A 111,675-nucleotide genomic window follows, 5' to 3' on the forward strand; every position below is an offset into this window, starting at 1 on the left:
GCTGAGAAGTTGCGGGCGCTCTATCAGCGGTCACAGGCTCGTGATTACTACGACCTGTATCGGATGCTTACGGAGGCCGACGTTGATGACTCGGTCATTCTTCCGGCATTCACGCGGAAGTGTGAACACGACGGTCTAGACATCAACCTTCGGGACGGGCTTCCCGGAGAGAAACGGGGTGAGATCCGTGACGGGTGGCAGCACACGCTTCCCGATTTGGTCGCAGATCTTACTGAGTTCAGTGCCGTGTATGAAGCACTCGAAGACTACATCGATTCGCTGGTAGACGATTAGCAGTATTAGTCCTAGAGAGGGGCGACGGCACGGCCGAGTTCCCGTGCGTGTTCGCTCTCATCCATGTCGTACCGCGCTTCTATCGAGCGGAGTAGTTCTTGAAACGTCACTAGGTGCACCTCTGGATACTTCTTATGTTAACTGTGGAGATAATAATACAAGGACCTTTTCCTGACCGTGTCGAGCGGGAACGAGTTGAATTCTGTTGCGGCTGTGGTGTCGAAACGGGCAAATTAGAGCCACGAGAGACCAGTATTGAGTACCTCCAGGAACGACGCCTTCGAAGAGGCTGGTCTCGCATGACGCACCGCGACCGCCTCCTGAAACTCCCGACGCGGGGCTATCCAACGCCGTATCGTCCAGGAGGAACTCGGGAACCGATAAAGAGGCCCGCAGGCGGGTGGAAGTCTGTTACGTGACCGAACCGAACGTGAGCGACCAGGAGACGAGGACGACGCACGCGACGTACGCCACCTTCGCGGTTACGACCGGATGCGCGGTTCCCTCCTCGTCCAAGTCGAAGTCGAACAGGCCCGAGCGCCGCTCTTCATCGTTTTCTCCCGGGTCTTCCTGCTGGTTCTGGTAGCCGATCCACTCCCGGAGGTCGGCGTCGCTGTCCTTGCGCTCAACGTCGGGGTCTTCGAGGCCGGGACCGTCCGGATCAATGTGGCCCGGGATGCTGTGCCGGTCGGGCTCGTACGGGATGTCCTCGAACCGACGCTCTCGCCGAGGATTGAACAGCGGCTCTTCCTCGTTCGCTCGCTGCTGGGCCCGTTCTCGCCGGGCGGCAGGGTCGCCCTCGCGGGGATCGACGTCGACCTCCGCTGCGAACGGCCGCGGGTCGCAGGCCACCGGGAATGTCTCGCCGGGGTCCTCCGGGACGACCTCGGGGGCCCAGTCGTCCCGGCCGAACATCTCGTAAACCTGCGTCGTCAGCTGACGGCCAGACGCGCGAACGTAGCGATTCGCCTGTGACCGGTCGCTCCAGCCCATCAGGTCTCGCAGCGGTTTCGAGAGCAGGCCAGCGTCCGCGTAGAACGTCGCTCCGGTCGCCCGTAGTGGGTGCGGCGTCAGGTTGGTTGGATCGACACCTTCGGAAAGACCTGCGGCCTTCCGGACGTCGTTGCGCATCTGCTGCTGGGTCACGCCCACGTACTCGTTCTCGTCGAAAAACCTCATCAGCCACGCGGTGATGCGCTTCGACCAGCCGAACGGGACGACACGAGCACTCGCGCCGGGCTTCGGCTCGTACTGGTGCTGGTAGACGTACTCCAGGACGTCGGGGTCGTCGCGGGCGACCTCACTATTCGGCACCTCCCTCCCCGTTGCGATCTTCCCGCGGGCGGCATCGATACACCACTTGCAGAAGCATGGGTCGTGCGCCGGAACGCGGATGACGCCCTGCTCCCAATCGATCCAGCCTTCGTGCAGGTGTTGAATCTCGTTCGCTCGCAGGCCCAACCGGCCCGCCAGGAGCACGATAATCACCGTTCGAACGCGTTGGGTCTCGTCCTCAATGGCGAGTGCGCCCAGGAAGAGGCGGAGGAACGGCCTCACTTCCAGGGCGTCCTCCCGCGAGTACGTCTGTCTGTCCCTACTCATGGACCGTTCTAGTAACCAGTCTGGTAAAAGGCTCAGCCCCTGGTCTTTTTACGTTGACCCCCGGGTCTGGCTTGGGGTTGAGTGGGCTCCGAGCCAAGTGAGTTAAGAAAGTATCAACGATCAGGTGACGTCGGCGCGTCCTCGGGCCCGTGTCAGACGACCGCACAGTCGTCGAACTCCAGGAGCCAATCGTCCTGAGCCGGCTCGTACGCCAAACACACATCATATCTCTAAATAGAGTAATCACTAAAAGCGTGCGTGAGAATTTACAAACGAATGATGCGGGAGTTCCTACTGGGTACCCCCGACTGCAGTGAAGGCTCACACCGTGGGTGCTTACCGTCTGAATGGATCTTTTGGAATCGCAATACGAGGGTAGGCTTGATTGAGGATTGGTCTCTGATTCATTGCCGGTTTTTATGTTCGGGCAAGGGGAGCTGGAAATCAGAGGAGGACAGCGCCATCGCTTGAACAGATTATTTAGAACCGACGTACTGCGGTGGGTTCCGCATCGTTTCTTCACCGGAAAGTGAGAGGCGAATAGTCCCAATTACCAGTAAATATCTCCGCCATCAGCCGTCGAGGGCTAAGTGCATTAAGTGGGTGATTACTGTACTGAATTGATGACCGACCGGCGCGACGACGTAGAGTTCGTGAAACAACGCCTCTCTGAGGATCCCACTGAGGAATTCTTAGAGCAGATTGCGTCTACTGTCGTGGATCAGATGGCGGATTCGTTTCCTGAACTCTCGTTAAAGTCGCGCTCAATGGAAGAGGTCCTGAATGAGTTTCGGGAACAGAAATTGGATGAGGTGAAGTCGACGGGACAGTACAGACGGAAGTTGGACTATCTCCAGACGTACCTTGAAGAGGAGGCGCGTGTCGAAATGACCGACGATCTCACGAGCGAGGATGTTGGGCGATACGACAAATGGCGAAAGTACGAGTCTCTGCCTCGGGACGAACCGTTAATGGACACTACGCTTCGGGACGATATGTATCTCTTCCGTGAATTTATTCGTTATCTGATCGAACATCGTATGGCTCCGGTTCGCTTCGAGACGTGCGTCAACATCCCGGAAATAGACTATGCCGGTGGCGAGGGTGTCGACGAGAAGAAGCTCGACCCGGAGATAGCGAAAGCATCGCTGGAGTACCTTCGGAAATACGAGTACGCCGATATCGAGCATGTATCGATGGAATTGATGTGCCAGTCAGGTCCCCGAAAAGGCGGATTGATTGGCTGTGATGTTCCTGGCTTCGACTACGAGGAGCGGGTTCTCAAGTACGAGACTAACGAAACGACACCGCTCAAGAACGACGAGAGTAGTGAACGGGAAATAACCCTCTACGGCGATATTCCAGAGATCATTCAGGATTATCTCAAAGATCAGCGGCCGCCAGCGACTGACGAGGAGGGGAGAGAACCATTGCTTACGAAGGGCGACGGGAGAATGAGTCCGTCGACGCTACAGAAGATCGCCTACAAGTGGACTCGTCCGTGTAAGGTTGGGTTAGACTGTCCTCATGACCGCAACCCTGAGGACTGCGAAGCAGCGCAGAAGAACAACTCCGCCTTCAAATGTCCCAGCAGTCGAGCCCCGCATCACATCAGGAAGGGGTATATCACCGATCAGAAGAACAGGGGTGTTTCGGCGGATGGGATCGAGCACCGTTGCGATGTTTCGCCCCGTGTCCAGAAGCTTCACTACGACCTTCCGGACGATGCTGAAGAACGCGAACGCTTCGAGGACGAGTTCCGGGACGCCGACGACGATCCCAACTCCGGTTTCAATCACGACTAACCTTTCCAAGAGAGGGTAAATCATCAGATGTACTCAGTCATCGGTCAGCCCTTAGATTCTACCAGTTCGACTCTGATCCTCAGAGGGATTCACCATGAATCGTTGCCGATTCCCTATTACTAGCTCTACACCTCAACGGAGGAACGCGACTCCACTATGAGATGCCAATGGAGTCATCAAGTGCCCGTAGTGCCTGGCCGCGACTCCGCCTTTCGACACTTTTGTCGTGGACTTCGTCGATAGCTATCCATACTCCATCTGTGGTTTTCACTAAAGTGATGTCTCTCTCAATCTCCTCCTCGCTTAGGAGAAAATCTTGATCTCCGTCAACCGTTGCAGGGTCGGTCATAGTTGATACTTGTTTTCTGACTTCAAGAATCCCTTCCGTCTAAATTAGCACAGTAGGTCAAATCAGGTAGATTCCTTTATTCGACATCTCAAAGCCGATCTACGGATACGCGTATACCATCTCCATCGGGAGATCACCGGTCGGATCGCCCTGATCCCTCTCTAATCCCTCGTCAGGAAGAGTGTGAAGCGGGCCGGTCTTTGGACTGGCAGTAAGCGCTAACGCGAACGCATCGATGACGTCATCATTACCGACCTCAGCATCGAGGTCGGTCGTAACATCGCGGACGGCATCAACGATAGAACCGTCGATGGCTTCGAGTATCTCGATTCGTTCCCAGAACGCCGCAGCCGGTTGGCCCGTTTTCGAGTACTCCGTGGAGGATTCCCCGTTCAGCGCCCAAAAACAGACTTCAGGGTGAGATTCACGGATCGTTCCAACGGCATCCGGCTCTGTCTTGCGGAGGAAGGTATCCAGTTCGGCAATCTTATCGGCGATACCCCACGACTGAACGCCGAGACTTCCATCAGTGCGGTCTTCCTGCGTCTCTTTTGCGTCCTCGTAACTTTCCTCGTGAACAGCAGCCCGCACTGGAACGGGAAACACGCTGGAGTGACGCTCCGGACGAAGTTTCCCACGAGCTGCATCGTCGCACGGGCGCTTCGCGTTGGAGTTCTCCCGAAGACCGATTGGCACATCGATCAAGATCCTCTCCGCCGTCTCGCCGTATTCCTGCCAGAGATCTTCGATATCCTTGCATAGACAAGAGGATTCGTAGCCGCCCTCGTTGAATTGAACTGTAATCCACCCGTCCGGACATCCATCGACACCGATGTACATGCGACTCTTCTCGTATCTACGGCTATTGATATATGATAGTCTGGCTCAGTTCAAAAATGGGTTCGGGTTGATCGACGAGCGATCCTAACCTCAACGGGCGTATTGCGTGAATATTGTCTACAGATTATCGAGGTAGTCCCTCCGCTGTTCCATCTTCTCCTGTTCCGTGCGGCGGTCGTAGTGCTGTTCGATCACTCTCGGACTGACGTTCGCGCGGTCGCTGACGACCTTATCCGGCATATCGTTATTGAGGCTGTGCGTGATGCTTCCGCGCCGGATGGCGTGTGGGCTGACGCTCGATGGGCACTTCGAGGCCGCGTGCTGGACGGTGCCCTCACAGGTTTCCGGATCGCGGTCATGAGGGCACTCTTCGCCGTACGTGCACGGACGCGTCCATCGGTACACGTAGGTGCGGAGTGTCGTCTTCTGCAGGCGACCTTGCCGAGAGGCCAGTAACGGCTCTCGGTCGTATTCGTCGGTTACGTTGGGTCGCTTGTTGTCCAGCCAGTCGTCGAGGAGATCGCAGATGTCGTCTGAGAGTGCAACGAGTCGCTCACCATCGCCCTTGTTCTTGATCGGGGTGCCGGTATCGGGGCGATGCCGGATTTTCACGTACTGTTCTTCTGAGTTGTAGTCATCGACGTCTATCGCGTGGACGCCGCCGACTCGCATCATCGTGTGCCACATCAACGTGAGTGCGACGTGCTGCGGTTCGGCGTACTCGTATTTCTCCATGTGCGAGAGGACCGACGATGCCTGGTCGCTGTCCATCATCACGTCCCGGGAGTTCTCGTCCGGGGTGATCGCCGGGGACAGCACTTTCTGGCTGAGATCCTGCTCGACGCCGTCGACGGCTTCCAGCCACCGGACGAACACTCGCAGGGTGTCCATCTGCGTCTTCTCACTGACCTTGTTCAGGTCGCCGTCGTCACGCCGCCAGAGTCGGTACTCGTGCAGCTGGCGACCCGTGAGGGTGTTGAGGTTCTCGATGCCCTTCTCGTGACACCAGCGGACGAAGTGCTGGAGCCGGTACTTCTTCCCCTTGAGTGAGGCCTCGGCCAGTTCGTTCTGCTTGTCTTTCAGGTACAGTTCGAGCGCGGTCTCGGGATCGATTGGTTCGAGATCCATAGTTGGTCGTTTCAGGTTAAGCGAATCCCACGAGTCCCGGTTACTGCCTATCCCGAACCAACTGCTACAGCGCCTGAGGCGGCCAAAATGAAGGGTAGTCACGCTCAATGACCAGGGCCTGCAGCGCCCATCCCGTTCCGGGACGGTCCGCAGCCAACGCGGGACGAGTCCCAGCGCGAGTGTTCTCCGACCGGTACGCGACTCCCGGAGCCCCGACCAGGTTCGCCGCGAGTGGCTGCTGCCGTGCAGGGAGCGACCGTCGACGAGCCTACCGGTCCGTACACTCCCGGCAGCCGCTCGGCGTCGTGAGCCGGATCCGGTACTCCGTCTCGACTGACCCCTCGTCCTCGCTCTCGACGATGGAGTCCCACCTTGGGAAGAAGAGCTCAGACTCGTCGCCGCAGTCCAGGCACGCCACCAGACCGACGTTCGTGGATTCGGCGTGCCCGTTCATCCAGGTCGCCTCGCAGTCGACGCAGAGACTGCCCTCGACGGTCCCGGAGGACCGACTGACGGCGACGCGGTCGTAATCGGTGCTGCGACCGCAGCGTAGACACTCCATCTGTTCTCCCGGTAGGCGGCGGTTAACTCGTCGTCCAGGTAGCCCACGTGCGCATGACCTTATCAGTATTTTGTTACCGGTTCGACATCCGGGGACGAGGCGTCCGGGGGCCCGAGTCCGCACCCCTCGTCGAGACGCCCGTGTGCCCGGCGTCCCACGGGCGGCCGCGGTCAGTCGTCGGTCGCCGTCGGCGTCGCGTCACGGGCGACGTCCGCGCTGCGCCACGTGTCGCGTTGGTACCACGCGTACGCGGCGACCGCTCCGAGGACGTTCGACACGGCGAACGACAGCCAGATGCCGTCCGCGCCGATCACGCTGGAGGCGCCGTACGCGAGCGGCAGGCGGACGACGCCGAACGTGCCGACGGCGATGACGGCGGCGGTGAGCGTCTTCCCGGCGCCGCGGAAGCTCCCGTTGTAGGCGCGCATGATGCCCATGAAGCCGAACGTGGGCGCGACGTACCGCATGAACGTGATGCCGATGACGACGACCTCGGGGTCGCTCGTGAACACGTCGATGACGGGTCGGGCCCACACCCAGCCGACGACGCCGACCAGCGACAGCAACACGAACATCGCCCGCGCGGCGAACCGGCTGGCCGCGGCGGCGCGGTCGTACTCGCCGGCGCCGATGTTCTGGCCGCTCATCGTCTCGACGCCGCGCGCGACGGCGATGGCCGGCATGAAGACGACGGAGAGCACGCGCGTGCCGATGCCGAACGCGGCGACGACGGGCGTCGGGAACAGGCCGACGACCAGGAGCATGAGGTTCACGGAGAGCGCCCGCCCCGTCCCCTCGACTGACGCCGGCAGGCCGAGTTCGAGGATGCGCCGCGCGAACGCGGGGTCGGGGGCCATGTCGCGGAGGTTGATCTGGACGCCCCGGCGCCCAGTGAACATCACGCCGAGGCCGACGGCGAGCGCGAGAGCGCGCGAGAACACGGTCGCGACCGCGGCGCCCTCCAGGCCCATTCGGGGGAACACCCACCAGCCGAAGATGAGGAACGGGTCGAGCGCGATGTTCAGGACGACCGACCCGAACATCACGACCATCGGCGTGACCGTGTCGCCGTACCCCCGCATCAGCGAGATGAACATCAGGAAGCCGAACAGGAACACGAGGCCGAGCGCGATGACGCGCATGTACTCGACGGCGAGCGGGTAGACGTCGGGCGCGGCGCCGAAGAACGCCAGGAGGTCGTCGACGACGAAGTAGCCGATGCCGCCGAGGACGAGCGAGACGACGACCGCGAACGCGACCGTCTGGCTGGCGGCGTACTCGGCGCGGCGCTCGTCGCCGGCGCCGGTGTACTGGGCGACCATGACGCTGCCGGCGACGGACAGCCCCATGCCGAGGGAGATGAGCAGGAAGACCATGGGGAACGCGAAGCTGATGGCGGCCAGCGCCTCGGTGCTGTACCGGCCCACCCAGAACGTGTCGGCGAGGTTGTACGCCACCTGGAAGAGGTTCGTGACCACGATGGGCGCCGAGAGGTAGACGAGCGGCTTCGCGATCGGGCCCTCGGTGAGCTCGAGGTCGTCCTGGTCGAGGGCTTCGGCGAGCGCGGCGCGGAGCCGTGCGAGCGCGCGACGGGGTCTCACGGCCGCCCCTCCGAGCGGGCTCGGGACCGGGTGGCGGGCGCGGCGGCTGCCGCGAGGGACACGGGACGCATGGAGGACTCACGTCGAGAGACTGTCCGGTCGGCCATAGGCGTTCTGCATTCGGCACTTCGAACCGAGACCACGTCCGTGGGCGGGAGGGACTGGCCGGTCCCCGGGAGACGCCGAGCACCGCGGTTGGCACGCCGCCACGAGCGACCGAGAGGATTACTGCTAGCACCGCGGCACACGCTCACGACGCGACCGCCAGCACCGCGCCGGTCACGCCGCCCCAGGCGACCGCTGCGCCGCCGGCGACGGTGAGCAGGGCGCCGTCGACGAGGACGCCGGCCGCGACCCACGCGAGCACGCCAGCGCCGGCGAGCGCGTGGGCGACGCGACCGCGGTACGGCGGCCGGCGGCCGCGGAGCGAGAGGTAGGTGCCGTATCCACCGAGCGCGACGCCCAGCCCGTAGAACGCGCCGCCGAGGCCGCCCCAGACGGTGAACAGGCTGTCGAGTGGGGACCGCGCGTCCTCGCCACCGCTGCCGTCGGTCCCGGTCGGCGGCGCCTCCGTGGTCGTCGTCGACGGCGCGGTCGTGGTCGGCCGGGTCGTCGCCGCCGCTTCGACGCGGACCGTGACGGACGCGGCGGCGAGACTCTCGACGCCGTGTTCGTCCTCGACCGTGACGGCGACCTCGTAGGTCCCGGGGTCGTCGAACGACCGGACGAGCGTCGGCGACTCCTGGGCCTCGATGTCGGCGTCGTCCACCGCGAAGGAGTACGCGACGACGCGCCCGTCGTCGGTCGACTCGCTCGCGGAGAACCGCACCGCGTCGCCCGGCCGGACGGTGGTCTCGTTGGCAGTCAGCGCGGGCGTCGGACGCTCGAACACCGGACCGAACGGCTCGCTGGCGTACGGCGCGGGGACGGCCTTCCCCCGGTCGGTCACCACGGCGTCGCCCGTCCCGTCGGGGTTCAGGGTCGCGTGGTACGGGCCGGACGCCGCGCCCCAGTAGTTGTGCTTCGCGTCCACCGTGCCGTTCGCGGCGCTTCGCAGCCCCGTGATGTGGCCGTAGACGTCGTTCCGGGAGAGGCTCGTTTCGGGGCTCGCGTCCACGAGGTGGACGCCCGTGGACGCGCGCTCACCGGCGGCGTCGCCCTCGCGGCTCGCGGTGTTGAGCCCGACGGAGTTGTTCGTCACGCGGACCGGGACCGGTCCGGCGACTCGCAGGCCGTCGCCGTTGGCCACCACGGTGTTCGCGTCCACGGCGCTGGTCCCGACGTCCCGGCGTTCGTCGGCCGCGAGGGCGACGTCGACGCCGTACGCGTCGTTGTCGAGGACGTCGTTGTCCGCCACCGCGAGGCCGCGGAGTTCGTCGCGCGCGCTCACGGCGACGCCGGCGCCCTCGTTGTCCACGACGCGGTTCCGGACCACGTCGAGGCCGCGCAGGCGCAGCGTCGACGCCTCGACGCCGGGCCCGTCGTTGCCGCGGACGACGTTGTCCGCGACGGTCGTCTCGGCGAGCTGCTGGGCGGCGACGCGCACGCCGCCGCCGCTCTCGGCGACGGTGTTGTTCCGCACGCCGACGCCGTCCACGACGACGTACCCCAGGTCGAGGTCGACGCCGAAGCCGTCCGCGCGGCGCAGCTCGTTCTCCGCGACCGTCAGCGAGACGTGCCGCAGTCCGCCGCCGGCCCGCTCCAGGCCTGCCTCGACGCCGGCGGCCGCGTCCGTGACGACGTTCCCCTCGACGCTGACGTCGTCGGCGTCCGTCGCCTCCTCGAAGTGGACGCCCGCGCCACCCACCTGCCGGAACTCGCCGCCGGCGACGGAGACGTCCCGCAGCGCGCCGCCGACGAAGTGGACGCCCGCGCCGCCCGCGTCCCGGACGGCGACGCCGCGAAGCGACACGTCCGTCGCGCGGTGGTCGTTCGTCGCGGTCGGCCGGTTCCGTGGCGACTCCGTCTGGACGCGCACGCCGTCGCTCTCGACCCCGGCGACGGAGACGTCGCGCATCGTGACGTGGTCGACCTGGCGCGCGTGCACGGCGACGCCGTACCGTCCGGTCCGCTCGAAGGACGTCCCCGCGACGGTCAACCGGCCCGCGTCCTCGAGGTAGGGGTTCGTCTCGTCGACGCCGTACTCGACGCCGGCCTGCCCGAGCGCGGTGAACTGCGAGTCCCGCACCGCGACCGTCGGCGCGCCCGCTCGCGCGGACGCCAGGAGCCCCGACCGGACGTGGTCGGAGACCGTCGCGCCGTCGAGGACGACGCGGCCGGCGTCGGACGTCGCGGTCACGGCCGTCTGGCCGTAGGCGACGCGCGCGTTCCGGAGTCGCAGCACGGAGTCGCCGGCGCCGTCGTACTCGATGGTGTCCCACGCGCCGGCGGACGGCGACGGCTGCGCGGTCGTGATGGCGACGGGGTCGGTCGCCGTGCCGTTCGCCAGGAGGCTCCCCCGGACCGTGATCCGGACGTCCTCGCCGACGTTCACGGTCGTCCCCGCTTCGATGGTCAGCGTCGCGCCACGGGCGACCGTCACGTCGTCGCTGACGAAGTAGGGACCGTCCTCGCGCGTCCACGTCGCGTCCGACGTGACGTTCTCGTCGACGTACGTCGGGTCGGCCGCCGCAGCGGCGGGCCCCCGCGACGCGCCAGACAACTCGCCGGACGACACACCAGACAACTCACCCACCGACGCACCTGACGACACACCAGAAGACGCACCAGAAGACGCACCGACCGGCGCGACGGCGCCGGCCAGGGCTGCAGCGACCAGCGCGAGCACCGCCGCCGCGGTCAGCGTGCGAGCGTTCATAGCGTCGAAACCAGCGCGTAGACGGTCTGTGGAGACACCAGCCACGCGAGCAGGCCGGCGCCCTCCAGCGTCTCGCGCGTCAGCGCCGCCGACGCGTCGCCGGTCGCCGCCCCACCGCCGGTGTCCGCAGCGTGTTCGTCCGCCGCCCCACCGCCGGTGTCCGCAGCGTGTTCGTCCGCCGCCCCACCGTCGATGCCGGCCGCGTTCTGGTCGTCCTCGTCCGTCGGCGCAGTCGGGTCCGTGCCGCGCAGTACCTCCTCGCCGTCCTCGATGCCGTCGCCGTCCGAGTCCGCGTCCGTCGGGTCCGTCCCGTACCGCTCGACCTCCATGCCGTCGTCGAGGCCGTCGCCGTCTGAGTCCGCGTCCGTCGGGTCCGTCCCGTACCGCTCGACCTCGTCGAAGTCCGAGAGCCCGTCGCCGTCCGTGTCGCGGTCGGTCGGGTCCGTGCCGAGTTCGCGTTCCACGGGGTCAGTGAGGCCGTCGAGGTCCGCGTCCGGGTCGGTCGGCGACGAGTCGCCGGCGAGCTCGGTGGGGTCGTCGAGGCCGTCGCCGTCGGAGTCCGGTAGCGTGTAGTCCGTGTCCTCGCGGACCTCCTGGTCGTCCGGGACGCCGTCGCCGTCCGTGTCGCGGTCGGTCGGGTCGCTGCCGAACTCGTGGACCTCGAAGCCGTCCGGCAGGCCGTCGCCGTCCGTGTCGGGGTCGCGGAAGTCGGTGTCGCCGCGGAGCTCCTCGCCGTTCGCGTAGCCGTCGCCGTCCAGGTCGCCGCCCTCCGTGATGACGCGGACCTCGAAGGACTCGTCGTCGAGGCGCGGCGACGACCCGGGCTCGTCGTCGTACATGCTCGCGTACAGCGTGTGGGAGCCGCGCTCCAGCGAGCCCGCGTCCACCGTCACGTTCACCGTGCGTCGCTCGAGTTCGTGCAGCGTCACGGCAGTGGCCGCCATCGAGTCGTCGCGCGTCGGGTGCAGGGACGCGTCGCGCTCGTCGGCCACGGTGACGCGGTAGTCCGCGTAGTAGGTGTCCGAGACCCCGAGGTAGTCGCCGACAGTCACCTCGAAGGTCACGGGCTCGTCCGCCCACACGTAGAAGACGCCGCCGTCGACCGTCGCCGCGCCGGGACCGGTCATCGAGACGCCCAGGACGCCCGACTCCACCGGTCCGTCCGCCGCGGCGGCGCCGGTCCCGACCGCCGCGGCCGGCGCGGCCGCCACGACGGCGAGGACGACCGCGGCGACGGCGACGGGCCGGAGTGCTGGGCGCCGAGACACGTTCGTCCCTCTTACTGTAACGCACTTGAATATAGTGGTGCGGGAGAGCGCGGTGGTAGGCAGCGCTTACTCGGTCGCGCTCCCGTCGCCGGTCGTCGGAGCGGCCGGCGGCTCCCACGCGAACACGCCCGCGCCGCCGACGAGCAGCAGGCCGCCCAGCGCGGCGAGCGCCGCGACCGGCGTCGCGGCGTCGGCGACTACACCACTGACCGGCTGCAGCGGCAGTCGGACGAGCGCGTACGTCATCGACGCGGCGCTCAGGACGGTGGCCCGGCCCGCCGCGTCGACGTGGTCGTTGAGGTAGCCGTTCGCGATGGGGGCGACCGCGGACCGGGCCGACTTCAGGACGAAGAACGCTGGGAGCGCGGCGACCGGGAGCGCGAACGGCACGACCAGGAACGCGGCGACGAGCGCCGGGACGAGCACGACCGCCCACTGGGTGGACAGGAGGCGTTCGACGTCGCTGGCGTAGTAGCTCGCCACGGCCGCGGCGACGGTGAAGCCCGCGTACAGCGGCCCCAGGCCGGATTCGGGGAGGCCGACCGCGTTCACGGCGACGGGCTGGATGTACTCGTCGGCGGCGCTCGCGACGCCGAAGAACAGCGCGAGGTACGCGACCGTCGACCGCAGCGGCGGCCGGGAGAGCTGGCGTTTCACGACCGGGACCGCGTCGCGGACCCCGAGCGCGTCGCCGTCGGTGTGGTGGTCGGTCTGGGGCATCGACAGCAGGACCGGGATCCCTGCGGCGAGCACGACGCCGCCAGCGAGGAACGGCAGCCGCGGGTCGGCGCTGTACAGCACGCCAGCGGCGAGCATCGACCCCGCGCTCACCCACTGGTTGACCGACCCGCCGCGACCGCGGACGCGAGTGAACGCGGACTCGTCGAGGCGCTCTTCGAGGGTCTCGTACAGCCACGCGTCACCGCTGCCCGAGCGGAACGCCATCCCGAGCCCCCAGACGACGTACAGCGCGGCGAACACCGGGAAGGTGTGGGCGGCGACGAACCCGAACACGGACGCGGTCATCAGCGCGGCCCCGACGAGGAGGCTGTTCCGGCGGCCGACGCGGTCGCCGACGTAGCCAGTCGGAATCTCGCCGACGACGACGAGGGCGGCGGAGACGCTCCCGAGCAGCCCGATCTGCGTGTACGTGAGGCCGCGGCGCAGCAGGAACAGCGTGAACACCGGCCAGAACAGCCCGTAGGTGGCAGTCGCCTGGTAGAGGTAGTACTTCGCGACGACGGGCGGCGGCCGCTCGGCGCCGACGTTCAGCACGCGTACTCACGGCCCGCTGTGAGCGCTGGCGTCACCGCGGAGGGAGTCCGCATGGGAGGCCGTCGACGCGTGCAGAGCAAAAGCGTTCCCTGAAGCGAAAACAAGTGCGTCCGCTGTCAGGTCGCCGGTGGGAGCGTCGCCGCCGTCGAGTCGCCGGTGGGAGCGTCGCCGCCGTCGAGTCGCCGGTGGGAGCGTCGCCGCCGTCGAGTCGCCGCGAGCTACTGGTCGCGGCCCATCGCGTAGAACTCGTCGTTCGGCCGCATGTCCGCGACCACCGCCATGCGGTTCGAGAGGTTGAAGAAGGCGGCCGTGGCCGCGACGTCCCAGACCGCCTCCCGGGAGAAGCCGGCGTCGCGGAGGCGCTGGACGTCCTCGTCCGTGACGGCCTCCGGGGACTCGGTGAGCTTCACGGCGAAGTCGAGCATCGCGCGGTGCTGCTCGGAGACGTCGGCGGCGCGGTGGTTGGTGGCGAGCTGGTCCGCGAGCTTGGGGGCCTCGGCGTAGATGCGACAGAGCGCGCCGTGCGCGACGACGCAGTAGAGGCAGTCGTTCGCGCCGGAGACCGCCACGGTGATCATCTCGACCTCCTCGCGGGCGAGCGGCGAGTCGTCGACGAGCGCGTCGTGGAACGCGAAGAACGCGCGGAAGTGACTTGGCTTGTACGCGAACGCCTCGAAGACGTTCGGCGTGAAGCCGGCTCGCTCGGTCTCCTCGGCGATGCGCTCGCGGAGGTCCTCGGGGAGACTGTCGGTGTCCGGGACGGGGAACCGCCGCATGGCGTCCTCGCTCATGCGTGAAGCGGCGGGAGCCGAACCCATAGTTGTAGGGGGTCCCCTGGGCGACCGCGGCCGGCCCCGGAGCGGGGCGTTCAGCGGCGGTAGATGGTGGCGTACACGCGCGGCATGAGGTACGCGAACCCGGCGGCGACGACGCCGAGCAGCAGCCCGAGCGCGAGTTCGACGGGACCCATGTGCTAACGTATGGCACACATCGGCATAAGCTCCGTGGCCGCCCGGCCCGCGGCCGCCGAAGAGAAAACGGTTTGCGTCCCCCCGAGCCACGAACGATTATGAAGGTACGAATCGGCGCCGGCGCGACCGGCGAGGAGGCCGCCGCCGTCGCCGCCGCCCTCGCGGCGCACGTCGGCGACGACGTCGAGGTCTACCTCGGCGACGCCGACGAACCCGCCGCCACGCACGACGCCCCCGAACGGGAGACCGGTTCCGCGGCCGACCACGACGACGACCTCGGGCCGACCGAGCGCGAACAGCGCCTCCGCGAGGAGATCGCCGACATCCTCGAGGGCGGCCCGGAGAAGTACAAGCAGCGCCTCGGCGAGCAGGACAAACTGTTCGTCCGCGACCGCCTCGATCTCTGGTTCGGGGACGACGGCGGCGACGGCAACGGCGACCTGCTCTTCGAGGACGGGAAGTTCGCGCACTTCGACGCCTGGCACCCCCACAGTCCCGACGTCGACGACGCCGACCCCGACAACCGCCTGCCCGCCGACGGCCTCGTCACGGGCGCCGCCGAGTTCGAGGGCCGGGACGTCCACTTCATGGCGAACGACTTCACCGTGAAGGCGGGGTCGATGGCCGAACGCGGCGTCGAGAAGTTCCTCCGCATGCAGCAGCGCGCGCTCAAGACCGGCCAGCCGGTCCTCTACCTGATGGACTCCTCGGGCGGCCGCATCGACCAGCAGACCGGCTTCTTCGCGAACCGCGAGGGCATCGGGAAGTACTACTTCAACCACTCGCGGCTCTCCGGGCGCGTCCCCCAGATCTGCGTCATGTACGGCCCCTGCATCGCCGGCGCGGCGTACACGCCCGTGTTCGCGGACTTCACCGTGATGGTGGAGGGCATGTCCGCGATGGCCATCGCCTCGCCCAGGATGGTGGAGATGGTGACCGGCGAGCAGATCGAGATGCAGGACCTCGGCGGCGCGCAGGTGCACGCCGAGGAGTCCGGCAGCGCGGACCTCGTCGCCGAGGACGAACAGCACGCCCGCGACCTCGTCGCGAAACTGGTCCAGTACCTCCCGGACAACAGCGACGAGAAGCCGCCGAGCCAGCCCGCGGAACCGCCCGCGAAACCCACGGAGGGCATCGACGGGCTGATTCCACAGGAGCCGAACCGCGGCTACGACATGCGCGACCTCGTCGAGCGCGTCGTCGACCGCGACTCGTTCTTCGAACTCAAGCCCGAGTACGGCAAGGAGATCATCACGGGGTACGCGCGCATCGACGGCCGGACGGTCGGCATCGTCGCGAACCAGCCCGCCGAGCGCGCCGGCGCCATCTTCCCGGACGCCGCCGAGAAGGCCGCCGAGTTCGTCTGGAAGTCCGACGCGTACAACGTCCCACTGCTGTACCTCTGTGACACGCCGGGGTTCATGGCCGGGAGCCAGGTGGAGAAAGACGCCATCCTCGAGAAGGGCAAGAAGATGATCTACGCGACCAGCGAGGCCACCGTCCCGAAGCAGTCCGTGGTCGTGCGGAAGGCCTACGGCGCCGGCATCTACGCGATGAGCGGTCCCGCCTACGACCCCGAGTCCGTCATCGCACTGCCGTCGGGCGAGATCGGCATCATGGGCCCGGAGGCAGCCATCAACGCCGTCTACGCGAACAAGCTCGACGACATCGACGACCCCGAGGAGCGCGCCGAGCGCGAGCGCGAGCTCCGCGAGGAGTACCGCCGCGACATCGACGTCCACCGGATGGCCTCCGAGACCGTCATCGACGAGATCGTGCCGCCCTCCGAGCTCCGCACGGAGCTGTCGAACCGCTTCGACTTCTACGAGGACGTCGAGAAGGACCGCCCGTCGAAGAAGCACGGCACCATCCTCTAGGCGACGCCAGCGGCCGACCGTCGAACGCGGCACCAGCGACCACCCCAGAACGCCGCTTCGGCGCACCCTAGCAACACCTTTTGTGCTGGCTCTGCGACGGGCCAGTACGCGATGGACGCTGTACAGCGACGACCGCCGGCTGTCGCGGGGAGGAGCGACGGATGAGCGAGGACGCCGCGGCGGACGAGGGCGCGGAGCCGACGCCGCCGTCCGAGCGCATCGTCGGCCTCGACGCCCTGCGGGGGTTCGCGCTGCTGGGCATCCTCGTCATCAACATTCGGCTGTTCTCGATGCCGGAGATCGTCCTGCTGAACCCGACGGTGTACGGCGACTTCTCGGGCGCGAACTACTGGGCGTGGTTCGTCGGGCACGTCTTCGCCGAGCGGAAGTTCCTGACGCTGTTCACGATGCTGTTCGGCGCGAGCCTCCTGCTGTTCACGCGGAAGTTCGACGAGGACCTGACGACACTGCGCCTGCACTACCGCCGGTCGTTCTGGCTCATCGTGTTCGGCGTCGCCCACGCCTACCTCCTGTGGTACGGCGACATCCTCGTGTCGTACGGCGTCACGGCGGTGTTCGTCGTGTTCGTGCGCGACGAGTCAGCGAGGTTCCTCGCCGCCGTCGGCGCCGCGCTCTTCGTGGTGCCGTCGGTCGCCGAGGTGTTGACCGCGACGTACGGCGACCTGTCGTCGTTCGCGGCGACGTGGCGGCCCGCCGAGTCGGTGCTCCGTGCGGAGGTCGAGACGTACCGCGGCGGCTGGCTCGAGCAGTTCGACCACCGCGCGGAGTCGGCCTGGAACCGCCAGACGACGAGCTACCTCGGCGCGACGGCCTGGCGGACCGCCGGCTCGATGATGGTCGGGATGGCGCTGTTCAAGTGGGGCGTGCTGACGAACGAGCGGTCGGCGCGGTTCTACCGGCTGCTGGTCGCCGTCGGGGGCGTCGTCGGCGTCGCGACGCTGGTCGCCGGCGTCGCGTACGTCGAGGCGGCGGGCTGGACGCCGCGGGCCGGCATCTACTGGCAGCAGTTCATCTACTTCGGGGCGTTCCCGCTCGCCGGCGCGTACGTCGGCGCCGTGATGCTGCTCGCGCGGAAGTGGCCGCGGGGCCGCGTCACGAAGGGGCTGGCGGCCATCGGCCGGACGGCGTTCAGCAACTACATCCTCCAGAGCGTGGTCGCGACGACCGTCTTCTACGGGCACGGCCTCGGCCTGTTCGGGCGCGTCACCAGGGTCGAAGCGCTCGGCGTCGTCGTCGCCATCTGGGCCGTGGAGGTGGTGCTGTCCGTGGCGTGGCTCCGGCGGTACCGGTACGGGCCCCTGGAGTGGCTGTGGCGCACCCTCACGTACGGCGAGCGCCAGCCGCTCAGGCGCAGCGACGACGCGTCCGCGGCCGGCGACTGAGTCAGTCCGCGCGGAAGGCGTCGGCGACCACCGCTAGCGCCGGGACCGCGACGCGTCGACGCGGCAACACTGGTCCGGCCCACGCGAGGACGGAGGCTCCCCCGGAGACGGTTCACTCCGCTGCGGCCGCCGCGAACGCGTCGACGTACCGGTCGAAGGCGGCGACTGCGTCGGCGACGGCGTGCCGACTGGTGGCGTCGACACCGAGGTCCTCGAGACGGTCGACGGCGGGCGCCGACGTGCCCGCTTCGAGGAACCCTACGTAGTCCGCTGGCCGGAGTTCGTCGCCGAGGCCGTCCGCGACTGCGAGCGCGCCCGCCGTCCCGAGAATGTAGGGGCAGTGGTGGTAGAGCGGAACCGCGTAGAGGCCGGTCGTCCAGCCCGCTCGCAGGCGGTCGGTGGCCTCGAGCGCCGGGACGAACTCCGCGTACAGGTCGCCGTAGGTCTCGTCCAGCCACTCCGCGGTGAGGCGGTCGCCGTCAGCGGCCCGCTCGTAGAGTTCGCGGGTGAACGCCGCCCAGCGCGCCGAGAAGAAGAGGTTCGCGCCGACGCTCCGCACGGCGCGCGCGGCGACCGCGGTGCGCTCGTCGCCTCTCGCGGACGCCAGGAGGTGGTCGGCGAGCAGCACCTCGTGGAGCTTGCTCGGGAGCTCCGCGAGCGGGGCCGGGATGCCGGCGGTTGCGTGGGGCTGGGCGTCCTGTGCGAGCGACGCGTGGACGGCGTGCCCGAGTTCGTGCGCGAGCAGGAACACGTGCGCCAGCGACCCGTTCCACCGCGCGAGCACGAACGACCCGGCGTCTGGCGCGTGCGTCGCGTAGCCGGCGCCGCGCTCGGTCTTCCCCGGGTAGTCGAAGGCGTCGATTCGGCGGTCGTCGAAGACGCGGTCGACGCGGCGACGGTAGGCGTCGCCGAGCGGCGCGACGGCGTCCAGAATCAGGTCGCGGGCCTCGGCGTACTCGTACTCGGGCGCGTCGCCGTCCAGCGGCGCGGCGTTGCGGTCCCACGGCTCCAGGGTGTCGACGCCGAGCGCGTCCCGCCGGACGCGTTCGAGGCGGTGTTTCGGCGCGAGGTTCGCGCGAACGCCGCCGACGAGCGCGTCGTAGACGCCCCTGGGGAGGCGCTGCTGCGGGCGGCAGGCGACGTAGGGGTCGTCGCCGGCGAGCGCGGCGTCGAGCGCGCTGTCGTAGCCGCGGAGGGCGGCGACGCGGACGTTCCGGCGCGCCATCGCGTCGAGGGTCGCGGCGAGCGTCTCGCGGCGCGCGACGAACTCGTCGCGGACCGCGCGGAACGCGCGCCGCCGGACGTCGCGGTCGCCGGTCCGCTGGACGCGCGAGCGCTCGCTGCGCGTCAGTGCCACTTCGTCGCCGTCGACGTCGATCGTGGGGGGCTGGAAGTCGCCGTCGACGAGCGCGCGGTGGGTGCGCTCCGGCGCGTCCAGGACGTCCTCGAGCGCGGCGAGGACGTCGGCGCCAGACGGGTCGAGCGCGTGGTCCGCGCGCCGGTGGACGTCGGCGACGTAGCGCTCGAAGCGCGGCGGGACCGCCGGGTCGTCGGGCGCGACGTCGGCGTCGCGGACGCGTCGCTCCACGTCGTCCCGGAGCGCCATCACGTCGCCGTGCAGGGACTCCGCGCGGTACCGGTCGGCCTGCCGCCGGTCGTCGCCGGTCCGCACGTCGGCGCGGAGGTCCGCGTACGTGCGGAGGCGGTGGTCGCGAGCGGACAGGGCTTCGAAGGCCGCGAGCACTTCGGCGAGCGGCCGGTCGAGGTCGAAGGCGTCGACGGCCGACGCGAGTTCGGCGGCGGCGTCGGCCCAGTCGGCGCGCGAGTCGAAGACGGGAGTCAGGTCGAAGCGGTGCGGTTCGGGGACGTCGTCGCGTGCGTCGTACATTCGTGGATTCGTGGGCCGCGAGTCGGTAGTCGGCGGGCGGCACGGCGAGAACCCGGCGCGCGTCCGGCGGCCGTCGCGGACGAGGCCGTCACGGACGAGGACGGCGCGGACGAGGACGGCGCGGCGGGTGCGACGACGTCTAGTCGAGCACACTGGACGGCGCCGCCGGACCGGCAAAAGCGCTTCCCCGGTGTGCGAGGACGTGCCGCGGCTCGCGGCGGCTACGCGGCGTGCTCGCGCTTCAGCGAGAGCACCGTGCGGTCGAACTCGCAGACGAGCGGTTCGTCCTCGCGGTTCACCGCGAACACCTCGACGTGGAAAGTGACGACGCCGCGCTCGCCGTCGCTGGTCTCGCGCTTGTCCGCGATCGTCGACTGCACGCGGACGGTGTCGCCGTGGAACACGGGCGCCGGGTGTTCGACGTCGTCGTAGGAGAGGTTCGCGACGATGGTGCCGTCCGTCGTCTCCGGGATGGTGATGCCGACGGCGAGGCTCATCGTCAGGAGGCCGTTGACGATGCGCTCGCCGAACTGCGTGTCCGCGGCGAACTCGGCGTCGAGGTGCAGCGGCTGCTGGTTCATCGTCGCGTCGCAGAACCGCTGGTTGTCGGCCTCGGAGACGGTGCGGCGCTTCTCGTGTTCGATGGTCTCCCCGACCTCGAACTCCTCGTAGTAGCGTCCGGGCATGCGCGAGTGGTCGCGGGGCCGCGGCAAAACGCCTCCGGAAAAGTACAAGGACGCGCCGGACGCGTGGTCGCGTATGGCTCGACGAAGCGTGCTGTTCTCGCCCGGCGACCAGCCCGAGCTCATGCGGAAGGCGCCCGGGACGGGCGCGGACGTGGTGGTCTTCGACCTGGAGGACGCGATCGCGCCGGCGGGGAAGACGGAGGCCCGGACCGCCGTCCAGTCGGTGCTCTCGGACCCAGGGTTCGACCCGGACTGCGAGGTGTGCGTGCGCGTGAACCCCGTCGGCGGGGGCGCGGGCGACGACCTCGACACGGTGCTCGCGGGCCAGCACCCGGAGTTCGACGCCGTCATGCTGCCGAAGGCCGCGAGCGCGGACGACGTGGTGACGCTCGGCCGCCTGCTCGACGAGCACGCCGTCGACGTCCCCGTGCTGGCGCTCGTGGAGTCCGCGCGCGGCGTGCTGCACGCCGAGGAGATCGCGGACGCCGGACCGACGGACGCGCTCGTGTTCGGCGCCGAGGACCTCGCCGCGGACGTCGGTGCGACGCGGACCGACGAGGGGACCGAAGTCCTGCACGTCCGCGAGCACGTCGTGCTCGCCGCGGCCGCCGCGGGCGTGGACGCCATCGACACCGTGTACACCGACATCGGGGACACGGACGGCCTCCGCGAGGAGACGGCGTTCGCCGCCCGGCTGGGCTACGACGGCAAGATGGCCGTCCACCCCGCGCAGGTCGACCCGATCAACGAGGCGTTCACGCCCGCACCCGAGGACGTCGAGTGGGCGCGGCGCGTCCTGGCCGCCAGGGACGAGGCGGCGGCCGAGGACCGGGGCGTCTTCCGCGTGGACGGCGAGATGGTGGACGCGCCGCTGGTGGCGCAGGCCGAGCGCGTCGTCGAACGCGCGGAGGCGGCTAAGGACGACTAACCACCTTAAATTACTGCCTTTGATAGTCAAGTCGCCACGCTTTTGCCGACCCCCATGATTCCCAGGAACAATGACGGAGACGAACCCATTCGAGAGCCTCCAGGAGCAACTCGACGACGCCAGCGAGCACCTGGACGTCGGCGCCGACGTCCTCGAACGCCTCAAGCAGCCCGAGCGCGTGCTCGAGACGACGCTCTCCGTCGAGATGGACGACGGCTCCATCGAGACGTTCAGGGCCTTCCGCTCGCAGTTCAACGGCGACCGCGGCCCGTACAAGGGCGGCATCCGCTACCACCCCGGCGTCACTCGCGACGAGGTGAAGGCGCTGTCCGGCTGGATGGTGTACAAGACGGCGGTCGTCGACGTCCCCTACGGCGGCGGGAAGGGCGGCATCGTCATCGACCCCAGCGAGTACTCGGCGGGCGAACTCGAGCGCATCACGCGGGCGTTCGCGAAGGAGCTCCGGCCGTTCGTCGGCGAGGACAAGGACATCCCCGCCCCCGACGTCAACACCGGCCAGCGGGAGATGAACTGGATCAAGGACACCTACGAGAAACTCGAGAACACCACGGCGCCCGGCGTCGTCACGGGGAAGGCCCTCGAGAACGGCGGCAGCGAGGGGCGCGTCGAGGCGACCGGGCGGTCGACGATGTTCGCCGCCCGCGAGGTGTTCGACTACCTCGACCGCGACATCGCCGGCGCCACCGTCGCCGTGCAGGGCTACGGGAACGCGGGCTCGGTCGCCGCGGAACTCATCGAGGACCTCGGCGCGGACGTCGTCGCCGTCTCGGACTCCTCGGGCGCCGTCCACGACCCCGACGGCCTCGACACCCGGGACGTCAAGGACTTCAAGCGCCAGACCGGCAGCGTCACCGGCTACGACGGCGCCGCCGAGGAGTTCGGTAACGAGGACCTGCTGACGCTGGACGTCGACCTGCTCGTGCCCGCCGCCCTGGAGAACGCCATCGACGGCGACCTCGCGCGGGAGGTCCAGGCGGACGTCGTCGTCGAGGCGGCGAACGGGCCGCTGACGCCGACCGCCGACGACGTGCTCACCGAGCGCGGCGTCCACGTCGTCCCGGACATCCTCGCGAACGCGGGCGGCGTCACGGTCTCGTACTTCGAGTGGGTGCAGAACCGCCAGCGCTTCCAGTGGACCGAGGACCGCGTCAACGAGGAACTCGAGGCGGTCATCACCGACGCCTTCGACGCGATGATCGACGCCCACGAGGCCAACGACACCCGGAACCTCCGCACCGCCGCGTACGTCGTGGCGGTCCGCCGCGTCGTCGACGCCTACGAGGGCAGCGGCTCCTGGCCCTGACGGCGAAACGCTCGTCCCCACCGCTACCCGATCGTCCCGACGGCCAAACGCTCGTTCCCACCGCTACCCGATCGTCCCGACGGCCAAACGCTCATCTGCCTCGCGGTCGCGGTCCGGGACGATGCCCTCCAGGCCAGGTTCGCTCGTCGTCCCGCTCGTCGCCGGCGCGGTCGCCGTCCCCTTCGCCCTCCGGCGGCACGTCACGGTCCTCCTGCTCGAACTCGGTGTCGACGTCTCCGCGCGCGACGTCACGCAGTACGTACTCGGGAGCCGTTTCGCCGCGTTCGTCCTCGTCTACGCGCTCCTCCTCGGCACCGCGTACTGGGCCGGGTCGCGCGCGGCCGACGCCCACGACCGCGGCGTGGTCGCCGCCGCGACGTTCGCGGTCGCGACGGCCGCAGCGCTGGTCGCGAACGTCGCCGTGCTGACTGTCCTCGGCTCCGGGTCGCGCGGACTGGTGTTCGCGGCCGCGACGACCGTCGGCACCAGCGCCGCCGCCGGCGTCGAACTCGCCGTCGTCGCGTTCGCCGGCCTCGCGGCTGGCGAGAGGTAGCTCACCCGGAGCGGCGGACCGGAGCGCCCGCTACAGGTAGCCCTCGCTCGCGAGGCGGTCGACGGCCTCGCCCAGGCGCTCCTTGCTCGCGGCGTACGAGACGCGCGCGTAGCCGGGCGTGCCGAACGCGGACCCCGGGACCGTGGCGACGTGCGCGTCCCGCAGGGCGTCCTGGCACCACTGTTCGTCGTCCTCGTCGACGGGGAGCATCGCGTAGAACGCGCCCTCCGGCTCCGGCACGTCGACGCCGCGGTCGGCGAGCCGGTCGAGCAGGAACGCGCGGCGCTCGGCGAACGCGTCGACCATCTCCGACACGGCGTCGTCGGTGTGCTGGAGGGCTTCGACGCCGGCGTGCTGGACGAAGTTCGTCGCCGACGACACCGAGTGCGAGTGGACCTTCCCGGCCTGCGCGACGAGGTCCTCCGGCGCGGCGAGGTAGCCGAGCCGCCAGCCCGTCATCGCGTACGCCTTCGAGAACCCGTTGATGGTGACGGTTCGCTCGAACATGTCCTCGAGGCCGGCGAGGCTGACGTGCTCGGGACCGTAGTTGATCTGCTGGTAGATCTCGTCGGAGACGACGGTGACGTCGTGGTCGACCGCGAGGTCGCGGACGCCCTCCATCGCCGCCCGGGAGTACACCGCGCCCGTCGGGTTGCTCGGGGAGTTCACGACGAGCAGTTCCGTGTCGTCGGAGACGGCCGCCGCGAGGTCCTCGAGCGCGGGCTCCAGCTGGAAGCCGTGCGGGGAGAGGTCGACGCGGTTCAGGTCGCCGCCCGCGAGCTTCGCCATCGCCTCGTAGGACACCCACGCCGGGTCCAGCAGGACGACCTCGTCGCCGTCGTCGACGAGCGCCTGGAACGTCTCGAACAGCGCCTGCTTGGCGCCCGGCGTCACGATGACGTTCCCAGCCTCGTAGTCGAGGCCGTCGCCCCGGAGCTTCTCGGCGATGGCCTCCCTGAGCGCCGGGATGCCGTTCGACGGCGTGTAGCCGGTGTTGCCGGCGTCGAGGGCGTCCGCCGCGGCTCGCTTGACGTTCTCCGGCGTGTCGAAGTCGGGTTCGCCGACCGAGAGGTCGACGACGTCCTCGCCTTCGGCCTCGAGTTCGCTCGCGAGGTTGCTGACCGCCAGCGTCGCGCTCGGTTCCACTCGCCGCACTCTGTCGCTGTAGTTCATCTTAGAGTTCCTCCGCGAGGTGAATCGCGCTGTCGACCGCTTCGGTCCCCTTCTCGACGCGCTCGCGCGCCTCCGCGCCGGACATCCCGGGCCCGGACACGCCGAAGGCGACTGGCGTGTCGCGGTCGAGACTGACGTCCGTGAGCTTCTGCGCGGTCGCGTGCCCGATGACCTGGTCGTGGTCCGTGTCGCCGGTGACGATGGCGCCGACGACCGCGACGGCGTCGACGTCGTCGCGCCGCGCCAGCCGGTCGGCCGCCAGCGGCGCGTCGTACGCGCCCGGCACGCGCACGAGGGCGGCCACGTCCGCGCCGGCGTCGTCGGCCGCCTCGCGGGCGACCGACTCCATCTGTTCGGTGACGCTGCGGTTGAACTCCGCAACGACGAGCCCGAGACTCACCATACACGCCCCGACTGCGGGGGCGACCAAATGCCTACCGTTCGGCACAGTAATGCCGGGCGCGACCGAGCGCAGTGATGCCGGTCGCGGCTGCCGACTCGCACACGGAAAGTTTGTATGCTCGCCGTTCCGTTCGGCGAACGAACCATGGCCGCCGCCCTCGGACGCCGCCGCACCGCCGCCGGCGTCGCCGTCGCCGTCCTGCTCGCGCTCGCGCTCCGGTTCGCGCTGCTCGGCGACCGCATCTTCCACTGGGACGAAGCCCGCGTCGGGTACTGGGTGCTCCAGTACCAGGCGTCCGGGGAGTACCACTACCGCGCGTTCGTCCACGGGCCGTTCCTCTTCCACGTCAACGAGTTCCTCTTCGGCGCGTTCGGGGCGAGCGACGCGGTGGCTCGCGCGCCGGTCGCGCTCGTCGGCGCGCTGCTGCCGGCGACAGCGTGGCTGTTCCGGACGCGCCTCGACGACGTCGAGGTGGTGGCGCTGGCGGCGCTGCTCGCGGCGAACCCGGTCCTGGTCTACTACTCGCGGTTCATGCGCAACGACGTCCTGGTGGCGGCGTTCGCCGTCGCCGCGCTCGGGTTCGCGGTGCGCGCGCTGGACACCGACCGGGGCGGCTACCTGGTCGCGGCGGGCGCGTTCCTCGGGCTGGCGTTCACGACCAAGGAGAACGCGCTCGTGTACGTGGGGATGTTCGTCGGCGCGAGCGCGCTCCTGCTGGACGCGCGGCTGTTCACCGCGCGCCGCCGCGAGGGGACGGCGGCGAGCGCGCTCCACGCCGAACTCGGGCGGGCGGCGGCGGGCGCGTTCGCGCGGCGGCGCGCGGTCGCCGGCGGGCTCGCGGCGTTCCTCGTGGTGTTCGTGGCGTTCTACGCGCCGCGCCCCGAGATCTACGCGGCGCTCGGCGACCCGACGCGGCTGCCGGGCGTCGTCGCGGCGGGGTCGGTCGGCGCGTGGTCGGAGTTCTGGGGGACGTGGGGAGTGGGTGGCGCGGCGTCGCGCGACCACAGCTACGTCTCGTTCCTGTTCGACGCGGTGCGCACCCTCGGCGCGGCCTCCCTGATGCTGTGCGCGCTCGCCGTCGTCGGCTTCCTCGCCGAGCGGTACGCCGCCGAGGACCCCCGGGACTTCGTGCAGTTCGCGGCGTACTGGGGGATCGCGTCAGTCGTCGTCTACCCGGCGGCCACCGACATCTCGGGCGTGTGGTCGGTGACCCACGCGGTGGTGCCGCTGGCGGTGCCGGCCGCGGTCGGCGTCCGCGTCGTGGTGGACCGCGGCCGGTCGGCGTACGCGGACGGCGACACGGTCAGCGTGGCGCTGGCCGCCGTCGTCCTCGTCGCCGCGGCCGGCCAGATGGGCGCGGTCACGGCGGAGACGTCGTACCTGATGCCCCAGGACGACGAGAACGAACTCGTGCAGTTCGGGCAGCCCGCCAGCGACATGCGCCCGACGCTGGACCGCATCGAGCGCGTCGCGCCCCGGAACGACGGCACGGACGTGCTGTACTACGGCAGCCACTTCCAGGCGCCCGCCGACACCGACACGACGGACCCGGCCAGCGTCGCCGACACGAACTGGTTCCACCGGCTGCCGCTGCCCTGGTACACGGAGCGTGCGGGCGCCGAGACGGCGTCGACGACGCGACTCCGGGAGCCGGCGACGGACGCCGCGGCGGCGAACGCGACGACCGTCGAGGGCACCGAGGCGCCGGTCGTGATAGCGCGCGCCGAACACTACGACGAGGTCGCGCCGCTGCTGGACGGCTACGAGTCGCGGACGTACGAGCTCACGTCGTACAACACGGTGTTCGTGGTCTTCGTGGACGAGAACGCGCCCGGGTACGACGCCCCCTGACGTCGCCGACGCGGCCCCCGACACACCACGTTCGTGCACAACACGCGGTCGAGTTCGGCAATTCTTATGCAGGTGTAGCCGGAACGTCGGCGTGATGACGGTGCCCGTACCCGGAGCGACGATCGGGGTCGTGGGCGGCGGCCAGCTCGGCCGGATGCTCGCGGAGGCGGCCAGCCCGCTCGGCGTCGACGTGGTCGCGCTCGACCCGACGCCGGACTGCCCGGCGTGCCCGCCTGCGGCCGACCAGGTCGTCGCCGACTTCGACGACGAGGACGCGGTCCGCGGCCTCGCGGAGCGCGCGGACGTCCTCACCTACGAGATCGAGCTCGCGGACCCGGACGCGCTCGCCGCCGTGCGCGACGCCACCGGGACGCCCGTCCACCCGTCGCCGGAGACGCTGCGCACCATCCAGGACAAGCTCGTGCAGAACCGCGCGTTCGCGGACGCCGGCGTCCCGGTCCCGGCGTTCCGACCCGTCGACGGCGCCGAGGACCTCGAGGCCGCGTTCGCGGAGTTCGGCCGCCCCCTGATGCTGAAAGCCCGGACCGGCGGCTACGACGGCCGCGGGAACGCGCCCGTCGAGTCCGTCGAGGACGCCCGGGAGACCTTCGGCGACCTCGACGGCTACGTCGCCGAGGAGCTCGTGGACTTCGAGCGGGAGCTGTCGGTCGTCGCCGCGAGCGGCGACGGCGAGACCGCGACGTTCCCCGTCGCGGAGAACGTCCACGAGGCGGAGATCCTCCGCGAGTCGGTCGTGCCGGCGCGCACCAGCGAGGCGGTCCGCGAGGAGGCGACGAGGGTCGCCAGGGACGTGCTGGCGGCGCTCGACGGCCGCGGCGTGTTCGGCGTGGAGCTGTTCGAGGTGGACGGGCGGATTCTGGTGAACGAGGTGGCGCCCCGGCCGCACAACTCCGGCCACTACACCATCGAGGGCTGTTACACGTCCCAGTTCGCCCAGCACGCTCGCGCCGTGCTCGGCCTGCCGCTCGGCGACACCGGCCTCCGCGAACCCGCCGTGACGGCGAACGTCCTCGGCGACCCCGACGGCGAGCCGCGGCCGGCCGAACTCGCCGGCGCGCCGAGCGCGCTCCGCGACGGCCGCGTCTCCCTGCACTGGTACGGCAAGCGCGAGGTCCGCCCCCTGCGGAAGATGGGGCACGTCACGGCCGTCGGCGAGGACCGCGGCGACCTCCTCGTGCGCGCCCGTGCCGCACGCGACGCCGTCTCGTTCCGCGACCCCACCGACGAGGACACACCCGAAACATGACCACCGTCGACGACCTCATCGACCTGTTCGAAGCGGAGGCAGCGCGCGACCGACCGACCGCGGAGACGCCGGACGTCGGCGTCGTCATGGGCAGCGACAGCGACCTCGACGTGATGGCGGGCGCCCACGACGCCCTCACGGACCTCGGGTTCGCGGAGGTCACGGACTACGACGACCCCCCTGAGGGGCACTCCTTCGAGTCGTGGGTCGTCTCCGCGCACCGCACGCCCGACCTCATGTACGCGTACGCCGACACCGCCGCAGACCGCGGACTCGACGTCGTCATCGCGGGCGCCGGCGGGAAGTCCGCTGACCTCCCGAACATGACCGCGTCGCTGGCGTACCCGATTCCGGTCGTCGGCGTCCCCGTCCAGGAGAAGTCCGTCGACTCCGTCATCGGCATGCCCACGGGCGCGCCCATCACGGCCGTCGACGCCGGGAAGTCCTACAACGCCGGCCTGTCCGCCGCGCAGTTCCTCGCGACGAGCGACCCCGAACTCGCCGACCGCCTCCGGGCCCTCTACGACGACCAGAGCGCGGGCGTCGCCGACGTCTCCCGCGAACTACACGAGCGGGGCACTCCCGGCTTCCGCGAGACTCGGGACTGAAATCCGGCGAGCGGAAACCGGGCGCGTCGGACGGCCGCCGTTCCCGGCGCTCGCCGGCGCGTCCGGGAGTCTCGGCGCCGACGCACTCGGCGACCGCCGACGCGTCGAGTCGGCCTGAAACCCCCGAATTCGGGCGCCTCCGGCCGCTGAGGCATAAATCAACGTTTATGGGCGTGCGGTTCGAACCCTCGCTCGTCACGGAGACACTCCTATGAATCCATGGATCGCCATCGGTATGCTGGCGCTCGTGGGCGTGCTCATCCCGGTCGGGATGATGGCCGTCTCTGCACTCCTGCGACCCAGCGTGCCGGAACAAGGGAAGCGAGCCACCTACGAGAGTGGCGAGGTTCCGACGGGGGACGCGCGCATCCAGTTCAACATCCAGTACTACATGGTTGCGCTGCTGTTCGTCGTCTTCGACATCGAGACCGTCCTCATCTTCCCGTGGACAGTCATCTACCAGGACGCCGTCCAGTCCGCCGGTCTGACGCGCGCGCTGCTGCCGATGCTCGTCTTCATCGGCGTGCTCGTCGTCGGGCTCGCGTGGGCGTGGCGGAAGGGCGCCGTCCGGTGGGTGCGGACGCCACGGCACGGAGGCAAACCACATGAGCAGTGACCAACCACGAGACAGTATCACGGGGACCAGCGACCCGCTGACGAAGACCCGCGAGGCCCGCAGCGGCGAGGGGGTCGACAACCGGTTCAACTCGAAGCTACGGGAGGCGTTCGGCTCCACGCCGTTCATCCTCACGAAGTTCGACAAGTTCATGAACTGGGTCCGCGGGTCGAGCATGTTCATGCTGCAGTTCGGGATCGCGTGCTGCAGCATCGAGATGATGCACACCTACGCGGTGAAACACGACCTCGACCGCTTCGGGTCCGGCGTGCCCCGCGCGTCGCCGCGGCAGGCGGACGTGATGATCGTCCCGGGGACGATCGTCTCGAAGTTCGCGCCGCGGATGAAGCGCGTCTACGACCAGATGCCGGAGCCGAAGTTCGTCGTCAACATGGGGAACTGTTCGACCTCCGGCGGCCCCTTCCAGGAGGGGTACAACGTCGTGAAGGGCGCCGAGGAGGTCATCCCTGTGGACATCCACGTCCCGGGCTGCCCGCCGCGGCCGGAGGCGCTCGTCTACGGCGTCGTCAAACTCCAGGAGCGCATCGCGAACGGCGAGTCGTCGCCGGTCACGGTGAAGCCCTACGAGCTCGAACAGTTCGGCGACCTCGAGCGCGACGAGATGGTCGAGAAGCTCTCAGAGGAGATCGACGAGGAGACGCTCGTCATGCGGTACAACTGGGCTGATTCGCCATGAGCACGCAGGAAGAACGACAGGCCGACCTCCCGACGACCGACGCCGGCGAGGTCGACGGCGACGCCGTCGCGGACCTGCTGGGCGACCGCGTCCTCGACCGCGAGGAGCACGGCAACGCCGACGCGTACGTCGTGCGCGCCGACGCGGTCCAGGACGTCCTCTCCACGCTGAGAGACGACGCGGGCTTCGACCACCTGTCCTGCGTCACGGCCCAGGAGTACGACGACCGCTTCGAGTCCATCTACCACCTCAAGCAGTACGACGACCCCACGAAGGAGGTCAGCGTCGTCGTCCCGACGCCGCGGGACGAACCGGTCAGCGAGACGGCCGAACCGGTGTTCCGCACGGCGGACTGGCACGAGCGCGAGGCGTACGACCTCGTCGGCGTCCAGTACGACGACCACCCGAACCTCGAGCGCATCCTCCTCCCCGACACGTGGCAGGGCCACCCCCTGGGAAAGGACTACAACCAGGACAAGCCCCAGATCGTCACGTTCGAGGAGAACAAGAACCCCCTCGAGGACCACGCGCGCGGCGGCGAGGACTCGGACACGATGTTCCTGAACATCGGTCCCCACCACCCCGCCACGCACGGCGTCCTGCACGTCGAGACCGTCCTGGACGGCGAGCAGGTCGCGGACGTCAACCCCGATATCGGCTACCTCCACCGCTGCGAGGAGCAGATGGCCGAGAAGGGCACGTACCGCTACCAGATCATGCCCTACCCGGACCGCTGGGACTACGGCCCGGGCGGCATCATCAACGAGTGGGCGTACGCGCGCACCGCCGAGGACCTCGCGGACATCGAGGTGCCGGAGTACGCGCAGGTCGTCCGGACGATGTCCGCGGAGATGTGCCGCATCGCGTGTCACCTCCTCGCCACGGGGACGTTCTGTCTGGACATCTACGGCGACTTCACCGCCATCTTCATGTACGCGATGCGGGACCGCGAGATCGTCCAGAACCTCCTGGAGGACCTCACGGGCCAGCGCATGATGTTCAACTACCTCCGCCTCGGCGGCGTCGTCTGGGACGTCCCGGAGCCCCGCGAGGAGTACTTCGAGAAGGTCCGGGACTTCCTCGACGACCTCCCGGCGAAGCTCGACGAGTACCACGACCTCATCTCCGAGAACGAGATCCTCCAGTCCCGCACCGTCGACACCGGCTACCTCGACCCCGACGTCGCGAAGAGCTACGGCGTCACGGGCCCGGTCGCGCGCGGCTCGGGCATCGACTACGACCTCCGCCGCGACGACCCCTACGGCTACTACGAGGAACTCGACTGGGACGTCGTCACGGAGGACGGCTGCGACAACTACGCTCGCCTGCTCGTCCGGATGCGCGAGATTGAGCAGTCCGCGCGCATCATCGAGCAGTGCGTCGACCTCCTGGAGGACTGGCCGGAGGACGACCGCGAGATCCAGGCCAACGTCCCGCGCACGCTCAAGCCCGACGCCGGCAAGGAGACGTACCGCGCCGTCGAGGGCGCGAAGGGCGAACTCGGCATCTACATCCGCTCGGACGGCACCGAGAAGCCCGCGCGCTTCAAGATCCGGAGCCCCGCGTTCTGCAACCTCTCGGCGCTCCAGGAGATGTCCTCCGGCGAGTACGTGCCGGACCTCGTCGCGACGCTCGGCAGCCTCGACGTCATCCTCGGGGAGGTGGACCGCTAGATGACGCCGGTGCTGTTCGACGCCGTCGCGACGGCGACGCCGCTGCCGGACACCATCAACGAGCTGCTCGGCATCGGCGGGTTCGCGGGCGAACTCGTCTCGATGTTCCTCGCGGCGTTCCTCATCGGGAACATCATGCTCGCGATGACCGCGGTCGCCGGACCGTGGGCGAAACGGAAGATCACCGCCGCGTTCACCGACCGCATCGCGGTCAACCGCGTCGGCCCGTTCGGCCTGCTGATCATCGTCGCGGACGCCGTCCGCCTGCTCTCGAAGGAGCTCATCGTCCCCGAGGGCGCCGACCGCCCCGCGTGGGACCTCGCGCCCGTCGTGCTCGCGGCGTCGGCGCTGCTGGCGTTCGCCGTCATCCCGATGGGGAACGGCATCCAGCTCGCCGACCCCGAGACCGGGCTCGTGTTCGTCTTCGCGGTGGCGTCCATCGCGAGCCTCGGCCTGCTGATGGGCGGCTACGCCTCGAACAACAAGTACAGCCTCATGGGCGGCCTGCGGGCCGTCGCGCAGAACATCGCCTACGAGATCCCGCTCGTGGTCACCGCCGCGTCGGTGGTGCTGTTCACGGGCACGCTCCAGATGAGCGAGATCGTCGCTATCCAGCAGAACACGACGCTCGTGACCCTCGCCGGCGTCCGGATCCCGGCGTGGTTCGCGTTCGTCAACCCGTTCGCGTTCGCGCTGTTCATGGTGGCGAACCTCGCGGAGGTCGGGCGCAACCCATTCGACACGCCCGAGGCGCCGACCGAGATCATCGGCGGCTACCAGACGGAGTACTCCTCCGTGTACTTCGTGCTGTTCTACCTCGGCGAGTTCGTCCACATCTTCCTCGGCGGCGCCATCGTGGCGACGCTGTTCCTCGGCGGCCCGGCGGGGCCGTTCCTGCCCGGGTTCGTCTGGTTCGTCATCAAGATCTGGGCGGTATTCCTGTTCACGCAGTGGTGCCGCTCGGCGGTGCCGCGCGTCCGCATCGACCAGCTCATCGAGATCGGCTGGAAGGGCATGCTGGTGCTCTCGTTCGCCAATCTCGTGCTCACCGCAGCGATCCTCGGGGTGACCGGACTATGATCGGACTCCTGAAATCGATGGCGACGACGATGAAACACGCCCTCGACGGCGAGACGTTCACCGTCGAGTACCCGGACGAAGCGCCGGAGGTCAGCCCGCGCTTCCGCGGGATCCACAAGTTCAGCCAGGAGCGCTGCATCTGGTGTCGGCAGTGCGAGAACGTCTGCCCGAACGACACCATCCAGATCGTCACGGACAAGCAGCGCAACGGCGAGCAGTACAACCTCCACGTCGGCCAGTGCATCTACTGCCGGCTCTGCGAGGAGGTCTGCCCGGTGGACGCCATCCTCCTCACGGAGAACTTCGAGTTCACCGGCGACACGAAACACGACCTCGTGTTCAACAAGGAACAGCTGAAGAACGTGCCGTGGTACAACGACCTCGACCCCCTGGCGTCCCGCGAACCCGACCGTGGTGCGTGGGTCGGCGAGGGCGAAGGCGAGGTCGACTACCAGTAACGGACTCGCGCCCGTCTCGAAACCTACAAAGGGCGTATTTGCGAACGACAAGGTGACTGAAATGGTGTACGAAATACTCGCGTTCGGGCTGTTCGCGCTGGTGACGATAGCGTGCAGTCTGGGCGCTGTACTGGTGCGGGACGTGTGGCACTCCGCGCTCCTGCTCGGCGGGTCGCTGTTGAGCTTCGCCGTGCACTACGTGATGCTCCAGGCGGAGTTCGTCGCCGCGATGCAGATCCTCGTCTACGTCGGCGGCGTCCTCATCCTGATCACGTTCGCGGTGATGCTCACACGTCGAGAGAGAGGTACAGGGGAGGTGACTAACGCATGACGACGCGACCGGAACTGCGGGACCCGTCGACGTTCGTGCCCGGGGTCGTCGCCGTGGCGCTGTTCGTCGTGCTCGCGGCCGTGTTCGTCGGCGCCGGGTTCGGTGACGCGGTCGGCTTCGGCGACGTGAACATCACGGCGACCATCGGGTACGCGCTCCTCGGCCTGCTGGACGTGGCCGGCGAGACGGCGCCCAGCAGCGAGGGGTTCCTCGCGGCGTTCATCATCATCGCGTTGCTGCTGGACGCCGCGCTCGAGGGGTCGGTGCTGCTCGCGACGCGGGACGCCGAAGGGGGTGACGGCGAGTAATGGCGGTCGCCGTCGAGTACTACCTCCTGCTGTCCGCGGCCGTGTTCTGCACGGGCGTGTTCGGCGTGCTCACGCGCGAGAACGCGCTGATGTTCCTCATCAGCGTCGAGTTGATGCTGAACGCCGCGAACATCAACTTCGTCGCGTTCTCGCACTTCTACGGCAACCTCACGGGGCAGGTGTTCAGCCTGTTCGTGATGGCGCTCGCCGCCGCGGAGGTCGCCGTCGGCCTCGGCATCATCCTCGTGCTGTACCGGAACTTCGACGACATCGACGTGCGGAAGGCAACGACGATGAGGTGGTAAGATGGCAGGCGCAACCGAGTTCACGGCCGCGATTCCGCTGCTGCCGTTCGCCGCGTTCCTCGTCGCACTGGTCGCCGGGCACTTCGCGCCCCGGCTGCTGCCGAAGGGCGGCGCGATCCCCGGCATCGTCGCGACCGCCGGGTCGCTGCTGCTGTCCGTGTGGACGTTCTTCGCGGTGAGCCAGGGAACCTACCACACCGAAACCGTCTACACGTGGGTCGTCGGCCAGAACACGTTCGACCTCCACTTCGGGCTGCTCGTCGACCCGCTGTCCGCGATGATGCTGGTCATCGTGTCCCTGGTCGCATTGCTCGTGCACGTGTTCAGCCTCGGGTACATGAACGACGAGGGCGAGACCGGCCTGCCGCGGTACTACGCCGGCCTCGGCCTGTTCACGTTCTCGATGCTGGCGTTCGTCGTCGCGGACAACCTCCTGATGGCGTTCATGTTCTTCGAGCTGGTGGGCCTCTGCTCGTACCTGCTCATCGGCTTCCACTTCCGGGAGCCGGGGCCGCCGAGCGCCGCGAAGAAGGCGTTCCTCGTGACGCGGTTCGGGGACTACTTCTTCCTCATCGGCGTCGTCGGCGTGCTCGCGACGTTCGGCACGAGCCGGTTCGTCGCCGCCGGCGAGGGCGCCAGTAGCTTCCCGGGCCTGGCCGAACAGACGCTCGCCGCCGTCCAGCACGGCGAGGGCGCGGTGCCCGAGCACGTGGCGTCGTTCCTCGACGTCGTCGGGTTCGAGCCGCAGACGTGGTTCGCCGTCCTCGGCCTCCTGGTCCTCGGCGGCGTCGTCGGGAAGTCCGCGCAGTTCCCGCTGCACACGTGGCTGCCGGACGCCATGGAGGGCCCGACTCCGGTCTCCGCGCTCATCCACGCCGCGACGATGGTCGCGGCCGGCGTCTACCTCGTCGCGCGCATGTACGGCTTCTACGCGCTGCTCCCGACCGTCCTCGCGATCGTCGCGCTGGTCGGCGGGTTCACCGCGCTGTTCGCCGCGACGATGGGCGTCGTGAAAGACGAACTCAAACAGGTGCTCGCGTACTCCACCATCAGCCAGTACGGCTACATGATGCTGGGGCTGGGCGCGGGCGGCTACGTCGCCGCGACCTTCCACCTGATGACCCACGCGTTCTTCAAGGCGCTTTTGTTCCTCGGCGCCGGGTCGGTCATCATCGCGATGCACCACAACGAGGACATGTGGGACATGGGCGGCCTGAAGGACAAGCTCCCCGTGACCTACTACACGTTCCTCGCCGGGTCGCTGGCGCTCGCCGGTATCGTGCCGTTCGCCGGCTTCTGGTCGAAGGACGAGGTGCTGTACTACGCGCTGAACTACGGCTCCGGCGAGACGCCCATCCTGCTGGCCGCGTACGGGATGGGGCTGCTCGCCGTGTTCTTCACGGGCTTCTACACGTTCCGCATGGTGTTCCTCACCTTCCACGGTGACGCGCGCACGGACACCGCCGAGGACCCCCACGGCGTCCGCTGGAACGTCAAGCTCCCGCTCGTGGTGCTCGGCGTGCTCGCGGCGACCGCCGGCCTCGTGAACATGACGCCGGTCGCGAAGCTCACGGGCGCGCACATCGAGTACCTCCACCAGTGGCTGGTCATCCCGGAGGGCAGCGAGTTCGCCGCCCTCGGCTACGACCAGTACCACCACCTGCTCGTGGACTTCGCCGGCTACGGCGCCGCCGACGTCGGCGTGCTCGCGCCGGCCGCCGTCTCCCTGGGCCTCGCGCTCGCGGGCGCCGGCCTCGCGTGGAAGCTCTACAGCGTCCCCGAGCCGGTCGAACACACCGAGAAGCTCGGCGCGGTCAAGACCGTGCTGTACAACAACTACTACCAGGACGAGTACCAGGTGTGGCTCGCCGAGGGCCTCACGCTCCCGCTGGCGCGCGCCGCCGACGCCTTCGACCAGGGCATCGTCGACGGCGTCGTCAACGGCGTCAGCAGCGTGAGCCTCTTCGCCGGCGGCCGCGTCAAGCGCGTCCAGGACGGCCTCGTGACGCACTACGCCGCCCTGTTGACGCTGAGCCTGGTCGTGCTCCTGGTCGCGTTCGGCCTCATCGGGGGGTGGTTCTAGATGTTGATCGAAGCACTCATCGCCGTCACACTGGTCTCGGCGTTCGCCGTGATGCTCGCCCCCGACCGGATCGCGGGCAGGCTGGCGTTCGCCCTGAGTCTGCTCCCCGTCGCGGGGAGCGTCTGGATGTTCGCACAGTTCGACGCAGCGGGCAACGCGCTCTTCGAGAGCGGGAGCCTGGCGTTCGAGACGACGGCGCGGTGGATCACGGTCGGTCCGTACGCGCTGAACTGGCACGTCGGCCTCGACGGCATCAGCATGCCGCTGGTCGTCCTGTCGACGGTGCTGACGTCGCTGGCGATGCTGTCCGCGTGGACGCCCATCGACGAGCGGCAGAGCCAGTTCTACGCGCTGATGCTGTTCATGGAGGCGAGCCTCCTCGGCGTCTTCACGGCGCTGGACTTCTTCGTGTGGTTCGTCTTCTGGGAGTTCGTGCTCGTGCCGATGTACTTCCTCATCGGCATCTGGGGCGGCCCCCGCCGGAAGTACGCCGCGATCAAGTTCTTCGTGTACACGAACGTCGCGAGCCTCGTGATGTTCATCGGGTTCGTCGCGCTCGTGTTCGCGCTGGACGTCAACACCTTCGACATGGTCGCGGTGACGACCGCGCTCGACGAGAGCGCGTTCACGACGACGTACGGCCTCGGCGCGGAGACCCTGAAGGTCGTCGCGTTCTTCGCGATGTTCTTCGGGTTCGCCGTGAAGGTGCCGACCGTCCCCCTGCACACGTGGCTGCCGGACGCCCACGTGCAGGCGCCGACGCCGGCCTCGGTGATGCTGGCGGGCGTCCTCCTGAAGATGGGGACGTACGCGATGCTGCGGTTCAACTTCACGATGCTGCCGGAGGTCGCACGCGAGTACGCGGTGCTCATCGCCGTCTTCGCCGTGGTCTCCGTGATCTACGGCGCGATGCTCGCGCTCGCCCAGCAGGACCTCAAGCGCATCGTCGCGTACTCCTCGGTGTCCTCTATGGGGTACGTCATCCTCGGCCTGGTCGCGTACAACGTCTACGGCCTGGGCGGCGCGACCTTCCAGATGGTCGCCCACGGCCTCATCTCGGGGCTGATGTTCATGTGCGTCGGCGTCATCTACAACGTCGCCCACACGCGCATGGTCGGGGACCTCTCCGGCATCGCGGACAAGATGCCGGTCACCGCGGCCGTCTTCGTCGCGGCGGCGTTCGGTTACATGGGCCTGCCGCTGATGGCCGGGTTCGCCGGCGAGGTGTTCATCTTCATCGGCGGGTTCCAGGCGACGTTCCCGTACGCCCAGCTGTTCACGGCGCTGGCGATGTTCGGCATCGTCGTCGTCGCCGGCTACCTCCTGTTCGCGATGCAGCGCGTCCTCTTCGGGCCGTTCAGCGCGGACACGGACTACGACATCGTGCCGGCGGCGAGCCACGACGCGTTCGCCATCGTCGTGCTCGTGGTCCTCGTCATCGTGCTCGGCACCGTGCCCGAGCTGTTCTACGACATGATCCAGGACGCGGTGAACCCGATGGTGGACTCGTTCCCGGAGGCGACCGCCTCCCTCGCAGGGGGTGAGTTCGGATGGTAGAGCTCCCGCCGCTGACGCCCCAGCTCGCGCTCGGCGTCACCGCGCTCGTGCTGTTCGGCGTCGACATCGTCGCGCCGGACACCCGGAAGAACGGCGTGCTCGCCGGCATCAGCGCGGTCGGCACGACCGTCGCGGCCGCGACCGCCGCGTGGTTCCTCGCGGCGGGGACGGGCGACTACCGGTTCGTGCAGTTCGACGGCGCGCTCGTCGTGGACGCGTTCAGCCTGTTCTTCGCGTTCGTCGTCGGCAGCGTCGCCACGCTCGTCGTGGTGGCCAGCTACGACTACGTGCGCGAGGAGGACCACCTCGCGGAGTTCTACTCGCTGACGCTGCTGGCGGCGACCGGCATGACGCTGATGGCGTCCGCGAACAGCCTCGTGACGGCGTTCGTCGCGCTCGAACTCGCGAGCCTCCCGTCGTACGCGCTCGTCGCGTTCCTGAAGACGAACCGGGGCAGCGTCGAGGCCGGCCTGAAGTACTTCCTCGTCGGCGCGCTGTCCTCGGCGGTGATGGCGTACGGCATCAGCCTCGTGTACGCGACCTCGGGCAGCCTCCTGCTGGCCGACGTCGCCGACGCGGTCGCCGGCAACGAGTTCGGCGGCGTGCTCGGCCTCGGCGTCCTGATGCTCGTCGGCGGGTTCGCGTTCAAGACCGCCTCCGTGCCGTTCCACTTCTGGGCGCCGGAGGCCTACGAGGGCGCGCCCTCGCCGGTGAGCGCGTTCCTGTCGTCGGCGTCGAAGGCCGCCGGGTTCGCGGTCGCGTTCCGCGTCCTGGTCACGGCGTTCCCCATCGCGGACGTCGCCGCGGTCGCAATCGACTGGACGCTCCTGTTCGCGGTGCTCGCGGTCGTGACGATGACGCTCGGGAACTTCGCCGCGGCCACCCAGGACCGCGTCAAGCGCATGCTCGCGTACTCGTCTATCGGGCACGCGGGCTACGTCCTGATGGGGCTGGCGGCGCTGCAGTCCGGCGCGACGGACGCGAACTCGTTCGTGCTCGGCGCGTCGATGACTCACCTGCTCGTCTACGGCTTCATGAACACGGGCGCGTTCCTGTTCGTCGCGCTCGTCGAGTACTGGGACGTCGGGAAGACCTTCGAGGACTACAACGGCCTCGGCACGCGCGCACCCGTGGCGTGCGTGGCGATGACCGTGTTCATGTTCAGCCTCGCCGGCCTCCCGGTCGGCGGCGGCTTCCTCTCGAAGTACCTCCTGTTCGCGGGCACCGTGCAGGCCGGCTTCGCGTGGCTGGCCGCCGTCGCGGCGGTCAACAGCGCGCTGTCGCTGTACTACTACTCGCGGGTCGTGAAGGCGATCTGGATCGAGGAACCCAGCGACGACCTGACGCTGCGCGGCACGCCGACCGGCCTCTACGCGGCCGTCGTCGCCGCCGCCGTCGCGACGGTCGTGTTGCTGGTGGCGTTCGACCCGGTCGCCCGGACCGCGATCCACGCCGCCGAGGTCCTGTTCGCGCTGTAGGCGGACGGGACTTCCCGACAGCGGTACCTTTTAGCGGATACGTCGGTTACCTCGGCCCAGCATGGTTTCTCGGCTGGTGCTCGGCTGCGGTGCGACGGGGCACGCCGTCGTGGAGGCGCTCGCCGAGCGCCGCGGCGACCTGTTCGTGCTGGACGGCGACGAGAGCCGCGTCGAGTCGCTGCGCAACGAGAAGATCGCCGCCGAGGTGCGGGACGTCACGGACGCCGACGCCGTCCGGAGCGTCGAGCGCGACCCCGACGTGGTCGTGGTGGCCTCCGACGACGCCGGCGTGAACCGCCTCGCGGCGACCGCCGCCCGCGACGCCTACCCGGACGCCGAACTGGTGGCGTTCCTCGGGTACGGCGCGACCAGCGACGACCGGGACGCCCTGGCGTCCCTGGCGGACCGCGTCGTCGACCCGGGCCACGCGGTCCTCGAGCACCTCGACGAGGTTGCGGCGTCGGGGTCGTCGGCGAAGCTCCAGGCGTTACGCGGGACGCTCGCCGGCGTCTCCGGGACGCTCGGCGTCTTCACGCACGACAACCCGGACCCGGACGCCATCGCGGCCGGCGTGGGGCTGGCGCGCATCGCCGAGGAGTTCGGCGTCGACGCCGAGGTGTGTTACTTCGGCGACATCAGCCACCAGGAGAACCGCGCGTTCGTCAACCTCCTCGAACTGGACGTGCGCAACGTCGCGCCCGGCGAGGACCTCGACTTCGGCGCGATCGCGCTCGTCGACCACTCCGCGCCGGGCGTCAACGACCAGCTGCCGCCGGACACGGACGTCGACATCGTCGTCGACCACCACCCGGAGAAGGCCGAGGTGCGCGCGGACTTCGTGGACATCCGCGAGGGCCTGGGCGCGTCCAGCACCATCCTCGTGGAGTACGTCCGCGGGTTCGGCCTCGATATCGACGAGTCCGTCGCGACCGCGCTGCTGTACGGCATCCGCGTTGACACCAAGGACTTCGCGCGGGAGATCACCACCGACGACTTCGAGGCGGGCGCGTGGCTGGTGCCGCGGGCGGACACGGACGTCCTCGAGCGCATCGAGAGCCCGTCGATGAGCGCGGACACCCTCGACACCATCGCGCGCGCCATCCGCAACCGCGAGCTCGACGGCTCCGTGCTGGCGTCCTGCGTCGGCGCCATCGCCGACCGCGACACGCTCGCGCAGGCCGCCGACCGCCTGCTCGCGATGCGCGGCGTGACCGTCACGTTCGTCTACGGTTACACCGACGGCACCATCTACGCGTCGGCGCGCTCCCGGAGCAGCGACGTCGACCTCGGCGAGGTGCTGCGGACGGCGTTCGGCGACCTCGGGAGCGCCGGCGGTCACGCCGACATGGCGGGCGCCCAGCTCCCGCTCGGCCTCTTCGACGAGGTCGGCGCGGACGCCGAGCACACGCTCACCGAGATGGTCGAGGACGTCGTCGCGACGCGGTTCTTCGAGGAGATTCGGGGCTGACAGCAGGCCTTTTGCCGGTCGCCCGCGTACGGGGCGGTGATGGATTCGGCGCTCGACCACGACGGGGCGAAGCCGACGGTCGGCGACTACATGACGCGGGACGTCGCGACGGTCTCTCCCGACGACAGCGTCCGTGACGTCGCCGTCCGCATCTCGGAGAGCGAGCACAACGGCTTCCCGGTGACGGAGGGGCGGCGCGTCGAGGGGTTCGTGTCCGCTCGCGACCTCCTGCTGGCGGACCCCGACGAGCTCGTGTTCAAGGTGATGAGCGAGGACCTCATCGTCGCCCACCCGGAGATGAAGGTGACGGACGCGGCCCGCGTCATCCTGCGGTCTGGCATCCAGAAGCTCCCGGTGGTGGACGACGCCGGGAACCTCGTGGGCATCATCTCGAACTCGGACGTCATCCGCTCCCAGATCGAGCGCGCGACCCCGGAGAAGGTCGGGAAGCTCAAGCGCACGCTGGAGACGATCCACGGCGTCGAGGCCCGCGAGGAGCGCCGCACGGTGCGGCTCGCGGACCTCGTGCCCACCCAGGGGAAGGTGTACGCGGACGAACTGGAGGGCCGGCAGTACGAACTCGACCACGGGCTGGCGGAGCCCCTCGTGGTCATCGACAACGGCGGGCCGGACGGCGAACTCCTGCTGGCTGACGGCCACCACCGCGTGATGGCCGCCGAACGGGCGGGCATCGGGGAGATGGACGCCTACGTCATCGTGCTGGACCGCCGCGTCGACCTCGGGATGGCGCGCACCGCCGAGAAGGAGGGCCTGGAGTCCATCGAGAACATCGACGTGGTGGACTACGCCCACCACCCGCTCGTGGAGACGGTCGAACGCCTCCAGTAGTCGGACTTCCACGACCGCGACGGAGTCAGACCGCCGCCAGTTCTCAGACCGCCTCGACCGCGAGGTCGTCGTGGACGCGGAGGTCGACGGCGTCGCCGCCGACCTCGACGGTGAGTTCGGCGACCGGCGGCGACTCGGAGACGAGGGCGGCGTCGCTGCGCGACCCGACGAACTCGAGGTCGGTGAGGAACTGCCGCCGGACGTCGACGCCGTGGTCGTGGTAGAGGGCGACGACGGCGGGGTGGCGGACGGCGAGGACGCCGACCGGGAACTCCGGAGCCATCCAGCAGTTCCGGCACTCGAGGGCGACGCGTAGGTGGTCGCCGTCGTCGTCCGCGAAGTCGTCGACGACCATGCGGCCCGAGCAGATGGGGCAGACGCCGTCGGCCATCGCCTCGACGTCGCGCTGGAGGTCGCCGACGACGAACGACACGACGTCGTCGATGGTCGCGTCGGCGGCCGTCGCGGGCGGCACGGACGTCTGCACGAGCACGTCGTCGTGGGGGCACTCGACGGTGACCACCTGGTCCTCGTAGGTGGCGGTGAGCGGGTCGCCGCAGGCGGGGCAGTCGTGGTCGACCTCGCCGGCGAGCTCGCCGACGTCCTCGGTGTAGGTGCCGGCCTCGACGGAGCCGATGGCCTTCAGTCCGACCGCGGTCGGGACGTAGCCGCCGTCGCGCTTGACGACGAACCGGTCCCGGAGCTTCCCGAGGTGGTAGTTGAAGCGGCCGGCGTCGTCGACGCCGACGGCGCGGCGCAGCTCGGAGAACTCGACGGTCGACCCGTCGACGGAGTGGCTGAGGTCGGCGAGCTCGCGGAGGATGGCGACGCGCGTCGGGTCCGAGAGGACGTCGAACGCCGCGGCGGCCGCCTCGTCGTCGTCGCTCATGCGTGAGCGGTCTCGCCCCGCCAGTAAAAACCCCCGACCTGACAGCGAGCGAATAGAACGAGCGTTCTGGAATCAGACGAACAGAAACGTCATTCTGGGAACCGTTAAGCGGGCGCGGGCCGCCGGTGTACCCATGCCACGGGTCACCCAGCAGTCCAGCCGGGACGACCAGCCCTCCACCGACCGGACCGCGGAGACGGTCCTCGCCGTCGACGGCCTCCGGAAGACGTACGGCAGCGGCGAGGACGCCGTCCGCGCCGTCGACGACGTCTCCTTCGACGTCCACCGCGGCGAGGTCGTCGGCGTCCTCGGCCCGAACGGCGCCGGCAAGACGACCACCATCAAGTCCATCCTCGGCCTCGTCGTGCCGTCGGCCGGCAGCGTCGAGATCGGCGGCGTCGACGCACACGAGCACCCGCGGGCCGTCTACCGGCACGTCGGCGCGATGCTCGAGGGCGCGCGCAACGTCTACTGGCGGCTCACCGTCCGCGAGAACCTCGAGTTCTTCGCCGCGCTCGGCGGCCAGAACCCGAAGGCCGTCCGCGACCGCCACGACGCCCTCCTCGAGCAGTTCGGGCTCGCCGAGAAGGCCGACGAGACCGTCAACGACCTCTCGCGCGGCCAGAAGCAGAAGGTCTCGCTGGCGGCGACGCTCGCGCGGGGCACCGACGTCGTGTTCCTCGACGAACCCACGCTCGGCCTCGACGTCGAGGCCTCCCTGGAGCTCCGCCGCGAACTCCGGCGGCTCGCCGACGAGGAGGCCATCACGGTCGTGCTCTCCAGCCACGACATGGACGTCGTCGAGGACGTCTGCGACCGCGTCGTCATCCTCTCGGAGGGCCGGGTCATCGCGGACGACCCCGTCGACGAACTCGTCTCCGTCTTCGACACGAAGGCCTACCGCGTCACCGTCGACGGCACCGTCCCCGACGGCGTCCGCGAGCGCCTCGAAACCGCGTTCGGCGTCGACGGTTTCGAGCGCGTCGGCGACCGCACGCAGTTCGACGTGACGCTGGCAGGGGACACCACGCTCCACGGCGTGCTCGACGCCCTCCGGGACGCAGACGTCGAGCTCGCCGACGTCGACGGCCACGACCCCGACCTCGAGGACGTGTTCCTCGAGGTCACGAACAACCGCGTCCGGGGTGACGGCGAGTGAGCGCGTCCGCGCCGACCGGCGACGCGGCCGCCGTCGACACCGGCGCCCGCGGCTACCTCCGGCTCTTCCGGGCGTCGTTCAAGAAGATGGTCGTCCTGCTGGTCCGCTACCCCGTGAACACGCTCTCGCAGTTCGGCACCCTCCTGCTGTTCTTCCTCGTGTTGTTCTACGGCGGGCGAGCGGTCGCGCCCGCCGCCATCTCGGAGACGCTGTCCGGGCTCATCGTCGGCTACCTCCTGTGGACGCTCTGCGTCGCGTCCTACGGCGGCCTCTCGTGGGGCGTGACGCGGGAAGCCCAGTGGGGGACCCTCGAGCAGCTGTTCATGTCGCCGTTCGGCTTCGGCCCCGTCATGGTCGCCCGGACGCTCGTGAGCGTCCTCGAGACGTTCCTCTGGGGCGTCGCCACGCTGCTGTTCATGATGGTCGTCACCGGCCGCTGGCTGGCCATCGACCCGGTGACCGTCCTCCCGCTGGTCGCGCTCGCGCTCGCGCCCGCCGTCGGCATCGGCTTCGCGTTCGGCGGGCTCGCCATCCGCTTCAAGCGCATCGAGAACGCCTTCCAGCTCGCGCAGTTCGCGTTCGTCGGGCTCATCGCCGCGCCCGTCGACCAGTACCCCCTGATGCAGTGGCTGCCGCTCGCGCAGGGCAGCCAGCTCCTCCAGACCGCGATGACCGACGGCGTCCGCCTCTGGGAGTTCCCGGCCGGCGAACTCGCCGTCCTCGTCGTCACCGCCGTCGGCTACCTCGCCGCTGGCTACGCCGCGTTTCACTACTGCCAGCGGTGGGCCCGACGCGACGGCGTGATGGGGCACTACTGACGGCGCGCGTGGCGACGGACCGACCGCGTTCGCCGGGGACGTCGACGCGGCGTCGCCGTGGGACCACCTGACCGAATCCTTAATGGATTCTCCGGCAAATTTTCCGTCCATGTACGACGAGGACGACCTCGCGGACATCCGCGAGGCGCGCGAGGACTGGGAGGACGAGACGCTCGACCCCGTACTCGACCGGTACGGCGAGCGCAAGGACCGCTTCGCGACCGTCTCCAACCTCGAGGTCGACCGCCTGTACACGCCCGAGGACGTCGCCGGCCTCGACTACGAGACCGACCTCGGGTTCCCCGGCGAGTTCCCGTACACGCGCGGCGTCTACCCCACCGGCTACCGGGGCCGCACGTGGACGATGCGGCAGTTCGCGGGCTTCGGCACCGCCGAGGAGACCAACGAGCGCTTCCACTACCTCATCGACGAGGGCCAGACCGGGCTGTCGACGGCATTCGACATGCCGTCGCTGATGGGACTGGACAGCGACGACCCGATGAGCCTCGGCGAGGTCGGCAAGGAGGGCGTCGCCGTCGACACCCTCCGGGACATGGAGGTCCTCTTCGACGGCATCGACCTCGACGAGGTCTCCACCTCGTTCACCATCAACCCGTCCGCGCCGGTCGTCTACGCGATGTACCTCGCGCTCGCCGACCAGCAGGGCGTCGACCGCGAACAGCTCCGGGGCACCCTCCAGAACGACATGCTCAAGGAGTTCATCGCGCAGAAGGAGTGGGTCGTCCCGCCGGAGCCCAGCCTGGACCTCGTCACGGACGTCGTGGAGTTCTGCGCCGAGGAGACGCCGAAGTTCCACCCCATCTCGATTTCGGGCTACCACATCCGGGAGGCCGGCTCGACGGCCGTCCAGGAGCTCGCGTTCACGCTCGCGGACGGCTTCGCGTACGTCGAGGACGCCCTCGACCGCGGCATGGACGTCGACGAGTTCGCGCCCACGCTGTCGTTTTTCTTCAACTCCCACAACTCCGTCTTCGAGGAGGTCGCGAAGTTCCGCGCCGCGCGCCGCATCTACGCCCGCGTGATGGACGAGTGGTACGGCGCCGAGGCCGAGGCGTCGAAGACCCTGAAGTTCCACACGCAGACCGCCGGCCAGAGCCTCACCGCCCAGCAGCCCCTGAACAACGTCGCGAGGGTCACGCTGCAGGCGCTGGCGGCGGTGCTCGGCGGCTCCCAGAGCATCCACACGAACTCCTACGACGAGGCGCTCGCGCTCCCGAGCGAGGAGGCCGTCCGCGTGGCGCTGCGCACCCAGCAGATCATCGCCGAGGAGTCCGGCGCGGCGGACATCGTCGACCCCCTCGGCGGGAGCTTCGCCGTCGAGTCGCTCACCGACGAGGTCGAGGAGGAGGCGATGGCGTACATCGAGGAGATCAGGGAGATGGGCGACGGCAGCGTCCGCGACGGCGTCCTCGAGGGCATCGAGGAGGGGTACTTCCACCGCGAGATCCAGGAGTCCGCCTACGAGTACCAGCGGCGCGTCGACGAGGGCGAGGAGACCGTCGTCGGCGTCAACGAGTACGAGATCGACGAGGACACCAGCCCCGACCTGCTGCACGTCGACGAGGACGAGACCCGGGAGCGCCAGCTCGACCGCCTCGAGTCCGTGAAAGACGACCGCGACGACGAGGCCGTCGCGGACTGCCTGGACGCCCTCCGCGAGGCCGTCCGCTCCGAGGAGAACACGGTCCCGTACATCGTCGACGCCGTGAAGGCGTACGCGACGATGGGCGAGATCATGCAGGTGTTCGAAGACGAGTACGGCAGCTACCAGGAGACCGCGGCCGCCGTCTAGGCCGGCCCTACTCCCACGTTCGTCCACCGTACGCCGGCCCGGAGTACCGGTTCGTGAACAAACCTTATGGCCGTGTTCGTCGTTGCCTAGCACGATGAGCGACGAATCACAGCTAGAGGCACGACTGGAGGCACAGGACGAGTTCGAGCCGCCGGCGTCGTTCGTCGAGCAGGCCAACGTCACGGACGAGGCCATCCGGGAACGCTTCGAGGAGGAGTGGCCCGAGTGCTGGGAGGCGGCCGCGGAGCTCCTGGAGTGGCGGGAGGGCTACGACCAGGTGCTGGACGACTCGAACCCGCCGTTCTACGAGTGGTTCACGGGCGGCGAGCTGAACGCCAGCGAGAACTGCCTCGACCGCCACCTCGCCGACCGCGGCGACGAACCCGCCATCGAGTGGGTGGGGGAGCCGCCCAGCGAGGACAACCGCACGTACACGTACGCGGAGCTCCACCGGGAGGTCAACGAGTTCGCGGCGGCGCTCCGGGACCTCGGCGTCGAGGAAGACGACGTGGTGACGATGTACATGCCGATGATTCCCGAGCTCCCCGTCGCGATGCTGGCGTGCGCGCGCATCGGCGCGCCCCACAGCGTCGTCTTCGCGGGCTTCTCCGCGGACGCCCTCGCGACGCGCATGGAGTCCGCGGACTCCGAGTACCTCGTGACGGCGAACGGCTACTATCGCCGCGGCGACCCCCTCGACCACTTCGAGAAGACCCGCGACGGCCTCGACTCGGTCGGCCACGAGGTCAGCGACGTGGTGGTCGTCGACCGCCTCGGGGACGACGGCTTCGACCACGACCGCCGCGAGAACGAACACGACTACGACGCTCTCGTCGCCGACCACGAGGGCGCCGAGGTCGAGCCGGTCGCCCGCGACGCCGAGGACATGCTGTTCCTCATGTACACCTCCGGGACCACCGGCCAGCCGAAAGGCGTCAAACACACCACCGGCGGCTACCTCTCGTGGGTGACCTGGACCAGTCACGCGGTCCTCGACGTCAAACCCGAGGACACGTACTTCTGTTCGGCGGACATCGGGTGGATCACCGGCCACTCGTACATCGTCTACGGCCCCCTCGCGCTCGGCACGACGACGATGATGTACGAGGGGACGCCGGACTACCCGGACAACGACCGGCTCTGGGAGATCGTCGAGGACTACGACGCGACGCAACTGTACACGGCGCCGACGGCCATCCGGGCGTTCATGAAGTGGGGCGAGCAGTACCCGGAGGCCCACGACCTCTCGAGCCTCCGGCTGCTCGGCACCGTCGGCGAACCCATCAACCCGCGCGCCTGGAAGTGGTACTACAAGCACGTCGGCAACGAGGAGTGTCCGGTCGTGGACACGTGGTGGCAGACCGAGACCGGCGGCATGATGGTCACGACGCTCCCGGGCGTCGACACGATGAAACCGGGCTCTGCCGGCCCGCCGCTCCCCGGCGTCGACGCGAGAGTCGTGGACGCCGCGGGCGAGGAGGTGAACGCCGGCGACGCGGGCTACCTGACGGTGCAGAACCCGTGGCCGGGGATGTTGCGCACCCTCTACCAGAACGACGAGCGGTTCGTCCAGGAGTACTGGGCGGAGTACTCCGACACGGACAGCGACGATTCCGGCGACTGGGTGTACTTCCCCGAAGACGGCGCGAAACTCGACGAGGACGGCTACATCACGGTGCTCGGGCGGGTGGACGACGTGCTTAACGTCAGCGGCCACCGCCTCGGCACCATGGAGATCGAGTCCGCCATCGTCGACGTCGAGGGCGTCGCCGAAGCCGCGGTCGTCGGCGGCGACCACGAGGTCAAAGGCGAGGCCGTCTACGCGTACGTCATCACCGAAGACGGCTACGACGGCGGTGACGACTTGCGTGACAGGATCGTCGCGAGCGTCGAGGACGCCATCGGCCCCATCGCGCGCCCCGAATCCGTCGTCTTCACGCCCGAACTCCCGAAGACCCGCTCCGGGAAGATCATGCGACGCCTCCTCGAGGACATCGCCAACGGCGACGACCTCGGCGACACCTCCACCCTCCGAAACCCCGGCGTCGTCGACGACATCCAGGCGAAAGTCGGCGGCGATTAGGGCTGGGAGGACTCCGCGGCGGTCGCAGACGACGGGCCGCGGTCGCCGACCCACGCGGCGACGCAGGCCTCGTCGCAGAAGTGCCGGCGCCGGGCCGGCGGTGACTCGCTTCTCGTTCCGGTCGCGTCCACGACTGGGTCCCCGGGGTCGACGCGAACGAGGACGTGTCGGTCGACGAGGTCGAACTCGGTGCCACACGCCGTGCAGGTGTCCCTGGCGGTCCGTTCCGGCGACCACCGCCGGTGGTGGGTGACGTGCTGGACGGTCAGGCGGGGGTCGCTGGCGGGCGTGCGCCCCTCGTAGTCTGCGAGCGCCATGCCACCGCGTCGGCTCGCAGCACCAAATTCGTTGCTACGGTCTGATACGTTCGGCGGGGGAGGCCTCGGGACGGTTCGCGAGCGCTCCCGAGGCGGCCCTCGCTACAGGTAGGCGGCGTCCCAGCGCGTCGGCTTCCGGTGGTTCCCGCAGTCGTTGCACTCGACGCGGCCCATCGCGTCCATCGTCGTGTCCAGGGACCCGCAGTTCGCGCAGTAGAACCCGTACCGGTCGGTCCGGTCCTCCGAGCGGTACGCCGCGTAGAACGGCGCGTCCGACCCGCGCTCGCGCTCGTCGTACGCGACGAACACCGTGCCGTCCTCGACCTCGAACTCCTCGGTGAGGTCGGCGGCCGACCCCGAGGGCAGCTTCACGTAGAGGTGTTCCGTGTACGAGGTCCCGCCGACGTCCAGCGTGCGCTGGCCGGTGCGGGCGTAGCCGTTCGCCTGGTAGAACTCGTTGCCCGCCTGGTTCGCGGCGAGCACGCGGCCCTCGACGCGGTTCGCGCCCGCCTCCATGAGCTCCGACTCGGTTCGCTCCAGCAGCCTGCCGCCCAGGCCCCGGTCGCGGTATCGCGGGTGGACGTGCAGCCACTGGATGGCCGCGACGCCCGGCTCGTCCGCCGGCTCCTGCGGCCGCGCGTCGTCGTCGTCGGGCTGGCGGACGTCCAGTTCGCTCTCCGAGAACGCCACGACCGCCCCGTCGTCCTCCACGACGACGAACAGCACGTCGTCGGCCGCGAGGCGCTGCTCGAGGCGGTCGCTCGCGTACCACTCGTCGACCGCCGCCCCGACGACGTCGTCGCCGAGGTCGCCGGCGTACGTCTCGTCCAGCGATGCCTCCGCGACGCGGCGGATGCCCGCGGCGTCCTCGTCGGTGGCTGCTCGGACCTCCATGTGCGGGCACACGTCGCCGACCCACTAATACCTACTCGCGGCCGGGTCAGGAGGCGTCCGTGCGCCGCGAGACGTACTCGATGGCGACCAGGCCGACGCCGAGCAGCACGCCGACCGACAGCACGCCGAACAGCGCGAGGTTCGGGCCCGTCAGCTCGAATGTCACGGGGCCGACCGCCCCGTACTGCGCGCCAGGCCCGTCGGCCAGCGGGCCGGCCGGGCCGCCGTTCCCGTAGACGATGGAGCCGAGCACGTACCCGAACACGCCCGCGACGCCGACCGCCGCGAGGTACATCCACACCACGACCCGGCGCCCCTGGGTTTCGCGTTCGCTCACGACCGGACGTAGGCGCCGGAGTGGGTAGCCTTTTGCGGTGTCGCCGCCAACCACCGGTATGGAAGACAAGGAACTCATGTTCCTGGTGCTGGCCGCCATCGCCGTGCTGATGTTCCTGACCGGGTTCGTGCTCGTCCTCGCGTAGCGTCGCCGTCGACTGCGGCGGCCGTCGAAAAGACCGTTGTCGCGTCGTCAGTCGGCGGACTGCGCGTCGTCCTCGGGTTCGCCGCCGTCGGCGACCGCGGGCACGTCGGACTCGCGCTGCTGCTCGTACCACGCCCAGTCCTTCGTGAACTGGTCGACCGACTCGAGGCCCCACGGGTCGGCGGAGTCGACGCGCGGGCCCTCGCGCCACGACACCACCATGTTGTACACCCAGAACAGGGTGCTGATGCCGATGAGGAACGCGCCGGCGGTCGCGATCTGGTGGGCGGTGGCGAACTGCGGGAGGTAGGTGGCGTACCGGCGCGGCATGCCGCCGTAGCCGAGCCACAGCATCGCGAGGAAGGTGAGGTTCGAGCCGACGAGCGCCGTCCAGAAGTGGAGGTGCCCGAGCCGCTTCTGGTACATCCGGCCGGTGAACATCGGGAACCAGTAGTAGGTGCCGGCGAACAGCGCGAACCCGATGGCGCCGTACACGATGAAGTGGAAGTGGCCGACGACGTAGTAGGTGTCGTGGAGGATGAGGTCGACGGGGACGGCGGCGAGGAAGACGCCGGTGACGCCGCCGATGATGAAGTTCTGCACGAAGCCGATGCAGAACAGCATCGGCGCGGTGAGCCGGAGCTTCCCGTTCCACATCGTGGTGATCCAGTTGAACACCTTCACCGCCGACGGGATGGCGATGGCCAGCGACACCGCCATGAAGCTCGCGCGGAGCCGCGGGTCGATGCCGGAAGCGAACATGTGGTGGGCCCAGACGCCGAAGCTCAGGACGCCGATGGCGAGCGTCGAGTAGACGACGAACTTGAACCCGAAGAGCTTGCGGCCCGAGAACTTCGGCAGGATCAGCGAGACCAGGCCCATCGGCGGGAGGACGAGGATGTACACCTCGGGGTGGCCGAAGAACCAGAAGAGGTGCTGCCAGAGGATGGGGTCGCCGCCGCCGACCGTGAAGAACGTCGTCCCGAAGTTCCGGTCGAGCAGGAGCATGATGAGCGCGCTCCCGAGCAGCGGGAACGCGAACAGGATGAGCCCGGACTGCGTGAGCATCGTCCACGAGAAGATGTCGAGTTTCGGCCACCCGACGTCCTCGCTGCGCTCCGTGAAGATGGTCGCGATGAAGTTGATCGCGCCCATCGTCGCGGAGACCCCGGTGAGGTGGAGGCCGAGGAGCATCATGTCGACCGCGGGGCTGGCCATCTGGATCGACAGCGGCGTGTACATCGTCCAGGAGGTCTGCGCGGTCGCGATGCTCGGGATGAGGAAGCCGGACCAGATGAGCAGCGCGCCCGGCGGCAGCAGCCAGAACGCGATGGCGTTGATCCGCGGGAACGCCATGTCGTCGGCGCCGATGAGCAGCGGGATGAAGTAGTTCCCGAACGCCGCGATCATCGGCGTGCCGAACAGGAACAGCATCGTGATGCCGTGGCTGGTCATCAGGCCGTTGTAGAGGCCGGGCCCGATGACGTCCTGTGCGGGCGCGGCGAGCTCGGTGCGCATCAACAGCACCATGAGACCGCCCACCGCGAACGTGATGGTCCCGTACGCGCCGTACAGGATGCCGATGTCCTTGTGGTCGACGGTCGTGAACCACCGGATGATGCCACCCGGCTTCTCTTCGTGTCCGTGGTCGGTGCGCTCCCCGAGCGCACCGCCGACGTCGCTGAGGGGCGTGTACGACCGCCAGTCCTCGAGGCGCGCGAGGGCGGCGGCCACGGCGACGAGCAGAACGCCCATCAGCACAGTCAACACCAGTGATGACGAGGCCATGTTCAGTCGTCGGGCCTGGACCGTAAAGAAAGCTTAGGATTGCCGCCGCCGGGAGACCCGGCAATAATCGCAGTAAAGAGTCGGATTCCGCCGGTCGCCGCTGACAGGTCACCGAGCCGAACCGCGTCGGACTCCGGGGCGCTCAGGGACCGACTTCCTCGCCGGGGCCCTCGATCTTGACCGCGGCGGCGTACGTGAGGATGGCGAGCGCGACGAACACCCAGGCGACGAGCACGAACTGGAGGCCACGCTCGAGGCTGAGGCCGCCGCCCCACGGGTTCACGAGCGCGAACGCCAGGATGAAGAACGCCAGGATGGCGAGTGGGACGATGTTGACCGTGAGGTCGAGGATGGTTTCCTTGTCGAAGATGCTCGACGACATTGCCCGAACGTCGGGGCGGCGGACAGATATAGCTTGAGGATTCCGCGCGACGGCGACTGGCGGCCCACAGCGGCCCGGTGGCGGCCCCTGCGCTCGGTGGCGTCTGTGCGCTCAGAGGCGCTCGGTCTCGTAGAGGAACAGGGCGACGGCCGCGGCGGCGACGACGACCGCCGTGCCGAGGAACGCGAGGCCGCGGGCGGTGGCCGCGGTGCCGACGTAGAGCGCGCCGCCAGCGCCCCCGAACACGGCGGCGACGCCGAGCGCGGGCCGGTAGAGCGTCGACGCGAACCCGGACTCGCGGAGGATGCCGACGACGCTCCCCGCGAGCAACAGCAGCCCGCCCACGGCGACGGGGAGCAGGCCGTCGAACACGATGCCGATCTCCGAGATGACGATGCCCAGCACGATCGGAATCGGCCACGGGCTGGCGCGAGCGTACTCGTCGCTCAACCCCTGCTCCGTTTGCTCGACCATACGTCGAGTTAGGCACCGCGCGTTAGAAAGCCATCGCTTCCGCGCGCCTGCGGCGGGCCGACCACGGCGACCGCGTGAGACCGCCCAGTAGGCCGACCGCGACGAGTGCGTCAGACGGCGAAGACGGCGTACGCCATCAGGAATCCGAAGTACAGGACGACCAGCACGGCGAGCGCGCGCAGGCGGAACGACCGCAGGTCCTCGGTCTCGCTGCGGTAGGCGGCCTCGTAGGCGTCTCGTTCGGCTGCGTCGAGGGCGTCGTAGTGTTCGAGCCCGCGGTGGAGGTCCCGGAGGCGCTCGCTCGGGAACGCCTCGGCGCAGTACGGGCACCGGGGGGCGTCAGCGGGCGCGTCGGCGGTCCGGTCGTGGTCGGCGGTGGCTGCTGTCATGGTCAGAGGAACGGCGGTTCGCCGGCCGGCTGGCCGATGATCCAGAGGCTCGTCATCGTGTAGAACACCATCGCGGCCGTGAGCGCGTACTGGCTGCGGATGGCCTGCAGGCGTCCGGGGAGTTCGTCGTAGGCGGTGGCGTGCGCGACCCAGATGGCGAGCAGGTGGCCGAGGAGGACGGCCGCGATGCCGACGCCCGACAGCCACGCCGGGAGCACCAGCGTGCGCGCCACCGGCGGGTTCAGGGGGTTCGCGAGCGCGCCCACCAGCGCGGGTGACAGCGAGAGCGCGTACGTGAGGTAGTGCGCGAGGTGGTAGCCGGCGGCGATGGCGAGCAGCGACGGCGCGAACCGGCGCGCGATGCGGCCGGTGTCCGTGAACGTCGGCCCCGTCCGCTTCGCGGCGCGCGCCGCCCACCAGTACAGGCGGTGGAACGCGAGGAAGCCGACCGCGAGCGCGGCCGGATACAGCAGCGCCGGCGGGACGCCCGCGGCGACGGCGGCGCGCGCGAGCGACGCCCACGCGGGCGTGCCGACGAACCCGTCGAAGGTCGTCCCCCAGAGGACGGCGACGACGAACGCCACGCCGCCGTTCGTCGCGACGACGTCGTCGGTGAGCCGCATCCCCGGCAGCCGCAGCGCGAGCGCGTCGTCGGTCCGCTGGACGGGCGCGACCGACCCGTACATCCGGAACAGCCGCGCGAGCGGGTCGACGCGCTCGAACCACTGGCGGTGGCCGACCGCGAGGACGCCCGCGGCCGCGAGCGCGAGGTAGCCGAGCGCGGCGGCGGCGAGCAGCGGCGCGTCGTCCGCGAGCGGGCTCACCACCTCGAACCAGACGAGCGCGAGCAGGAACGCCGTCGACGCCCACGCCGCACGACCCGGCGACAGGTCGACGTCGCGGCCGGCGAGCGCCCCCGCGAGCGGTCGCGTGAGCGTTCGGAACGGGTCGACCGCCGGCCACGCGTTCCCGACGAGGTACGTCGTCATCGCGAACGCCGCCCACCAGCCGACCCAGACGAGCATGATGGCGGCGTTCCGCAGCGAGTCGTCCGGCCCCAGGTAGCCCGCGGCGACCACCACGGCGAGCCCCGCGACGCCGACCGCGCGACCGGCCCACGCGAGCAGGCGGCGCGGCGCGGACAGCCCGTGGCGCCACGAGTCCACCGACGCGACGAACGCGCGGTCGGTGACGAAGCTCGCCAGCAGGAACGACGCGCCGACGACGGCGCCGCCGGTCGAGAGGAACAGCCACGTGGGCACCGCCAGCCCCTGGCTGCTCGCGTTCCGGAGGCTGCCGCCGTGCGCGACGGCGACGCCGCAGACGGCGGCGAGACCGACGGCCGCGCCGAGGACGCGCGCACTCTGGCGTGACATGTGTCGGGGCGTTGGCTCCCGGCCAGTGTGAGGATTGCGGTACGGCGGCGACGCGGACGGAGTTGGATGCCTTTTTGGTACTCGGCCCGGAACGGGCTGGTATGACCGTCACGGACGACTCGACCGACGACCACGGCCACCACCTGCCGGCCGTGGAGGACTGGCCGAAGGGCTTCGGCGAGGCCAGCTGGTGGCCGTTCATCACCGCGCTCGGCGCCGCCGGCTTCTACGTCGGCGCGGCGCTGTACGTGCTCGGGCAGAGCGAGACCCTCGTGGGCCCGACGGCCGGTCCAGCGGTCTTCGTGGGGAGCACGTTCGTCTTCCTCGTCGGGCTGTACGGCTGGGTGTACCACGCGTTCGTGAAGCACTTCTGGTCGCGGGACACCGGCGACGGCACCGCGCTCCGCTGGGGGATGATCCTCTTCCTGGGCTCCGAGATCGCGACGTTCGGCGCCGGCTTCACGTACTACTTCTTCATCCGCGCGGGCGCCCAGTGGTCCGAGGCCGTCCAGCACGTCCCCGAGGGGTTCCTCGGCGCGCTCGTCCTCGCGAACACCGCCATCCTCGTCGTCTCCAGTTTCACGCTGCACTTCGCGCACGTCGCCCTGCGGAAGGGCAACCGGTCGCGGTTCGTCGGCCTGCTCGCCGCGACGCTCCTGCTCGGCGTGGTGTTCATCGGGGGCCAGATCTACGAGTACTACGAGTTCGTCGTCCACGAGGGCCTGACGCTGTCCGGCGGCGTCTTCGAGAGCGCGTTCTTCGGGCTCACCGGCCTGCACGGCCTCCACGTCTCGCTGGGCGCGGTGCTCATCGGCATCGTGTTCGTGCGCGCCCTGAAGGGCCAGTACGACGCCGAGCGCCACACCTCCGTGACGACCGTCTCGATGTACTGGCACTTCGTCGACGCCGTCTGGATCCTCCTGGTCGTCGTCCTGTACGCCGGCGCGGTCGTCGGCGCGTAACGGAACCCGCCGTCCTTTTTCCGCTGGCCGCCAACCGCCAGCCATGAGCCTCGACGCCGACCGCCTCCGCGACCGCGTGTCCGCGCCGGTCGTCCACCGCGAGTCGATTCCGAGCACGAACGACCTCGCGCGCGCCGAGGGCCGGGACGGCGCGCCCCACGGCACGTTCGTCGTCGCGGACGAGCAGACCGCCGGTCGCGGCCGCACGGGCAGCGTCTGGGCGTCCCCGCCGGGCGGCGTCTGGTCGAGCACGCTCGTCCGGCCCGGCTTCGACGCGAGCCACGTCGGCCGCCTGACGTTCGCGGGCGGCGTCGCGGCCGCGGAGACCGTCGAGGCGTTCGGCGTCGACGCCCGCCTGAAGTGGCCGAACGACGTCGCCGTCGAGGGCGCCGACGGCGCGCGCCGGAAGCTCTGTGGCGTCCTCACGGAGGCCGTCGTCGACGAGGTGCCGGTCGCCGGCAAGCCCGTCGACGAGGTGCTGCCGGGGACCGACCCGAGCGAGGCGGCGCTCTCCTTCGCGGTCCTCGGCGTCGGAGTGAACGCGGCCCTCGACCCGTGCGACCTCGACGTCGACCGGGACGTGACCTCGATCGGGGCGGTAGTCGGCGACGTCGACCCGGTCGAGGTCGCCGCCACGTTGCACGACCGCCTCCTGGACTGGGTGGACCGCGTGGAGACCGACGAGGGGTTCGACGCGGCGCTCGACGCGTGGCGCGAGCGGTCGGCGACCCTCGGTGAGCGCGTGCGCGTCGAAACCCGGGACGGCGACACCGTCGCGGGGGACGCCACGGGCGTGACCGACCGCGGCGCGCTCGTCGTCGACACTGCCGACGGCCGCGTCGAGGTCACCGAGGGGGAGTGCGCTCGCCTCCGGCGGCCCTGACGTCGACGACGCGGTCCGGGACGGAGGGACGACGAGTCAGCGACGCCAGAGCGGAACTGAACCGAAGGACGACGAGTCAGAACAGCAGGAAGACGACGAGTCAGAACGGCGGGAAGACGACGTGACGGGACCGGAAAGCGAAGAGAACGGCGACGCGACGGAACGAGAGGACGGGAAGAACAGCGACGTGGGACCGCGGGGCGACCGTCGAGCGGTCAGACCGAGGTGTTCTCGGGGTCGTCGACCCACTCCTCGTACTTGTCCTCCTCGACGACCACGATCTCGCCGAGCATCTCGGAGTGCCCCTGCCCACAGAACTCGGCGCAGTACAGCGTGTACGTGCCCTTCTCGGTGAGCTCGGTGATGAGGTAGTTCGTCTGGCCGGGGACGGCGTCGGTCTTCAGGCCGAGCTCGGGCGCGTGGAACGCGTGGATGACGTCCTCGGACTCCGTGCGTATCACGAGCTTGGTGTCCTCGGGGACGACCATCGGCTGGTCGCCGTAGTCGACGCCGGAGACGGCGGGCCCGGAGCTGACGGTGAGGTTCTCGTTCGGGTAGTTGTACTTCCAGTACCACTGGACGCCCACGGTGTCGACGACGACCGTGTCGTCCTCGGCCATCGCCTCTTGTGCGTCCGCCTGTGTGGCGGTGACGGTCGGCTGGGCCATCACGCCGTACGCGGCGACGCCGACGAACAGGAGGACGACCGCGGTCGCGACCGTCCACGTGATCTCCAGCCGGCGGTTCTCCTTCGTCGGCTTCGCCTCGTCGCTCTTCCGGAACTTCCAGACCGTGTACACGAGGATGCCCTCGACGAGCAGCGTGATGGGGAGCGCGGCCGCGAGCATCATCGAGTTCAGGTCGCGGATGAGCTGCTCGGTCACCGACTGGTACTGCGCAGCGGCGACGGGGTCCACGAAAGCGGCGAGGAAGCCGACGGCGGCGACGAGTGCGGGAGCGAGCCGCTTGCCTCTCATGCTACTCCGTGGGTTCGGAGCGGTTCCATAAATAGGTGCTGAAAGCGCCCGTCGGCGAGTCGGACAGGCTAAGTGGGACGCGGTGTAAGCCCCGACGAGAGCAGTACGTGACTCGACACACACCCGACCGGTTCACGGCGGTGCTCGCTGCGGCCGCGATGGGCGTCTACGCGCTCCTCGTCGTGGGCGCGACGTCCGCGCTGACGGACGCGGCGAGCGCGTGCACCTCGTGGCCGGCCTGCGGCGGACGCTGGTACGCCATCGACTCGCTGTCGCTGGCGGTCGTCTGGGGGCACCGCACGGCAGCCGCAGTGACCGGCGTCCTCGTGCTCGCGGCGGCCGCGCTGGCGTGGCGCCGCGGCGCGTCGCGGCGCGTCCGCGCTGCCGTCACGGTCGCCCTGCTGGCCTACCCCGTCCAGGTCGCGGTGGGCGCGCTGACCGCGACGTCCGGGGCGTCGGCGGCGCTGAGCGGCGCGCACCTCGCGCTCGGCGTCGTCATCTTCGCCGGCCTGGTCGCGGCGCTGGCGTGGACGCTCGAGGCCCAGACCGGCCACCTGCCGTCCAGCGAGTGGGATGGCGAATCGAGGGCGGACGACGGCGGCGAACGCGATGGTCCGGAGTCGGGACCGCTCGCGACCGCGTACGCCTACGTCCGGCTGACGAAGCCGCGGCTGATGTGGCTGCTGTGCCTCGTCGCCGCCGCGGGGATGGCGCTGGCCGCCGGGGAGAGCCTGCGCGCGGAGACCGTCGCGCTGACCCTCGGCGGCGGCGTGCTCGCCATCGGCGCGTCCGGCACCTTCAACCACGTCCTGGAACGGGAGAAAGACCGGAAGATGGCGCGCACGAACGACCGGCCGCTGGCGACCGACCGCATCCCGAAGCGGAACGCGGTCGCGTTCGGCCTCGCGCTGGCGGCGGCGTCGCTGGCGGCGTTCGCGTCGGTGAACGCCCTGACGGCGGCGCTCGGCCTGACGGCCATCGTGTTCTACTCCGTGGTCTACACGCTCGTCCTGAAGCCGAACACGCGACAGAGCACGGTCATCGGCGGCGCCGCGGGCGCGCTCCCGGCGCTCATCGGCTGGGCGGCCGTCACCGGCGACGTCGGCGTCGCGGGCATCGCGCTCGCGGCGGTCATCTTCCTGTGGACGCCCGCGCACTTCTACAACCTCGCGCTCGCGTACAAGGACGACTACGAGCGCGGCGGCTTCCCGCTGATGCCGGTCGTGCGCGGCGAGGCGACCACGCGCAAGCACATCGTCTACTACCTCGGCGCGACCCTCGTCTCGGCGACCGCGCTGGCCGCGCTCGCGGACCTCGGCGTGCTGTTCGCGGCGACGTCGGCCGCGCTCGGCGCGGTGTTCCTGTACGCTGCGGTCAGGCTGCACCGCGAGCGCGACCGCCCCGCGGCGATGCGCGCGTTCCACGCGTCGAACGCCTACCTCGGCTGCCTGCTGGTCGCCGTGGTCGTGGACGCGATGGTGGTCTGAGATGGGCGCGACCGCCTCCGCCTCCCTCGACCGGTTCCGCCCCGGGAAGTCCACGCTGCTGTACGGCGCGCTCCTGGTGAACGGCGAACTCGCGCTCGTGCTCCTGTACTTCGCGCTGACCTCGTCGGTCCCGACCGACCCCCTGTTGCTCGCGTACCCGTTCGTCTGGATCAACGCCGCGCTCTGGGGCGTCTCGAGGGTCGACCTCCCGAGCGCGTCCCGCCGCCAGTACGCGGTCGCGCTCGCCGTCGCCGTCGCGTACTTCCTGCTGCTGGGCGGCCTCGGCGGCCTCTACATGCTGCACGGCCACGGCCTGGGCTCGCGCATCGCGTGGCTGTCCCCGGGCTGGGGGCCCGTGCTCGTGTACAGCGGCGCCGAGCTGACGGTGAGCCTGTTCCCGTACAAGGTCGTCGGCTACGGGGCGCTCGCGTACCTCGTCGCGGTGACGATACTCGACGCCGCGCGCACGGGCGTCGCGGGACTGCTCGGACTGCTGTCGTGCGTGAGCTGCACGTGGCCGGTCGCGGCGACGGTGCTGACGGGCGCGTTCGGGAGCGCGTCCGCGGTCGCGACCGCCGCACAGAACGAGCCGTACGGCCTCTCGACGGTCGTGTTCGTCTCCTCGGTGCTGTTGCTGGTGTGGCGGCCGACGCGGTAGCCGGTCGCGGACCGCAGTCCTTTACCTCGCCGACCCCCGAGCGTCGGGTATGACTCCCGCTGTCGTCGCCGAGGACGTCCGCAAGGCCTACGGCGACACCGCGGCGCTGGACGGCGTCTCCCTGTCCGTGGACGCCGGCGAGGTGTTCGCGCTCGTCGGCCCGAACGGCGCCGGGAAGACGACGCTCGTGCGGTGTCTGACGGGCACCGCGGCGCCCGACGAGGGGGCGGTGCGCCTGCTCGGCGGCGCGCCGGGCGACGCCAACGAGCAGCGCGTCGGCCTGCTCCCCCAGGACTTCTCGCCGCCGGACCGCCTGAGCGCGCGCGAACTCGTCGCGTACTACGCCGGCCTCTACGACGGCGCACGCGACCCCGACGCCGTGCTCCGCGAGGTCGGCCTCGACCCGGACGCGGAGACGTGGTACGCCGACCGCTCGGGCGGCGAGAAGCGACGGGCGTGCGTCGCCGCGGCGCTCGTCAACGACCCCGACGTCCTCTTCCTGGACGAGCCGACGACCGCCGTCGACCCGGCGGGCCGGCGCGCGCTCTGGCGCGTGTTCGAGGACCTCGCCGCGTCCGGCACCACCATCGTGCTCACCACCCACGACATGGCGGAGGCCGAGCGGCTCGCGGACCGCGTCGCGCTGCTCGCGGACGGCCGCGTCGCCGCCACCGGGACGCCCGAGGAGCTGGTCGCCGAGCACGGCGGCGCCAACCGGCTCGTCGTCGAGACCCCGGCGGCGTCGGCGGCGGTCGACGTGCCGGGCTTCGACGTCGAGGCGACCGACGAGGGGCTCGTGGTCGCGGACGTCTCGCCGCGGGACATCGACGAGGTGGTGGCGGCGCTCGAGGACGCTGGCGTGGGCTTCGACGCGCTGTCGTGGCGCGAGCCGACGCTGGAGGACGCCTACCTCGCGCTCGCCGGCGACGTCGAGGGCGTCGGCGGGGAGGCGGCTGGCGCGTCGGGCGCGGCCGCTGCAACGCCACGTGGGGAGGTGCGGCGATGACGCGCGCCGGCCGCGTCCGTTCGGAGGCGGCGGCGACGTACCGGACGTTCCTGCGGCGCCGCACCGCCGTGTTCTTCACGTTCTTCTTCCCGGTCCTGCTCATCGTCATCTTCGCGGGGCTGGTGCGCACGACCTCCGGGAGCGGCGGCCTGTTCACGGAGCCGACCGGCTACTACGTCCCGGCGTACCTCGCGACCGTCGTGCTGTTCACGCCGCTGTCGCGGGTCTCGAGTACGGTGGCGCGCCACCGCGAGGGCAACCGCTTCGAGAAGCTGTCGACGACGCCGCTGACGCGCGCGGAGTGGCTGGCCGCGCACGCGCTCGTGAACGTCGCGCTCGTGGCTGCGGCGTGTCTCGTGTTGCTGCTGGCGCTGCTGGCGACCGGCGCGTCGTTCGCGCTGTCGCCGTGGCTCGCGGTCCTGGTGCCGGTGACGACGCTGTTGTTCTGCGGCGTCGGCGCCGTCATCGGCAGTCTGGCGGACGGCCAGGACGGCGCCATCGCCGCGAGCAACGGCGTCGCGTTGCCCCTGCTGTTCCTCTCGGAGACGTTCGTCCAGCCGGCGCTGTTCCCGGCGTGGTTCCGGCCGGTCGTCGACCTGTCGCCGCTGGTCTACTTCGCGCGCGGCGTCCGCGCGGCGACGTTCTCGGGCGGCGACCCGACCGCCGACGCGGCCGTCGTGGTGGTGCTGGCGGTGGTCGCGTTCGTCGTCGGCACCCTCGTCATCCCGTGGACGGAGTGAGGGAGGTCCGAAGACGGCCGTCTCCGTCGTTCGACGGCGCCGCTACCGCGGCACCCACGAGTAGACGTGGTTGAGCATCCAGTACGTGACGACGCCGAGGAACAGCGACGTCGACCACGCCGCGACGGCGACGCGGCCGACCGTCGGGTGGCTGGTGTCCGCGAGTTCGCTGGGGTCGTGCGTGAGGCCGAGCACGACGGCGTGGAGGACGACCGGCACCGCGACCACGGAGAGGAGGATGTGGACCGCGAGCATCGCGAGGTACGCGAGTTCGACGGTGCCGGCGTACGCGGCGAGGAACTGGCCTTCCTCGATGACGATGGACTTCTCGAAGCCGCCGCCGACCTTCCAGAGGTAGAGCACGAGGAACACGCAGATGAGCGCGAACGCCGTCAGCATCGCGGCGCGGTGCCTGCGGACGTCGCCGCGCCTGATGAAGTACGCGCCCGCGAGCAGGACGGTGAGCGCGACGGAGTTCACGACGGCGATGGCGTCCGAGAACAGCAACACGGTCTCCCGGGAGAGCGCGGGGAAAATCGGGAGGAGGCCCTCGAACGCGCCGACGACGAGCGCGTACCCGACGACGGAGAGGACGGTGGTGACGCGCCGCGGGTGGGCGCGCGCGTAGCCGGTGACGTCGGCAGTTGCCATGCGCGGCGGTTGGGGGCGCGGTGGGAACCCGTTTTCGCTTCCGGTTCGATGGCAACCCGTGCTCGCCTCCGGTTCGATGGCAACCCGTGCTCGCTTCCTGCGGGACTGATCACCGCTCGCGACGGCGGCCGGGCCCGCTCCGAGAGTCAAGCTTGCTTTCGGTAATCCAAACGAACTATAATAGGAGTCCGTTAGAGTGAAACCGACATGCGGCAAATCACCGGCTATGAGTCAGGAATCCCAGCGGACCATCCGGTGTCTCGTGGCCAAGGTCGGACTCGACGGCCACGACCGGGGCGCGCACGTCATCACGCGCGCGTTCCGCGACGCCGGCTTCGAGGTCATCTACTCCGGTCTCCACAAGGCCCCCGAGGAGATCGTGCAGGCCGCGGTCCAGGAGGACGTCGACGTCCTCGGCATCTCCATCCTCTCCGGCGCGCACAACACGCTCGTCCCGAAGGTCGTCGAGGGCCTCGAGGAGTACGGCGCCTTCGAGGACACGCTCGTCATCGTCGGCGGCATCATCCCCGAGGAGGACCGGCCCGGCCTCAGGGAGGACGGCGTCGACGCCATCTTCGGCCCCGGCACGCCGATGGAGGAGACCATCGAGTTCATCCGGGAGAACGTGAAACGCCGTGACTGAGATGGCGACCAGGGACGCCCCCGACCTCGTCGACGCCCTCCTCGACGGCGAGCACCGCGCGCTCGCCCGGGTCATCACGAAGATCGAGAACCGGTCGCCGGGCTACCGCGACCTCGTCGCGGCGCTGTACCCCCACACCGGTGACGCCGACGTCGTCGGCATCACCGGCAGCCCCGGCTCCGGGAAGTCGACGCTCGTGGACAAGATGGCCAAGCGGTACCGGGACGCCGGCCACGAGGTCGGCGTCATCGCCGTCGACCCCTCCAGCCCGTTCACGGGCGGCGCGGTGCTCGGCGACCGCATCCGGATGGCCTCCACGTCGACGGACATGGACGTGTTCTTCCGGTCGATGTCCGCGAGGGGGAGCCTCGGCGGCCTGTCGACCGCGACCGCGGACGCCGTGAAGGCCCTCGACGCGTTCGGGAAGGACAAGATCGTCGTCGAGACCGTGGGCGCCGGCCAGAACGAGGTCGACGTCGTGAAGACCGCGGACACGGTCGCCGTGCTCGTCCCGCCGTCCTCCGGCGACGACGTCCAGATGCTGAAGGCCGGCATCCTCGAGATCGGCGACGTGTTCGTCGTGAACAAGGCGGACCTCGCGGGCGCGGACAAGACGGTCACCGAACTGAAGAACATGCTCGACATGCGGGACGCCGAGCCCGGCGACTGGACGCCCCGGGTCCTCGAGACTGTCGCCAAGAGCGGCGAGGGCGTCGGGGCGTTCCTCGACGTCCTCGACGACCACGCCGCGTGGCTCGACGACTCCGGCCGCCGCGAACGCCAGCGCCACGAGCGCCACGCCGAGGAACTCCGGACGCTCCTCCGGGAGGACGTCGGCGACCTCGTCGAGGCGGAACTCGACCGCCGTGGCGGCGTCGACGAGCTCGCCGCGCGCATCGACGCCGGCGAGACGACGCCGTACGACGTCGCCGACGACGTCGTCGAACCGCTCGCGGACTGCCTCGACGAGCAACGCGACTGACTCTCCCCCACTCGACCCCACGAGCAACGCGACTGACTCGTCCGCCGCGCGCCACGACGCGGCCGCGGGCACCCGAATCCGTCACAACGGCTAAGCGAGTGGCGAGTGAACTGTCACGCATGCGACTCCGGAGACTGCTCGCTGGTGGCGTCGCAGCGGCCGTCGGCGCGGAACTGGTCGACCGAGGCCTCCGCGCGAAAGCGGGCGAGTTACCGCCCGCGCTCGTCGGCGCACAGCACACGTACCGCTGGCGGGGGTTCGACGTGGCGTACACGGAGGCCGGCGACCCGGACCGGCCGGACGTCGTCTGCCTGCACGGCGTCCACGCCGCGGCGTCCAGCCGCGAGTTCGAGGGCGTCTTCGACGCGCTCGCCGACGACTACCACGTGCTCGCGCCCGACCTCCCCGGGTTCGGGCGGACCGACCGGCCGCCGGTCGCGTACACGTCCTCGCTGTACGAGTCCTTCGTCGCGGACTTCCTGAACTACGTCGCCGACGACCCCGTCGTCGTGGGGAGTTCGCTGTCCGGCGCGTGGGCGACCGTCGCCGCCGACCGCAGCGACGTCGCCGGCCTGCTGCTCGTCTGCCCGACCGCCGACACGGGCCCGCGTCGACCGTGGGTGCGGTCGCTGCTCCGGTCGCCGCTGGTCGGCGAGGCGGCGTTCAACGCGCTCACGAGCAAGCCGTCACTGCGGTACTTCGACGAGCGCGAGGGCTACTACCGCGCCGAGCACGTCACCGACGACGTCCTCGACTACCAGTGGCGGACCGCCCACCAGCCGGGCGCGCGGTTCGCGCCCGCGTCGTTCGCCGGCGGCTACCTCGACCCGGGCGTCGACCTCGGCGCCGAGCTCGCCGACCGCGACTGCCCCGCGACCGTCGTCTGGGGCCGGGAGGCGACCGTGACGCCGCTGGCCGAGGGCCGCGAGCTCGCAGACGAGGCGGACGCGCGGCTGCTCGTCGTCGACGAGACCCGCCTGCTCCCGCACGCCGAACAGCCCGACTCCTTCCTCGAGGCCGTCCGCGACGACCTCCCGCGGCTCGAGGCGGCGTAGCCGCTACCGCGGTTCGAACACGACGACGCGCTCGCCGGCCGTCTCCGTCTCCCCGACAGCCACGTCGACGGTCGTGCCGACGTCGACGTCCCCTGGGTCGGCGAGCACCTGCCCGGTGAGCCGCACCGGACCGAAGTCCACGACCGCGGTGACGTACGGAGCGTCCTCGACGAACGACGGCGCGGGGACGTGCACCCGCGTGAACGTGACGACCTCGCCGGTCGCCGGGAGGCGGGCCTCCGAGAGGTCGGCGCTCCCGCAGTCCGGACAGACGCGCCGCGGCGGTAGGCTCCCGTGGCCGTTCGCGCACTCGAGGTAGTAGCCGTCGCCGTCCGCGAGCGCGTCCAGGAGCTCGTCGAAGCCCGCGTCGCGGACGCCGTCGCCGCTCATTCGACCACCTCCAGGACGTGCACGACCGCACTCGCGACGGTCCCGCCCGCGTTGTGCGCGACGCCGACCCTCGCGGACGGGACGCGCTCGCTGTTGACGTGGTCGCCGCCCAGCAGCTTCGCGAGCTCCGCGACCTGGCTGGCGCCGGTCGCGCCGACCGGGTGGCCCTTCGCCTTCAGGCCGCCGGAGAGGTTCACCGGGAGGTCGCCGTCCGCGGTCGTCGCGCCGTCGCGGGCGGCGGTCACGCCCTCGCCGGTCTCGAAGAAGCCCAGGGACTCGACGGCGAGCACCTCCGCGATGGTGAAGCAGTCGTGGACCTCCGCGACGTCGACGTCGTCCGCGGTGACGCCGGCGTCGGCGTACGCCTCCTCGGCGGCCTCGGTGGCGGCGGGCGACGTCGCGACGTCCTCGCGGTCCTGCAGCGCCATCCGGTCGCCGCCCTGTCCGGTGCCCGTCACCGCGACCTCGGCGTCGAGGTCGTGCTCGTCGGCGTACGCGCCGCTGACGAGGACGACCGCGCTCGCGCCGTCCGTGACGGGGCAGGCGTCGTAGAGGTGCAGCGGGTCCGCGACCGGCGGCGACTCCAGGGCGTCCTCGACGGTGATGGCGCGCTGGAACTGCGCGTGGTCGTTCTCCAGGGCGTTCTCGTGGTTCTTCACCGCGACGTGCGCGAGGTCCTCGCGGGAGCCCCCGAAGCGCTCGAAGTACGTGGTCGCCATCATCGCGTACGCGCCGGGGAACGTCACGCCGGCCCGCACCTCGTAGAGGTCGTCGGCGGCGATGGCCAGCGCCTCCGTCGACTCGGCCGTCGAGAGGTTGTTCATGCGCTCGGCGCCGCCGACCACGAGCACGTCGGCCTCGCCGTTCCGGACGTCCCGGACCGCCTGCCGGAGCGCCACGCCGCTGGACGCGCACGCGCTCTCGTACCGCGTCGCCGGCGCGTCGACGCCGATGGCCTCCGCGGCGAGCGGGCCCTGGTGGCCCTGGTGCTCGCTGAGTTCGCCCATGAAGTTCCCGTAGTAGACGCCCTCGACGTCGCCGCGGTCGACGCCGGCGTCCTCGAGCGCCGCGACGCCCGCCTCCGCGAACAGGTCGCGGCTGGTGCGCTCGGGGTGGCTGCCGAAGTGGGTCAGCCCGACCCCGGCGACTCGCGCTGTGTCCATACCTAACGATTGTCCGAGCGGGTTCAAAAGCCGTGCGGAACCGGGGGCTCCCACCCCAACATTGATGTTCGTTACCGTGACACGTACACCTGCGATGCCCTCCACCACGACTCGCAGCGACCGCATAGCCGCACCGCCGTCCGGCGAGGACCGGGAGTGATGCGCCGTCGCTCGTTCCTCGGCGCGCTCGCCGCCGGTGCAGCCCTGACCGCCGCAGCGCCCGCCGCCCTCGGCCGGACGCGCACCGAGCGACGGGCGACCGAACTCGACCCGACGGCGACCCTCGATGCGCCGGGCGTCTCGGAAGCAGTCGTCGGCGACGACGGCCGGTACGTCTACGGCGCCGCCCAGGACTCGCTGCTCGTCGCGGACTTCGAGGACCCGTCCGCGCCGACGACCGTCACCGAGGCCGAACCGACGGTCGGCGACGACGCGCTGACCGGCGTGCAGGACGTCGCCGTCTCCGGTGACCGCGCGCTGGTCGCCGGCCCGCCGGGGTTCCTGCGGGACGGCCAGACCGCCGGCGCCGCGCTGTTCGACGTCAGCGACCCCACCGACCCCGAGCAGGTCGCGGCCGTCCCGACCGACCACGCCGTCCACAACCTCCACCTCGACGGCGACACCGCCTACCTGACCGGATCGCGGCTCCCTGAGGAGCCCGTGCTCGTCTACGACGTCGGCGACGACAGCCCCGAGCCCGTCGCCGAGTGGTCGGTCGTCGACGCCGTCCCCGAGTGGGGCGGCGTCGGCGGGTCCGTCTACCAGTGCCACGACGTGGTCGCGACGGGCGACCGCCTGTACGTCGCGTACTGGGACGCCGGCACGTGGATCCTGGACGTGAGCGACCGCAGCGACCCCACGCCGGTCGCGAGCATCGGCGGCGTCGACCCGGAGGACGCGGACGGCGGCATCGCGGACATCGTCCAGCTCCCCGGGAACAGCCACTACGCGCGGCCGTCGCCGGACGGCGACCTGCTCGCCGTCGGCCGGGAGGCGTGGGACCGCGACCGCGGCGACGACCGGTACGGCGGCCCGGGCAGCATCGACCTCTACGACGTCAGCGACGAGACGGACCCCTCGTTCCTCGCGGCGCTCAGGCCGCCGGTCGTCGAGGACGCGGACGGCGACAATCACGTGAACACCGCGCACAACTTCGGGTTCCGCGGTCGCAGACTGTACGCCTCGTGGTACACGGGCGGCGTCCGGGTCTACGACCTCTCCGCGCCGACCGACCCCGAGACGCTGGGCTGGTGGGCGGCGCCCGGCGACGCGTCGTTCTGGACCGCGCGCCCGATCCCCGACGGGTTCGTCGCGTCCAGCGTCACCGACCCGTCGGCCGGCCGGGACGCCAACGAGAACTACGCGGAAGCGACGCTGTACGCGTTCCCCGAACCGGACGGGGACGCCGCCGCGTCGGCGGAGACACTGACGGTCGACGAGACGGGGATGCCGGAGTCCCCGCCGGACTACGACCTCCCCGCTACCAGCGAGGAGTCCGAGACCACCGACGCCGCGGCGACGACCGACGCGGCCGGAACCACACCCCAGCGGACGACGGCGCAGACGACCGGCGACGCGGGGACGACGGGCGCGACGCCGGACGGGACGACCGCGACTGGCTCGACGCCGGCCGACGACTCGACGGGCGGCGGCGTCCCCGGGTTCGGGGTGGGCGCGGCGGTCGCCGGCGGCGCGCTCGCCGCCTACCACCGCGTCCGGAGCGGCGACGAGCAGTGAGCTACATCCCCATGTCGGCGGCCGCCTCCGGCACCGGCAGGTCGCCCGGGGTCCGGCCGAGCAGTTCCGCGGCGTGGTCGAGCGCCATGTCGAACCCGTAGTAGCGCTCCAGTTCGTCGCCGTCGACGGTCGGCCGCACCTTCAGCATCGCGTACCCCTCGACGTTCTGCGCGATGGCGGCGGTGGCGCCGTCGGCCTCGAACTCGAGGACGCGCTCGGTGTCGGTCTCGTAGTAGCGGGCGGTGACGCCGTCTGCCTCGGCGGTCTCCTCGGTCATCGCCGGGGGTTCGCGCGGCGCGAGGAAAAACGCGACGGGTGCGGGCGACGCCGGGACTTATGTCGGTGCGGCGACGACGAGCGAGCATGGCGATTCCCCACTGGACGTGGCCGGACGGGGACGCCGGCGACGCGTCCGCGGACACGGACCTGGCGGCCGCCAGCGGCACGTTCGCGGTGCTGGCCGACGACACGCGCGCCGCGGTGCTCGGTGCGCTCTACGACGCCGACGCGCCGCTGTCGTACACCGACCTGGCGGCGGCGGTCGGCGTCGAGGACAACGGCCGCCTGAACTACCACCTCCGCGAACTCGACGACCTCCTCGTCCGGGGCGGCGACGGCTACGCGCTCTCCGCGGACGGCCGCGCGGTCGTCGAGACCGTGCGGGACGTAACCGCGGTACGGAGTGGCGAAGAGAACGCGCGTTCTCCGAACCGTTAACCGCGCGGCGGCCCTCCCACCGGCCGATGGCAGCCAGCGACAGGAGGGCGAGCAGTGGCTGACGCCGAGCCGGCGACCGACGCGCGCGGCGACGACGGAACTGCCGCGAGCAGCGACGGCGACGCGGCCGCGCGGACGGTCGCGTTCACCGCCGAGGGGTTCCGCGAGGGGTTCGTCACCGGACTCCCCGTCGCGCTCGGCGTCGCGGGCTACGGCGTCGTGTTCGGCGTCGTCGCCGCGCGCGCCGGCCTGAGCGTCGCTGAGACCGCGCTGATGAGCGCGACGGTGCTCGCGGGCGCCGCGCAGTTCGTCGCCGTCCAGCTCTGGGCGGACCCAATCCCGGTGGTCGCGGTCGTCACGACGACGCTAGTCGTGAACCTCCGGTACGTGCTGATGAGCGCGGCGCTCCGGCCGTGGTTCCGGCACCTGACCCCCGCGCAGGCGTACGGCAGCGTCTTCTTCTTCGCGGACGAGAACTGGGCGCTCACGATGGCGACGCTCCGCGCGGGCTCCCGGCGGGGCGCGTTCATGCTCGGGAGCGGCGTCGTGCTCTGGCTGCTGTGGATCGCGTCGTCGGTGGCCGGGGCGACGGCCGGCGACCTGGTCGGCGACCCGCGGCGCCTCGGCCTGGACTTCGTGGTCACGGCGCTGTTCGTCACGCTCGCCGCCGGCTTCTGGGAGGGGCGGTCGTCGCTGGCGCCGTGGGCCGCCGCGGCCGCGGTCGCCGTCGGCGCGAACGCGGTCGTCCCGGGCGAGTGGTACATCCTCGCGGGCGCGCTCGCCGGCGCCGGCGTCGAGGTGGTGAGCTACGATGACTGACGCGGTCGCGCCCGGCGCGCTGCCGGCGGACGCGCTCGCGCTGGACCCCGTCGTCGTCGGCGTCGTGCTGGCGATGGCGGCCGTGACGTACGCGACGAAGGCCAGCGGCCTCTGGTTTCTCGGCCGCGTCGACCTCTCCGAGCGCACGGAGGCCGGCCTCGACGTCCTCCCGGGCGCGGTCGTCGTGGCGTTCGTCGCGCCGGCGCTCGCGAACGGCGGCGTCCCCGAGTGGACCGCGGCCGCCGCGACGGTCGTCGTCGCGCGCAAGACCGGGAACCTGCTCGCGTCGCTCGCGGTCGGCGTCGCCGTCGTGCTCGCGGTCCGGAGCGTCGTCTGAGCGGCGGCGAGCGGGCGCCGTCGTCAGTCCAGCAGCCGCTGGGCGATGGTGTTCCGCAGCACCTCGCTGGTGCCCTCGTAGATCTCGTTGAGCTTCGCGTCCCGGTAGTAGCGCTCGACGGCGAAGTCCGTCGTGTAGCCGTAGCCGCCGTGGATCTGGATGCCCTCGTTGGTGACCTCCCGGGAGATCTCGGACGCGTACAGCTTCGCCTGCGCGGCCTGCTTGACGAAGTCCTCGCCGCGGATCTTCCGGTCCGCGGCCCTGTGCATCAGCAGCTCGGCGGCCTGGACCTTCGTGTCCATGTCCGCGAGCTTGTGCTGGATGGTCTGGAAGTCGCTGATCGGCTGGTCGAACTGCTCGCGGGTCTGCGAGTACTCGAGGGCGTCCTCGAGGGCGGCCCGCGCCAGCCCGATGGAGCGCGCGGCGATAGTGATGCGGCCGCCGTTCAGCGTCTCGAGGGCCTGCCGGAAGCCGTCGCCCTCCTCGCCGAGCAGGCGGTCCGCGGGGATCCGGCAGTCGTCGAAGCGCAGTTCCGCGGTCGGGCAGCCCTTGTCGCCGAGCTTGTCCTCGGTGCCCTCGACGTGGAAGCCGTCGTCGTCCTCGGGGCGTACGACGAACGACGAGATGCCATGGTGGCCCGCCTCGGGGTCGGTCTTCGCGAACACGGTGACGGTGTTCGCGACGCTGCCGTTCGAGATCCAGAGCTTGTCGCCGTTCAGCACGTACTCGTCGCCGTCCCGCTCGGCGGTCGTCTCCATGGACGGCACGTCGGAGCCGGCGCCCGCCTCGGAGAGCGCGAACGCGCCGACGTCGTCGCCGCGGTTCAGCGCCGCGAGGTACGCCTGCTTCTGGTCCTCGTCGCCGTACTGGTAGAGCATGTTCCCCGCGAGGCTGGTGTGTGCCGCGACCACCGTGCCGAGGCCGCCGCTGCCCCGGGAGATCTCCTCGAGGGCGATGGCGTACGAGTGGTAGTCGAGGCCGGCGCCGTCGTACTCCTCGGGGAACGGCATCCCCATCAGGCCCAGTTCGCCCATCTGCTCGACGAGGTCCCGGGGGAACTCGTCGGTCTCGTCGATGTCGTCAGCGCGTGGCACGACCTCCTCGTCCACGAACTCCGAGACCATCTCCTCGATCTGGCGTTGCTCCGCGCTGAGACTGAAGTCCATGTCGCGAAACTTGCCGCGTCGGGCCTTTAGTTTTCTCATAGGCGTGGGCGAGCGGAGCGAGCCCACGGAGATGCGAGCGGGGAGTGAAACGACCCGCGAGCGGCGTGGCCGAGCCGAGCGAGGCCACGTTACGGCGAGCGGCATCGGCGAGCGGACCGAGCCCACGGAGACGCGAGCGGACCGAGCCCACGGAGACGCGAGCGGACCGAGCCCACGATTCGACGGCGGCAGAGCGGCGGACGCGCCCGCGGAACCGCGGTCTCGGGCGTCGAGGGTCGCGTGACTCGTTCCCCATTACTTTTTGCGGGTGGTGACCTTAGCAGTGGTACAGCGATGGTCGGAGGCCAAACACAGTCCCCCCAGTCAGCGGCGTCGGCGCGCGCGTGGTGTCACGACGCGGTCCAGGACGTCTCGCGGACGTTCGCCCTGACGATCGACGCCCTCGAGGAGCCGATGGCGACCCGCATCTGCGTCGGCTACCTGCTGTGCCGGGTCGCGGACACCGTCGAGGACGCGACCGAGATACCGCCGGCCGAGCAGGCGTCGTTGCTGCGGACGTACGACCGCGTGCTCGACCCCGAGTCGAGCGTGGACGCGGCGGACTTCCTGGCCGAGGCCGAGCCCGTCCTCCCCGAGGACCGGAACGCGGACTGGCGGGTGGTCGCGGCGACGCCGCGCGTGCTCCGGGCGTTCGAGAGCCTCGACGCTGGCGCGCAGGACGCCATCCGGCCGACGGTCCGCGAGATGGCGACGGGGATGGCGTCGTTCGTGGAGCGCTACGAGGACGCCGGCGGGCTGCGCATCCAGTCCGTCGAGGAACTGGAGGAGTACTGCTGGTACGTCGCGGGGACGGTCGGCGAGCTAGTGACGGAGCTGCTGGCCGACGACGCGTCGCGGTCGGCGGCGGCGACGATGCGCGAGCACGCGCGGTCGTTCGCGCTGTTGCTCCAGCTCGTGAACGTCGCGAAGGACGTGCGCCCGGACTACCGCGAGGAGAACAACGTCTACCTGCCGGCGGAGTGGCTCTCCGAGGAGGACGTCCGACCAGAGGGCGTGACCGACCCCTCGAACGCGGCCGGCGTCGGGAGCGTCGTGGAGCGCGTGGTTGGCCGCGCCAGGGGGTACGCGGACGGCGCGCAGCGCTGGCTGGAGGCGATGCCGACGACGCGCGGGAACACGGTGGCCGCGTGGACGGTGCCGTACCTGCTTGCGGTCGGGACGATGCGGGAACTGCGGGAGCGCCCGCACGCCGTCGTCGAGGGGGACGTGAAGGTGTCGCGGTCGGAGGTCCACGCGGTGCTGGCGCGCGTCACCGGCGAGTTCGACCGGTCGGGCCTCGGCCGGCTCCGCGAGCGCGTCGCGAGCGAGCCGCTCGCGTGAGCGGACGGGAGACTGTTCTCGCCGGCGTCTCGGAAGCGGTATGTCGCTGCCGCCGGGAGGTCCGGGCATGGAGACGCTCGCCGACGTCGTCGCGAGCCTGGACGACCCGGACCGGCCGGCCGTGCGCGCCGAGCGGACGCACGACGCCAGGGAGTTCCGGTCGCGAGTGTACAAGACGGGGAACGCCCTGCGGCACCGCGGCGTCCGCGAGAGCGCCGGCGTCGCGGTCCTGGACGTGCCGGCGATGCCGGCGCTGCACACGTGTTTCGGCGCGGCGCTGCTCGGCGGCGTCGTGGAGTTCGGGCCGGACCGCGTGGTCGACGCGCGCGTGCTCGCGGGGCCGACGACGGAACTGGACGCCTACGACCTGCCGCGGGGCGGCCAGCGCGTCGGCTGGGGGGCGCCGCCCGCGGACCCGTCGTGGCTGTACTTCGAGCGGGACGTCTGGAGCGAGAACCCGACGTTCCCGGAGCCCGAGGTGGCGGCCGACACGCCGTTCCTGGGCGGCGCGACGCACGGCGAGGTCCTCGCGGCGGCAGTCGAGGTCGCCGACGGCTACGACGGCGACGACGAGGTCGCGGTGCGCGCGCCGCTGTCCCACCCGGGGACGGTCGTGGCCGGCGTCGTCGCACCGCTGGTCGCCGGCGCGACCGTCGTGGTCCCGCCCGCTGGGGGCGCCGGAACGGTCGCCGTGACGGCTGGCGACGACGCGCCGGAGGACCGCGTGGTGTCACCGGACGACGCACACCCCTGAGGACCGCGTGGTGTCGCCCGACGACGCACACCACTGAGGGCCGCGTAGTGCGCCGGACGACGCGCGCTCCTGAGGGGGCGTCGCTCGCGTTCGGCCGCGAGCCGTGACGTGTGAATGTGTCTCACTCTCGCGGAACCGATATGGTGGGGTGGTTGAATCGTTGTCGTATGCCCGGAGCAGTGTTCCGCCGCGGCGACCGCGTCACCCTCCGCACGGTCGAACGGGAGGACGCGGCGTTCGTCCAGCGCGGCCACAACGTCCCAGAAGTCGCCGTCCCGCTCGGCGTGAACCGGCCGGAGAACGAGGCCGAGGCAGAGGCGTCCATCGAGGACCACGAGGGCGACCCGCTGAACGTCGGCCTGCTGGTCTGCCTCGAGGACGGCGACGAGCCGACGCCGGTCGGGAAGGTGTCGCTGATGGACCTCCACCACACGCGCCCCGAGCTCTCGTACTGGGTCCTCCCCGAGTACCAGGGCGAGGGCTACGGCACGGAAGCCGTCGAGGTCCTGGTCGACTACGCGTTCGAGGCCCACGAGATCCGCGGCCTCCAGGCGCAGGCGTTCGCGCCGAACGAGGGGTCGGTCGGCGTGCTCGAGAGCCTCGGGTTCACGCACGAGGGGACGCTGCGGGACGCTCGGTTCCGCGACGGCGAGTACGTCGACGTGGTCTGGTACGGACTCCTGCGAGAGGAGTGGGAGGACGACTGATGCCGGGCCCGATCGTCGAGACGACCGACGACGTGACGCTGCGGACCGTCGAGCGCGAGGACGCGGCGTTCCTCCAGCGGCTGTTCGCGGACCCGTGGGCGCGCTTCGGCGTGCACGAGTCCACGCACAAGACCGAGGCCGAGGTCGAGGAGGCCATCGAGGAGGAGTTCGAGGACAACGCCAACGCCGCCTACCTCGTCTGCGACGACGCCGAGGACGCGCCCTACGACCACCCCGACGACGAGGACACGACGCCAGTCGGCGTGGTGCTGTTCGTGCACGTCGACCGCGACCGGCCGCAGGTCGTCCACTGGGTCGCGCCGGAGCACCGCGGCGACGGGGTCGGGGAGGCGGCCCTCGACCTCGCGGTCGAGACGGTGTTCCGGACGTACGACGCGCACTCGCTGTCGGCGGCGATTCCGGACGGCCGCGACGTCGCCCGCGAGCGCGTGGAGGCACTGGGCTTCCGCCACGAGGGCGCGAACCGCGAGATGGCGTTCGTCGAGGGCGCGTACCGCGACGTCCACCAGTACGGCCTGCTCCGCGAGGAGTGGAGGGCGTGATGCCGGGGCCAGTCGTCGAGCGCGGCGACCGCCTGGCGCTGCGCACCGTCGAGCGCGACGACGCCGCGTTCATGCAGCGGTCGACCACGGACCCCCGCATCCGGTGGTCGCTCGGGTCCGTCCACCACGACAGCCGCGCGGAGGAACGCGAGGGCATCGAGCAGTGGCTGGAGAGCGACGGCGTCGTCGCGTTCGTCGCGTGCGCGGTCGACGACGGGGAGACGGCGGACGCCGCGAGCGGTCGAACCGCGAGCGACGACGCGCCGCCCGGCAACCCCGACGAGGGCGAGACGACGCCGGTCGGGTCGGTGAGCGCGCGCCACGTCGACGGCGACCGGCCGTGGCTGGCGTACTGGCTGCTGCCCGAGTACCACGGCGAGGGCTACGGCAAGGAGATGGTGGAACTCGCCGTCGACCACGTCTTCCGGAGCCACGCCGTCCACGGCGTCAGCGCGGGCGCCTACGACTTCAACGAGGCCTCGCGCGGCCTCCTGGAGTCGCTGGGGTTCACCGAGGAGGCGCGCCGGCGCGAGGCGCGGTACATCGACGGCGAGTACGTCGACGAGTGCCAGTACGGCGTGCTCCGCGACGAGTGGACGGCGGGGAGGGACTGAGGATGCCGGGGCCAGTCGTCGAGAGGAGCGACCGCCTGGCGTTCCGCGTGCCCGAGCGCGACGACGTCGAGTTCCTGCAGCGCTCGCGGACCGACCCACGCGTCCGGTTCCCGCTCGGGTCGTACTACCACGGGAACCGCGACCAGCAGCGCGAGGCGTTCGAGGCGCGCGTCGAGGACGACAGCGAGGCCGCCTTCGTCGCCTGTCTGGCCGAGGATACGGCGGGCGACGGCGGCGCGGACGCGGAGCCGACGCGAGTCGGCTTCGTCGCCGTCCACAACGTCGACGGCGACCGCGCGTGGCTGACGTACTGGCTGCTGCCCGAGTACCACGGCGAGGGCTACGGCAGGGAGACCGCGGCGTTCGCCGTCGAGTACGCGTTCGAGACCCACGCCGTCCACGGCGTCAGCGCGGGCGCCTACGACTTCAACGACGAGTCGCGGGGCCTCCTCGAGTCGCTGGGGTTCACGGCGGACGTCCGCGAGGTCGAACGCGACTACGTCGACGGCGAGTACCACGACAGCTACACGTACAGCCTGCTGCGCCGCGAGTGGGCGCGCGAGCACCGCGACGCGTAACTCCGGCGACTGGTCGAAACGGCAACGCTTTTTGCGGTCCCTCGGTTCGGTGCCGGCGATGCCGGACTCCCCGTCGACGGCGCGCTGCGTGGTCCGCCGCGGCGACGAACTACTGGTCGAAGAGAGCGTCGACCCAGAGGACGGGCGCGCCTACGTGCCGCCCGGCGGTGCCCTCCCCCCGGGAGGCGACCCGGAGGCGGCGGTCCGCGAGGCGTTCGCCGACGTGCTGGACGCGACGCTCACCGACCTCGAACCGCTTGGAACGTTCGACGGCACGCGCGTCTACGAGGGCGGCCTCGAGGAGTCGTGGCCTCACACCGAGGAGGGGTTCACGCTGTACGACCCCGAGACGGGCGAGACCGGGCGCGTCTGCTGGCTGCACGTCGACGACTTCCGGAAGTACGGTGAGACGCTGCGCCCCGACGGGCTCCTGGACGCGCTCGACGGCGCGCGCGACGCCCCGGCGGACGCCTGACGCCGCGTCGGCCTCGGCAGACGCCCGACGTCGCGTCGAGGCGCCCGAACTCCTCGCGGACGGCCGCCGCTAGCGCGCTTCCTTCAGTTTCGCGAGCGCCTCGGGGTTCTCGATGCTGGAGAGGTCGCCGATCTCCTCGCCCGTGTACGCGCCCTCGATGGCGCGGCGGATGATCTTCCCCGACTGGGTCTTCGGGAACTCGTCGACGAACAGGAGCTCGCGGGGCCGGAACGGCTTCCCGAGTTCCTCGCCGACGTGCTCGCGGAGGGTCTCGCGGAGCGCGTCGCTCGGGTCGCGGTCGTCCGCGAGGATGACGTACGCGACGACGGCCTCGCCCGTCGTGTCGTCGGGCACGCCAACCACCGCGGCCTGGTTGACGGCGTCGTGGTCGATGAGCGCGCCCTCCACCTCGGCGGGGCCGACCTTCCGGCCGGCGACGTTGATGGCGTCGTCGGCGCGGCCGTGCAGGAACCAGAAGCCGTCCTCGTCGACCTGCGCCCAGTCGCCGTGGTTCCACAGGTCCCCGAAGCGCGACCAGTACTCCTCGAGGTAGCGGTCGTCGCCGCGCCAGAGGCTCTTCGTCATCGCGGGGTTCGAGGAGCGCGCGACGAGGTAGCCGCGCTCGTGGTCGTCCCGGACGGAGCGGCCGTCCTCGTCGACGACGTCGATGTCCATGCCGAGTCCGGGGCCGCCGAGCGTGCACGGCTTCAGCGGCTGGATGGGCATCGGCATCAGGAAGCAGCCGAACACCTCGGTGCCGCCGGAGATGTTGACGATGGGCGTGTCGCCGCCGCCGACGTGCTCGTAGAACCACAGCCAGGACTCGGGGTCCCAGGGCTCGCCCGTGGAGCCGAGCAGGCGGAGGCTGTCGAGGTCGTAGTCCTCGACGTGCTCGTCGCCGTACTTCCGGAGCGCGCGGATGGCGGTCGGTGAGATGCCGAACTGGGTGACGCCGTGGCGGTCGACGAGGTCCCAGAAGCGGTCCGGCCCGGGGTGGTCGGGCGCGCCCTCGTACATGACGATGGTGCCGCCGAACGCGTGGTTGCCGATGAGCGTCCACGGCCCCATCATCCAGCCGATGTCGCTCACCCAGAAGAACCGGTCGCCGGGTTTCTGGTCGAACCCGAAGTGGACTTCCTTCGCGGGCTGGACGAGCGCGCCGGCGTGCGTGTGCACGATGCCCTTCGGCTTCCCCGTGGTGCCCGAGGAGTACAGCAGCATGCAGGGGTCGCTGGCGTCCATCACGCGCGTGTCGAATTCGTCGTCCTGCTCTGCGACCGCCTCGTCCCACCACTCGTCGCGGCTCGTCCACGTCAGCGACTCGTCGGGGCTGTCGGCGACGCCGAGGCGGTCGTAGACGATCGTGTGCTCGACGTGGCCGGCCTGGTCGATGGCCTCGTCGAGGGTGTCCTTCAGGAGGACGTGGTCGCCGCGCCGCAGGAAGCCGTCGCCCGTGAACACGACCGAGCACTCGCTGTCCTCGATTCTGGTGGCGGTGGCGTCGACGCCGAACCCGGAGAAGATGGGGACGGCGATCGCGCCGACCTTGAAGACGCCGTAGAGGATGCTCTGGACCTCCGGCACCATCGGCATGTACAGGCCGACGGTGTCGCCCTCGCCGACGCCGCGTTCGACGAGCGCGTTCGCGACCCGGTTGGACTGGCGGTGGAGGTCGTGGTAGGTCTGCTGGCGAACCTCGCCGTCCTCGCCCTCCCAGATACAGGCGACGTGGTTGCGCGTGCCGTCGTCGACGCCGGCGTGCCGGTCGACGGTGTTGTGCGCGACGTTCAGTTCGGCGCCCGGGTACCACTCCGTGAACTGGGGGCCGTCGGTCTCGTCCCGCACCTCGTCCCAGCGCTCGTGGAACTCCAGGCCGAGGTAGTCCGGGAGCTCCCCCCAGAACCAGTCGAGGTCGCCGGTCGTGCGGTCGACGAGTTCGTCGTAGTCGTCGATGCCGTGGGTCTGCATGAACTGCCAGACGTTCGTCGACTCGACGAACGCCTCGCTGGGCCGGTGGACGATCTCGTCGACCTCGTCGAGTGAATCCATACGTGAGGGTCTGTCGTTCGCGCCAAAGGTGTTTCGCAGTTTTCGCTCGCCGCCGAGGACGGCGCCAGCGACCGCCTCCGCGCCCGACGCGGCCGCGCACATCACAACGGTTATTAAAAATACTGTCGTGGCGGAAAACAATGGCCCCGCCGGAGTCCACTCGCGGGAGCGTCGCCTCCCTGGTGCTGGTGGCCGCCGCCGTCGCGGTGCTCGTGGCGGCGGCCGCGCTCCTATTCGCCGCGCCGGCAGCGCCGACCGGGGAGCGCATCGGCGCCGACGCGAGCGAGGAGTTCGACGCCGTCGACGGCCTGACGGCGACGCGGACGACCGTCGTGGAGCGCGGCGACCGGACGAGCGAGACGGTCGCGGCGGTCGCGCTCCGCCCCGGCACCGACCGCCGCCGCACGGAACTGCTGGACGGCGACCGGCAACACGCGGTGACGGCGTCGAACGGCTCGGTGCTGTGGCTGTACGACGAAGACGCCGACGCGGTGACGCGCGTCCCGCTCGCCGAGACGCCGCCCGGTGAGGCGACCGCCGGCGACCGCGTCGAGCGACTGTTCGCCGCGCTGAACGTCACGCGGCCCACGGCGTCGGCGTCCGCGACCGTCGAGGGCCCGGTCGCCGCCCTCCCGGTCGTCCCGGAGGCGAACGGCGCCACGGACGCGCCGTCCGCGACGAACGCCCGCGTCGGCGTCACGTACGAGGGCACGGGGGCGGTGGACGGCCGCGAGGCGTACGTGCTGCGTATCGAACCGGCGGCGTCCGGTGCCTTCGAGCAGACCCTGTGGGTCGACCGGGAGACGTTCTTCCCCCTGCAGCGCGAGACGTCCTGGAGCGACGACGGCACGCCCGTGACGGTGACGACCACCTACGAGAACGTCACCGTGAACCCCGGCCTCGACGCCGACACGTTCCAGTTCGACGCGCCCGCGGACGCCACGGTGGAGACCCTCGAGACGCCCGAGACCACCGCCTTCGACGGCGTGGCGGACCTGCGGGCCGCGACCGACGCGCCGGTGCCGGCGCTGGACCTGCCGCCGTCGTTCCGCCTGACGTACGCCACCGAGACCACCGGCCGCGTGCACGGCGCCGGCGTCCGGTACGCCAACGAGACGGCGCTGGTGACCGCGGCGACGTACAACCGCACCGCGCCGGTGGACGGCGACCGGACGGTGTCGGTACACGGCCGCGAGGCGGTCGTCGACACGGGGCCGACGACGTCGGTGTCCTGGAACTGCGACGACTACCGGTACACCGTCCGCGGCCGGGGCGTCACCGCGGACTTCCTCGTGTCGGTCGCTCGCGGCGTCGACTGCGAGTAGCCGGGCCGAGCCCGCTGCACTCGGTGGCCGGCAACTCGCGTGGGGTGTGCCAACGCTTTACTCCGGTGGCGCCGAACCGACCGGTATGCGAGCAGCAGTGCTGGAGGCGCACGGGGAACCGCTGGCCATCGAGGACGTCGAGCGGCCGTCCGCGGACCCGACCGGCGTGGTCGTTGAGACAGAGGCGTGTGGCATCTGCCGGAGCGACTGGCACGCCTGGCGGGGCGACTGGGAGTGGTTCGGAGCGAAGTCACCGGTCGGCCAGATTCTCGGCCACGAGCCCGCCGGCACGGTGGTCGAGGTCGGCGAGGACGTCGACACCCTCGACGAGGGCGACCGCGTCGCGGTCCCGTTCACGCTCGGCGACGGCACGTGCCCGCACTGCCGGCAGGGCCGCGGGAACGTCTGCGAGAACGCGATCCCGCTGGGGTTCACGCCGCTCGCGGAGGGCGCGTTCGCCGAGGAGTTCGCGGTGCCGTACGCCGACCACAACGCCGTCCCGTTGCCCGACGGCGTCGACGCCACGGAGATGGCGAGCCTGGGCTGCCGGTTCACGACGGCGTTCCACGGCGTCGCCCACCGCGCGACGCTCTCGCCCGGCGACTGGGTGGCGGTCCACGGCTGCGGCGGCGTCGGCCTCTCGGCCGTCCACGTCGCGGACGCGCTCGGCGGCCGCGTCGTCGCCGTCGACCTCGACGAGGCGGCGCTCGCGCGCGCCAGCGACCTCGGCGCCGAGGCCACGATCGACGCCGGCAGCGTCGAGGACGTGCCGAAGGAGGTGAAGGCCGTCACTGACGGCGGCGCGGACGTCGCCGTGGACGCGCTCGGCATCGCGGAGACCTGCCGGAACTCCGTGTTGAGTCTCGGGACGCGCGGCCAGCACGTCCAGATCGGGCTGACGACCAGCGACGAGCGCGGCGAGGTCTCGCTGCCGACCGACCGGATGGTCCTCGAGGAGATCGAGTTCTACGGCTCGTACGGCATGGCGCCCTCGGACTACCACGAGCTGTTCAGCATGGTCGAGGCCGGGAAGCTCGACCCCGGCCGGGTGGTCTCGGAGACCGTCGACCTCGCCGGCGTCTCCGACCAGCTCGCGGCGATGACCGACTACGAGACCACCGGCATCCCCGTCGTCGACAGCTTCTGACCGCGCGGACGGCCACTCGACGGTTCGGCGGACGCGACTGGAGGGCTGGCCGGACCGGCGTTCCGCACGGCCGTCGCACCGCGAGCGGTTGCCGTCCCGCAAACGCTTTTCCGCGGGGCGTCCAAGGGTGTCGTATGTACGCCCGCGACGCGAAGAAACACGAGGAGGTGTGGTTGCTGGACCGCCTCGACGAGTTCGGGTTCGAGGACCCGGCGTTCCGGTCGCGGGACTACGTGCTCGCCATCGACGAGGACACCAACGAGCGGGCCGGGTTCGCGCGCCTCCGCGTGCACGCCGCCGACGAGGGGAAGGTCTGCGAGTTCACGAACATCGGCGTGCGCGAGGACTGGCGCGGCCACGGCGTCGGCGCCCACCTCCTCGAACACCTCGTCGAGGACGCCCGCGACCAGGGGTTCGAGGAGGCGTACGCGCTCACCGACGAGGCGGACTACCTCGCGCAGTTCGGCTTCGAGCGCGTGCCCGAGGCCGACCTGCCGCCGCCGCTGCCGGACCGCCTCGAGGCGACGCGGACCTACCAGCCGGACGCCGAGCCCGTCCACCTCGAGTTCGCGGACTTCGAGATCCCCCAGCGCCTCCGCGACCGGTTCGCCGCGGAGGAGGGCGACGACGACGAGTCCGAGGAGTCCCGGGAGTCCGCGGAGGACTTCGGCATCGACCCGGACACGGCGACGTACAAGTACGACACCGGCGGCTGACCGTCCCCCGTGCCATCGTTCGGCACGGTCACTGAACGCTTTTGCCGGTCCGCGGTCGTCTCGGAGACATGACGGAGTTCGTCACGCCGCCCGCGATGGAGCCCGGCGACCGCGTCGCGGTGCTCGCTCCCTCGTCCGGTGGCGCCCGCGAAGCGCCGCACTTGCTCGAACTGGCCCTGGACCGCCTCCGGAACGTCTTCGACCTCGAGCCCGTGGTCTACCCGACCGCTCGACAGGGCGACGAGTTCCTGCGGGCGCACTCGCGAGCGCGCGCCGCCGACCTCCACGCGGCGTTCCGCGACCCCGAGATAACGGGAGTGTTCGCGACCATCGGCGGCGCCGACCAGCTGCGCGTCCTGGCGCACCTCGACGGCGACGTGCTGCGCGAGCACGCGACCCGCTTCTACGGGATGAGCGACAACTCCAACATCGGGCTGTTCCTCTGGCGACACGGCGTCGTCTCGTTCAACGGCGCGCAGCTGTTGAACGAGCTCGCGACCGCCGGCGGCCTCCCCGAGTACACCGAGCGGTACTGCCGGCGGGCGTTCTTCGAGGAGTCCCTGGGCGAACTCGAGCCCAGCGACGAGTACACCGACGAACCCAACCGCTGGTGGACTGACCCGAGCCTGCTCGACGAGCCCCCCGAGTACGAACCCAACCCGGGCTGGCGGTGGGCGGGCGGCGACGAGCCGGCGTCGGGGCGGCTCTGGGGCGGGACGCTGGCGGTCGTCGAGTGGCACCTCGCCAGCGACCGCTACCTGCCCGCCCCCGAGCGCCTCGACGGCGCGGTGCTGTGCGTCGAGACCGACGAGACCCTGCCGGCGCCGGAGATCGCCGCCGGGACGCTGCTGGCGATGGGCGAACGCGGCCTCCTCGAGCGGTTCGACGCCGTCCTCGTCGGCCGGCCGCCGACGCGCAGCCACGTCACGGGTCCGCCGCGCGGCGACCGCGCGGCGTACCGCGAGCAGCTCTACGACGAGGTCGCCGAGACGGTCAGCCGCTACAACCCGGAGGCGCCAGTCGTGCTGGGGCTGGACTGGGGGCACACGAACCCGATCGCGCCGCTCCCCGTCGGCCGCGAGGTCGAGGTCGACCCGGTGGGGGAGCGCGTGGTCGTCCGGTGAGAACGTACAAGGATTAAGACGGAGAACCGCCTGGGTTCGGGTATGTTCGACGAGGACGACCTCGCGGCCATCCGGGACGGCCGCGAGGAGTGGGAGGAGGACACCCTCTCACCGACCCTCGACCGGTTCGGGGAGCGCAAGGCGGAGTTCACCACGGATACCGGCGGTCAGGCGGTCGACCGGCTCTACACGCCCGAGGACGTCGCCGGCCTCGACTACGAGGCGGACCTCGGGTTCCCCGGCGAGGACCCCTACACCAGGGGCGTCTACCCGACGATGTACCGCGGTCGGCTCTGGACGATGCGCCAGTACGCCGGCTTCGGGACGCCCGGGGAGACCAACGAGCGCTTCCACTACCTCCTCGACCAGGGCCAGACCGGGCTGTCGATGGCGTTCGACCTCCCGACGCAGATGGGCTACGACTCCGACGCCGCGATGGCCCAGGGAGAAGTCGGGAAGTCCGGCGTCGCCATCGACACGCTCGCGGACTTCGAGCAGGTCTTCGACGGCATCCCCCTCGATGAGGTGAGCACTTCGATGACCATCAACGCGCCCGCCAGCGTGCTGCTGGCGATGTACATCGCCGTCGGCGACGAGCAGGGCGTCGACCGCGAACAGCTCCGGGGCACCATCCAGAACGACATCCTCAAGGAGTACGTCGCGCGGAACACGTACATCTTCCCGCCGGAGCCGTCGATGCGCGTCATCACGGACATCTTCGAGTTCTGCGCCGAGGAGACGCCGAAGTTCAACACCATCTCCATCTCCGGGTACCACATCCGGGAGGCCGGCGCGACCGCCGCCCAGGAGGTCGCGTTCACGCTCGGCGACGGCATCGAGTACGTCGAGACCGCCCTGGACGCCGGCCTCGACGTCGACGAGTTCGCGCCCCAGCTGTCCTTTTTCTTCAACGCCCACAACAACATCCTCGAGGAGGTCGCGAAGTTCCGCGCCGCCCGCCGCATGTGGGCGACCGTCATGGAGGACCGCTTCGGGGCGGAGAGCCCGAAGAGCAAGCAGCTGAAGTTCCACACGCAGACCGCCGGGTCGACGCTGACCGCCCAGCAGATCGACAACAACGTCGTCCGCGTCGCCTACCAGGCGCTGGCGGCGGTGCTCGGCGGCACGCAGAGCCTCCACACGAACGGGAAAGACGAGGCGCTGTCGATCCCCACGGAGGACTCCGTGCGCACGGCGCTGCGGACCCAGCAGATCCTCGCTCACGAGTCCGGCGCCGCGGACACCATCGACCCCCTCGCGGGCTCGTACTACGTCGAGTCGCTGACCGACGACATCGAGTCGGAGGCCTTCGACATCCTCGAGGAGGTCGACCAGCGCGGCGGCATGCGGCAGGCCGTCGAGGACCAGTGGGTCCAGCGCCAGATCCAGGACGTCGCGTTCGAGCGCCAGCAGGAGATCGAGGACGGCGAGCGCGTCATCGTCGGCGTCAACGAGTTCGAGGTCGAGGACGACGAGCCCGAGGTGGACATCGAAGAGGTCACCGAGGAGGACGAGCGCCGCAAGGTCGAGGGCCTCGAGGCCGTCAAGGCCGACCGCGACGACGAGGCCGTCGAGGCGGCGCTCGCCGACCTGCGGGCGGCGGCGGAGGGCGACGAGAACCTGATGCCGTACATCGTCGACGCCGTGAAGGCGTACGCCAGCGTCGGCGAGATCTGTGACGCGCTCCGGGACGTGTTCGGCGAACACCAGCCCGGCGCCGCGGTCTGAAACGGCCCCCTCTGTCCGGCGCCGCGGTCTGAAACGGCCCCCTCTGTCCGGCGCCGCGGTCTGAAGCGACTCCCTCTGTCCGGCGCCGCGGTCTGAAGCGACTCCCTCTGTCCGGCGCCGCGGTCTGAAGCGACCCTCTCTGCCGGGCGAATCGGGTCGCCGACCGGACGCCGCAGCCTTCTTGCCGACTCGAGCGAGAGAGTCCCGTATGCGCTTCGACCACGTCGGCGTCGCGACAGACGACGCCGCCGCCCTCGCGGACCTGTACGCGGAGCTGTTCGACGCGCCCGTCGTCCACGAGGAGACGTTCGGCGGGCTCGACGTGACGTTCCTCGATTTGGGCGGCGACGGCTACTTCGAACTGCTCGAACCGGTCGACGACGACACGACCATCGCTCGCTACCTCTCGGAGAACGGGCCCGGCATCCACCACGTCGCGCTCGCGACCGACGACGTCGCGGCGGCGCTGGACGCCGCGCGGGACGCCGGCGTCGACCTCGTCGACGAGGAGCCGCGCCCGGGGGCGTGGGGCCACGACGTCGCGTTCCTCCACCCGAAGTCGACCGGCGGCGCGCTCGTGGAGTTCGTCCAGCACTGACCGCGCGGCTGACAGACCCTACGCGGCGTCGAGGCGGTCGGCGACGTGCGGTCCGGCCCTACGCGGCGTCGAGGCGGTCGGCGACGTGCGGTCCGACCGGCTCCGGTGGGGCCGCGGGGTCGAACCACCGCGCCTCCAGGACGTCGTCGGAGGGGGCGACGTCGCCGTCGCCGACCGCCGCGTCGAAGAACACCCAGTGGCCCGTGACGCCGTCGCCGCCCTCGACGAGCGCGAACGACTGCTCGAGCACGCGGTGGACGCCGGTCAGCTCCGGCTCGACGCCGACGTCCTCGAGGACGCGGCCGGTCGCGGTGTCGGGGAGGGACTCGCCGCGCTCGGTCGGCCCGCCGGGGAGGTCCCAGGCGCTCGGCTGGTCGCGGTAGCGCACGAGGAGGACGCGGCCGTCGCGCCAGAGGAACACGCGCGCGCCGCCGAGGGACCCCGCCTCGGCGGCCTGGAGGCAGTCGGTGTAGGTGGGCCTCGGGACGACCGCCTCCTCGGTGACCACGTCGAACGCCCCGAAGTCGCGTTCGAGGCTGGCGAGCCGCCGGCTGTCGTCGTCCCGACCACCCGAGTGCGACACGAGCGGGGCATCGGCGTCCTCCCGTTTAGTTCGTTCGGCCACGGCCACCGGGCCGGGGCGGCGCCGCGGCCGTCCCGCAGAGCAAGGACCCACCACTCCCACAGTGCTAGAGCGCACCAGCCCCACAGTGCTAGAGCGCACCAGCCCCACAGTACCAGGGCGTAGCAGTGCCACAGTGCCAGATCGGCGTCCCGCTTCGACGCCGATCAGGGCGCTGGGCCGAAACTTTCGACTTTCGCCGCGTCGACGTCGAAGCCGGCGGCCTCGAGCGCGTCGACGGCGGCCTCGCAGAACTCCGCGAACCCGTAGACGAACGGCACGCCCTCCGTCGGCCCGGTCAGCGACTGGACGGCGCCCGCGACGTCGTCCGCGACGACGAGGACGCGCGCGCCGGCGGCCGAGAGGTCCGCGAGGCGGTCCTCGTGGGCCGGCTGGTCGTCCTCGTAGACGACGGTCACCGACGCGTCCGCGGCGACCGCGCGCTCGCCGACCGCGACCGCGGGGCCGACGCCCGGGCCGCCGGCGAGCACGACGACGGCGTCCTCGTCCTCGTAGTAGTCGTCGCCGAACGGCCCCGTCACGGTCACCTCGTTGCCCGGGTCGCGGTCGGCGAGCCACGGGCCGAGCGTCCCCTCTGGGTCGACCTCGACGGTGACCTCGAACGTCTCGTCGACGGTCGGCGACGACAGCGTGTAGAACCGCCCCTCGCGGTCCCCCTCGAACTCGCCGAACACCTGCACGAACTGGCCGGGCCGGGCGTCGAAGCCCGGCGGGCTCTCGAAGGTCACCGCGACGGTGTCCGGGCCGACCGACCGGACCGACCGGACCGCGACTGCTGTCTCGTCCATGCGCGGCCGTTGACGCCGCCCGCCCATAGGGGTTGGCTTCCGGACCGAGCGGCGGCGTCCCGCCGGCGGAACGGGCGGAGCGCCCACCGGATTTCCAGTGTGGGTCCCACCGGAGTCGAACGGCGGCGTCCCGCTCGAGTACCGGGTGTGCGTCGATTCCACACGCGGGCGCAACGCGCGCACGGAACCGCCGTCCGTCACGGCGCAAGTATCGCCGGTGTACGTTCGTCCAGTTCTCCGTGGGGCGAGCACCGAATCCGGCGTTTCCAGGAGGCGCACGCCTTCAGAAGCCTTTTTGCTCGGGGCGCGGCTACCCGCAGACACATGCACGACGACCTGAACTGGGCCATCGGCGGCGAAGCCGGCGATGGAATCGCGTCCACCGGCAAGATCTTCGCGCAGGCGCTGTCCCGCGCCGGCCGGCACGTCTACACCTCGAAGGACTTCGCGTCGCGAATCCGCGGCGGGTACACCGCCTACAAGGTCAGGACGTCCGTCGACCGCGTGCAGAGCGTCGTCGACCGGCTCGACGTCCTCATCGCGCTCACCGAACGCACCGTCGACGAGAACCTCGACGAGCTCCACGAGGACTCCATCATCATCTACGACGGCGAGCGCACCGAGTTCTCGGACTTCGAGGCGCCCGACGACACCACGGGCCTCGACGTCCCCCTGAAGTCGCTGGCGGAGGACGCCGGCGGCGCCATCATGCGCAACATCGTCGCGCTCGGCGCCGTCTGCGCCGTCACTGACTTCCCCATCGAGAACCTCGACGAGTCACTCGAGAAGCGCTTCGGCAGCAAGGGCGAGAAGATCGTCGAGAACAACAAGCAGGCCGCCCGGCTCGGCCACGAGTACGTCACCGACGAACTCGACGTCGCCACCCCGTACGAGCTGGAGACCACCGACAGCGACTACGTGCTCCTGAACGGCGACGAGGCCATCGGCATGGGCGCCATCGCCGCCGGCTGCCGGTTCTACGCCGGCTACCCCATCACGCCCGCGACGGACGTGATGGAGTACCTCACCGGTCGCATCGAGCAGTTCGGCGGCCACGTCGTCCAGGCGGAGGACGAGCTCGCCGCCATCAACCTCGCGCTCGGCGCCGCCCGCGCCGGTGCCCGCGCGATGACCGCGACCAGCGGCCCCGGCATCGACCTGATGAGCGAGACGTTCGGGCTCGTCGCCACCAGCGAGACGCCGCTGGTCGTCACGAACGTCATGCGCTCGGGGCCCTCGACGGGGATGCCGACCAAGCAGGAGCAGGGCGACCTGAACATGATGCTGAAGGGCGGCCACGGCGAGATTCCGCGGTTCGTCCTCGCGCCGACGTCGGTCGCGGAGTGCTTCCACAAGACCGTCGAGGCGTTCAACCTCGCCGAGAAGTACCAGGTGCCGGTCTACCTCACCGCGGACCTCTCGCTGGCTGTCACCGAGCGGACGTACGAGCCCGACGAGTTCGACATGGACGAGGTCGAGGTCGACCGCGGGAAGCTCGTCGACGAGGACGACGTCTCGACCTGGCAGAACGAGAAGGGGCAGTTCAAGCCCCACGCCGTCACCGCCGACGGCGTCAGCCCGCGCGCGATTCCCGGCACGGAGGGCGGCGTCCACATGTCCACCGGGCTCGAGCACGACGAGCTCGGCCGCCGCACGGAGGACACGGACGTCCGCGTCGAACAGGTCGACAAGCGCTACCGGAAGGTCGAGACCGCCGAGGAGCAGGAGGACTTCGACTACCGCGAGTTCGGGGACGCCGACGCCGAGAACCTCGTCATCTCGTGGGGGAGCAACGAGGGCACGCTCGTCGAGGCGCTGGACTACCTCGACGACCTCGACGTCCGCGTCGTCTCCGTCCCCTACATCTTCCCGCGCCCCGACCTCACGGAGGACGTCCGGAACGCCGAGGACGTGGTCGTCGTGGAGGCGAACGCCACCGGGCAGTTCGCGGACGTCGTCGAACACGACGTCCTCGAGCGCGTGAAACGCATCAACAAGTACGACGGCGTGGACTTCAAGGCCGACGAACTCGCCGCCGACATCGAGCAGACCCTGGAGGCCTGACACAATGAGCTCCGAGAACGTCCGATTCACCGACTTCAAGTCCGACAAGCAGCCCACGTGGTGTCCGGGCTGTGGCGACTTCGGCACGATGAACGGCATGATGAAAGCCCTCGCCGAGACCGGCAACACGCCCGACGAGACGTTCGTCGTCGCCGGCATCGGCTGCTCCGGCAAGATCGGGACGTACATGCGGTCGTACGCGCTCCACGGCGTCCACGGGCGCGCGCTCCCGGTCGGCACCGGCGTCAAGCTCGCGCGCCCCGACCTCGAAGTGATGGTCGCCGGCGGCGACGGCGACGGCTACAGCATCGGCGTCGGCCACTTCATCCACGCCGTCCGCCGGAACGTCGACATCACGTACGTCGTCATGGACAACCGCATCTACGGCCTCACGAAGGGGCAGGCGTCCCCGACCAGTCGCCCGGACTTCGAGACGGCGACCACGCCCGAGGGCCCGAAGCAGCCGCCCGTGAACCCGCTCGCGCTCGCGCTCTCGGCCGGCGGGTCGTTCATCGCCCAGAGCTTCTCCTCGGACGCCCAGCGCCACACCGAGATCGTCAAGGAGGCCGTCGAGCACGACGGCTTCAGCCTCGTCAACGTCTTCAGCCCCTGCGTGACGTTCAACGACGTCGACACCTACGACTACTTCCGGGACAGCCTCGTCGACCTCTCGGAGGAGGACGACTACGACGCCACCGACTACGACCAGGCCAAGGACGCCATCCTCGACGCCGACAAGGAGTACATGGGCGTCCTCTACCGCGACGAGAACGCCGTCCCCTACAACGAGGCCCACGGCGTCACCGAGAACATGGCCGAGATCCCGGACGGCGCGCCCGAGGGCGCCACCGACCTCGTCCGCGAGTTCTACTAACCGACCGCTCTTCGACCGGCTGACCGCGCTCGGCCTCGAATGCGCGCTGCGCGCACCCCCGTCGCTCGCTCGGGCGGGGCGCCACCGCTTCGACGCCCGCCGTCGAATCGCCGAGGCGACCGCGACCACGAACCTTTTTTCGCCGAGTGTGCGTGCGTGCGAGTGATGAGTCCGCCGAACGGGACCGCTCGCAGACACGCCACCTCCCGTCGACGGCACCGATGAGGCTGCGCGTCGACTGGCGCGTCAGCCTGCGGCTCGTCGGCACGGTGCTGAAGTGGCTGTGGGCGCCGATGCTGCCGTCGCTGCTGCTGGCGGTGTACGACGGCACGCCCCTGTTGCCGTTCGCCGCGCCGATGGTCGGCACGGCCGTGCTCGGTCGTTCACTCGAGGTGCTGACCGACGAGACCCAGCTGCGAGTCCGGGAGGCGTTCCTGATGGTCGCGCTGTCCTGGCTCGGCGTCGCCGTCGCCGGCGCCGTCCCGTTCGTCCTCGCGGGGAACGGCGCGCTCGCCGCGCCCGTGAACGCGCTGTTCGAGAGCATGAGCGGCATCACGACGACCGGTGCGACGGTCATCGACGACTTCGACGTGTACACCCGGGCGGCGTTCCTGTGGCGCGCGACCCTCCAGTGGGTCGGCGGCCTCGGCATCGTCGTGCTCGCGACCGCGGTCCTCTCCCAGCTGTCGGTCGGCGGCACACAGCTGATGGAGACGGAGACGCGGACGAGGAACGTCGACAAGCTCACGCCGCGGATCTCCGAGACGGCGCGGCTGCTCGGGGGGATCTACGCGGGCCTGACCGCCCTCCAGGTGGCGGTGCTGGTCGGGCTCGGCGCGGTCGGCCTGGCGCCCGAGATGACGGCGTTCGACGCGGTGACACACGCGTTCACCACGGTGTCGACGAGCGGGTTCTCCCCGCGCGGCGAGAGCCTCGCCGCGTTCTCGCCGGCCGTCCAGTGGGCGACCGTCCCGTTCATGGCGCTCGGCGCGACGAGCTTCGTGTTGCTGTACTTCGCGCTCCAGGGGAACTTCGACCGGCTCCGCGAGAGCGAGGAGTTCCGGTTCTACGTCGGCGTGCTGGCGGCGTTCTCCGCCGGGGTCGCGACGCTGCTGGTCGTGCAGCCGTCCTCGCATCAGTCCCTGGAGGCAGTGGTCCGGCACGCCGTCTTCCAGGTGGTCTCTATCGTGACGACGACGGGGTACGCGAGCACGAACTTCGACGCGTGGACGCCCGGCGCCCAGCACCTCCTGTTCGTCTGCATGTTCGTCGGCGGCATGGCTGGCAGCACCACGTGCTCCATCAAGACGCTGCGGTGGCTGGTGGTCGTGAAGACGTTCCGCCGCGACCTGTTCGTCGCCGCGAGCCCGAGCGTCGTGCGGCCGGTGCGGTTGAGCGGCGCCGTCGTCGACGAGGAGACCATCCGGGACGTCTACTCGTACACGCTCGTCGGCCTCGTCGTCTTCGTCGTCGGCACGCTGTTCGTGGTCGTCGACGGCGCGCGCATCCCGGAGACCGTCACCGAGTTCGAGGCGATGAGCGCGACCGCGGCGACGTTCTTCAACGTCGGCCCGGCGTTCGGGCTCGCCGGCCCGTTCGCCAGCTACAGCGCGTTCCCGCCGTCGACGAAGGTCGCGTTGACGTTCCTGATGTGGGTCGGCCGCATCGAGATCGTGCCCGTGCTCGTGCTGTTGACGCCGTCGTACTGGCTGTCGTAGCCGTGCCGCGGCCGTCGGTGCCTTCGACCACCCGGCCGGTGGGACCGCCGGCCGCCCGCCTTTCCGCCCTCTCGCGGGCGTCACGAACGTTCCCGCGTGTTTTTTACCTGCGAGTCGAATTACGTCCAGTAACAATGACCGCGGACGCCGAGGCCGGTCGCCGACCGCGAGCGCCCGAGACGCGGCGCCGACACCCACAGCGGGGCGTCCGCGCGACCGCCGCACCGCGAGCAGAGCACGCGACAGCGACGAACACGACGCGAGAACGCCATGTCTGAGACCTACGACGTCGTCATCGCCGGCGCCGGGCCGGCCGGAGCACAGTGCGCGCGGGACCTCGCGCAGCGCGAGTACGACGTGCTCGTGCTGGAGGCCGAGCCCGAGGAGGACTTCCCGCGCCAGTCGAACAAGTCCACGGCGGGGACGTTCGCGTCGATGACCGGCGCGTTCGGCGTCCCCGACGAGGTCGTGATGAACTACACCGACGAGGTCGTCCTCGAGTCGCCGAACGACCACTTCGTCCAGGACCAGCCCGGCGCAGTCCTGGAGTTCGCGGACTTCAAGCGGTGGCTCGTCGCGGAGGGCCGCGAGCACGGCGCCGAGTACCGCTTCGGCGCGCGCGCCAACAACCCCATCACCGAGGACGGCGAGGTCGTCGGCGTCCAGTACGCGGGCAACGAGGAGGTGTACGCCGACGTCGTCGTCGACGCGACGGGACCGGCCGCGCCGCTCGCGAAGAAACTCGGCGTCTGCGACCTCGAGCGGCACAACCAGGCGGTCGGCATCGAGTGGGAGATGGAGGGCGTCGACGTCGACCACCCCGGCTACGCGGACCTCACGGACGCGATGATGCTGCGCCTCGACCACCGGTACGCGCCCGGCGGCTACTCGTGGATCTTCCACACGGGCGAGGACACCGCGAAGGTCGGCCTCTGTTACATCCAGAACGAGAGCTACCAGAAGTACGGCGACACCGCGAAGAGCATCGACGACCACCTCGAGCACTGGCTGGAGACGGACCCGCGGTTCGCCGACGCCCGCCGCATCGAGGACAAACAGCAGCACCGCGGGTCCGCGCACATCCAGATGCCGGACGACCTCAGCGCGGCCGGGTTCATGGCCATCGGCGACACGGTGCCGACCATCGATCCGCTGTGGGGCGAGGGCATCCACAAGTGCATGGAGTCCGCGCGCGCCGCGGCCATCACCGCCGACCGCTGCCTGATGGGCTCGGAGACGGACACGTCCGCCGAGGCGATGTCCGTCTACGACGAGCTCTGGCACGCGCGCGTCGCGCCCGACATGCGCAAGCGGCTGACGATGACCCAGCTGCTGTACCTCGCGCCGAACGACCGCTACGACCGCCTCATGCGCGACCTGAGCGCTCTGGACGTGGACACGCTCAGCGACGCCAACGACGGCAGCATCCGCGGCCTCTCGAAGCTCGTCCACCTCGACGACCTGCCGCTGCTCGCGCGGTTCGCGAAGCAGCGCCTCGCCGAGTAACACCGGAAGCCCTTTCTCCGGCGGTTCGCCACTGGACGGCGATGGCCGCCCTCCCGCCGCTCGGCTTCGGGACGTTCCAGTTGACCGGCGACGACTGCCGGCGCGCCGTCCGGACGGCCCTCGAGACGGGGTACCGCCACGTCGACACCGCGCAGTACTACGGGAACGAACGCGAGGTCGGCGACGCGCTCGCCGCCGCCGACGTGGACCGCGACGACGTGGTCGTGGCGACGAAGCTCTGGCACGACAGCCTCGACCGCGAGTCCGTCCTGTCGGGCGTCGCCGCGAGCCGCGACCGGCTCGGCGTCGACACCGTCGACCTCGTGTACGTGCACTGGCCGGCGAACACGTACGACCCGGCGGAGACGCTGGGCGCGCTCTCGGCGTGCCACGAGGACGGCCTGCTCGGCGCCGTCGGCCTCTCGAACTTCACGCCCGCGCTCGCCGAGGAGGCCCTCGCTCACTGCGACGCGCCCGTGACGGCGGTACAGGTCGAGTGCCACCCGCTGCTCCCCCAGGACGAGCTGCGGGCGTTCTGCGACGCGCGCGGTCTCGACGTCGCCGCCTACCACCCGCTCGTGCACGGTCGCGCGTTCGGCGTCCCCGAGGTCCGGGCCGTCGCCGACGAGCACGGCGTCAGCGAGGCCCAGGTGCTGCTGGCGTGGGCGCGAGCGAAGGGCGTGACGCCGATTCCGAAGGCCACCGGCGACGAGCACGTCCGCGACAACTACGCGAGCCTCGGCCTCGACCTCGACAGCGAGGCCGTCGCGAGGATCGACGGCATCGACGACCGACTGCGGCTCGGCGACCCCGAGTTCGCGCCGGACTGGTAGCGCCCGGCAACGGCGGCTCCGCTGCCGGCGGGCCCGCTCGCCGCCTCCCAAACCCCTATCCGCGCGGCGGGCGTCGTCCCGGACATGAGCCAGAACGAGCAGCGACGCGCACCGCTCGCGAACGGGATGCCGATGCTCGGCCTCGGGACGTGGCAGAACGAGGACGCCGACCAGTGCGCCGAGAGCGTCCGCACCGCCCTCGAGACGGGGTACCGCCACGTCGACACCGCGCAGGCGTACGGCAACGAGGAGGCCGTCGGCCGCGGCATCGCCGAGGCGGACGTCGACCGCGAGGACGTCTTCCTCGCGACGAAGGTCTGGATCGACAGCCTCGGCAGCGAAGCCGTCCGTCGGACCACCGAGGAGAGCCTCGAGAGGCTCGGCGTCGACGCCGTCGACCTCCTGTACGTCCACTGGCCGGCCGGCGACTACGACGCCGCGGAGACGCTGCCGGCGTTCCGGGAACTCGTCGACGACGGGCTCGTCGAGCGCGTCGGCGTCAGCAACTTCGAGCCGCGGCACCTCGACGAGGCCCGAGACGTGCTCGGCGCGGACCCGTTCGCGAACCAGGTCGAGATGCATCCACTGCTCCCCCAGGCGGAGCTCCGCGAGTACGCCGAGGGCCGGGACCTCGAACTGGTGGCGTACTCGCCGCTCGCGCGCGGCGACGTGTTCGACGTCCCCGAGATCCGGGACGTCGCCGAGAAGCACGGCGTCAGCGAGGCGCAGGTGAGCCTCGCGTGGGTCCGCGAGAAGGGCGTCACCGCCATCCCGAAGGCGACCGGCGAGGCCCACATCGCGGACAACTTCGCGAGCCTCGACGTCGACCTCGACGACGAGGACGTCGCGAAGATCGACGGCGTCGAGCGCCGCGACCGACAGGTCGATCCGGACTTCGCGCCCTGGAACTGACACCGGGAGTCCGACCGGACGCCCGAGCGGCCTCCTTCTCCGGCCCTGGGACCGCCAGTCGTCGCTGTGTGTCCACGCGACCGGGAGCGACAGGTGGTTTGCGATACAAAGTGAATTTGTATTGCAAACTTATTTGTGCCCCGGCGCCCGAGGCTCGGACGTGATGTCGCCGCAGACCGCCGCCCGCGCCGACGCGGGCCTGCTCGTCGACCAGACGACCGCGTTCGCCGCGCGGTCGCTGCGCACGCTCCGGCGGAACGGCGCCGTCGTCTTCTGGGCGGTGGCGTTCCCCGCGATGTTCTACCTCCTGTCGGTGTACCTGTTCGTCGACACGTCCTCGATGTCCGCGGAGACGGCCGGCGTCGTGAAGGCCACGAACGCCGTGTCCTACGGGACGTTCGCGGCGCTGACGGTGTTCCTGAACACCTTCTCGCAGTCGCTCGTCGCGGACGTCGAGGGCGGCCGGTACGCGCAGTTCCGCGCGCTCCCCGTCTCCCCGAGCGCGGACTTCCTCGGCCGGTTCGCCGCCGCGTACGCCTTCGCCGTCGCCGCCGTGCTCGCCGTCCTCGGCGTGGGCGCCGCGACCGGCGCCGCCTACGAGCTGCACTCGCTGGCGTCGATTCCCGTCGCGCTGCTCGCGCTGTTCGCGCTCGGCCTGTTCGCCGCGAGCCTCGCCGTCGTCCTGGTCGCCGTCGTCCCGGACGCGAAGTTCGCTGGCATCGTCGCCATCAGCGGCGTGATGCTCGCGTTCTTCCTCACCGGCTACAACGGCGTCCAGCCCGGGATGATCGCGGACGCCGCCGGCTTCGTGAACGTCGTGCCGAACGCGCTCGCCACGCGACTCGCGGTCTTCCACCTCGTGGCGGTCGGCGACTGGACGCGCGCCGGTCTCGCCGCGCCCGGCGCGCCGACGAGCCTCGGCCACCACGCACTGCTCGTCGCGTACGCCGCCGTCGGCGTCGTGCTCGCGGTGCTGGCCACGCGTCGCTCGCTCTACCGGGGTGAGCCGCGGTGAGCGCCGACGCGCCCGCGGTCGAAGCCCGGGGCGTCCGGAAGGCGTACGGCGACGACGGCGTCCTCGACGGCGTCGACCTCACCGTCCGCGAGAACGAAGTGCTCCTGCTGATGGGGCCGAACGGCACCGGGAAGACCGTGCTGCTGTCGTGTCTCGCCGGCAGCGTCGAGCCGTCGGCCGGCGACGTGCGCGTGTTCGGCGATCCCGTCGCCGAGGACGGCGGCCGAAGCCTCTCGCTGCTGTTGCAGGGCGGCGCGAGCGTCGACACCCTCTCCGGGCGCGAGACCGCCGAGTTCTACGCCAGCCTCCACCCCGAGTTCACGGACCGCTGGCGCGGCCTCGTCGACGACCTCGGCCTCGCCGACGACCTCGACAAGCGGACGAAGTACTACTCGGAGGGGATGAAGCGCAAACTCGAACTCGCGCTCGCACTGTCCGTCGACGTCCCGCTGTACCTCCTCGACGAGCCGACCGCCGGCGTCGACCTCTCGATGGTGCAGTCGTTCCACCGCGCCATCCGCGACCGCGTCGCCGACGGCGGCACCGTCGTCGTCACCAGCCACCGCCCCGTCGACGCCCAGCTCGCGGACAGAGTAGCGTTCGTCACCGGCGGCGGCGTCAGCGCCGTCGACGCGCCCGACGCGCTCCTCGACGGCGTCCCGACGGTCGTCCGCGTGGTCGCCGGCGGCACCGCCGACGGCGCCATCGAGTCGCTCGTCGTCGACGGCCGGCTGTTCTACCACGGCGACGAGCGCCGCGGCTTCCTCGCGGACGACGCCACCGTCGCCGCCGTCCGGGACGCTGCGCCCGCCAGTGCGACCGTCGAGACCGTGGAACCGAGCTACACCGACGCGTTCAACTACTACGTGCACGCACGCTCCGGCCATGAGTGACGACGTCGACCCCCAGACGCTCCAGCGCGACCTCGACCGCATCAAGTCGGCGATGGGCATCGCGGAGCGCTCCGAGAACGCGCCCGAACAGTGGCTGCTGTTCGGCGTGTTCGTCGCCGTCGGCAGCGCGCTCTCCCAGTACGTCGTCCTCCAGCGGCTGCCGGGCTACTGGTTCGCGGTCATCTGGCTGGGGCTGGTCGCGGTCGGCGGCACCGTCGTCGGCTACTACACGGACACGTTCGAGCCGACGCCCGCGGACAAGCCGAACGTCGCCGTCCAGGTGTTCGCGCCGTACGCCGCCGGCTTCCCGCTGTGGGCGGCCGTCACGCCGTTCCTCGCCGATCTCGGGTACGAGGAGGAGACGGCGTTGATGCTCGGCGTCGTGCTCGTGTTGCTCGGCGTCGGGTACGTCGTCGCCGCGAACTCGCTGCGCGCGTACCGCATCCGCGCGCGCGACCGCCGAGCGTTCGCGCTCGGCGGCGTCCTCCTGGTCGCGCTCGGCGTCGCCGTCCCGACCGTCGACGTCCTCCACACGTGGGGGTACGCGGCGTTCGGCGGAACGTACCTCGCGTACGCCGTCGCGTCCTACGGCGTCCTCACTCGCACGTAGGATGGACCTCGACAAGCTCGTCCACCAGCCGACCCGATTGGAACTGTTCGCGTACCTCTACCGGCACGGCGAGTCGTCGTTCACGGACCTCACCGAGGACCTCGAGTTGACGGAGGGGAACCTCTCCAGCCACCTCCAGCGCATGGAGGACGCGGGCGCCGTCCGAATCGAGAAGGAGTTCGTCGACAAGCGCCCGCGCACCACCGCGGCGCTCACCGACGACGGCCGAGAGATGTTCGAGGAACACGTCCAGCAGCTCCAGGGCCTCATCGACCGGCTGGAGTGACCGGGACGCGGTCAGGGTTCGAGGCGGTCGGGGTCCCGCGGGAACAGGATGGCCTCCTTCACGTTGTCGAGGCCGGCGAGTTGCTGGACGAACCGGTCGATGCCGAGGCCGTAGCCGCCGTGGGGCGGGACGCCGTACTCGAACGCCTCGAGGTAGAACTCGAAGTTCTCGGGGGCGACGCCCTGCGCGCGCATCGACTCGCGGAGGCGGTCGACGTCGTGTTCGCGCTGGCCGCCCGAGGAGAGCTCCTGGCCGCGGTAGAGCAGGTCGAACTTCCGGGACGCGACGTCGTCCCCGGGCACGTTCTGGCGGTAGTAGAACTTCTCGTCGGGGTAGCCGACGACGAACACGGCGGGGTGGCCCCGGTCCGCGAAGTGCTCGCCGAGCAGGCGTTCGCCCTTCGTGTCGAGGTCGGTGTCGTCCTCGGGGACGTGGTCGAACTCCTCGCGGAGAATCTCGCGGGCCTCCTCGAACGTGAGCCGCGGGAACGGCTCCTCGGGGAGGGCCGGGTCGGCGTCGAGCACGTCAAGTTCGCGGGTCGCCTGTTCGGTGACGTGTCCGATGGCGTGTCGCAGCGAGGCCTCCTGGACGTCCATCACGTCGTGGTGGTCCTCGACGTAGCCGAGTTCCACGTCGAACATCGCGATCTCGGAGACGTGCCGGGAGGTCCCGAAGTCCTCCGCGCGGAACGCGTGCCCCACCTCGAACAGGCGGTCGAACCCCGAGGCGACGAGAATCTGCTTGTACAGCTGGGGGCTCTGGGAGAGGTACGCCTCCCGGTCGTAGTAGACGACGGGGAAGAGGTCGGCGCCGCCCTCCGCGCCCGCGGTGGAGAGTTCGGGGGTGTCGACCTCCTCGAACTCGTGGTCGTAGAACCACTCGCGCATCGCGCGCATCGCCTTCGAGCGCAGCGAGAACGCGGCGCGGGTCTCGGGCTTGCGGACGTCGAGGTGGCGGGCGTCGAGGCGCGTGGAGAGGTCGGCCTCGACGTCCTTCGACACCTCGATGGACGGCGCGGCCCGCGCCTCGCTGACGACGGTGAGGTCGGCGGGCGCGAGTTCCACGCCGCCCGGCGCCTGGTCGGTCGCCGAGAGCGTGCCGCGCACCCGAACCACGTCCTCGCTGGCGAGGTCCTCGGCGCGCGCGAACACGTCTGGCGTCTCGTCTTCCTTGACGACGACCTGGAGGCGGCCGGTGCGGTCCCGGACGACCACGAAGAGGATGCCGCCGAGGTCCCGGAGTTCGTGGACGTGGCCGGCGACCGTCGCCTCGCTGCCGTCGTCGTCTGCGGTCAGTTCTCGTACGTACGTGCGGTCTAGGTCGAACATTTGACGTGTGTCGTGTCGGTAGTCGGACGCGGTACTCTCACCGGAGCGGCCAGTCGAGTCGGTCGAGAGAAGTTGATTGGCGCACCTGCTCACGCAGGCGCATTATTCGGGGCGGCGACGACACCGCGGCCCGCGGTCCGGCGACGCCACTCCGCGCGAGGCGTCCGCGAGTCCGGGGCGAGCGCGGTCATCACTGCCTCCTCCTCGCCACCGGTGTCTTATAGCACTTTTGGACGCGAGGCGTCGCCGAGCACCGACGAGCGTCAGCGCGCGGACGAAGTGAGCGCGCTGTCCACCGAGCGCGGAACGCCGGGCGCCGAAGACCCCAGTCAGGGCGTCCGGCGGCGCCTTCTCCCCGAGTTTCGCCGAGTGAGACGCGACTCCGGCGAACCGCACGCAGAGCGGAACGTGGGTGTCACATGTAGCCGAGGTCGCGGAGGCGCTCCATGAGGTCCTCTTTGTCCTGGGCGCGGCCGGCGCGCTCGGTGGTGTTCTCGAGGTCCTGGAGCCACGCGGGCTCGTCGGCGGCCCTGTCGGTGGAGACCTCGCTGCCGAGCGACCGGAAGCCCTTGAAGTACTTCGGGGAGACGGGGACGTCCTCGTGGGTGAGGTCGTTCGGGAGGTCGTCGTAGTCCTGGGGGACGTAGCCGTCGTCCGGGAAGTCCGCGACGGTCTCGGGGACGACGTAGAACCAGAAGGCGTCCCAGACCGCGGCCTCGTCGAACTGGAGGATGGGCTGGATGCGGTCGTGGGGCGGGTAGACGTCGGGGTCGTGGCGGGGGCTGAAGAACGTCTCGTCGGCGCGGGCGTCCTGTTCGTCCCAGCGGATGCCCGAGAGGATGCCGTCGACGCCGTACTCCTCGAGGGCGTTGTTGAGCGCGACGGTCTTCAGGAGGTGGTTGCCGACGTACGTGTCGAGGAGGAACGGGAACGACTCCTCCTCGTACTCGAGGAGGTCCCGGACGTGGTGGCGGTTCTGTTCGTTCAGGGCGTCGATGGGGATGTCGTCGCCGGGTTCGAGGTCGTGTTCGTCGACGTAGTCGCCGACGTCCTCGTTGCGCGCGTAGACGACGTCGAGGTCCCACTCGTCGGCCCAGCGGTCGACGAAGTCGTGGAGCTCCTCGAAGTGCTGGAAGTGGTCGATGAAGATGGTCGGCGGCACCTCGAGGTCGAACTGCTCGGCGACCTCCTTCACGAAGTACAGCGTGAGCGTGGAGTCCTTCCCGCCGGTCCACATGATGGCGGGGTTCTCGTACTCCTCGAGGCCCCTCCGGGTGACCGCGATGGCTTTCTCGATTTTGTCCTCGAGCGTGGGGTAGTCCTCGGGGGACTCGCCCTCGCCGTCCGTGTAGTCGACGTCGAGGTAGTCGGGGAAGTCCTCGCTCATACCTCTGGAGTCGGCAGTTGGACGTATAGGTTTGTGGATATCGAGTGTCGTTGTCGGTGGTCGCGGACGCCGGCAGCACTCGCCCGGACGCGGCCTCCGGCGGGTCACGGGCCGGGCGTCGGGGCGGCCTTCTGGAGGGCGGTCTCGGCGATGTTGCCGCCGTAGTCGGCGCTCCGGGACAGCGAGTCGACGACGAGCCCGAGGTGCTGTGCGTGGTGGGCGTCGAGGTCGTGGAGGAGGTCGTCGATGGTCCGCGTGTGCTCGTCGATGTCCCGGACGTGCGCGCGCGCCCGGTTCGCGAGCCGCGTGGCCTCCTCGGGGTCGTCGGTGAACAGGGCGCTCATCGCGGTCTCGATGATGTCGACGGCGTCGGCCTCCAGGTCCGCGAGCGCGTCCGTGACGTCGCTGGGGACGTCCTCGTCGAGGTCCTGGGTGACGCTGGCGATCTTCGCGGCGTGGTCGGCGACGCGCTCGAGCTGTCGCGCGCTCGAGTGGTAGTCGAAGGCGGTCTCGCGGCTCAAGCCGATCTCCTGGGCGACCTCGGGGGAGCGCAGCGCGCCGCGGAAGATGCGGGAGACGACGTACCAGAGCCGGTCGACGTCGTCGTCGCGCTCCATGACGTCCGCGGCGACGTCGGTGTCGTGGTCGGCGAGCGCGTCGACGGCGTCGCCGAGCATCGACGTGGAGATGAGGTGCATGCGGCGGACCGCGTTGTGGATCGAGAGCTCCGAGGAGTCCAGGAGGTCCTGGATGACGACGCGGTCGCTGGTCTCCTCGAGGACCTCCAGGCCGACGAGTCCCTGGGTGGCGTTCCGGATGACGCGGCGCTGGTCGGCGGTGATGCGGTCGGCCTCCAGACCGAGCACGTCGAACCCGCTGACGTACATCGTCATCACCGCGCGCATGAGTTCGTCGCCCTCCATGCCGGAGATGTCCAGCGTCCCCTCCTCGGTCTCCGAGCCCGTCACGGGCGTCAACAGCAGCGAGCCGCTGTCCGGGTGGAAACCGACCTCGTCGCCGGCTTCGACGTCGTGGTCGCGCGCCCAGTCTTTCGGGATGGAGACCGTGAACGTCGAGCCGCCGGTGACCTGGACCTTCCGTCGTTCCATAGGACGGGCTAGCGGGCAGACCAATATAAATCCTCGCGATTATATATACGCCGCAACTGCCCTCGCGTTCGAACGACCATAACCGCATTACAGCCGTCCTAATGCGCCGAATGACCGGTTCAGCGCCACCACCGCCACCGAGATAGTGTCGCGTGAGAACCGTTACATGGATACTACTATATAGACATCATAGTAGGGTATTTACTTTCCAGCGGCTCACTACCTGACGATGGCACACGACAACTCGGCCGGTCGCACGCGGCGACAGTTCCTCGCCGGCGCCGGAGCGGTCGGAGCGGCCGCTCTCGCCGGCTGTCAGAGCACCGGGAACGGGGACGGCGGCGGTTCGCTGTCCGGCACCATCGACATCGCCGGTAGCTCCACCGTCTTCCCGCTCGCCACGGCGATGTCCGAGGCGTTCCGCAGCCCCGACTTCGAGGGCGGCGGCCACGAGGACGTCGAGTTCAACATGCAGTCGACCGGTTCCGGCGGCGGGTTCGCGAACCACTTCTGCCCCGGGAACACCGACTTCAACAACGCCTCCCGCCCCATCCGCGAGGCGGAAGAACAGCAGTGCGCGGACAACGACGTCGAACCCGTCGAGCTCACCGTCGCGACGGACGCCGTCACGGTCATCGTCAACAACGACCTCGACGTCGACAGCATCACCGTCGAGGAACTGAAGACCATCTGGTCGGGCGAGGCCCAGCCGGAGACCTGGGCGGACGTCAACTCCGACTGGCCCGACGAGCCCCTGGAGCTGTACGGGCCCTCGGACGCCTCCGGCACCTACGACTACTTCATCGAGGCCGTCCTCCACAGCGGCGACAGCGAAGTCGAACACCGCCAGGACTACTCCGGCACCGAACAGGACCGCACCATCATCCAGGGCGTCGAGGGCAGCGAGTTCGCGATGGGCTACCTCGGGTACGCGTACTACTCGACGAACCAGGACCGCGTGAAGTCCCTCGCCGTCGACGACGGCGACGGCGAGCCCGTCGAACCCAGCCTGGAGACCGCGCGGAACGGCGAGTACCAGCCGCTCTCCCGGCCGCTGTTCACGTACCCCGCGAAGTCCTCGCTCGCGGAGGAGCACATCGCGGAGTTCGCGCGCTTCTGGCTCGAGAACTCCACCAGCGAGCAGATCGTCGCCGAGGACGTCGGCTACGTCCCCCTCAACGAGGAGGACCAGCAGGAACAGCTCGACGCCCTCGAGGCCGCCATCGAGGACGCGGGGAACTAGGCGCGTACGCGCCGAGCAAAGAGTTTATCTTCGCTCCATGACCCGGACACACCAATGAGCGGCGACAGCCTGGAGGAGGAGCTCACGCGGCGCACGCAGAACGCCCCACCGGAACTGCTGTCTCGGTCGTTCTTCTTCGTCTGCGCGGCGCTGTCCATCGCGACCACCGTCGGCCTCGTCGTCCTGTTGACCACCGAGGCCGCGAAGTTCTTCACGTTCTCGGCGCCGCTGGTCGGCGTCACGGGCGAGACGGCGTCCGTCGTCGAGTTCCTCACGGGCACGACCTGGCAGCCGACCAGCGGGGAGTTCGGCGTGCTCTCGCTCGTGACGGCGACCCTGATGGTGATGATCGGCTCGTCGCTCATCGCGTTGCCGCTCGGCGTCGGCACCGCGATCTACCTCAGCGAGTACGCGAGCCCCCAGCTCCGGTCGACGCTGAAACCCGCCCTCGAGGTCCTGGCGGGCATCCCGACGGTCGTCTACGGCTTCTTCGCCATCATCTACATCACGCCCGCGCTCCGGCCGTTCGTCCCCGGGCTCGGGACGTTCAACATGCTCTCGGCGTGCATCGTCGTCGGCATCATGATCATCCCGATGGTGGCGTCGATCAGCGAGGACGCCATGTCCGCGGTGCCCGAGGAGCTCCGGCAGGCCGGCTACGGGATGGGCGCCACGAAGTTCGAGGTCTCGACGGGCGTAGTCGTCCCGGCGGCGCTGTCGGGCATCTTCTCGTCGTTCATCCTCGCGCTCTCGCGGGCCATCGGCGAGACGATGGCGGTCACCATCGCCTCCGGGTCGACCGCGCAGTTCCTGAACTTCCTCAACCCGGCGGCGTACACCGAGCGCGCGCTCCCGATGACCGCCGCGATGGTGAAGCTCATCGGCAGCGACGCCACGGGCGGCGGCCTGAGGTACCGGAGCGTGTTCGCAATCGGCATCACCCTGTTCGTCGTCACGCTCGCGATGAACGTCGTCAGCGACCTCGTCGCACAGCGCTACCGGGAGGAGTACTGAGATGGCGACAACGACAGACACCGACACCGACGGCATCGAGGGGTTCGGCAGCGTCAGCCGCACGGCCGGCCGCGTGTTCCGGAACCTCCTGCTGGCGGCGACCCTGTTCGGCATCGTCTTCGTCACCATCCTGCTGGTGTACGTCGCCAACGACGCGATCCGGCCGCTCACCGCCGACCCCGGCTGGCACCTGACGTTCTTCCTGGCGCTCGTCGTGCCGACAGTCGCCGCCGGAGCGTACGTCTACCGCCGCGACCGCCTCGCGTTCCAGACGGGCGTGCTCGCCATCGGCTCCCTCGTCGTGTCGCTTCTGTTCAGCGGCGGCGCGGCGATGATCTTCGTGGACATCGTCAGCCCGCTCGTCTGGCTGGCGTTCCTCGTCGCGCTCGCCGTCCCGAGCGCGCTGACGGTCCTCGTCGTGAAGAACGACCACCGGCTGCCGTTCACCGTCCAGTTCGTCGCGACCGCCGGCGCGTTCTACCTGTCGCTGTTCGGCGTCCCGGGGCCGCTCGGGTCGCTGGCCGGCGCCCCGCAGGTGGTGCCGGGCGTGTTCGGCGCCGTCGCCGGGCTCCCGTTCGCGCCCGCGCCGTGGCTGATGATGGCGGGGACGCTCGGCGTCCCGCTGGCGGTCGTCGCGAGCCGCGTGCTCGCGCGCGACCGCGGCCGCCGCAGCCACGTGCTCGCCGGCGCGGCGACGTTCGCGGCGGTCCTGCTCGGCGGCGTGGTCGGACCGCTCGCCGGCGTCGACCCGGTCCCGGCCGTCGTCGTCGCTGCCGTCGGCCTCGTTCCGCCGGCCGTGTACGCCGCGAACGTCGCCGTGAACGTGCCCGAGGAACGGGTCGGCCTGCTGTTCCCGGCGGTGATCGTCGCCGGGACGCTGCTCGGCGCGTTCGCCGTCGACGTGGTCGGCTTCGCCGGGCCGCAGTCGTGGGTCGACTGGGCGTTCCTGACGGGCGCCCACAGCAACACCGCCGAGGAGGCCGGCTTCTATCCGGCCATCGGCGGCTCCATCCTGCTGATGGTCACGGTCGCGGTGCTCGCGTTCCCGGTCGGGGTCGGCGCCGCCGTCTACCTCGAGGAGTACGCGCCAGACAACCGCTTCACGCGCGTCATCGACGTCAACATCTCGAACCTCGCGGGCGTCCCGTCGGTCGTCTACGGGCTGCTCGGCCTCGGGCTGTTCGTCACCTACCTCGGCCAGCCGGCCGGCACGGTGCTGCTCGGCGGCGCGACCCTCGGCCTGCTCATCCTCCCCATCGTCATCATCTCCGCGCGCGAGGCCATCCGGTCGGTCCCCGAGGAGATGCGCGCGGCCTCGTACGGGATGGGGGCGACGCGGTGGCAGACCGTCCGGAACGTCGTGCTGCCGGAGTCGTTCTCCGGCATCCTCACCGGGACGATCCTCGCGCTCGGGCGCGCCATCGGCGAGACCGCGCCGCTGATCATGATCGGCGCGCCGAACGTGAAGTACTCGCTGCCCGGCGGCTTCTCGGAGGCGGCCAGCGCGATGCCGCTGCAGGTGTACGCGTGGTCGAGCCTCTACGCCGGCCCGGACTTCTACAACAAGGTCGTGCCCGCCGGCGTCGTCGTGCTCGTGACCGTGCTGCTCGCGATGAACTCCATCGCCATCGTCCTCCGGAACAAGTACCAGTCCACGGAGTAACCACCAATGTCTGACAACACCACAGAGACCGACGAACCGGCGCGCGGCGACACCGCGGACCCGACGAACGACGACATGCTCGTCGAGACGGACGTCGGCGCCGCGACCTCGCCGTCGCGGACGCCAGCCGCGGACCCGGACACCCTCATCCGGTCCCGGGACCTCGACGTGTTCTACGGGGACGAACAGGCCCTGCAGAGCGTCGACATCGACATCCCCGAGAACCGCGTGACGGCCATCATCGGGCCGTCCGGCTGCGGGAAGTCGACGTTCCTGCGCTGTGTCAACCGCATGAACGACCGCATCCCGTCCTGCCGCGTGGAGGGCGAACTCTCACTCCGCGGGAAGAACGTCTACGACGACGACGTCGACCCCGTGGCGCTGCGGCGCCGCGTCGGCATGGTGTTCCAGGAGCCCAACCCGTTCCCGAAGTCCATCTACGACAACGTCGCGTACGGCCTCGAGATCCAGGGCGTCGAGGGCGACCACGACGAGATCGTCGAGCGCTCCCTGAAGCGCGCGGCGCTCTGGGACGAGGTCAAGGACCGCCTCGACGAGTCCGGACGGGACCTCTCCGGCGGCCAGCAACAGCGGCTCTGCATCGCGCGCGCCATCGCCGTCGACCCGGACGTCATCCTGATGGACGAGCCCGCGAGCGCGCTCGACCCGGTCGCGACGAGCCAGGTCGAGGACCTCATCGAGGAGCTCGCCGAGGACTACACGGTCGTCATCGTCACGCACAACATGCAGCAGGCCGCCCGCATCTCGGACAAGACCGCGGTCTTCCTCACGGGCGGCGAACTCGTCGAGTTCGGGGACACCGAGCAGATCTTCGAGAACCCCGAGCACGAGCGCGTCGAAGACTACATTACCGGCAAGTTCGGGTAACAACTATGGCACGAGAGAGCTACCAAGAGAAACTCGAGGCGCTCCAGGCGGACGTCCTCTACATGAGCGAGGTCGTCACGGACCGGCTCCGCCTCGCGCTCGAGGCGATGGAACAGAAGGACGTCGAGACGGCCCGCGAGGTCATCGAGGGCGACGACGAGGTCAACCAGCTCTACCTCGACCTCGAGGAGGACTGCATCGACCTGCTCGCGCTCCAGCAGCCGGTCGCCGGCGACCTCCGGCTCATCGCGTCCTCGTTCAAGATCATCACCGACCTCGAGCGAATCGGCGACCTCGCCGTGAACCTCGCGGAGTACACCCTCGACGCCGACCGCGACATGTTCCCGGAGGTCGACATCCAGGCCATCGGCCGCACCACCATCGAGATGGTCGAGGACGCGATGGACGCGTACGCCGCCGAGGACGTCGACGCCTGCTACGATATCGCCGCCCGCGACGACGACCTCGACGACCGCTGTCGCGTCGCCAGCGAGACCGTCGTGCGCGACCTCATCGAGACGGAGATCGACGAGCACTCCGCCGAGGCCGAGATCGAGGCCCTCATGCAGGACGTCTCCCGGCTCCTGTTGACCATCCGCGACCTCGAGCGCGTCGGCGACCACGCCGTCAACATGGCCGCGCGAACCCTCTACATGGTCGAGAAGGACGACGAACTGATCTACTGACGGACCGTTTCTCCCGTCGGCTGGGCGCTCCGCGCGCACCGCTCCGGCGAACAACCTCCACCAGAAACGTCCGCTCGCCGGGGCGAGCGGTGAACGACGCGCTGGGCGCGCCGATGCGACTGGCCGACTCGGTCTCTTCGATAGCGTCTCGTCGTCAGGAGTCCGTGGCGGTTCAGAACGGGGACTCGATCTGGTCGTCGGCGCCGCCGTCGTCGTCCGGGACGGCGTCCTCGTCGACGTCGTCGGCGTTCAGTTCGTCCGCGAGCTCGCCGCGCTCCTCGAGTTCCGCGAGCACGTCGCTGCCGCCGACGAACTCGCCGTTCACGTACGTCTGGGGGATGGTCTCCCAGCCGCTGTGGTCCTCGAGCGCGACGCGGAACTCCTCGAGGCTCCGGAGCGCGTCGACGGTGTGGACGTCCGGCCGGTAGGTCGCGACGAGTTCGAGCGCGCGCTGGGAGAACCCGCACTGGGGCATCCGGCGGTCGCCCTTCATGAAGAGGACGACGTCGTTGTTCTCGATCGCCGTCTCGACGATGTCGTCGACCGCTTCCTGGTCCATCGAGGAGTCCATCGGGTCGAAGGCCATACGCCCGGTACGGCGAGGACGGAGAAATGCCTTGGGTAGCGTGGCCGAGCGAAGCGAGGCCACGTTGCCGCGAGCGCGGAGCGCAGCGACGCGTGAGCGGCGTCGTCGAACGCAGTGAGACGACGGACGGAGTGAGCGGCGTCGTCAGTCGTCGTTGCCGACGCGGATGACCTGGAAGAGGGACTCGAGGGGGACGTCGCCGACGTCCGAGAGCCCCTGTTTGTCGACGAGGACGCCGCAGGCGACGGGCGTGCCGCCGCTCTCGCGGACGGCGTCGACGGTCTCGGTCATCGTGGTACCGGACGTGATGGTGTCGTCGACGACGAAGCACTCGCGGCCCTCGACGCTCGCGAAGTTCCGGCTGAAGCTCCCGCCGAGGTCGTCGATGTCGCCTTCCTCCCACTGGTGTTTGCGCGGCGTGTAGGTCGCGAGGTCCGTCTTCAGTTCGTTGGAGACGGCGGTCGCGAGGGGGACGCCGGCCTTCTCGACGCCGACGATGAGGTCGACGTCGTGGCTGTGGTCGCGGAGGGCGTCCGCGAGCGCGACGCCGACGGCGGCGAGGCGCGCGCCCGCCTCGCCGATGTTGCTCCAGTCGACGTGGACGTCCTGGGGGCCACTGGTCGGTTCGTCGTCTACGGGTGCGGCGGTGCCGGCGCGCTCGACGAGCCAGCTCGCGGTCTCCCGGGAGACGTTCAGTTCGTCAGCGATCTCGCCCCGGGAGAGCCCGCGCTCGGCGAGCTCCGACGCGGAGTCGATGAGGTCGTCGACGTTCTTCATTGTGCCCCGAATTGGACCGCCGTCTTGATGGTCGTTTCGTCGTCGGCGAACGCTCGCCGGAACTCCTCGAGGCCGTAGACGCCCGTGACGAGGGCGTCGAACAGCCAGTCCGGCAGCTCCCGGAGGGCGTCGACGCCGGCCTCGAAGTGGCGGACGCCGGAGTTGACGCTGCCGACCAGCGCCTTGTTCTCGAGGACGAGGTCGCGGTGGAGGTCGCTGCCGTCCACGTCGAACGTCCAGCCCGCCTCGGGGACGCCGAGGAGGGCGCCGACGCCGTTCGGCGCGAGCGCCTCGACGGTCTCGAAGGCGTGGGGGGCGTGACCGGTCGCCTCGTAGACGAAGTCCATCGGCTCGTGGACGGCCGGCGCGTCCGGGACGGCCGTCTCCCGGGAGTCGACGTAGGTCGCGCCGAGGTCCTCGACGACGTCGATGGTGGGGTCGGGGCGGCTGCGGCGGCCGAGGCAGTACAGCCGGTCGAAGCCGTCGCGGGCGTCCAGCATCGCGAGCGTGAGCAGGCCGAGCGAGCCGTTCCCGAGGACGAACGCCGACTCGGGCCGCCAGTCGAACGACGACCGCGCGGCGAACGCGAGTTCGAGGGCCTTCTCGGTGATGCTGGCGGGCTCGACGAGGAAGCCGAGGTCGGCGAGCTCGGGGGGGATCTCGACGAGGAACTCCGCCGGGCTGGTGAAGTACTCGGCCATGAACCCGTGGGCGCCCTCGATGCCGCGTTCGGCGTACCGGCCGGGCGGCGCCATGTCTGGCTCGCCGCGCTCGAAGTACTCGTTGTCGCCGTCCGGGCGGCGGCGGACGGTCGGGACGACGACGTCGCCCTCGTCGAGGTCGGTGCCGTTGGCGTCCGCGACGACGCCGACGGCCTCGTGGCCGAGGACGAGGTGGTCGTCGCCGTCGGGGAAGCCCCCGTGGCTGCCGGCGATGACTTCGTGGTCGGTTCCGTCGACGCCGACGCGGAGCGTGCGCACGAGCGCCTCGCCGGGCCCGGGTTCGGGGCGCGGCAGGTCGACGACGCGCGGCGTCCGGTCGTCGCGCGTCACGGCGATTGCGTCCATGCGTCCCCATCGCGGCCGCACTGGAAAAAGATTTATTCTATCTCGAGTTACTGTCCGGTCGCGCCGGCCGGGCGCGTCGCCGCGGCCGCGCGGCGAGAGTGCGTCCCACCCGAACTCACTAAACCGCTGCCGTCACAGTACCCACCATGGAGCGGTTCGACCGGCTGTACGCACTCTACGACGAGTTCGACACCGACACCCTGCGGGCCTACCAGGACTTCGTCGACCTCTTCCCGCCCGTCGACTCGCGGGTCGCCCTGGAGTACTGGGAGTCCGCGAGCGACGAACTCCTCGACCGCAAGGACGACATCCGGGCGGCGTTCCCGGACGGCACCGCGTACCCCGAGCTGGCCGCTCGCGCGACCCGCGACCAGGCGTTCGCCGCGCTCGACCTGCACGCGAGCTACGGGCGCGCGGTGAACGCCCTCGTCCTCGACGTCGACGAGACGCTGCGCTCGGCGGGCCACACGGACAACGAGATCCCCCGCGAGACGCTGCACCTGCTCACGGAGTTCCACGAGGACGGCACCCCGATCGTCATCTGCACGGGTCAGACCCTCGAGAACGTCAAGGGGTTCCTCATCCAGGGGCTCGGGAACGAGCTCGTCCACTCCGGGGACGTCTCCGTCGTCTACGAGGCCGGCACGGGCGTGTTCACGCCGGGCCACGGCCCGGACACGAAGCAGCTCCTCTACGAGGACCTCGGCGGGGACGTCAGGGGCGTCTTCGGCGACGTCCGCGCGCGCATCCTCTCGGACGCGCCCGAGCGCATCCGCCAGGGCTGTCACCTCCAGGGCAACGAGTTCAACGTCACCCTCAAGCCGAACTTCGAGACGGGCAGCGAGGAGGCCCGCGGGCTCATCGACGACGCGCTCCGGTACGAGCTGGAGTTGCTCGCGGACTGCGTCGACGGCGCGACGGCCGACCACGTCCGCGGCTACTACGCGGCCGCCGACCCCGAGATCGCGGCGGTACTCGACGCCGCCGACGCGCTCCCCGGTGGCTTCGACGATGCCGACCCGGCGGCGAACGCGCCCGACGACGTGGTCGACCTGCTCGAGCGCGTCGACGTCGCGTACTACGAGGCGGACGCGGCCGAGATCGCGTCACGGGAGCTGAACAAGGTCGTGGGCGTGCAGGCGGCCTTCGACGTGCTCGGCGTCGACGACCCGTTCGCGCTCGTGATGGGCGACTCGAAGAGCGACCTGCGCGTCATGGAGTGGGTGGCCGAGGAGGGCGCGGGCATCGCCGCGGCGCCCGACCACGCGTCCGGTCGCGTGCTCGACCACGTCCGCGAGACGGACGACCTCGTATTCGACGAGGGCGCCGCCGACGAGGTGCTGCGGACGGCGTGGGCGCTGAACAGGCTCGCCGGCGAGTAGCGGCGGAGAAAGACCCCGGTCCTGCGGTCAGTTCACGAGCGCGAAGCGGACGGTGTCGCCGTCGCAGACCCGGCTGCCCGCGGTGAGCGCTTCGCCGTCCGGCGACTCCCGGACGACGACGGTGTCCGTGCGGAGGCGGGACCCCTCGAGGACGCCCGCGCGGACCTGCGGGCCGAACTCGGCGGCGAGCGCGTCGATGACGTCCGCGACGGTGGCGTCGTCGGCCACGCCGACGCGGGCGCTGTGGGTGCCCGTGCGGGCCGCGAGCGTTCCGGTGAGCTTCACGTCGACGTCCATGTGACAGCGTATCTCGCCGCTGGTGCAAAAAGTTTACTCATATCCGGAAAACTGTCTGCCTCGATCCGTGGGCTTATGCTCGCGGCGGGCGACCCGACGGACGTGACCACGCACGCGCCACCGCCCGGCGAGGACGACCCGCTGGGCCTCCACGGCGTCGTACCGCCGACCGTCACCGCGTTCCGCGACGACGAGACCCTGGACGCGGCGACCACAGCCGAGCACGCGCGGTTCGTCGTCGACCGCGGCGTCCACGGCGTCTTCCCGCTCGGGACGAACGGCGAGTTCCCGCTGCTGACCGGCGCCGAACGCCGGGAGGCCGTCGAGGCCGTCGTCGACGAGGTCGGCGGCGAGGTGCCCGTCATCGCGGGCGTCGGCGCCCCGTCGACGCGCGAGACCGTCGCGCACGCCGAACACGCCGAGTCCACCGGTGCGGACGGCGTCGTCGTCGTGACGCCGTTCTACTACCCGCTGGACCGCGAGGGCGCCGTCGCGCACTACGAGCGCGTCGCCGCCGCCGTCGACCTGCCGGTGTACGTCTACCACATCCCCTCGAAGACCGGCAACGAGCTCTCGCTGGACGCGCTCTCGGAGATCGCGGCCATCGAGAACGTGGCCGGCCTGAAGGACTCCTCGAAGGACGTGCCGTGGCTCGGGCAGGCCGTCGACGCCCACCCCGAGCTGACGTTCCTCGCGGGGTCGGACTCCCTGCTCGCGCCCGGTCTCGACCTCGGGTGTTCGGGCGTGGTGTCGGCCGTCGCGAACGCCTTCCCGGAGCTCGTCGTGGACCTCTACGAGGCCTACGACGAGGGCGACCGCGAGCGCGCCCGCCGGCTCCAGAGCGTCGTCTACGACGTCCGCACCGCGCTCAAGCGCGGGCCGTACATGGCTGGCGTGAAGACCGCGCTCGGCCTGCGCGGCTTCGACGCGGGGCCGCTGCGGTCGCCGCTCCGCCTGATGGACGGCGACCAGCGCGAGGCCCTCGCGGACGACCTCGAGGCCCTCGGCGTCGTCGAAGCCACAGATTTACACTCCGACGAGTAAACGACGAGTCATGGGCACGGACTACAGCGACCTCCACGACCCGAACGCGGAGTACACGATGCGGGAGCTGTCCGCGGAGACGATGGGCGCGGACGGCGCGCGCCCGGCGCCCCGGGACCTCGAGATCACGGACGTCCAGACGACGATGGTCGACGGGAACTTCCCGTGGACGCTCGTGCGCGTCTACACCGACGCCGGCGTCGTCGGCACCGGCGAGGCCTACTGGGGCGCCGGCGTCCCCGAACTAATCGAGCGCATGAAGCCGTTCGTCGTCGGGGAGAACCCCCTCGACGTCGACCGCCTCTTCGAGCACCTCGTCCAGAAGATGAGCGGCGAGGGGTCCGTCGAGGGCGTCACCGTCACCGCCATCTCCGGCATCGAAATCGCGCTCCACGACCTCGCCGGGAAGGTGCTCGGGGTGCCGGCCTACCAGCTGCTCGGCGGGAAGTACCGCGACGAAGTGAGGGTGTACTGCGACTGCCACACCGAGGCGGAGGCCGACCCCCAGGCGTGCGCCGACGAGGCCGAACGCGTCGTCCACGAGCTCGGCTACGACGCACTGAAGTTCGACCTCGACGTGCCGAGCGGCCTGGAGAAGGACCGCGCGAACCGCCACCTCCGCCCGGGCGAGATCCGGCACAAGGCCGAGATCGTCGAAGCGGTCACCGAGCGCGTGAGCGACGACGCCGAC

Annotated in this window: 110 protein-coding genes (2 of these 110 only partly in view); 71 read left to right on the forward strand and 39 right to left on the reverse strand. The window is 70.3% G+C overall.

The window, feature by feature from the left end; all coding sequences use genetic code 11:
• Window positions 1-294 carry the final stretch of a nucleotidyl transferase AbiEii/AbiGii toxin family protein gene (locus U5911_RS00525; RefSeq protein ID WP_336034363.1) on the forward strand. It extends 504 nt beyond the left edge of the window, so only the last 294 of its 798 coding nucleotides appear in the window; the start codon falls outside the window, past its left edge; its stop codon occupies window positions 292-294.
• A 411-nt stretch (window positions 295-705) separates the two neighbouring features.
• On the opposite strand, the gene U5911_RS00530 is transcribed toward U5911_RS00525, so the two are convergent.
• Entirely contained in the window at window positions 706-1,896 is a 1,191-nt protein-coding gene (locus tag U5911_RS00530; protein ID WP_336034365.1) for a site-specific integrase, read from the reverse strand.
• A 623-nt stretch (window positions 1,897-2,519) separates the two neighbouring features.
• On the opposite strand from U5911_RS00530, the gene U5911_RS00535 reads away from it, so the two are divergent.
• Complete coding sequence (locus tag U5911_RS00535) at window positions 2,520-3,701, forward strand: hypothetical protein (RefSeq protein ID WP_336034367.1); 1,182 nt, start codon at window positions 2,520-2,522, stop codon at window positions 3,699-3,701.
• A 154-nt stretch (window positions 3,702-3,855) separates the two neighbouring features.
• Here the strand turns inward: U5911_RS00535 and U5911_RS00540 are convergent, their stop codons facing one another.
• The 9 genes from U5911_RS00540 to U5911_RS00580 all read right to left on the reverse strand — a co-directional run bounded on the left by U5911_RS00540 (window position 3,856) and on the right by U5911_RS00580 (window position 14,333).
• Complete coding sequence (locus tag U5911_RS00540) at window positions 3,856-4,050, reverse strand: hypothetical protein (protein ID WP_336034369.1); 195 nt, start codon at window positions 4,048-4,050, stop codon at window positions 3,856-3,858.
• 99 nt (window positions 4,051-4,149) lie between these two features.
• Entirely contained in the window at window positions 4,150-4,890 is a 741-nt protein-coding gene (locus U5911_RS00545) for a DUF429 domain-containing protein (protein WP_336034371.1), read from the reverse strand.
• A 117-nt stretch (window positions 4,891-5,007) separates the two neighbouring features.
• Window positions 5,008-6,018: a tyrosine-type recombinase/integrase gene (locus tag U5911_RS00550; protein WP_248897105.1), complete on the reverse strand. Its 1,011-nt coding sequence runs from the start codon at window positions 6,016-6,018 to the stop codon at window positions 5,008-5,010.
• 268 nt (window positions 6,019-6,286) lie between these two features.
• Window positions 6,287-6,580, reverse strand: coding sequence for a hypothetical protein (locus U5911_RS00555; protein ID WP_336034374.1), 294 nt, complete (start codon window positions 6,578-6,580; stop codon window positions 6,287-6,289).
• A 170-nt stretch (window positions 6,581-6,750) separates the two neighbouring features.
• Window positions 6,751-8,181, reverse strand: coding sequence for an MATE family efflux transporter (locus tag U5911_RS00560; protein ID WP_336034375.1), 1,431 nt, complete (start codon window positions 8,179-8,181; stop codon window positions 6,751-6,753).
• Between the two features lie 250 nt (window positions 8,182-8,431).
• The gene (locus U5911_RS00565; protein WP_336034376.1) at window positions 8,432-10,999 is read right to left on the reverse strand and encodes a right-handed parallel beta-helix repeat-containing protein; all 2,568 of its coding nucleotides are present in this window, start codon (window positions 10,997-10,999) and stop codon (window positions 8,432-8,434) included.
• Window positions 10,996-12,267 (reverse strand): calcium-binding protein, encoded by a 1,272-nt coding sequence (locus U5911_RS00570; RefSeq protein WP_336034377.1) that lies wholly within the window; start codon window positions 12,265-12,267, stop codon window positions 10,996-10,998. The genes U5911_RS00565 and U5911_RS00570 overlap by 4 nt, the downstream gene beginning before the upstream one ends.
• A 66-nt stretch (window positions 12,268-12,333) precedes the next feature.
• A complete protein-coding gene (locus U5911_RS00575; RefSeq protein WP_336034379.1) occupies window positions 12,334-13,542 on the reverse strand; it encodes an MFS transporter in 1,209 nt (402 codons plus the stop codon).
• A gap of 218 nt (window positions 13,543-13,760) precedes the next feature.
• Complete coding sequence (locus U5911_RS00580; RefSeq protein ID WP_336034380.1) at window positions 13,761-14,333, reverse strand: peroxidase-related enzyme; 573 nt, start codon at window positions 14,331-14,333, stop codon at window positions 13,761-13,763.
• Window positions 14,334-14,611: 278 nt separating this feature from the next.
• Here U5911_RS00580 and U5911_RS00585 point away from each other — a divergent pair, with 278 nt between their 5' ends.
• Together U5911_RS00585 and U5911_RS00590 are read left to right on the forward strand one after the other, a co-directional pair.
• Window positions 14,612-16,390 carry an acyl-CoA carboxylase subunit beta gene (locus U5911_RS00585; protein WP_336034381.1) on the forward strand — a complete coding sequence of 593 codons (1,779 nt, stop codon included), beginning with the start codon at window positions 14,612-14,614 and terminating at the stop codon, window positions 16,388-16,390.
• 161 nt (window positions 16,391-16,551) lie between these two features.
• Window positions 16,552-17,793: a DUF418 domain-containing protein gene (locus U5911_RS00590; protein ID WP_336034382.1), complete on the forward strand. Its 1,242-nt coding sequence runs from the start codon at window positions 16,552-16,554 to the stop codon at window positions 17,791-17,793.
• A gap of 112 nt (window positions 17,794-17,905) precedes the next feature.
• Here the strand turns inward: U5911_RS00590 and U5911_RS00595 are convergent, their stop codons facing one another.
• Window positions 17,906-19,681, reverse strand: coding sequence for a M3 family oligoendopeptidase (locus U5911_RS00595; protein WP_336034384.1), 1,776 nt, complete (start codon window positions 19,679-19,681; stop codon window positions 17,906-17,908).
• A 221-nt stretch (window positions 19,682-19,902) separates the two neighbouring features.
• The gene (locus U5911_RS00600) at window positions 19,903-20,490 is read right to left on the reverse strand and encodes a MaoC family dehydratase (RefSeq protein ID WP_336034385.1); all 588 of its coding nucleotides are present in this window, start codon (window positions 20,488-20,490) and stop codon (window positions 19,903-19,905) included.
• On the opposite strand from U5911_RS00600, the gene U5911_RS00605 reads away from it, so the two are divergent.
• The 3 genes from U5911_RS00605 to U5911_RS00615 all read left to right on the forward strand — a co-directional run bounded on the left by U5911_RS00605 (window position 20,441) and on the right by U5911_RS00615 (window position 23,172).
• The gene (locus tag U5911_RS00605) at window positions 20,441-21,295 is read left to right on the forward strand and encodes an HpcH/HpaI aldolase/citrate lyase family protein (RefSeq protein ID WP_336034386.1); all 855 of its coding nucleotides are present in this window, start codon (window positions 20,441-20,443) and stop codon (window positions 21,293-21,295) included. The genes U5911_RS00600 and U5911_RS00605 overlap by 50 nt on opposite strands.
• A gap of 70 nt (window positions 21,296-21,365) precedes the next feature.
• A complete protein-coding gene (locus tag U5911_RS00610; protein ID WP_336034387.1) occupies window positions 21,366-22,619 on the forward strand; it encodes a Glu/Leu/Phe/Val family dehydrogenase in 1,254 nt (417 codons plus the stop codon).
• A 121-nt stretch (window positions 22,620-22,740) separates the two neighbouring features.
• Window positions 22,741-23,172 carry a hypothetical protein gene (locus U5911_RS00615; protein WP_336034388.1) on the forward strand — a complete coding sequence of 144 codons (432 nt, stop codon included), beginning with the start codon at window positions 22,741-22,743 and terminating at the stop codon, window positions 23,170-23,172.
• A 30-nt stretch (window positions 23,173-23,202) separates the two neighbouring features.
• Here the strand turns inward: U5911_RS00615 and U5911_RS00620 are convergent, their stop codons facing one another.
• Together U5911_RS00620 and ribH are read right to left on the reverse strand one after the other, a co-directional pair.
• Complete coding sequence (locus tag U5911_RS00620) at window positions 23,203-24,345, reverse strand: pyridoxal phosphate-dependent aminotransferase (RefSeq protein WP_336034389.1); 1,143 nt, start codon at window positions 24,343-24,345, stop codon at window positions 23,203-23,205.
• Window position 24,346: 1 nt separating this feature from the next.
• Window positions 24,347-24,748: a 6,7-dimethyl-8-ribityllumazine synthase gene (ribH, locus tag U5911_RS00625; RefSeq protein ID WP_336034392.1), complete on the reverse strand. Its 402-nt coding sequence runs from the start codon at window positions 24,746-24,748 to the stop codon at window positions 24,347-24,349.
• A gap of 144 nt (window positions 24,749-24,892) precedes the next feature.
• Here ribH and U5911_RS00630 point away from each other — a divergent pair, with 144 nt between their 5' ends.
• The 16 genes from U5911_RS00630 (at window position 24,893) to U5911_RS00705 (ending at window position 41,377) form a co-directional block, all read left to right on the forward strand.
• Window positions 24,893-26,599, forward strand: coding sequence for a flippase activity-associated protein Agl23 (locus U5911_RS00630; protein WP_336034394.1), 1,707 nt, complete (start codon window positions 24,893-24,895; stop codon window positions 26,597-26,599).
• Between the two features lie 94 nt (window positions 26,600-26,693).
• A complete protein-coding gene (locus tag U5911_RS00635; protein WP_336034395.1) occupies window positions 26,694-27,866 on the forward strand; it encodes a 5-(carboxyamino)imidazole ribonucleotide synthase in 1,173 nt (390 codons plus the stop codon).
• Window positions 27,863-28,474 (forward strand): 5-(carboxyamino)imidazole ribonucleotide mutase, encoded by a 612-nt coding sequence (purE, locus tag U5911_RS00640; protein WP_336034396.1) that lies wholly within the window; start codon window positions 27,863-27,865, stop codon window positions 28,472-28,474. The genes U5911_RS00635 and purE overlap by 4 nt, the downstream gene beginning before the upstream one ends.
• Window positions 28,475-28,685: 211 nt before the next feature.
• Window positions 28,686-29,090 carry an NADH-quinone oxidoreductase subunit A gene (locus U5911_RS00645; RefSeq protein ID WP_336034397.1) on the forward strand — a complete coding sequence of 135 codons (405 nt, stop codon included), beginning with the start codon at window positions 28,686-28,688 and terminating at the stop codon, window positions 29,088-29,090.
• The gene (locus tag U5911_RS00650) at window positions 29,080-29,787 is read left to right on the forward strand and encodes an NADH-quinone oxidoreductase subunit B (RefSeq protein ID WP_336034399.1); all 708 of its coding nucleotides are present in this window, start codon (window positions 29,080-29,082) and stop codon (window positions 29,785-29,787) included. Before U5911_RS00645 ends, U5911_RS00650 begins: the two co-directional genes overlap by 11 nt.
• Window positions 29,784-31,460: an NADH-quinone oxidoreductase subunit D gene (locus U5911_RS00655; protein ID WP_336034401.1), complete on the forward strand. Its 1,677-nt coding sequence runs from the start codon at window positions 29,784-29,786 to the stop codon at window positions 31,458-31,460. The genes U5911_RS00650 and U5911_RS00655 overlap by 4 nt, the downstream gene beginning before the upstream one ends.
• Window positions 31,461-32,540: a complex I subunit 1/NuoH family protein gene (locus U5911_RS00660; RefSeq protein ID WP_336034402.1), complete on the forward strand. Its 1,080-nt coding sequence runs from the start codon at window positions 31,461-31,463 to the stop codon at window positions 32,538-32,540.
• Window positions 32,537-32,998 (forward strand): NuoI/complex I 23 kDa subunit family protein, encoded by a 462-nt coding sequence (locus tag U5911_RS00665; RefSeq protein WP_336034403.1) that lies wholly within the window; start codon window positions 32,537-32,539, stop codon window positions 32,996-32,998. Before U5911_RS00660 ends, U5911_RS00665 begins: the two co-directional genes overlap by 4 nt.
• Before the next feature lie 61 nt (window positions 32,999-33,059).
• Window positions 33,060-33,329: an NADH-quinone oxidoreductase subunit J gene (locus U5911_RS00670; RefSeq protein WP_336034404.1), complete on the forward strand. Its 270-nt coding sequence runs from the start codon at window positions 33,060-33,062 to the stop codon at window positions 33,327-33,329.
• Window positions 33,326-33,637, forward strand: coding sequence for a proton-conducting membrane transporter (locus U5911_RS00675; protein ID WP_336034405.1), 312 nt, complete (start codon window positions 33,326-33,328; stop codon window positions 33,635-33,637). The genes U5911_RS00670 and U5911_RS00675 overlap by 4 nt, the downstream gene beginning before the upstream one ends.
• Window positions 33,637-33,942: an NADH-quinone oxidoreductase subunit NuoK gene (gene nuoK / locus U5911_RS00680; protein ID WP_336034407.1), complete on the forward strand. Its 306-nt coding sequence runs from the start codon at window positions 33,637-33,639 to the stop codon at window positions 33,940-33,942. The genes U5911_RS00675 and nuoK overlap by 1 nt, the downstream gene beginning before the upstream one ends.
• Window position 33,943: 1 nt before the next feature.
• A complete protein-coding gene (gene nuoL, locus U5911_RS00685; RefSeq protein ID WP_336034409.1) occupies window positions 33,944-36,025 on the forward strand; it encodes an NADH-quinone oxidoreductase subunit L in 2,082 nt (693 codons plus the stop codon).
• Window positions 36,026-37,582 (forward strand): complex I subunit 4 family protein, encoded by a 1,557-nt coding sequence (locus tag U5911_RS00690; protein ID WP_336034411.1) that lies wholly within the window; start codon window positions 36,026-36,028, stop codon window positions 37,580-37,582. It abuts the gene before it with no gap.
• A complete protein-coding gene (locus U5911_RS00695) occupies window positions 37,576-39,060 on the forward strand; it encodes an NADH-quinone oxidoreductase subunit N (protein WP_336034413.1) in 1,485 nt (494 codons plus the stop codon). The genes U5911_RS00690 and U5911_RS00695 overlap by 7 nt, the downstream gene beginning before the upstream one ends.
• A 61-nt stretch (window positions 39,061-39,121) precedes the next feature.
• Complete coding sequence (locus U5911_RS00700) at window positions 39,122-40,528, forward strand: DHH family phosphoesterase (protein WP_336034415.1); 1,407 nt, start codon at window positions 39,122-39,124, stop codon at window positions 40,526-40,528.
• Between the two features lie 39 nt (window positions 40,529-40,567).
• Complete coding sequence (locus U5911_RS00705) at window positions 40,568-41,377, forward strand: CBS domain-containing protein (RefSeq protein WP_336034417.1); 810 nt, start codon at window positions 40,568-40,570, stop codon at window positions 41,375-41,377.
• A 43-nt stretch (window positions 41,378-41,420) separates the two neighbouring features.
• On the opposite strand, the gene U5911_RS00710 is transcribed toward U5911_RS00705, so the two are convergent.
• Entirely contained in the window at window positions 41,421-42,266 is an 846-nt protein-coding gene (locus U5911_RS00710; protein ID WP_336034419.1) for a winged helix-turn-helix domain-containing protein, read from the reverse strand.
• A gap of 133 nt (window positions 42,267-42,399) precedes the next feature.
• Between U5911_RS00710 and U5911_RS00715 the strand changes: the two genes are divergently transcribed.
• From U5911_RS00715 to acs, 4 genes are all read left to right on the forward strand, one after another.
• Window positions 42,400-43,425 carry an ABC transporter ATP-binding protein gene (locus tag U5911_RS00715; RefSeq protein ID WP_336034421.1) on the forward strand — a complete coding sequence of 342 codons (1,026 nt, stop codon included), beginning with the start codon at window positions 42,400-42,402 and terminating at the stop codon, window positions 43,423-43,425.
• Window positions 43,422-44,243: an ABC transporter permease gene (locus U5911_RS00720; RefSeq protein WP_336034423.1), complete on the forward strand. Its 822-nt coding sequence runs from the start codon at window positions 43,422-43,424 to the stop codon at window positions 44,241-44,243. The genes U5911_RS00715 and U5911_RS00720 overlap by 4 nt, the downstream gene beginning before the upstream one ends.
• A 109-nt stretch (window positions 44,244-44,352) precedes the next feature.
• Window positions 44,353-46,056, forward strand: coding sequence for an acyl-CoA mutase large subunit family protein (locus U5911_RS00725; protein ID WP_336034424.1), 1,704 nt, complete (start codon window positions 44,353-44,355; stop codon window positions 46,054-46,056).
• Between the two features lie 94 nt (window positions 46,057-46,150).
• Entirely contained in the window at window positions 46,151-48,139 is a 1,989-nt protein-coding gene (acs, locus tag U5911_RS00730; protein WP_336034425.1) for an acetate--CoA ligase, read from the forward strand.
• Here the strand turns inward: acs and U5911_RS00735 are convergent.
• The 8 genes from U5911_RS00735 to U5911_RS00770 all read right to left on the reverse strand — a co-directional run bounded on the left by U5911_RS00735 (window position 48,136) and on the right by U5911_RS00770 (window position 54,240).
• A complete protein-coding gene (locus U5911_RS00735) occupies window positions 48,136-48,456 on the reverse strand; it encodes a hypothetical protein (RefSeq protein ID WP_336034426.1) in 321 nt (106 codons plus the stop codon). The genes acs and U5911_RS00735 overlap by 4 nt on opposite strands.
• Window positions 48,457-48,558: 102 nt before the next feature.
• Window positions 48,559-49,350, reverse strand: a complete 792-nt coding sequence (locus U5911_RS00740; RefSeq protein WP_336034428.1) for a GNAT family N-acetyltransferase — start codon at window positions 49,348-49,350, stop codon at window positions 48,559-48,561.
• 46 nt (window positions 49,351-49,396) lie between these two features.
• On the reverse strand, window positions 49,397-49,687 hold the full coding sequence (locus U5911_RS00745; RefSeq protein WP_336034429.1) for a DUF7520 family protein: 291 nt from the start codon (window positions 49,685-49,687) through the stop codon (window positions 49,397-49,399).
• A 192-nt stretch (window positions 49,688-49,879) separates the two neighbouring features.
• Window positions 49,880-51,625 (reverse strand): cytochrome c oxidase subunit I, encoded by a 1,746-nt coding sequence (gene ctaD / locus U5911_RS00750; protein ID WP_336035865.1) that lies wholly within the window; start codon window positions 51,623-51,625, stop codon window positions 49,880-49,882.
• Between the two features lie 136 nt (window positions 51,626-51,761).
• On the reverse strand, window positions 51,762-52,001 hold the full coding sequence (locus tag U5911_RS00755; RefSeq protein WP_336034431.1) for a DUF6684 family protein: 240 nt from the start codon (window positions 51,999-52,001) through the stop codon (window positions 51,762-51,764).
• A gap of 111 nt (window positions 52,002-52,112) precedes the next feature.
• The gene (locus U5911_RS00760; protein WP_336034433.1) at window positions 52,113-52,475 is read right to left on the reverse strand and encodes a DUF7541 family protein; all 363 of its coding nucleotides are present in this window, start codon (window positions 52,473-52,475) and stop codon (window positions 52,113-52,115) included.
• 110 nt (window positions 52,476-52,585) lie between these two features.
• The gene (locus U5911_RS00765; RefSeq protein WP_336034435.1) at window positions 52,586-52,864 is read right to left on the reverse strand and encodes a DUF7410 domain-containing protein; all 279 of its coding nucleotides are present in this window, start codon (window positions 52,862-52,864) and stop codon (window positions 52,586-52,588) included.
• 2 nt (window positions 52,865-52,866) lie between these two features.
• Window positions 52,867-54,240, reverse strand: coding sequence for a hypothetical protein (locus U5911_RS00770; protein ID WP_336034436.1), 1,374 nt, complete (start codon window positions 54,238-54,240; stop codon window positions 52,867-52,869).
• A 101-nt stretch (window positions 54,241-54,341) separates the two neighbouring features.
• Between U5911_RS00770 and U5911_RS00775 the strand changes: the two genes are divergently transcribed.
• Both U5911_RS00775 and U5911_RS00780 read left to right on the forward strand, forming a co-directional pair.
• Window positions 54,342-55,202, forward strand: a complete 861-nt coding sequence (locus U5911_RS00775; RefSeq protein ID WP_336034437.1) for a cytochrome c oxidase subunit 3 — start codon at window positions 54,342-54,344, stop codon at window positions 55,200-55,202.
• Window positions 55,203-55,245: 43 nt separating this feature from the next.
• Window positions 55,246-56,085: a biotin--[acetyl-CoA-carboxylase] ligase gene (locus U5911_RS00780; protein WP_336034438.1), complete on the forward strand. Its 840-nt coding sequence runs from the start codon at window positions 55,246-55,248 to the stop codon at window positions 56,083-56,085.
• Window positions 56,086-56,300: 215 nt separating this feature from the next.
• Here U5911_RS00780 and coxB read toward each other — a convergent pair whose 3' ends face one another.
• Window positions 56,301-57,062: a cytochrome c oxidase subunit II gene (coxB, locus tag U5911_RS00785; RefSeq protein ID WP_336034440.1), complete on the reverse strand. Its 762-nt coding sequence runs from the start codon at window positions 57,060-57,062 to the stop codon at window positions 56,301-56,303.
• A 158-nt stretch (window positions 57,063-57,220) separates the two neighbouring features.
• Between coxB and cyoE the strand changes: the two genes are divergently transcribed.
• Genes cyoE through U5911_RS00805 form a run of 4 tightly spaced genes read left to right on the forward strand, consistent with a single transcriptional unit; the run spans window position 57,221 to window position 60,953 of the window.
• Window positions 57,221-58,549 carry a heme o synthase gene (cyoE, locus tag U5911_RS00790; protein ID WP_336035867.1) on the forward strand — a complete coding sequence of 443 codons (1,329 nt, stop codon included), beginning with the start codon at window positions 57,221-57,223 and terminating at the stop codon, window positions 58,547-58,549.
• Window position 58,550: 1 nt separating this feature from the next.
• Complete coding sequence (locus U5911_RS00795; RefSeq protein ID WP_336034442.1) at window positions 58,551-59,207, forward strand: DUF7546 family protein; 657 nt, start codon at window positions 58,551-58,553, stop codon at window positions 59,205-59,207.
• 49 nt (window positions 59,208-59,256) lie between these two features.
• Window positions 59,257-60,213 carry an ABC transporter ATP-binding protein gene (locus U5911_RS00800; protein ID WP_336034444.1) on the forward strand — a complete coding sequence of 319 codons (957 nt, stop codon included), beginning with the start codon at window positions 59,257-59,259 and terminating at the stop codon, window positions 60,211-60,213.
• Window positions 60,210-60,953 (forward strand): ABC transporter permease, encoded by a 744-nt coding sequence (locus U5911_RS00805; protein ID WP_336034446.1) that lies wholly within the window; start codon window positions 60,210-60,212, stop codon window positions 60,951-60,953. Before U5911_RS00800 ends, U5911_RS00805 begins: the two co-directional genes overlap by 4 nt.
• 42 nt (window positions 60,954-60,995) lie before the next feature.
• Here U5911_RS00805 and U5911_RS00810 read toward each other — a convergent pair whose 3' ends face one another.
• A complete protein-coding gene (locus U5911_RS00810) occupies window positions 60,996-61,604 on the reverse strand; it encodes a DUF420 domain-containing protein (protein WP_336034448.1) in 609 nt (202 codons plus the stop codon).
• 226 nt (window positions 61,605-61,830) lie between these two features.
• Between U5911_RS00810 and U5911_RS00815 the strand changes: the two genes are divergently transcribed.
• The 3 genes from U5911_RS00815 (at window position 61,831) to U5911_RS00825 (ending at window position 64,284) form a co-directional block, all read left to right on the forward strand.
• A complete protein-coding gene (locus U5911_RS00815; protein ID WP_336034449.1) occupies window positions 61,831-62,247 on the forward strand; it encodes a cobalamin B12-binding domain-containing protein in 417 nt (138 codons plus the stop codon).
• 1 nt (window position 62,248) lies between these two features.
• Window positions 62,249-63,229, forward strand: a complete 981-nt coding sequence (meaB, locus tag U5911_RS00820; RefSeq protein WP_336035869.1) for a methylmalonyl Co-A mutase-associated GTPase MeaB — start codon at window positions 62,249-62,251, stop codon at window positions 63,227-63,229.
• 119 nt (window positions 63,230-63,348) lie between these two features.
• Complete coding sequence (locus tag U5911_RS00825; protein ID WP_336034450.1) at window positions 63,349-64,284, forward strand: alpha/beta fold hydrolase; 936 nt, start codon at window positions 63,349-63,351, stop codon at window positions 64,282-64,284.
• Window positions 64,285-64,287: 3 nt separating this feature from the next.
• On the opposite strand, the gene U5911_RS00830 is transcribed toward U5911_RS00825, so the two are convergent.
• Both U5911_RS00830 and U5911_RS00835 read right to left on the reverse strand, forming a co-directional pair.
• Complete coding sequence (locus tag U5911_RS00830; RefSeq protein WP_336034452.1) at window positions 64,288-64,674, reverse strand: Zn-ribbon domain-containing OB-fold protein; 387 nt, start codon at window positions 64,672-64,674, stop codon at window positions 64,288-64,290.
• On the reverse strand, window positions 64,671-65,837 hold the full coding sequence (locus U5911_RS00835; RefSeq protein ID WP_336034454.1) for a thiolase domain-containing protein: 1,167 nt from the start codon (window positions 65,835-65,837) through the stop codon (window positions 64,671-64,673). The genes U5911_RS00830 and U5911_RS00835 overlap by 4 nt, the downstream gene beginning before the upstream one ends.
• Window positions 65,838-65,996: 159 nt before the next feature.
• Between U5911_RS00835 and U5911_RS00840 the strand changes: the two genes are divergently transcribed.
• Window positions 65,997-67,574: an LVIVD repeat-containing protein gene (locus U5911_RS00840; protein ID WP_336034455.1), complete on the forward strand. Its 1,578-nt coding sequence runs from the start codon at window positions 65,997-65,999 to the stop codon at window positions 67,572-67,574.
• A 1-nt stretch (window position 67,575) separates the two neighbouring features.
• Here the strand turns inward: U5911_RS00840 and U5911_RS00845 are convergent, their stop codons facing one another.
• A complete protein-coding gene (locus tag U5911_RS00845; protein ID WP_336034457.1) occupies window positions 67,576-67,851 on the reverse strand; it encodes a DUF7111 family protein in 276 nt (91 codons plus the stop codon).
• An 86-nt stretch (window positions 67,852-67,937) separates the two neighbouring features.
• Between U5911_RS00845 and U5911_RS00850 the strand changes: the two genes are divergently transcribed.
• Genes U5911_RS00850 through U5911_RS00860 form a run of 3 tightly spaced genes read left to right on the forward strand, consistent with a single transcriptional unit; the run spans window position 67,938 to window position 69,447 of the window.
• Window positions 67,938-68,291, forward strand: a complete 354-nt coding sequence (locus tag U5911_RS00850) for a winged helix-turn-helix domain-containing protein (protein ID WP_336034459.1) — start codon at window positions 67,938-67,940, stop codon at window positions 68,289-68,291.
• Window positions 68,292-68,345: 54 nt separating this feature from the next.
• Complete coding sequence (locus U5911_RS00855) at window positions 68,346-69,110, forward strand: AzlC family ABC transporter permease (protein WP_336034460.1); 765 nt, start codon at window positions 68,346-68,348, stop codon at window positions 69,108-69,110.
• Window positions 69,103-69,447, forward strand: a complete 345-nt coding sequence (locus U5911_RS00860; protein ID WP_336034462.1) for an AzlD family protein — start codon at window positions 69,103-69,105, stop codon at window positions 69,445-69,447. The genes U5911_RS00855 and U5911_RS00860 overlap by 8 nt, the downstream gene beginning before the upstream one ends.
• Window positions 69,448-69,470: 23 nt before the next feature.
• Here the strand turns inward: U5911_RS00860 and U5911_RS00865 are convergent, their stop codons facing one another.
• Window positions 69,471-70,613 carry an acyl-CoA dehydrogenase gene (locus U5911_RS00865; RefSeq protein WP_336034464.1) on the reverse strand — a complete coding sequence of 381 codons (1,143 nt, stop codon included), beginning with the start codon at window positions 70,611-70,613 and terminating at the stop codon, window positions 69,471-69,473.
• A 333-nt stretch (window positions 70,614-70,946) separates the two neighbouring features.
• On the opposite strand from U5911_RS00865, the gene U5911_RS00870 reads away from it, so the two are divergent.
• The 7 genes from U5911_RS00870 to U5911_RS00900 all read left to right on the forward strand — a co-directional run bounded on the left by U5911_RS00870 (window position 70,947) and on the right by U5911_RS00900 (window position 75,684).
• Window positions 70,947-71,993 carry a phytoene/squalene synthase family protein gene (locus tag U5911_RS00870; RefSeq protein WP_336034466.1) on the forward strand — a complete coding sequence of 349 codons (1,047 nt, stop codon included), beginning with the start codon at window positions 70,947-70,949 and terminating at the stop codon, window positions 71,991-71,993.
• Between the two features lie 67 nt (window positions 71,994-72,060).
• Window positions 72,061-72,747, forward strand: coding sequence for a hypothetical protein (locus U5911_RS00875; protein ID WP_336034468.1), 687 nt, complete (start codon window positions 72,061-72,063; stop codon window positions 72,745-72,747).
• Window positions 72,748-72,914: 167 nt separating this feature from the next.
• On the forward strand, window positions 72,915-73,454 hold the full coding sequence (locus tag U5911_RS00880) for a GNAT family N-acetyltransferase (protein ID WP_336034471.1): 540 nt from the start codon (window positions 72,915-72,917) through the stop codon (window positions 73,452-73,454).
• Window positions 73,454-74,017: a GNAT family N-acetyltransferase gene (locus U5911_RS00885; RefSeq protein ID WP_336034472.1), complete on the forward strand. Its 564-nt coding sequence runs from the start codon at window positions 73,454-73,456 to the stop codon at window positions 74,015-74,017. Before U5911_RS00880 ends, U5911_RS00885 begins: the two co-directional genes overlap by 1 nt.
• A complete protein-coding gene (locus tag U5911_RS00890; protein ID WP_336034473.1) occupies window positions 74,017-74,631 on the forward strand; it encodes a GNAT family N-acetyltransferase in 615 nt (204 codons plus the stop codon). Before U5911_RS00885 ends, U5911_RS00890 begins: the two co-directional genes overlap by 1 nt.
• A 2-nt stretch (window positions 74,632-74,633) precedes the next feature.
• On the forward strand, window positions 74,634-75,209 hold the full coding sequence (locus U5911_RS00895) for a GNAT family N-acetyltransferase (RefSeq protein WP_336034475.1): 576 nt from the start codon (window positions 74,634-74,636) through the stop codon (window positions 75,207-75,209).
• A gap of 58 nt (window positions 75,210-75,267) precedes the next feature.
• Window positions 75,268-75,684, forward strand: coding sequence for an NUDIX domain-containing protein (locus U5911_RS00900; RefSeq protein ID WP_336034477.1), 417 nt, complete (start codon window positions 75,268-75,270; stop codon window positions 75,682-75,684).
• A gap of 69 nt (window positions 75,685-75,753) precedes the next feature.
• Here the strand turns inward: U5911_RS00900 and U5911_RS00905 are convergent, their stop codons facing one another.
• Window positions 75,754-77,733 carry an AMP-binding protein gene (locus tag U5911_RS00905; protein ID WP_336034478.1) on the reverse strand — a complete coding sequence of 660 codons (1,980 nt, stop codon included), beginning with the start codon at window positions 77,731-77,733 and terminating at the stop codon, window positions 75,754-75,756.
• Between the two features lie 140 nt (window positions 77,734-77,873).
• Between U5911_RS00905 and U5911_RS00910 the strand changes: the two genes are divergently transcribed.
• From U5911_RS00910 to mce, 6 genes are all read left to right on the forward strand, one after another.
• Window positions 77,874-79,058 (forward strand): LolA family protein, encoded by a 1,185-nt coding sequence (locus tag U5911_RS00910; protein WP_336034480.1) that lies wholly within the window; start codon window positions 77,874-77,876, stop codon window positions 79,056-79,058.
• A gap of 85 nt (window positions 79,059-79,143) precedes the next feature.
• Window positions 79,144-80,205: a zinc-dependent alcohol dehydrogenase family protein gene (locus tag U5911_RS00915; protein ID WP_336034482.1), complete on the forward strand. Its 1,062-nt coding sequence runs from the start codon at window positions 79,144-79,146 to the stop codon at window positions 80,203-80,205.
• A 134-nt stretch (window positions 80,206-80,339) separates the two neighbouring features.
• A complete protein-coding gene (locus tag U5911_RS00920) occupies window positions 80,340-80,921 on the forward strand; it encodes a GNAT family N-acetyltransferase (protein WP_336034484.1) in 582 nt (193 codons plus the stop codon).
• Window positions 80,922-80,989: 68 nt separating this feature from the next.
• Entirely contained in the window at window positions 80,990-82,045 is a 1,056-nt protein-coding gene (locus U5911_RS00925) for a S66 family peptidase (protein ID WP_336034485.1), read from the forward strand.
• Window positions 82,046-82,087: 42 nt separating this feature from the next.
• Window positions 82,088-83,773 (forward strand): acyl-CoA mutase large subunit family protein, encoded by a 1,686-nt coding sequence (locus U5911_RS00930; RefSeq protein WP_336034487.1) that lies wholly within the window; start codon window positions 82,088-82,090, stop codon window positions 83,771-83,773.
• Between the two features lie 208 nt (window positions 83,774-83,981).
• Window positions 83,982-84,371, forward strand: coding sequence for a methylmalonyl-CoA epimerase (gene mce / locus U5911_RS00935; protein ID WP_336034489.1), 390 nt, complete (start codon window positions 83,982-83,984; stop codon window positions 84,369-84,371).
• 58 nt (window positions 84,372-84,429) lie between these two features.
• Here the strand turns inward: mce and U5911_RS00940 are convergent, their stop codons facing one another.
• On the reverse strand, window positions 84,430-84,954 hold the full coding sequence (locus tag U5911_RS00940) for an NUDIX domain-containing protein (protein ID WP_336034491.1): 525 nt from the start codon (window positions 84,952-84,954) through the stop codon (window positions 84,430-84,432).
• Window positions 84,955-85,160: 206 nt separating this feature from the next.
• Window positions 85,161-85,802: an FAD-dependent oxidoreductase gene (locus U5911_RS00945; protein ID WP_336034493.1), complete on the reverse strand. Its 642-nt coding sequence runs from the start codon at window positions 85,800-85,802 to the stop codon at window positions 85,161-85,163.
• Window positions 85,803-86,126: 324 nt separating this feature from the next.
• Here U5911_RS00945 and U5911_RS00950 point away from each other — a divergent pair, with 324 nt between their 5' ends.
• From U5911_RS00950 to U5911_RS00995, 10 genes are all read left to right on the forward strand, one after another.
• Complete coding sequence (locus U5911_RS00950; protein ID WP_336034495.1) at window positions 86,127-87,866, forward strand: 2-oxoacid:acceptor oxidoreductase subunit alpha; 1,740 nt, start codon at window positions 86,127-86,129, stop codon at window positions 87,864-87,866.
• Between the two features lie 4 nt (window positions 87,867-87,870).
• On the forward strand, window positions 87,871-88,740 hold the full coding sequence (locus tag U5911_RS00955) for a 2-oxoacid:ferredoxin oxidoreductase subunit beta (RefSeq protein WP_336034497.1): 870 nt from the start codon (window positions 87,871-87,873) through the stop codon (window positions 88,738-88,740).
• 221 nt (window positions 88,741-88,961) lie between these two features.
• On the forward strand, window positions 88,962-90,458 hold the full coding sequence (locus U5911_RS00960) for a TrkH family potassium uptake protein (RefSeq protein ID WP_336034499.1): 1,497 nt from the start codon (window positions 88,962-88,964) through the stop codon (window positions 90,456-90,458).
• 270 nt (window positions 90,459-90,728) lie between these two features.
• Entirely contained in the window at window positions 90,729-91,964 is a 1,236-nt protein-coding gene (locus U5911_RS00965; RefSeq protein WP_336034501.1) for a digeranylgeranylglycerophospholipid reductase, read from the forward strand.
• A gap of 41 nt (window positions 91,965-92,005) precedes the next feature.
• A complete protein-coding gene (locus tag U5911_RS00970) occupies window positions 92,006-92,797 on the forward strand; it encodes an aldo/keto reductase (protein ID WP_336034502.1) in 792 nt (263 codons plus the stop codon).
• 84 nt (window positions 92,798-92,881) lie between these two features.
• On the forward strand, window positions 92,882-93,709 hold the full coding sequence (locus U5911_RS00975; RefSeq protein ID WP_336034503.1) for an aldo/keto reductase: 828 nt from the start codon (window positions 92,882-92,884) through the stop codon (window positions 93,707-93,709).
• A gap of 163 nt (window positions 93,710-93,872) precedes the next feature.
• Window positions 93,873-94,724 carry an ABC transporter permease gene (locus tag U5911_RS00980; RefSeq protein WP_336034505.1) on the forward strand — a complete coding sequence of 284 codons (852 nt, stop codon included), beginning with the start codon at window positions 93,873-93,875 and terminating at the stop codon, window positions 94,722-94,724.
• On the forward strand, window positions 94,721-95,617 hold the full coding sequence (locus U5911_RS00985; RefSeq protein WP_336034507.1) for an ABC transporter ATP-binding protein: 897 nt from the start codon (window positions 94,721-94,723) through the stop codon (window positions 95,615-95,617). The genes U5911_RS00980 and U5911_RS00985 overlap by 4 nt, the downstream gene beginning before the upstream one ends.
• Window positions 95,610-96,227 (forward strand): hypothetical protein, encoded by a 618-nt coding sequence (locus tag U5911_RS00990; RefSeq protein ID WP_336034509.1) that lies wholly within the window; start codon window positions 95,610-95,612, stop codon window positions 96,225-96,227. The genes U5911_RS00985 and U5911_RS00990 overlap by 8 nt, the downstream gene beginning before the upstream one ends.
• A 1-nt stretch (window position 96,228) precedes the next feature.
• Complete coding sequence (locus U5911_RS00995) at window positions 96,229-96,513, forward strand: transcriptional regulator (protein ID WP_336034511.1); 285 nt, start codon at window positions 96,229-96,231, stop codon at window positions 96,511-96,513.
• 11 nt (window positions 96,514-96,524) lie between these two features.
• Here the strand turns inward: U5911_RS00995 and aspS are convergent, their stop codons facing one another.
• The 3 genes from aspS to U5911_RS01010 form a co-directional block, all read right to left on the reverse strand.
• The gene (aspS, locus tag U5911_RS01000) at window positions 96,525-97,841 is read right to left on the reverse strand and encodes an aspartate--tRNA(Asn) ligase (protein ID WP_336034513.1); all 1,317 of its coding nucleotides are present in this window, start codon (window positions 97,839-97,841) and stop codon (window positions 96,525-96,527) included.
• A 415-nt stretch (window positions 97,842-98,256) separates the two neighbouring features.
• Window positions 98,257-99,228 (reverse strand): phosphoadenosine phosphosulfate reductase family protein, encoded by a 972-nt coding sequence (locus tag U5911_RS01005; RefSeq protein WP_336034515.1) that lies wholly within the window; start codon window positions 99,226-99,228, stop codon window positions 98,257-98,259.
• A gap of 104 nt (window positions 99,229-99,332) precedes the next feature.
• A complete protein-coding gene (locus U5911_RS01010) occupies window positions 99,333-100,337 on the reverse strand; it encodes a phosphate uptake regulator PhoU (protein WP_336034517.1) in 1,005 nt (334 codons plus the stop codon).
• Window positions 100,338-100,566: 229 nt separating this feature from the next.
• Here U5911_RS01010 and U5911_RS01015 point away from each other — a divergent pair, with 229 nt between their 5' ends.
• The 5 genes from U5911_RS01015 to phoU are packed head-to-tail and all read left to right on the forward strand — an operon-like array spanning window position 100,567 to window position 105,831.
• The gene (locus U5911_RS01015) at window positions 100,567-101,580 is read left to right on the forward strand and encodes a PstS family phosphate ABC transporter substrate-binding protein (RefSeq protein WP_336034519.1); all 1,014 of its coding nucleotides are present in this window, start codon (window positions 100,567-100,569) and stop codon (window positions 101,578-101,580) included.
• 54 nt (window positions 101,581-101,634) lie between these two features.
• A complete protein-coding gene (gene pstC / locus U5911_RS01020; RefSeq protein ID WP_336034520.1) occupies window positions 101,635-102,594 on the forward strand; it encodes a phosphate ABC transporter permease subunit PstC in 960 nt (319 codons plus the stop codon).
• A 1-nt stretch (window position 102,595) separates the two neighbouring features.
• The gene (gene pstA / locus U5911_RS01025) at window positions 102,596-104,257 is read left to right on the forward strand and encodes a phosphate ABC transporter permease PstA (RefSeq protein ID WP_336034522.1); all 1,662 of its coding nucleotides are present in this window, start codon (window positions 102,596-102,598) and stop codon (window positions 104,255-104,257) included.
• 6 nt (window positions 104,258-104,263) lie between these two features.
• Entirely contained in the window at window positions 104,264-105,145 is an 882-nt protein-coding gene (gene pstB, locus U5911_RS01030; RefSeq protein ID WP_336034523.1) for a phosphate ABC transporter ATP-binding protein PstB, read from the forward strand.
• A 5-nt stretch (window positions 105,146-105,150) separates the two neighbouring features.
• Window positions 105,151-105,831, forward strand: coding sequence for a phosphate signaling complex protein PhoU (gene phoU, locus U5911_RS01035; RefSeq protein WP_336034525.1), 681 nt, complete (start codon window positions 105,151-105,153; stop codon window positions 105,829-105,831).
• Between the two features lie 172 nt (window positions 105,832-106,003).
• Here the strand turns inward: phoU and U5911_RS01040 are convergent, their stop codons facing one another.
• From U5911_RS01040 to U5911_RS01050, 3 genes are all read right to left on the reverse strand, one after another.
• On the reverse strand, window positions 106,004-106,417 hold the full coding sequence (locus U5911_RS01040; protein WP_336034527.1) for a glutaredoxin family protein: 414 nt from the start codon (window positions 106,415-106,417) through the stop codon (window positions 106,004-106,006).
• 144 nt (window positions 106,418-106,561) lie between these two features.
• Entirely contained in the window at window positions 106,562-107,194 is a 633-nt protein-coding gene (gene gfcR, locus U5911_RS01045) for a transcriptional regulator GfcR (RefSeq protein WP_336034529.1), read from the reverse strand.
• A complete protein-coding gene (locus U5911_RS01050; RefSeq protein ID WP_336034531.1) occupies window positions 107,191-108,261 on the reverse strand; it encodes a glucose 1-dehydrogenase in 1,071 nt (356 codons plus the stop codon). The genes gfcR and U5911_RS01050 overlap by 4 nt, the downstream gene beginning before the upstream one ends.
• Before the next feature lie 146 nt (window positions 108,262-108,407).
• On the opposite strand from U5911_RS01050, the gene U5911_RS01055 reads away from it, so the two are divergent.
• Window positions 108,408-109,643 (forward strand): HAD family hydrolase, encoded by a 1,236-nt coding sequence (locus U5911_RS01055; RefSeq protein ID WP_336034532.1) that lies wholly within the window; start codon window positions 108,408-108,410, stop codon window positions 109,641-109,643.
• 27 nt (window positions 109,644-109,670) lie between these two features.
• Here the strand turns inward: U5911_RS01055 and U5911_RS01060 are convergent, their stop codons facing one another.
• Window positions 109,671-109,940 (reverse strand): MoaD/ThiS family protein, encoded by a 270-nt coding sequence (locus U5911_RS01060; protein ID WP_336034534.1) that lies wholly within the window; start codon window positions 109,938-109,940, stop codon window positions 109,671-109,673.
• Between the two features lie 102 nt (window positions 109,941-110,042).
• On the opposite strand from U5911_RS01060, the gene U5911_RS01065 reads away from it, so the two are divergent.
• Window positions 110,043-110,984 (forward strand): dihydrodipicolinate synthase family protein, encoded by a 942-nt coding sequence (locus U5911_RS01065; protein WP_418771483.1) that lies wholly within the window; start codon window positions 110,043-110,045, stop codon window positions 110,982-110,984.
• Window positions 110,985-110,994: 10 nt separating this feature from the next.
• Window positions 110,995-111,675: the 5' portion of a mandelate racemase/muconate lactonizing enzyme family protein gene (locus U5911_RS01070; RefSeq protein ID WP_336034538.1), read on the forward strand. It continues 558 nt past the right edge of the window; 681 of the gene's 1,239 nt are visible here — the first part of the coding sequence; the start codon lies at window positions 110,995-110,997; its stop codon lies beyond the right edge, outside the window.

This window comes from Halobacterium yunchengense, assembly GCF_037031165.1.
In the GTDB taxonomy this organism is placed as follows: Archaea; Halobacteriota; Halobacteria; order Halobacteriales; family Halobacteriaceae; genus Halobacterium; species Halobacterium yunchengense.

Coding starts and splice junctions, on each gene's coding strand:
- U5911_RS00565 (WP_336034376.1), bottom strand. CDS start 10,999: ATGAACGCTCGCACGCTGACCGCGGCGGCGGTGCTCGCGCTGGTCGCT.
- U5911_RS00775 (WP_336034437.1), top strand. CDS start 54,342: ATGACCGTCACGGACGACTCGACCGACGACCACGGCCACCACCTGCCG.
- U5911_RS00735 (WP_336034426.1), bottom strand. CDS start 48,456: ATGGCGCTCGCAGACTACGAGGGGCGCACGCCCGCCAGCGACCCCCGC.
- U5911_RS00810 (WP_336034448.1), bottom strand. CDS start 61,604: ATGGCAACTGCCGACGTCACCGGCTACGCGCGCGCCCACCCGCGGCGC.
- U5911_RS00555 (WP_336034374.1), bottom strand. CDS start 6,580: ATGGAGTGTCTACGCTGCGGTCGCAGCACCGATTACGACCGCGTCGCC.
- U5911_RS00915 (WP_336034482.1), top strand. CDS start 79,144: ATGCGAGCAGCAGTGCTGGAGGCGCACGGGGAACCGCTGGCCATCGAG.
- U5911_RS00690 (WP_336034411.1), top strand. CDS start 36,026: ATGTTGATCGAAGCACTCATCGCCGTCACACTGGTCTCGGCGTTCGCC.
- U5911_RS00545 (WP_336034371.1), bottom strand. CDS start 4,890: ATGTACATCGGTGTCGATGGATGTCCGGACGGGTGGATTACAGTTCAA.
- U5911_RS00965 (WP_336034501.1), top strand. CDS start 90,729: ATGTCTGAGACCTACGACGTCGTCATCGCCGGCGCCGGGCCGGCCGGA.
- U5911_RS00710 (WP_336034419.1), bottom strand. CDS start 42,266: ATGAGCGACGACGACGAGGCGGCCGCCGCGGCGTTCGACGTCCTCTCG.
- pstB (WP_336034523.1), top strand. CDS start 104,264: ATGTCTGACAACACCACAGAGACCGACGAACCGGCGCGCGGCGACACC.
- U5911_RS00740 (WP_336034428.1), bottom strand. CDS start 49,350: ATGGAGGTCCGAGCAGCCACCGACGAGGACGCCGCGGGCATCCGCCGC.
- U5911_RS00550 (WP_248897105.1), bottom strand. CDS start 6,018: ATGGATCTCGAACCAATCGATCCCGAGACCGCGCTCGAACTGTACCTG.
- nuoK (WP_336034407.1), top strand. CDS start 33,637: ATGGCGGTCGCCGTCGAGTACTACCTCCTGCTGTCCGCGGCCGTGTTC.
- U5911_RS00760 (WP_336034433.1), bottom strand. CDS start 52,475: ATGGTCGAGCAAACGGAGCAGGGGTTGAGCGACGAGTACGCTCGCGCC.
- U5911_RS00890 (WP_336034473.1), top strand. CDS start 74,017: ATGCCGGGGCCAGTCGTCGAGCGCGGCGACCGCCTGGCGCTGCGCACC.
- U5911_RS00945 (WP_336034493.1), bottom strand. CDS start 85,802: ATGGACGAGACAGCAGTCGCGGTCCGGTCGGTCCGGTCGGTCGGCCCG.
- U5911_RS00865 (WP_336034464.1), bottom strand. CDS start 70,613: ATGGACTTCAGTCTCAGCGCGGAGCAACGCCAGATCGAGGAGATGGTC.
- U5911_RS00610 (WP_336034387.1), top strand. CDS start 21,366: ATGACGGAGACGAACCCATTCGAGAGCCTCCAGGAGCAACTCGACGAC.
- U5911_RS00630 (WP_336034394.1), top strand. CDS start 24,893: ATGGCCGCCGCCCTCGGACGCCGCCGCACCGCCGCCGGCGTCGCCGTC.
- meaB (WP_336035869.1), top strand. CDS start 62,249: ATGGCGACCAGGGACGCCCCCGACCTCGTCGACGCCCTCCTCGACGGC.
- U5911_RS00895 (WP_336034475.1), top strand. CDS start 74,634: ATGCCGGGGCCAGTCGTCGAGAGGAGCGACCGCCTGGCGTTCCGCGTG.
- U5911_RS00650 (WP_336034399.1), top strand. CDS start 29,080: ATGAGCAGTGACCAACCACGAGACAGTATCACGGGGACCAGCGACCCG.
- U5911_RS00995 (WP_336034511.1), top strand. CDS start 96,229: ATGGACCTCGACAAGCTCGTCCACCAGCCGACCCGATTGGAACTGTTC.
- U5911_RS00590 (WP_336034382.1), top strand. CDS start 16,552: ATGAGCGAGGACGCCGCGGCGGACGAGGGCGCGGAGCCGACGCCGCCG.
- U5911_RS00530 (WP_336034365.1), bottom strand. CDS start 1,896: ATGAGTAGGGACAGACAGACGTACTCGCGGGAGGACGCCCTGGAAGTG.
- U5911_RS00815 (WP_336034449.1), top strand. CDS start 61,831: ATGAGTCAGGAATCCCAGCGGACCATCCGGTGTCTCGTGGCCAAGGTC.
- U5911_RS00880 (WP_336034471.1), top strand. CDS start 72,915: ATGCCCGGAGCAGTGTTCCGCCGCGGCGACCGCGTCACCCTCCGCACG.
- U5911_RS00535 (WP_336034367.1), top strand. CDS start 2,520: ATGACCGACCGGCGCGACGACGTAGAGTTCGTGAAACAACGCCTCTCT.
- U5911_RS00780 (WP_336034438.1), top strand. CDS start 55,246: ATGAGCCTCGACGCCGACCGCCTCCGCGACCGCGTGTCCGCGCCGGTC.
- U5911_RS00725 (WP_336034424.1), top strand. CDS start 44,353: ATGTACGACGAGGACGACCTCGCGGACATCCGCGAGGCGCGCGAGGAC.
- cyoE (WP_336035867.1), top strand. CDS start 57,221: ATGGGCGTCTACGCGCTCCTCGTCGTGGGCGCGACGTCCGCGCTGACG.
- pstC (WP_336034520.1), top strand. CDS start 101,635: ATGAGCGGCGACAGCCTGGAGGAGGAGCTCACGCGGCGCACGCAGAAC.
- aspS (WP_336034513.1), bottom strand. CDS start 97,841: ATGTTCGACCTAGACCGCACGTACGTACGAGAACTGACCGCAGACGAC.
- U5911_RS00975 (WP_336034503.1), top strand. CDS start 92,882: ATGAGCCAGAACGAGCAGCGACGCGCACCGCTCGCGAACGGGATGCCG.
- U5911_RS00830 (WP_336034452.1), bottom strand. CDS start 64,674: ATGAGCGGCGACGGCGTCCGCGACGCGGGCTTCGACGAGCTCCTGGAC.
- U5911_RS00970 (WP_336034502.1), top strand. CDS start 92,006: ATGGCCGCCCTCCCGCCGCTCGGCTTCGGGACGTTCCAGTTGACCGGC.
- pstA (WP_336034522.1), top strand. CDS start 102,596: ATGGCGACAACGACAGACACCGACACCGACGGCATCGAGGGGTTCGGC.
- U5911_RS00885 (WP_336034472.1), top strand. CDS start 73,454: ATGCCGGGCCCGATCGTCGAGACGACCGACGACGTGACGCTGCGGACC.
- U5911_RS00675 (WP_336034405.1), top strand. CDS start 33,326: ATGACGACGCGACCGGAACTGCGGGACCCGTCGACGTTCGTGCCCGGG.
- U5911_RS00645 (WP_336034397.1), top strand. CDS start 28,686: ATGAATCCATGGATCGCCATCGGTATGCTGGCGCTCGTGGGCGTGCTC.
- U5911_RS00670 (WP_336034404.1), top strand. CDS start 33,060: ATGGTGTACGAAATACTCGCGTTCGGGCTGTTCGCGCTGGTGACGATA.
- U5911_RS00990 (WP_336034509.1), top strand. CDS start 95,610: ATGAGTGACGACGTCGACCCCCAGACGCTCCAGCGCGACCTCGACCGC.
- U5911_RS00665 (WP_336034403.1), top strand. CDS start 32,537: ATGATCGGACTCCTGAAATCGATGGCGACGACGATGAAACACGCCCTC.
- phoU (WP_336034525.1), top strand. CDS start 105,151: ATGGCACGAGAGAGCTACCAAGAGAAACTCGAGGCGCTCCAGGCGGAC.
- acs (WP_336034425.1), top strand. CDS start 46,151: ATGAGCGACGAATCACAGCTAGAGGCACGACTGGAGGCACAGGACGAG.
- U5911_RS00905 (WP_336034478.1), bottom strand. CDS start 77,733: ATGGATTCACTCGACGAGGTCGACGAGATCGTCCACCGGCCCAGCGAG.
- U5911_RS00805 (WP_336034446.1), top strand. CDS start 60,210: ATGACGCGCGCCGGCCGCGTCCGTTCGGAGGCGGCGGCGACGTACCGG.
- U5911_RS00930 (WP_336034487.1), top strand. CDS start 82,088: ATGTTCGACGAGGACGACCTCGCGGCCATCCGGGACGGCCGCGAGGAG.
- U5911_RS00825 (WP_336034450.1), top strand. CDS start 63,349: ATGCGACTCCGGAGACTGCTCGCTGGTGGCGTCGCAGCGGCCGTCGGC.
- U5911_RS00585 (WP_336034381.1), top strand. CDS start 14,612: ATGAAGGTACGAATCGGCGCCGGCGCGACCGGCGAGGAGGCCGCCGCC.
- U5911_RS01055 (WP_336034532.1), top strand. CDS start 108,408: ATGGAGCGGTTCGACCGGCTGTACGCACTCTACGACGAGTTCGACACC.
- mce (WP_336034489.1), top strand. CDS start 83,982: ATGCGCTTCGACCACGTCGGCGTCGCGACAGACGACGCCGCCGCCCTC.
- U5911_RS00605 (WP_336034386.1), top strand. CDS start 20,441: ATGGCTCGACGAAGCGTGCTGTTCTCGCCCGGCGACCAGCCCGAGCTC.
- U5911_RS00925 (WP_336034485.1), top strand. CDS start 80,990: ATGACGGAGTTCGTCACGCCGCCCGCGATGGAGCCCGGCGACCGCGTC.
- U5911_RS00635 (WP_336034395.1), top strand. CDS start 26,694: ATGACGGTGCCCGTACCCGGAGCGACGATCGGGGTCGTGGGCGGCGGC.
- U5911_RS00910 (WP_336034480.1), top strand. CDS start 77,874: ATGGCCCCGCCGGAGTCCACTCGCGGGAGCGTCGCCTCCCTGGTGCTG.
- U5911_RS00540 (WP_336034369.1), bottom strand. CDS start 4,050: ATGACCGACCCTGCAACGGTTGACGGAGATCAAGATTTTCTCCTAAGC.
- U5911_RS00755 (WP_336034431.1), bottom strand. CDS start 52,001: ATGTCGTCGAGCATCTTCGACAAGGAAACCATCCTCGACCTCACGGTC.
- coxB (WP_336034440.1), bottom strand. CDS start 57,062: ATGAGAGGCAAGCGGCTCGCTCCCGCACTCGTCGCCGCCGTCGGCTTC.
- U5911_RS01060 (WP_336034534.1), bottom strand. CDS start 109,940: ATGGACGTCGACGTGAAGCTCACCGGAACGCTCGCGGCCCGCACGGGC.
- U5911_RS00875 (WP_336034468.1), top strand. CDS start 72,061: ATGGAGACGCTCGCCGACGTCGTCGCGAGCCTGGACGACCCGGACCGG.
- U5911_RS00840 (WP_336034455.1), top strand. CDS start 65,997: ATGCGCCGTCGCTCGTTCCTCGGCGCGCTCGCCGCCGGTGCAGCCCTG.
- U5911_RS00600 (WP_336034385.1), bottom strand. CDS start 20,490: ATGAGCTCGGGCTGGTCGCCGGGCGAGAACAGCACGCTTCGTCGAGCC.
- U5911_RS00765 (WP_336034435.1), bottom strand. CDS start 52,864: ATGACAGCAGCCACCGCCGACCACGACCGGACCGCCGACGCGCCCGCT.
- purE (WP_336034396.1), top strand. CDS start 27,863: ATGACCACCGTCGACGACCTCATCGACCTGTTCGAAGCGGAGGCAGCG.
- U5911_RS01005 (WP_336034515.1), bottom strand. CDS start 99,228: ATGAGCGAGGACTTCCCCGACTACCTCGACGTCGACTACACGGACGGC.
- U5911_RS00920 (WP_336034484.1), top strand. CDS start 80,340: ATGTACGCCCGCGACGCGAAGAAACACGAGGAGGTGTGGTTGCTGGAC.
- U5911_RS00955 (WP_336034497.1), top strand. CDS start 87,871: ATGAGCTCCGAGAACGTCCGATTCACCGACTTCAAGTCCGACAAGCAG.
- gfcR (WP_336034529.1), bottom strand. CDS start 107,194: ATGAAGAACGTCGACGACCTCATCGACTCCGCGTCGGAGCTCGCCGAG.
- U5911_RS00795 (WP_336034442.1), top strand. CDS start 58,551: ATGGGCGCGACCGCCTCCGCCTCCCTCGACCGGTTCCGCCCCGGGAAG.
- U5911_RS00800 (WP_336034444.1), top strand. CDS start 59,257: ATGACTCCCGCTGTCGTCGCCGAGGACGTCCGCAAGGCCTACGGCGAC.
- U5911_RS00695 (WP_336034413.1), top strand. CDS start 37,576: ATGGTAGAGCTCCCGCCGCTGACGCCCCAGCTCGCGCTCGGCGTCACC.
- U5911_RS00870 (WP_336034466.1), top strand. CDS start 70,947: ATGGTCGGAGGCCAAACACAGTCCCCCCAGTCAGCGGCGTCGGCGCGC.
- U5911_RS00715 (WP_336034421.1), top strand. CDS start 42,400: ATGCCACGGGTCACCCAGCAGTCCAGCCGGGACGACCAGCCCTCCACC.
- U5911_RS00620 (WP_336034389.1), bottom strand. CDS start 24,345: ATGAACTACAGCGACAGAGTGCGGCGAGTGGAACCGAGCGCGACGCTG.
- U5911_RS00580 (WP_336034380.1), bottom strand. CDS start 14,333: ATGAGCGAGGACGCCATGCGGCGGTTCCCCGTCCCGGACACCGACAGT.
- U5911_RS00770 (WP_336034436.1), bottom strand. CDS start 54,240: ATGTCACGCCAGAGTGCGCGCGTCCTCGGCGCGGCCGTCGGTCTCGCC.
- U5911_RS00705 (WP_336034417.1), top strand. CDS start 40,568: ATGGATTCGGCGCTCGACCACGACGGGGCGAAGCCGACGGTCGGCGAC.
- U5911_RS00960 (WP_336034499.1), top strand. CDS start 88,962: ATGAGGCTGCGCGTCGACTGGCGCGTCAGCCTGCGGCTCGTCGGCACG.
- U5911_RS00835 (WP_336034454.1), bottom strand. CDS start 65,837: ATGGACACAGCGCGAGTCGCCGGGGTCGGGCTGACCCACTTCGGCAGC.
- U5911_RS00655 (WP_336034401.1), top strand. CDS start 29,784: ATGAGCACGCAGGAAGAACGACAGGCCGACCTCCCGACGACCGACGCC.
- U5911_RS01050 (WP_336034531.1), bottom strand. CDS start 108,261: ATGGACGCAATCGCCGTGACGCGCGACGACCGGACGCCGCGCGTCGTC.
- U5911_RS00660 (WP_336034402.1), top strand. CDS start 31,461: ATGACGCCGGTGCTGTTCGACGCCGTCGCGACGGCGACGCCGCTGCCG.
- U5911_RS00850 (WP_336034459.1), top strand. CDS start 67,938: ATGGCGATTCCCCACTGGACGTGGCCGGACGGGGACGCCGGCGACGCG.
- U5911_RS00860 (WP_336034462.1), top strand. CDS start 69,103: ATGACTGACGCGGTCGCGCCCGGCGCGCTGCCGGCGGACGCGCTCGCG.
- U5911_RS00900 (WP_336034477.1), top strand. CDS start 75,268: ATGCCGGACTCCCCGTCGACGGCGCGCTGCGTGGTCCGCCGCGGCGAC.
- U5911_RS01040 (WP_336034527.1), bottom strand. CDS start 106,417: ATGGCCTTCGACCCGATGGACTCCTCGATGGACCAGGAAGCGGTCGAC.
- U5911_RS00950 (WP_336034495.1), top strand. CDS start 86,127: ATGCACGACGACCTGAACTGGGCCATCGGCGGCGAAGCCGGCGATGGA.
- U5911_RS01010 (WP_336034517.1), bottom strand. CDS start 100,337: ATGGAACGACGGAAGGTCCAGGTCACCGGCGGCTCGACGTTCACGGTC.
- U5911_RS00615 (WP_336034388.1), top strand. CDS start 22,741: ATGCCCTCCAGGCCAGGTTCGCTCGTCGTCCCGCTCGTCGCCGGCGCG.
- nuoL (WP_336034409.1), top strand. CDS start 33,944: ATGGCAGGCGCAACCGAGTTCACGGCCGCGATTCCGCTGCTGCCGTTC.
- U5911_RS00845 (WP_336034457.1), bottom strand. CDS start 67,851: ATGACCGAGGAGACCGCCGAGGCAGACGGCGTCACCGCCCGCTACTAC.
- U5911_RS01015 (WP_336034519.1), top strand. CDS start 100,567: ATGGCACACGACAACTCGGCCGGTCGCACGCGGCGACAGTTCCTCGCC.
- ribH (WP_336034392.1), bottom strand. CDS start 24,748: ATGGTGAGTCTCGGGCTCGTCGTTGCGGAGTTCAACCGCAGCGTCACC.
- U5911_RS00595 (WP_336034384.1), bottom strand. CDS start 19,681: ATGTACGACGCACGCGACGACGTCCCCGAACCGCACCGCTTCGACCTG.
- U5911_RS00980 (WP_336034505.1), top strand. CDS start 93,873: ATGTCGCCGCAGACCGCCGCCCGCGCCGACGCGGGCCTGCTCGTCGAC.
- U5911_RS00700 (WP_336034415.1), top strand. CDS start 39,122: ATGGTTTCTCGGCTGGTGCTCGGCTGCGGTGCGACGGGGCACGCCGTC.